The organism is Exilibacterium tricleocarpae, assembly GCF_007004655.1.
GTDB lineage: Bacteria > Pseudomonadota > Gammaproteobacteria > Pseudomonadales > Cellvibrionaceae > Exilibacterium > Exilibacterium tricleocarpae.
The window spans coordinates 371,524-456,258 of record NZ_ML660091.1 but is presented as its reverse complement, the minus strand read 5'-3'; the positions used below and the strand labels follow the sequence as shown (position 1 = coordinate 456,258).

Genomic DNA, 84,735 nt, shown 5'->3' with positions numbered 1-84,735 from the left:
GAGAAAAATCCTCGGGCAGTTGACCCAAGATGAACACCTGGGTTAAAAATCCGGACGGGTGATGCGTTAGGACATTAGGTGTTCACGTTCGCCCGGAATAGGTGTTCATCTTCGCCGGAATACGCACTATTAACCTTTCACACTGGAAAGATACTTTACGGGTGAGCGCTTGTAGCAAGAAAAAGCGGCGGTGCAGTCATAGCCCAAGCCCGGATACATCCGGGCTTGATGTGTTAAATGACGCGTTGGGTGGTGCTATGACTCGCTGCCGGTATCCGATTCGTCACGGTCTTCGTCCGGCTCGCCGCCATCAGGCCGACGGACGATTTCAAAGTGGAGTGCATCGCCGCAGGTCTCGATAACCTGGTAGATACCATTGGTTTCACTCTCACTCAGTTGCAGCTCGTTTTCCCGGCTTCTGGCGATGGCTTGCAGCACAAAGCACAACACGTCATAGACATTGCCCACGGTATGAATCTGGTTGTTGCCGATCAGCGGGTTATGGTTCAGCGGTGTCTGGTAAAACACCGCCGGAAAATACGCCGGCATACTGGCTAACCATTCTTTGGCTTCCATGACTAGCACCCCTCGTCTTGTGTGGTGGGTGTACTGTCCGGCTGTCCGTCAACCATGGCAATAAATGCCTCAATATCGGCACGGCCAATGTTCAGGCAGGACGCCAAAACACTATAGATATGGGATTTATCGCCCCCAGTGGGTTCGCGCAGGGCATTAAAAAAGGCCGATTGCTGCACCGTGGTTGCGGTCTGCTCGGCGTCACGTTCTTGCCATGCCGCTTGCAGGGTGTGGCTGACATAGCGCAGGGTATCTTCGAGCATTCTGGCCAGCCAATAAAATGAGACGGCGGCGTCGCTGGACATGCCGCCCTTGCAACTGGTGTCGTCGAGGTTGAGGTGCTGAAACAAATCCAGCAGATAGGATGCATTGTGCAGAATGTCCAGGCAGCCCAGATAGGAGGGGGAATCGGGGTAGTGGACTAAGGGGTGGCTCAGTAGTTCATAATGGGGAGGCGCTGTTGGCGCTGATTGTGTAGAATCCGGGTCGATCATGACTGACTCCTGTAAGTCGGTGATGGTAAGTCGTTCCCCTGCGGAGTTCGCCCTCCGCGGGGGTGCGCATTGACACAAAAACTAAGATTTCTTTGGGTTTTCAAAGAAATCTTAGTTTATAACAAGATAAATTGCCCTTGCAAGCATTAAGCGAGAGAATATCGCGTTTCCCTGATATTAAAATCCTCTAAGAAGCTGAAATGAATTGGAATGAAGAAGCTGCACGCATAATAAAAGCCGCTAAATCCCGCCATGGAGTCGAATGGAAGGATATTGCAGAGCTTTTAGACAATGAATTAGGCGTGGAGCTATCCGCACAGACGATTGCCAATCGTGTTAACAACGGTGCTTTCAGTTTTGCATTTGCGTTGCAGATTCTCGCCGTTCTCAAGGTAAAACACATTGAGGTGCCGCCCATCAAGTGAGGTTGGGTGCGCTTATTACTTCCAAATGTTAAGACTGTTAAAGCCATCCTCTGTTTTCCGGGCGAGTAAACTCACCCGGAAAACAGAGGACACAGGGAAAGCGGGCTGGGGTGCTCGTTCTAGTGCAGTGCCTTATCGGTCACCGGCGTTAACCAAGGCCCCTTTAGTGCCCCCGTCCAGTCAGACTCTTTATTCAGCGCATACGCACAGTATTTAATCGTTAACCAGTGCCGGTAACGAGTCGCCGGTTTAAGCCGGTGTGTTTGAGTGATCAGATACCAGCGCAGGTGTTTAGCCTGGTATTGATACGGACCGACCTGGAATTGACGGTAGAGGATAACCGCAATGCGTTTGGCGCGATTCACATGTTCCCTGACTTTGCCACTGCGTTTACCGGTTAACGTGTAGGCCAGCAGGTGTTCCATATGCCGTGCGGCTTGTTGGGCGTTAGCCGGCCGCATGTTATTTGGCACTACCGATATACGACGCGACCACATCCAGACGATTGTGTCCCAGCTCTTGGGCAATGATGGCTCTGGCATCGGTATCGGATGCTTTGGGCGCTAAGCGCTCACCGGCAATGACCGGCGCGGGAAAGCCGGTAATCACCTGATAGCGTTCACAGGCATAGGCAGCGCGCATATCGTGAAAGCCCTTGATCGGGACAGCCTTGGGGATGTTGCGCCACTGGCTGTTGGCATGGTCTCGCCATTGTGCATAGGTAAGGTTTGCGGGGACAAGATTACTGGCTTTACCTTGCAGATCAGCAGCGGCTTTCAGGGTATGCAGCGTATCCGCATTGACCGGCACCCAACGATCCACACCCTTGCCGCGCCCGCCCTTGGTGCCCTGCGTGATGTTAATGCGCCCGAGGCGATTTGCCTGCTTAACCGCCTGCTGGCAGTTGAGTAGCGAGGCTTCCCTGAAGCGCAGACCGACATCGCGGGCCAGTGCGGCGATTAACGCGACCCGCTGTTCCCCCTTATTGTCGAGGATTGCAATAGGGGACGCTAATACCGTCCTGTCATAACTGGCGGGGACGGTAGAACGGACATTGCAACGTGCGCCGACGACGGTGGGGGACAGTAAAAGGACGGTATCTTTACGCATAGCCTGCAAGACGACATTGACCGTCGATAGCAAATTCTGCGCATAGGCAACCCGGACCTGACCGCTATTAACCTGTGCTTTGAGCCATAGGTCATATTGTCGTACTGTACTTTGATCGATTTGCCGGGCATCCCTGATATTGAGTCCTTTTAAATAGCGGACAAACTGGCACCACCGTTGCTCATGCGTTGCACGGGTTGCAAAATGCCCGTGGCCATAACGATCCGCCAGGGCGTTTTTCCCGGCCCAGGCCAGTTGTTTGCCGTAGCCATAATTTCGATTGCCGCCAACATTGCCCATAAAAACCCTACGTATTGGTGAGTGTTAAACCGGGTATAGCGCCGGTCGCGCTGTGCTGTTACGCCCAGCAGGCGGCTGTCGATAAGACAGCAGGACAATGACTATCACCGCATGCCTGGCGCGCCTGGACAGGTAAATAAATAAACCTGCGGGTTGCGTGCTGTGCCTATTGATTAGCCCGTTAAAAAGGGGCCGATTAATGGTCGCATAAGTGATTGTGTTGGCTTTGTAGCTGTACTCATGACGTTAATATCTTGATTTTGCTACAGTTTTTACGTCTATTTCCGGCCCGTCTCTGTGTAAAGCAACGGCACAGAGACGGGCCCTACCTCTGATTTTCTATATAGTTTTTCACCTCCAGTTGATAGCGGCTATGGTTTCGCCGCTTCACTTTTCAAGTCCAAAATTACCCCATGTTGGCAACCCTATTGGGTGCCTGTAATGGCTGCTGAAAACTGCCGTTGCATAGGAATGAATCAGAGATACTGTTGTGTGCTCACAACATGATAGATAGCCACTAGGGCCTATCTCCACCTATCAGTACGACTAAGCTGTAGTCGCCACAGTATATTGGGGGTATTGTCTATTAGATAACGCTGACTTACTGTAATTAAGTATTCATATGTCTAAGAAATTTATCGAGGGAGTATCGATATTTACACGAACCACTTTTGTTCAGTATGCTTGTACCGTTCTGTAGGTATTTATGGAATGCGTCAACCTGGGTACATTTAATGAAGTGGCGGACGGTAAGAAAGAAGGCTAGTAAAGACGCAGAGAGCATTATGATTGGCACATTGGCTAATCTATGTTCTAGAAAGTGTGTGATGGTCTGTTTGCATATCAAATCAATGCCTTAGGCTTGGCATATGCTATGGATGCTTGAATAATAATTGAAATTACCTCATAGGTGATATCCGAGATATGTGAACTGGATTTGCAGCGGCATTGAAAAGTAATTTCTCAATAACTCGCTACCAAAATTAACTTCTGATCCAGATCACGAATTTAGTGACATTTCTAATGTTACGGCAAAGAATAAAATCCAAGAAAACATACAGGAACGTAATAAATGGAGCAAGCAACAAATAATAATGAATTAAGACGAACTTTCATCGCAATGTTGTTTGCTTTGGTTGTTGCAACCTTGGCACAACGTTTTGCAGACATCCTCTTTCTGGTCACTAAAGGTTGGTCTATACCAATATTTAGTCCAGATATTTTTTTAAACCTTATCAAAAATGACTGGTTACTGGCTGCTCCATTTACTCATGCATCGCTTGGGTTAATATTAGTGTCGGCTAGCTGGGTAGGGTGGTCTAAGTCAAAGGCAGCGGGTCACCAGAATAGCATTACAAGCCTTTTATCCATACCGTTCTTTTTACTCTTGATTGAAGTAATGCTTGTCACTATATATTTTGGTATAGCTGTCAGTATTGAAGTTAATATAAAAGATTATTCCTCGCAAGGTATAGATAGCGATTTTGTTTTTCAAGCATCAGCTTTACCCGAAGCGATGCAATTAGTGGCTGTTTTCTCAATATTTTTAGTGTGGGATATTCTAGCCGACGTAATATCTAGCCCTTTGGGAGCGAGAGAGCACCCACATCTAATAACAATCACCGCCAAACAAAAATCAATTGGCTTTTTGACTGGCACTCTGACATATGGCTTCTCATCTATATTATGTCTTATTTTATGCTATGTGGTTTTTTGGCTTTATCCAGTTGATGCCACTCCCCGCCATGCTGTATATGGTGACTTATCGCTAATAGCAGTAATAGGAATATTTCATTCAACAAAATGCCTTGAAGCATATATAATTAGGCTTTTTCCATGGGAAGGAACACGTTCTAATAGTCCTAGGGAAATTCCATTAACCAGTGGTCAGATAAGTAAAATCATTACTTCCGTATCACTATACGTGTTTTTTATCACTTTACTATGTATTACAGCGACACCTTGCCCCTGATAATAGGTATTACAGGACCTATACGAGCGGGAAAATCTACAGCGAGCAAATACTTATCAGAGAAATACGGCTATAACTTTGCGCCGAATGCTCGGGTTCTTAAGTCGATCCTAGAGGCACTTGGATTGCCAGCAAGGAGAGACCTACTAGCTGCAACTGGTGATGCTATTTTTGCAGATTTGGGTCGGGATATTATAGCGAGAGCCCGTGTAGCTCAAGTTCAAGCACATGAGCCGTTAGGTGACTTGAGATATGTTATAGATGGAATTAGATATATCGAGGAGATTGAAGTATATAAAACACTCAATAACTTTAAGCTAATCGCTATTTCTGCAAGTGATGACATACGATATATTAGGGCTAAAGAAAATATTGACACTATTAAAGATGGTGAACTTTCAGCGAGTCAATTTCAAAACCTTAATAACCGACAAAGTGAACGTTATGTTGAAATCCTGATGAATTGTGCTGATCATAGATTTGAAAATGTAGGGACAGAAATTGAACTTAAGTATGCAATTGATAGCTTTATGAGTTCTTTTTACTAACAGTGGAGGCCAATATTTTTTGAAAGATAGTATTGTTTAAGTCAAGTGTTTCTTCAGAAAATGAAAATAGCCAGTATTCATTATTTTTACAAGAAGACATAGGGTCGGATATACGAAGTGATATTAAACCTTCATCCCTAAATTTTTTTTCCAAAATAGCCCTCTCATTTGTATCTAGCAAGTAGACATTGGCAATTAAAACACCGTCAGTCTTAAGGCACCTTGAAATTTCCTGGATTTGATCTTGATAAATCGAAAAATGGAATACAAAAACAGCAAATATTAGGTCAAAAAAATTATCGTCAAACAGCAACGGTAAACCCTTGCCAAAATGACTGCACTCTCTTCCCAATTCAGAGTTTTGTTGAACGACAATATCATCTGCATCGGAAATAATATAGATGGAATCATCTGCCTTGTGGGTCAAAGTAGGCTCTATTCCTGCTCCCAACTCTAACAGTGTTGATGGATTTTTAGCTAGGATATAACTCGATATAATACTTTTTACCTGCTCGTTACCTGGTCCATTACTAACTAAATTGGGGTTTTCTGAGCGGGAGCGACAAAGAGCAAAAACCTGCTCAGTAGTGAGTTCTGCAGTGCTCCGATCGATGTAAAAACCATCCATAAAACGATTGTATTGAACGCCATCAACCTCAATTATATCGTTTCCCTCAGCATTATCAGCTAGTAAAACTCCTGGTGCTAAAGTTATAAATCCTTGGTTTTTGATATTCATTCTAATCCTTTTGATTCTGAAATATGAGCACATCCTCACCTTTGACTTTTGCCATCAAGCGTCGCCGAGTAGACTTGATATCCCGCTCTTTGCGAAGAATCAATTCAAAACCCGCAAGTAGTGCAGACTCCACTAACGCTTCGGTCGTAGCTTCTCTAGCTTTGGATTCGCCAACCACGAGGGCTATATGGCCGCCAGGCCTTAACACTCGTGAAGAACTCTTAAGAAAATCTCCAATGAATTCTAGGTAAATACTACGGCTGTTGCTCCTATGTCTATGAGAGCGAGAACCTTTCTCTTGTTTTCTTAGTTTTTCAAAGTCTCTAAAACCGATGTTTTCTGAGGCCAATTCATCTCTATCAAACCAGAGGTAACTCAGTCTTTGAGATTTTATATAATCCGCTACCCCATAGTATGGGGGCGAGGTCATTATTAAATCTACAGAGTTAATAGACAGCTTTTCCATGTGGTTAACACAGTCTCCCTGCTTGAGTGAAAACCTTTTTCTTACTTTCTGTCTCGTATCATTAGGTGATATCTCTTTAAGAATGCGAAATGAAGCCTTCGACGAAGCAATGTATTCATCAACAGCATTCAAAAAACTGACGAATGCATTTTTATATGTTATCTCTCCAGGCTTCGGTTTTACATTGTCACAAACCCAGCCCCAATGCCGCCCTTGAGATGAGAGGCCTTTTAACATGCTAGAAAAAACTGCAAGGGCACATCTGCGACTTCTCTTATCTGAAATAAAGATAATTTGAGATAGTAAGGCATTTAGTTCTGCGACCGTATCAGGGTGATACCAGCACTTAAGCTCATTTTCTTGGGGATGACCTTCAATATCACCTGTTGAAAAATGAAGCTGGGAATCCCGGACTATTTCATGAGCCCTTTTTATAAAAGTAACAGGGTTAGGGTAGTAGAGCTTCGCTTCAGTCATTAATAGCGCAATAGGGTTTGTATCAATGCCAATAAAGTTATTACCTAATCTCAAGGATTCTAAACCGCTAGTGCCCGACCCACAAAATGGATCTAGTATGGTAGACCCATGTGGTGTCAATGATGGGATAAGCGTCCCTGGGATTGCTGAAATATAAGTCGCAGGATACCAGTGTATTGAGTGAATACCTGAATTGCTAAAACTAGAAAATGACCAATCTATCCCTTGTAGTTTTTTATTGTAATTTGAGTTCAAATTCGTTTGTTCCTCTGCTAAAATAACTTCCTGAGTAGTCCTCGGGAAATGCCAGGTCAAAACGCCTTGTTTTTGCTAGGCACTCAAACTCAGCTACCACAGCTTCTCTCCATTTGCTTTTTTGATCATTTGTGGCTTTTCCTCCAGGGGTTTTTTTAACGAGGGCGATCATACAGCTTTTCGAGTTTTCCCCTAATCTATGTTTTTTACCGTTTTCATCCAGCCAGTTGATCTCTCTACTAATCAACCCTTTTTCGCTCCAAATAAAATATCCTGTGTCATTCAATTCAAAGTCTATAGACTCCGACATTTTTCTTTTAACATCTGAATTCTTGAGCTTTTCCTGAGTGTCAATATTTTTTATCCAGACATAATCTATGAATGAATAATTGCAGCCTGAAATCAACTGCTCAGCTAAATCTTTGGTTTTCTCATTCTTTCTCAGATTATCTTCAAACTCGGGTTCGGATAAATACCAATTATCATTAGATATAACACCATTGATTACTGCTGATTCAACTAGATCTGACTGTAATGCATTGTGGGGAATACACTCGGGGTGAGCAATAATAAGGGTATATATCTTTTCGCGGAAATCCAGCCAATTTCTTAGTGGCTCTACCGCTTCTGTAGTAAATCTCATTTGCTTAAGGCTATTCAGCTTTGTAGCATCGAGTAATTTTTTAGTGTTTTCCTTGGCATTTTTCCACCCTAAAAGGACCGCCATCCTATGAACATTATCAATATTGTCCAGGTCTACATCGGCTGCAATCGGACTTTTTTTGTTGCCATGTGGTGCAACTAGCTCAAATACTTTATCTGGATCAACATCATGCCGGTTTAGGACCTTATTTACTTCTAACTGCCTTTTAGGCAGGATTTCTGTAAACGAGTTTCTATCCGGAAAGGTACCAAATATGAATGACTTTAGTATATCTGCGTGATCGAATTTTTTAATCTTATTTTGTTTAAACTCTGTTTCTACCAAATGACCATAAGGTGGTATCGCAGCATCGTGTAGTAAGGCGGCTGCGACTAGCTCTTTAATTTCTTTCACTGTTAGCTGTCCTTGCTGAGCAAGAGTTAAAGCCACGTGTGCAACGCCTATGGAATGAGGGAGCCTTCTCGAGCGTCCTAGCTCCTGTATGAGAGGAACATCAAAGTTCATTTGGCGCATATTTCTTAAGCGTTGCAACTCGGTGCTACTAATAAGGTCGCGCACCATATCTTTGACTTCGGGGTGCTCGATAACTATATGGCCATGTAAAACGTCGTGAAATTCCATAAAATAAACTTAATACTTAAGCCCCACCAAGATAGTAAATACGCCATTGAATGGGCAGGCAGTATTGACTTCTAGCTCCGGAATGATCCCATTTATGCTCCGGTAGCAAATTTACTTTGCTTAAAATTCCATGAATATTAATAAGTTGGAGCATGTTCTACTAGACAGCTTTGATTTGCAAGCCGCCGTAATGTTTAAGCAATGACGCTCTGTGCAATTGGTTATCTAATATCCAGATAGCCTACATACTACCACTCAGAGACTATATCTTTCGATGCCAGGGATAAAAGATGCTCTGTGAATCACCTTCTTAGTGCATCCAAACAACAGGTGCAATCTTTACCTCTTACCCAACCTCAATAAGTAAGTCCACATGGCCTTAGCACTCCAATGAAGGCCACAGCCTAAGCAATCTGCCATTCGTAACGGCCAATATCAGCCTCAAGGCCTCGAATACTCGCTAAATAGCTTGTCCAGTTTTTGCGAACTCTTTACGATCAAGGTAGTTCATCTCCTTGAGCTGGAGCCACACCGCCATCTCGATATAGAATGTTCTTAAATTCATCCATATCGGCTAATTGTCCACGTTCTTTGAAAAACTCCTCCGTTTCCAAAGCAGAAATTTTTTCAGCAACCGCCAATGCAATAAATTGGTTAACGCTAGTTCCGTCACGTTTGGCAACCTTAGTGACTTCATCTTTAAGCGAAGTCGGCAACCTGAGTGGATACGTTGATGTTTCAGCCATTTCTTACTCTCCTTATTGCCTCAGAAGGCAATAGAATATCTACATTAAACCTTTCCGATACACCGCCAAAGTCACGATGGTTAAAGGTAACAATAGCGTCAGCCTGCCCATTCATAGCCACTTCCAGTACCATTTCATCATTGGGATCACGCAACACGGGCCGCCAAAGAAAATGCGTTTTTACAGGCTTTATCATAGTGGCAATACCGTTGACAAAGCTATGGGCTTGCTCACCAGTCAGCTCGGCTTCTGTCCAATGGCGTGGATCTGTACATTTGGCATCATATTCGACAAAAAGTGGCACGCTGGCGAGCATTATCAAATCCTGATTAAGCGCTGCATCCAACAAAGCCGCTGAAGCGCCTTTCGGGCTCCTCATAGCGGCGACAATAACATCGGTATCTAAGACTAGCTTTAACATGATGTGATATCTTATATGATGTTATTTATGGGGGCAATAGAGGGAGTAAAGTTCAATGGGTGAGTAGAGTTCTGCCACACTTTTTGCCGCATTTAGTGTGAATCGCTGTGATGTGTAGTGGATGATAAACAGGAAAAGTCCTTTAAAATCAATGTCATATATACATCACGCTTCACGACAAAACACCCAAAACTGGATTCGAGTCCCGTCCGGTCCGCCATTTATTCCCGGGTCCAACCTGGACACTAGCCTGGAAACCGCAGAAGCGTGCGCGTACTTGCATGATCGTGTTGAGGCTTCCAGGCTTAACACTGATTTCAACTGCGATGCACATAGCGCTTTGCTATCAACGCCGTTGTTACCATAGCTTTCAGTGCGTGGTGCTTTTCTTGCCTGCTGTTCTTATTAGTCGAGATGACTAACTGTGCTATCCCTACAGACCCATTGATCCGACACAGCTCTAAAGCCTTGACCTATGATAAAAATAACACGGGTGAATTATTATATAGATCCATTAATAATACACTGGTATTATTAATGGATTCTCAACAAACTCGTTTATTCACTGTGGCCAGGCAGATAATCGCGCGCTGTATTTGATCGATTAAAGTGCATTAAATACGAGCGTGGCCACCGCAGCACTGCAACAACAGTACTTTGCCCTGTTCCCCCGACGCTAGCCGGAGTCAAACGTGAGCAAACAACCAGCAGGAAGACCCAGAAAGGAATCGGATCGCCAGGTGCGCGATGCACTTCTCACAGCGGCCATTGCACTGTTTTCTGAGCAGGGGTTCGACAAGGTAGGCATCAGGCATATCGCTGCTAAAGCCGGTGTCTCCTTTGGTCTTATCCGCCATTATTTTGGTACAAAAGATGCCCTCATAGCGGCAACCACAGAGCTTGTACTAACAGAGCTTAAAAAAGCCTATACAGAAATACTCGACGATATCGATGTCAGTGATGGACAAGCCTATATTGATCAGCTGTTGGAACGCGCAATAACCCTGTTATCGCCCAACCTCGATCTTCTTTTTTACCTCAGCCGGTTGGCAAGCCTTGATACCGATGATGCACATAACGCTTTCCGTACCTATTTCCAAATAATCAGGCAAGATATAGACCGACTTGAAGCCGCCGGCAAACTGCGCGTCGATGCCAACAAGGTCTGGCTGACATTCCAGATTATTTTTGCACAGCTGGGGCCGGTATTCCTGGCCGGTCCGATCGAGGCGATCATTGGCCGCCCGGCGCATGACCCCGACGTATTAGTCGCAAGGAATAGAGAACTGGCCAGTGTGTTTAAGTTCGGGTTCCTCGCCAAAGAAGGCTAACATCTGTCAAGGGTTATCTTCTTTCAATGACGCGGTCTGCTTATTCCCGCATTTTTAACGGGAAGACGCCGGTGCGTGTATCCAACGCCTGGTATCGGTTGAATCAACCCTCCATTAGCTAAGGAAACCTTGAACATGTCTCATCATAAAGCGTTACCTGTAGTCTTTTTCTTGACGATAGCAGCGTGCTCCGAAAAAACTTCTGTAGACCGCTCCGGCAGCGAATCGAAAGCGGCAAACCCGGTCGAGCCCGCAGTGGCGAAAGTAGAGAAAGTAGGGAAAGTTGCTATCGATATTGCAGCGGTAGAGCATGGGCTTCGTCCGCGATTTGTTGTGAGTGGCGAGGGTGTTGAACCCTGGTCACTTGAGCGGCGCATGGCGCATTACAAAACACCAGGGGTGAGCATCGCTGTCATTGTCGATGGCAAAATAGCATGGGCCAAGGGCTACGGTGTGGTGGATGCTACGGCAACGACGGCTGTTGCCCCCGCAACCGGTGTTGACACAGATACGATGGTTAACACAGATACCATGTTCCAGGCAGCCTCGCTTTCAAAACCGGTCACCGCGATCGCTGCCTTGCGCCTTGTCGATGAGGGAAAGCTCGATCTTGACGCTCCTGTGAACGATAAATTGCTGTCCTGGCAGATTCCGCAGCACGCATTCAGCCTGGAAAGCCCTGTTAAGCTGCGGCAGCTATTGTCCCATAGTGCCGGGCTGACTGTTATCGGTTACCCCGGTTATCCTGCCGGAGCGACTCTTCCGACAACGGTGCAAATACTCCAGGGTGTGCCGCCGGCAAATACAGCGCCGACATTTGTCAATCAGCACCCTGGCAGCGACTGGCGTTATTCGGGCGGGGGTTATACCGCTGTGCAGCAACTAATCGAAGATATAACGGGCGCTGCGTTTAACACCGCCATGAAGGCGCTGGTGCTTGAGCCCGCCGGGATGAGCCGAAGTCAGTTTAAAGCCGTGTTGGCGCCCGAGGAGATGAAGACCGCAGCACGCGCACATGTCGGCGGCACTTCCGCCCCGACATCGGGTTACTATCACCGGCACCCCGAACTCGCCGCTGCCGGATTGTGGACTACGCCAACTGACTTATCCCGCCTTGCGCTGGCTCTCGTTTCGCCAACTACTGTTCCACCCGCGACCGATTCGACAACGCCTTATTCAATAAATAAGCGCAACGATGAAACCCTTCTCAGTGCTGCCGCCACGGCGGATATGTTATCGACACAGGCGGGTTCCTGGGGGCTCGGGTTTAAATTGAATGCAGAGCAAGATGGCATGGTGTTGAGCCATAGCGGCTCCAATCAAGGCTATCGATCGGTCTGGTTTGTTTATCAGGACGGGCGGGGCGGGGCGGCGATCATGGCCAACGCAGACAACGCGAAGCACTTGATTACTGAAATCCTTGGCGCACTCTCACAGCACTACGGATGGCGGTATGGGCAGTCTTTGACTCGCGAGGCCTTAACATTATCTCAAACAGAGCAAGAAGCGATTGCCGGGACATACAGGCTCAGCACGTCGGATTTCGGGTCAATTCCTATCGTTCTCGAATCCGGACCGGACGGCTTGTGGCTTGCGGAATCGCCGGTACTGCAACGCTCAAAGCTATACGCAGCCTCCGAGAACGATTTATTTCTCTCGGGAGGCATTGACATCCAGATTCAAAGAGATAAACAAGGTGCCGTTGTGGCCTTGTTATTCTCAAACGGTTTGGTCGCCGAGCGTTAGCGTCTGAAAGAATAACAGGGATCATAAGGCAACCTTGCCGGTGTCGCTGTGGCAGTGACGGTAAGTCGTCCCCGGGCTGCCTTTTAGATGTGGCCCATTGCATTTATCGGTATTGCCTCAAGCCTGGTCGAATGCACGCCGGCCCGGGGACCAATAGTGGTCTAACAGCCCTGGACTGGCATTGCCCTTGGGGATGGGCTGTGGTAGTGTCGCCGTTTTTACACCCCCTCAGGCCGGACAGGCGTCTTTTCTTTCCCAGGTCGTCCAGCACCCGCACCTGAAACTGGGATTTATCTCAAATACCGGTGCCAAGGTGGCGGGTTAAGAGAAGTTCAGTTATGGTTGGTAAATGACAAAACCTGATCAACGAAAACGTTATTCTCGGGAAGTGCGACGCTCCATGTTTCTCGATGAAGCCGCGAAAATTATTGCTAACAGGGGGGTGGCAGGACTTACCCTTGAACAGGTGGCTGTGGAATCAAGTGTCAGCAAATCACTGATCTACAACTACTTTGACAGCGTTACCGAACTTCTGAAAGAACTACATGTACGAGAGTTGAAAGCACTTCATTCACTGAAGGCCGCTGCTGTGGAAAAAGCTGAAACCTTTGAAGAAATGATTCGGGGTGTCACGCATACCTATCTGAGTTTTATCGAAAAGCGGGGTTTGATTTTTGATCGGTTGCAGTCGGAAGTGGCTGTGTCCGGAGGGAAAGATCCCACATATTTCCAGCGCCGTGAGACAGTGAATTATTTGGCGACTCTCACTGCAGAACACTTTGATATACCGGTCGACCTGGCTAGAAAAGCCATAGAAGTTTCGTACGGTATGCCGGCCGCTGCAGGCGAATATTTGTTACGGGGAGAGGTTGAGCGAGAAGAACTCGAGGATATAACCGTTGCGATGATAATCGGCTCGATCACCTATCTACGAAATGACTACTTGGTTCGACAACGGAAACTACGGAAGCAAAGCACTAAAAGCACCTGAGCAAGACTGGAAAGAAATTATGTCCGCCACAGGTGGCGCTCGGTAAACTCGCAGGTGCGTTTCACGAAATTCAACAGTAGCGCATCAGTAGAAACTTATCAGCCCGTTCTGGTTCAAGTATAAGGGTGAACGCTATCTTGCCAGGTTTCATTGAAACAGAAGTGTCGTTAAATACCAGTCAGGAATTCAGAGATGCGGCGCGACGGCGATCCGCGATCGGTAGAATCGGAGTGCTGGAAGACATGGAAGGTATCGCGGTGTTTCTGGCGTCAAAGCACAGCGACTTTATGACTGGCCAGAGTATTGTACTTGACGGTAGGGCAATTATTCATCCGAGGTAACAAAAGACGAGTGGGCAAAATTGTGCCATTGACCAGGCTGCTTCGCGCGAGAGGAGCCAAGCTTTGAGAGCTGTTACATTCGGTGTGCTTTTCTTGTCCGGGTTGGTTATTGTGATCGCTGTCGCTGCAATGGTATGGAGTGCGTTACCCATATCGGTGGATAGAAAGAGCGCAGATCCCGCCGTTATTTATGCCAATACCTTGGCTGGCGATTTACCCGAATTTCAGGAAGGTTATTTTGAGTTCGAAGGTCGCCAACTGCATTACGTTGAGGCAGGGGAGGGCGACCCCATTGTATTGGTCCATGGGTTTCCGTCATATTGGTATTCCCTAATCAGACAAGCTAACGATCTTCGACGGGATCATCGGGTCATCTTGATTGACGGACTGGGGGCGGGTCGATCAGATGCTCCTAATAACGTCGATGCTTACAAACTCGATAAAATGGTTGCACATTTTCGAGCGCTGCTTGATGAGCTCGGCATCCAGAAGACTCACTTGGTGGGCCATGATTGGGGGGCGGTGTTTGTCTATGGATTTGCACAGCGACATCCGGAAAAAACATCTACCGTCACTGGTATCAGCAGCCCAACGTTAACTGTCTTGCTAAAGCTATTAGAAACGAATGCGCGTCAACAGGCCATCGCTGAATATATCGAACGGTTTAAACAAGCAAACTCACCGCTGCTTCTGGCGCTCGGGGTACCAAAACGTATTTGGGAAAACCCATACAAGCAGCATGTTGACAATGGCTTGCTAACGCCGGAAGAGGGTAAGCTGTTCCGCCGTGCATTCTCTGACGCCAGGCGTATCAACGCGCATATCAACTGGTATCGGGCCAATATTCCAGCCTATACGGATATCACCGAAACCGATTATTGGCCAAGTCAGGGCGCTTCGATTACGGTGCCGGCACTCTATATCTGGGGCAGCAAAGACCACATACTGCTCCCGGAAATCATTCCACTGATGAGGCAAATAGCTCCCAATCTTCACGTGATTAAGTACGAGGGAGTAGGCCATTGGCCTCACCTCCAGCGTAGTGAAGAGGTGACGGCAGCGATCCGTAAACTCGTTACAGCGGAACATTCCAGGGATGAATAATGGTTGCTTGGTTCTAATAACCGACCAAGATCGGCGTTGTGATTACTCCTCAAGCGCATAGGCGATCACATAGCCACCCTTGCCATCTGCGCCTTGTGAGTCTACGTAAGTCCCGCTCACGGGATCCCTCGGGTAGCGCCAACTCGGGTTGGGTACTGTAACGATCAGGTACTGCCGGCCTGTTTTCTTGGATTGATACGTCATGGGTTGGGATTGGCTGTTTCCAGGTAAGTCTGCCGACCACATAACCTCGCCGCTACGAACATTAAAGGCGCGCACGGTGCTGTCCATCGCTGACGCCATAAAGGTGAGGCCGCCTCGAGTGGTCAGAGTGCTACCTTGCACGGCAACGCCGACATCAAACGGAAGCCCAGAGCGTATACCGAAAGGCCCGGCTTCTTTCATACTGCCTAAAGGGCGGCTCCAAAGTAACTCTCGAGTATTCAAGTCGATCACCGCGATCCTAGACCAGGGGGGCTCAAAACACGGAACGCCGGTACCCAAACGCGACATGAAGGGTTGTGGCATACCGTAATAGCCGATGCGGACATGGTCGTAAGGGTCATTTGGGTCCGGATCACGAGGCTCTGGTATGGGGGCATCAGGGTCCATTCTTATGGCCGGGTGCCTCGGCCCCAATAAGAACCTTGCAACAGGACCCGCTTTAGCGACTTGCTCAGGTGTGAATAATACAAGCCGGTGGGCCAACAGCATGGGAGTTGCTATTAATAAACCGTTGTCTGCGTCTACCGAGACACTGCCCCAATTAAAACCGCCAAAATTACCCGGGGCGATCAAGGTTCCGCCGGTTAGCAAGGGCCCGGCGATAGTGGGCGGCGTATACATTCCGTCGTAACGCATCATCTTATATTCAATTCGACAAACCAATTGATCGATTGGAGTCAGCCCCCACATATCTTTCTCATGTCTATAGGGATGGAAGTCGGGCAGAGCTGATACGGGCTGAGTCGGGGACAGGTATTCACCTAACTCCGGGGCTTGCGGGGCGGGGCGTTCGTCCATCGGAAAAACTTGCGTACCGTCACGTCGATCTAACAGGAAAATATCCCCCATCTTAGTGGGCACCGCCACTGCAGGTACGCGTTCTCCCGCTCGATCAACATCCACCAGCACGGGCTGCGATGGCAGATCATAGTCCCAGATATCATGGTGCACAGTCTGGTACTTCCAGCGCTCGGCCCCGGTTGCAGCGTCAATAGCGACAATGGTGGACGAATACGCATCATCGAAAGGTCTTCTTGCGCCACCAAAATAATCGGGTGGAGAGTTACCGGTGGGGGCGAACACCAAGTCAAGCTCCGAATCGTAACTCATTACTGTCCAAACATTGGGTGTGCCGAGTGTGTAGGTTTCGCCCTCAGCAGGTTCACCATGTTCTCCGGGGTTACCAAGATCCCATGCCCAGGCGAATTCACCGGTCAAAACATCGTAAGCACGAACCACCCCTGAGGGCATACCGAGTTCTTGCGTGTCAGCCACCATGCCGCCAACCACCAGTACGTCATCCGCAACCAAGGGGGGCGCTGTCACCGAATACTGGCTGTCGTGGGTAATGCCCATGCCTTTCGTTAAGTCGACCTCGCCATTTATCCCGAAGTCACCGCAGCGCTCACCCGTTATGGCGTTGACTGCAACCAAGCGGGCATCCAGTGCGCCTATCACAATACGCTTTGGGCAGGCGCCGGCGTACTCTTCCGGTGCCTCATGGTACCCCACCCCGCGACAGGTTTTGGTGTACTGATTCTGTATAGACAGTCGTATTTTTGGGTCAAAGCGCCAGATTTCTTCACCACTATCACTGTCCAGTGCGATTACAATATTATTCGCGGCGCATACATACAAATGGTTATCCACTTGCAGCGGTGTTGATTTAAAAACTTCACTGACACCTGTACGGAAGCGCCAAACTTCTTTTAGTCTGCCAACGGTCTCTGTATTGATTTGATCGACTTCGGAAAATCGCGAGCCTCCAGCGTCATTGCCCCAGTGCCGCCAATCGGTTACGGGCTCGGACGGTAAAATCTCGCGCACTGTACCGCTACCACTGTACTCATAGTCCTGTACCGCAGCGATCGACAGCACCACCACCGTGGCGGCACAGGGAACAGCTAACCAGTATCTGGTGCCGGCGTCTAACTTGACTGCCACTTTGCTTTCGCTCAATGACTTGCTATACCAGGGCAAGAAGAAAAACCCCGCCAAAACAAACCAAAAAGCAAGGCGTGGCAACAGCGCTAAAAAGTAGCCGTCAGCTTCGTACACTGACCACACCAAGGTGATGCTCAACAGGGCGCCGTAGAGCTTGGCCGCGACGGGTTTACGCCGCACGATTAACACGGCAATGGTGATAACTGCAATACCGGTGAAAACGTAATACAAACTTCCGCCTAAATAGGCGAGATAACTGCCCAGGGAAAAGAGAAGCAAACCCGTTAGTGATAACACGAAAACAAAAAACCAAAGCATAATTTTGGATGGCATGAAACTAAATAACCCCACTCATTAATCTCTCCTAGCTGGATGGCATCGAGCCTTATGCATTTGTAATTATTTTTTGTTGTAGTTAAGTGCAATATAATATCCAAAATGGCCCATTTTGCAACCTAAAAAGCCTTTTAAGTTGATTTTATTGTAATTGAGGTGATAGATTGGGTTCGAGTGGCCATCTGCTCGACAGGCCAAAAGTGTAGTTGGACTGATTTTGAGCGATAAAACTTAACGGGTAGACGAAAATGCACCGCAGACAGTTTTTAAAACTCTCAACCGCAGCGGTGGCAACATCCACCTTGCCTGGTTGTGATACGGGACCAGAAAAGTTTCCTGTAATGCTGGCCCCCGGTTTTACCGACAGCGGCTTCGGCCCGGAATCGACCGCCGAAGAGGTCACACAAGAGTTGGACTTGACGGGAAAAAACGTGCTCGTGACAGGGTGTAATTCCGGGCTTGGTTATGAAACCATGCGCGTATTGGCACTACGTGGTGCCCATGTGATAGGTACTGGCCGTACTGTTGAGAAAGCAACCAATGCGTGTGCAAGCGTAACAGGTAATACTACACCGGTTGTTTTAGAACTTACGGATTTTGAGTCTATCCTTAATTGCGCGAACGACGTGCTTAAGCTCGGTATACCGCTAGATGCACTCATTTGCAATGCGGGAATCGCCGGCCAACAAGAAAAGCAGATTGTTCACGGCATCGAAAAAGCCTTTCTGGTGAACTACCTGGGGCACTTTTTACTCGTGAATAAAATCATTTCGGCTGTAGAGGCATCAAAGCAAGGTCGCATCGTACACGTTAGCAGCACCGCAGCTTACACACGCCCATCGGCGGCTGGGATCCGGTTTGATTCGCTGGGCGAAAGTAATGGCGGCGTTGAGTACGATCCCTGGGAGTATTATGGTCAATCGAAACTCGCAAATGCACTATTTTCGCTGAAGTTGGCCAATAAATATCAAGGTACGAGCGTCACGTCCAACGCACTCCACCCAGGCTTCGTCAGAACTAACATTGCCCGCGATGCGGATTGGTCAACCAAGGCAATGTTTAACGTTCTTGGGCTGTTTATAGCCAAAAACGTAGGGGAGGGCGCCGCCACCACGTGTTATGCAGCCAGTCACCCAAACATGGCTAATGTCACCGGGCAGTTTTTATACGATTCTAATGTGGTCACTATAGGTGGCACCCATCATCTTGAAAATAATGCCTTGGCCGATCGCCTGTGGGAATATTCTGAGAACCTCCTGGGTGAATACCTCGGTTAACCACACCATCGTATCTTGTTGTCCAAAGTGCGTCGAGTACAGCTCAGGCACAGGGAGAGTTATGATCCACATAAACCTTTCGGTCAACAGCACGATAAATGATGCGATAAGGTTTAAAGCAGACTTCCCGGTGCTATTTAATCCCCTGCGAGAAAGCTCCGCCGGGTAACGCCTCAACCTGGCGATTACCCAGCGTCAAAATTTTGAGCGATGCCATGATTTCTGGCATTTACTCGTAGCTTTTGACATCTTGTATAACTGTTTTGGCCCCACCGTTTTGAGTAATGATCATGGGCTCTTGTTGGCTGGCGAGCTGGCGGACGACCTCTGCTGCATGAGACTTCAAGTAGCATATCACTACACCTGATTACCCTTCCTACAATCCATTGACTCAGGCACCCGGGGCGGGACCTGTCTAGCCCGAGAGTTTTCCGCCTATTGTTCGACTGCTACCTTTATATACGTCACTGATAGGCTGCAGCTTGGTCTGGTTATAGCGCAGTTCAGATGTCCGGGATCGGCTCGCCCATAAGTTTTTTTAGATTTCAATGCCTTATCAGTTACCTTCCTAAATGCGACAAGTATTTGACACATTCCACTTGTGCGGCTGGTCTTCTGCTACCTGTGTCATTTCTTGTCGAATCCCGGACTTCTTTCCAGAATTTTTCCTCCCAGTGCTTATCCACAAAAAAATCAGTGGCAAGTAATTCATTGAACTACACTCTAAGCATATCTAGCAGTATTGATAGAGTGATGGCCGGTCATGTTAAAGCTTGTAAGATTCTCAGTAGTTCTTTCGTCAATGACATTCTCAATTTTGGTTGATGCCAGTGATGTGGCCATTGGGGTGGGAATAGATTCTCGATACATTAGCGAGGGACGCGATAATACAGATAAAACGGCACTGAAATACATGGAGGTGACGACCGATGATGTCGCCGGTTTCTCGTTGGGCTTGTGGCACGGCCGGTCTAACTTCGAGGACTATCATGAGACCAATCTGAGCGTGTCGAGAGAGTGGGGCCTGACAAAATGGGCTTCAGTGGGCTTGGACTATACTTACCTCGATTTTTCTGGTGATGAACCAAGCGATCACGAGGTATCTTTGTCTTGGGTAGTGGAAATTACCACCAGTCTGGCGCTAGACGTAACCTCAACGTACAGTGAGGAAAGTGAAGGCGTCTATAGCACGGTTGGTATAGCTTATATAACCGGGATAAAGAATTTTGAGTTCTCGCCTTACGCCTCTATTGGTATAAACAACGACTATGTCGCTGATGAACACAATGGTGCGGACCACTATGCCGTTGGGGTTGAATTAAGCTATTCCCTGGAAGAATTTTCTGTGGGCGGCCATATATCGGCTGTCGCCCCAATCGACGAGGAGCCTGGGGATACACTGGTTGAATCAACTTGGCTGGGGCTTAACGTCAGCTATAATTTTTGAATACTGTGCCGTGCATTGACTGCACTTTTATGGGGAGGTGGCCTACGGCAAGGAACGGTTATCTACAGTGCCTTCTGGAATTCATCCAGGGCAAGCTCACTGGGAAGTAGGGCGAGCTATTGTGCTTTCTGGAACAATTGCGAAAGCTTTGCAAGCGCTGGATACATTAAAAAATACACATTTTTTAGTATAAGTTTTGCTCAAAACTAGCTTAAATGTGATTTTTTTCGAAAATTCTATATTGAGAAAAACTATTCCTATTTATTTGTGTAAATAGACACCTGTTACTATGCTCAGGTAAACGTTCAAAGAACGGGTTAGATATGGGTCTTGCTCTCCGGGATGAGCAGGCGGTGTCTTCGCGTGCATTGAGTCCACTTACGGGTTGGGGACGCTAACACGATTTTGAAAGCAGTGGTATGGCTGGATCAGTTTTTACTTAAAAGTCATACACCTAAATATTCGGTATGGTAACCACGTGTTAAGGTTTGGTATATATGTTACGTACACTTCAGTCAAAATTAATCGCCGGCTTGGCTCTTATGGCAGTGTTGGTGCTTATATCTTCCGTTGGTGGGTTATGGTCCGTATTTTTGCTGGAAGAGCAGATCAATACCATAACCGATGAGGCCGGCCCCACTATTGAAGAAACTGATGACCTTATCGCGGCGCTGTGGGAGTCTGCAAAGGTAGCGAATGAAATACTTGCCAGTGAAGATATTGAAGAAGTGAAGGTTTTGGCTGAGGAGCTTGAACAATTATCCGCTTCATTTGTGATTACATCCGATACTTTAAAAGATATTGTTGATGAACCGAGATATATTGCTCTTATTGACCAGGCAATAACCGAACATACTGAGTTTAATGATCACTCCAAGAAAATGATTGAATCGCATATCAGTGAGCTTGAGGAAGAGTTGAAAGCTAAATCTTTACTTGAGGAATTTGATTCTCAAGGTGCCAAGCTGATTATCATGCTGGATGAGTTTGCTACGGAAAATGAACAGGAAATGCAAAAGGCAGAGAACGAAGGTGATGCCATTGTAGCGCGTAATGGCTCGGCAAAATCTGTGAACAAGGTTCTTGGTGAGCTTTTTGAAAAAGACTATCCCGTTGTTGAATCCTCTCTCAAACTTCAACGCTTGGTTGTTGAACTGCAAGACACTTCCGGGGAGTATTTGGCAGAGGAAAATCCTGATAAATTGCCGCAAATTAAAGAAAATTTTGACGAGCTAGTGGAGTCGACGAAGCCGTTTTTTGAGGTGTTGAAGTCATTGGCTGAAACCAGCGAGGATAGGCAGGATGCCAAAGACTTGGTCGCAGCTTTTGACGATTGGATCAATTTAGCAAACTCAGATGAAAGACTGTTTGATTCATACCGCGATCAGCTCGACATGGAATACAAAGCCGATTTCTACACGGAAGAGCTGGAAAAGGATGTCGACAATGCAGACGCCGTGTTGGAGGAGGTCGCTGAGACTTCAGATAAATTTATGGACAGCGCTGATGAGACCGCTGCCGGTGTAGTAGCTGCTGCAGTTACTGAACAGGTGATTGTAGCGGTTATTTCGTTGACTGTCAGCGTGGCGATGGTGGTTATATTTATCAAGCTGCTGGTCAACCCATTGAAGGAGCTTGCAGCGCGTCTACGCGATATTGCGCAGGGTGAAGGTGACTTAACGCAAGTAATCAATGATACTTCAAATGACGAAGTCGGTGATTTGGCGAAAGCTTTTAATCTGTTTGTCGATAAAATACGGCAGCTGATCAAGGAAATATCCGTTGCCAGTGAAAAGATGAGCAGTTCTGTTAGCAGTATGGATACCTTGATCGAATCAGTGTCTCAAAATGTCAGCTCACAGAGCATAGAGACTGATTCGACGGCTACAGCCATTAATGAGTTGTCTGCCAATGCGCGGGAGATTAACAACAATATTCAAAACGTATTTAACTCTACATCAAGTGCAAATAAAGAAGCCCAGCAGGCGAAGTATGTGGTGGAAGAGTCTGTAAACGCCATTCGCACCCTCGCCGGGGATATTGAAAACAGTGCGGAGGTGATTGAAAAACTCAGTAACGATGCAAACAGTATCGGTTCTGTGCTCACTGTCATTCAAGGGATAGCCGAACAAACCAATCTGCTTGCACTAAATGCCGCGATTGAAGCCGCCCGCGCAGGCGAGCAGGGACGAGGGTTTGCTGTTGTGGCTGATGAGGTCAGAACCTTGGCCGCACGCACGCAAAACAGCACCGAAGAAATACAAGTGATGATCGAAAGCCTGCAGTCGGGTGTCTCGAGTGCCGTGAAAAGTATGGAGCGTAGTCAGGCCAACAGTAATACCAGCGTCGCCAAATCAGTGGAGACAGGCGGCTTGCTTGACAACATCAGCGCTTCCGTTACCGAGGTAGACACTATGATTGCGCAGATAACCACCGCTGTAGAGCAACAATCTGAGGTTACAAACGACATTAACCACAGTATCAATACCATCGTAGGCACGGCTCAAGAGACATCCTCGGCGGCCGAGAAAACGACTGAACACTCCAGCGGGCTGAAGGCTCTCGGCCACGAGTTATCCGGCCTGGTGCAACAATTCAAAGTTTAAAAGACAGTCGCCTGGGGTGTCTCTGGTTAACGCACAAGGCCCCTTGGTCCCCACAAAAACACACCCTGGAGCCAAGCCGTATCGGCGGCTGGCCAGGGTTACCCGCCGCCACCGGAGTCTGGCAGACAACGCTAACGGAAAGCGGCCAGCTCGGGCTGCCGGTACGTTCCAGTACCCCCAATCCTGGCAGGACGTCCTGATTGGCACAAAATTCGGGATGTCTTTGCTCCTACAAGGTCCCGCCACCGTCTTTTCTGGATAAAGTAAAAAGCTAGTTATATCAAAGTGTTACTGTTATTTTGTTGAGTCCATAAAGGGCTTGTCGACATGTTTCAAAAAACACTTGAAAGACTTTTATTCTATTATTACCATGGCAAAAATATTTTTACCTTGGCAATAATGGCTGTAATCACTTATGGAAACATTTATGAATCCAAGCCACCTTCTTTTCGAAGGTGCGGAGTTGCTGGCTGCCGGAGAGCTGCTCGTGGTCGCTCTGGCTTTTAAGCGCCAGTTGATGAGGCGTCAGCGGGAGGACCTGCGGGCGGAAAACAACCCGGGCACGCTGCTCGTATTTGAAACAAGATCAGGACGACAAATGGATATCGATATACGAGGCGATGAGGCGGCGTTGATTGAGCGTTACGGTGCCGGCGAGGCCGCCGCTGATGCCTCCACCATGGAAGTTGTCTGCGAATCGCCCCCCAAGAGGCAGCGGGGCCGTCCGAAGCTTGGTGTGGTTGGGCGCGAAGTGACCCTGTTGCCGCGACATTGGGCATGGCTGGATGAGCAGCCGGGGGGCGCCTCAAATACACTCAGGCGCCTGATAGAGCGGGAGCGGACGTCGAATCAACATCAGGACCTTGTACGTCGATCCCAAAATCGAACTCACGGGTTTTTATCGGCTATTGCCGGCGACCTGCCCGGTTTCGAAGAGGCAATCCGTGCGCTCTATGCCGGGGATCGCCAGCGCTTTACGGCGGCCGGCCAAGCGTGGCCAAGCGACATCGGATACTATGCTTGCCGGTTTGCAGAGCAGGCCTTTTTGCGTGAGGCGGACACCGGTGATGCGGTCTTGTGAGCCTACGCGTTGTGGTCTCCCGTCGGGCAAGTGGCGGGCAAGACTCCTGATAAAGCGCCCATCCCTGGGAACCATAAGGGGTGGCAGTACAAGTGTACCGACTACCCCGTTCCGTGTTCTTATTGCAGACCAGGACTAACTGGAGGCTACTCTGCCATGGGAGGTGAGGGCGTTGGCGCCGGCGGCACCTACCACGGCACCTGCAAAGATCTTGGCAATGTCGATAAAGGCCGCCCTTTGTTGCTCAACTAACTCCACGAGTTCGGGGTGTCCCTGTTCTACGCCACCGAAGCCAACCAGGCCAAATATCCCGAAAACGACGGCCAGTATCGCGGAAACCCCAAGCGTCGAAGTAAAAAGCATACGAAAAAAGGCGGTAACCTTCGATTCGGGGTCTTCTTCCGTAATAGGTCTTCCGGGGGCATACTCATTAATTGATTGAAACGCGTGCCGGGGCATCACCGCGCTTTTCTCCGTTTCTTCCGTTTCTTTCGTTTCTTTCGAGGCCAACTCCAACGACCGATTTTCGATCTGGGTTTTTATCAATGACAAATGATGCGAAATCATATTTTGAATATTTTCATCGATAGTGACTGGCATTGTCGATTCTCCCTATATTTGCGTCTTCGCAATAACGTTATTAAAAAGTTCTCCCTGTATGATGCGCCCCGCAGTTATCTATCGGCGGCTTTTTGATCGCTCCGCAAGCGGCGATCGGCTAAGCGCGATCCTGTTGGTAAACGTTGATTCGCTTTCGGAGCAGGTCAGGCGAAAGTCTGTGTATCCACCCATTCCTGGCTGAAAATGGTCCAGAAATCGAAAGCCATACCTTCCAACACGTAGTCGTACGAGAGCCATCCATAGCCGTTGTCGCCCCAACTGGTGCCCCAGGAGTTGCGGATTTTTATCGCCTTTTTTGCATCGTCGTAGCCAACGGCCAACACGGCGTGTCCGCCGCTGATCGCTGTGGAATCGTCCGGTAGGTGTATGACGCCAGTCCCCACGCCAGCTTCGAAAACAGCCTCTGTTACCCAAAAACCAAACGCAGCCGGAAAACCGTCTGCGATACAACACTTAACGTTTTTAAGCGTTTCTTCGCCGCCGTTGACGCCTGGGGCGTCAAGGCGCAGGTAGTCTATAGACTGGAAGTTTTGGGCCATGGTATAAATGAACGCATCCGGTTCATCGTCAAAATTCTCGGTATCGTAAGGCCACCACCTCTCCGGCGGAGCGCCAAAAATTTTCATCGCCTTAATCGTATCGCGAATAAAAGCACCGCTGTCCCCGAGGCCTCTCTCACCCATCAGGTTTCTTGTGACTTTATACAGAAAAATGCGGGAAAGATCCGTATTCCTGCTACTAGCTGATTTGATCAGGTACTCGATCAGGCTGATAACGGCATTGGCTGTACAGCTTCCCAGCGTTCGTTGGTCTTCTATTTCTGTAAACAGGACGTGGGCTAACTCACAGCTAGCGGGTAGCGATGCTTCTTCCGGCGAAAGTAAAAAGGATTCTTTGGCGGATGTTATTTTTTCCGAAAGAGCCTGGATAGTGTGGGTCAGATTATTATCCTTGTTGACTCGTGCCACTGAAATATCGCGTCTATCCGGTAGATCTTTTAAACAGCCCAACCGGAAAGTCCCGCCGCCTGTTCGACGACCATAAGGGTTGGAATGTCGTCTCCGCCGTTGCGATGGAGTGGGTGGCTTTTGATCGCAGGTAGTGTTTTTCATGGTTGTTACTCCTGAGTAACGAGATCAGTCTTGGCTGACTCTGAATGGATTGGCGACAGGTACTCCGGGGCTCTCTCATCTGTGCCGGCCGTACAGTCGCCGAGCTGAGTCACCAGGTTTGGTTTTTGGGTAACGAGGTAGGCGCAGGTACCGGGCAAAGCGACTACCCCGGTAGCGGGATTTGGCGGCGTGTGGATCGTTTGCAGCAGTTTGCCAACCTGCTCAGGCAAATCCCGTTGGCCGGGCGGTAACGTGAGTTCGGCACCTATGGCGTCGGACTTGATCACATACTGCACTTCATTCGGTCCCTGGCTTGATACTTTCGTCAGTACCTGAGCCAGGGTTGCGGGTGATGTGCCGGAATTTATGGAGCCGCCTTCGTAGCCTATCTTGAACATAACCGGCCCTTTATTGTCGGTAATCCGCATATCTATTACGATACTGTCGCCGACCAGGGCTGCCGCCTCGACAGCCTGGCCGTCGAAGTAGGGGGCTATCTGGCCGGTGATATCCGTATTGTCACCAGCGGCTAAAGTTCTCAGGTCGCTTCCGGATACAATAAAGCGGACTTGCTTCGGCTTTACTTTTCCGTCTGCAACCGCAAGGGTGACTTTGTCGGGATAAATGTGTTGAATAGCGGGCTTGGGTTTCGCTTGAGCCAAAATTGGCAGGCTGGAATAGTTGTAGTGGCCAAGCAGTTTGGCCCGTAGCTCATTGCATCTGGCCTGTAAAAATTGATTGTTTTGCCGGCCTGTGTCTTTCGGTTCTTCTCCGCAAGCATTACGTAGCGTTTTTTGTACGTCGGTTAGCTGCTTTGTTGACAGCAGTTTTCGTTCCGGCAGAAACGGTATATTGAAACGGTTCTTATCTATTGGCAACCACCTGTGGGTATTGACGAACTGCAATTTCGGCTCCAAGAGACAATAGTGCTCTAGATCATCGTGCGGCTTGCAGGACTTTACAAAAATAGGTCGATAATGGTCATCCTTCTCGTCGACTATATCTATAGCCAATAAAACCGGTATTGTCTGGCGTTGCAGGCGCCAGGCGGAGCCTTCTCGCCCCGCGGCGGCGGCGAGGAATTCAGGCCCTACTTCGATGCCAATCACTGAATTACCATGGGAAAAAACGTTGACGTTGTTGCGTTTATTGCGGGAAGCAAAGTCCAGGCGTTGTTGTTTGGAGAAATCCACATAGAACTCAGCGGCTTTTTCCAGACCGGCGTTCTGCAACGCCGCCGCCAACATTGTCGTTAGATGCAGTTGCGTCAACTGCCGATTTTTCAGATCCAGTGTCTGCCCGTAAGAAACCGGTGATATAGCCGTCACCGTTACTGCCGATGGGTTGCTGACTACATCAGCATGGCTGTCATGTTGCCAGTTGGTTTTTAGGCTGTGGAGCAATGCCTCGTGATTTTTACAAAGTGGTGCTAGATTTTTTTCCTCACAACCTTCACCGACCTGATAGGCAATGGCTGCTCGCAGTTCTGCCGGAACCGTTGAGTCTTTCAGGTAGTTTAGTGTTGTTTTCCGGGTTGCCCTTTTGTATATCAATTGGGGTTGAATATTGACAACGGCTTTATAGTTTTGCCGGGTACGCCACCCCGGATTGACAGAGACCATTGCCACCCCAAAAAGCGCATTCCCCACATTCTCACCACCCAGGGTGGTAAACATGGCTTTGTGAAAGTTATTGGTTGCTGCCTGTGCAATCGCCTCGTGGTCGGGGAGGGCCGGGGAGCCGCTCAAGCCGCTTATGTCATTGGTGGAGTAGGGGGTAAGTAAGGCCTCTTTTGCTTGAAACGGCAGTGATTGGATACGGCTCAACGCCGGTACGTTATCCTCGGGCAGACCGGGGTGGAGGGTATCGGCAGCCGGGCTTTGCGGGGCGATCCGGTTCAAATACTCGCTGAAACATCCATTGCGCCGGGCCAGCGCTTGCGAGTTTAAGGCACTTATCTTATCGGTGTCTTGCAGGGTGGCGGCAATCGCCAGTTCACTGTCGGCTGCGTTCAGGCAGATTCCATAATTTAGCCTGGCCTGCTCCATAAGAAATTTCTGTTCATTGTCTATACGACTTTTCTCGTTGTCGCTCAGTGCCGCGGTCTGGACTGCAGAGAACTTTTGTTTTTGCGCATCGAACAGACCCTTGCTTACCGAGTTGGCCTGGGTTGACCCGGCCAGCAGTACCGAGGTTACCCGTTGGGTGTGCCGCGCAATACCGGCGTTGATTTCAGATTTTGCGGTGGCATAAAAGCTGTCGGCATCTTTCTTCAGATTAAATTTATAGTGATCCTTTTTCCTGCTCAATATCGGTGAGGAAGCGGTGGCAGTTCCCCACTCCGCCAGCAGCGCTTCGGCGTAACTGATATCGGTCTGCGACACCGTGGTGCAGGCTGTCAGCGTCAAACCGGCCAGTAGGCCGACCCATCTCGAGGCACTATCGCAATGCTTAATCATCGGCATTCCCCTTGGTATCGTTGTTTTCGGCGGGTGTGAGGTCAGTATCCGATCGCCCGAGGCACTGGACAAGGCCGTCGTAGTTAAACGTAGTTAGGGGCGTCCGTGGGTGGGCGGGCCGTAGTTAAACGTAGTTATGGAGCGGATGCTTTTCCCTGCACAGTGGTTATGATCGGATATCGAGCTGAAAACAAACGGACAGGCTTCGAGGGGCTGGGAATGGAAAATCGCTATGTTACACCCACCGGGCATCTGTTAAACGCGGTGGCCGATACCTATGATATTCGTGATCTTGTTTACCAGCCCGCGCTTATCGCAGTCAGGGACGCCTGGCCGGCACCGACGGGTATTCAAATACTGGATCAGGGCGGTGAAGGTGCCTGCACCGGTTTTGCCCTGGCGGCCGTGCTCAATCTGCTGGATGTGCGGCGCCGGCGCGATATTGGCGCCGCCCCCAGGGGTCCGGTAAGTGCGCGTATGCTCTACGAAATGGCCCGTAAATTTGATGAATGGCCCGGTGATGAATACGCCGGCTCCAGCTGTCGCGGCGCTATTCGCGGCTGGCAGAATATGGGGGTCTGTACCGATCGGGAGTGGCCCTATGAGGAGAATCGCCCCGGCGACCTGACCCGCAGCCGCGCCGTTTCGGCGCGGTTCAACAAACCCGGGGCCTACTATCGCCTGCGACCGCGGTTGGCCGATTATCACGCCGCCATCAACGAGGCGGGAGCCATCTATGTGTCGGCGCGAGTCCATGCCGGTTGGTATGAGCCGGACGCAGAAACAGGTGCGATTCCATACGCCGTCACCGCTGCGGGAGGCCACGCTTTCGCCATTGTGGGTTACAACCAGGAAGGCTTCTGGGTCCAGAACTCATGGGGTAAACGCTGGGCTAAAGCCGGGCTGGCCCTGTGGCGCTATGACGACTGGCAGACCCATGTGATCGATGCCTGGGTGGTGCGGTTTACGGTGCCGACACCGCGTTTTCATGCCGATGCTCACTCTGCGGTTGATGACGGCCGCCCGGTGCAGTTTGGTCGCCGCAAAGTCCGCCGCAGCGATATCGCCGGGCACTTTGTTCACCTTGATGATGGCGAATTTCACCCGACCGGGCCTTACTTCAGCGAGCTCACCGATGTGCAGGAAACGGCGCAGTACTTGAGGGGGCAGGACCGCTACCGACACCTGCTGCTCTATGCGCACGGCGGACTCAACAGCACCAAGGCATCCGCCCGACGTATCGTGGCGATGAAGGATATCTACAAGAAAAACGGTATCTATCCGTTCCATTTTATGTACGACACCGGGTTGCTGGAAGAGATAAAGGACCTGGTGCTGCGCAGAAGCGCCGACCCAAACCGGGTAACCGGGTTTGACGACATCTGGGACGGTGTTGTGGCGCGGTCGGTCCGGGTACCGGGCCGGGCGATATGGCGGGAGATAAAGCGGGGGGCCGCCAAAGGCTTTACGGCTGGCGGCGCCGGCACTCAGGTCCTGCAAGCCATCGTGGATTTGCTCCAGGGCGACTGGAAGATACACCTGGTCGGGCACAGCGCCGGCGCGCTGTTGCTGGCCTATCTCCTCGAGCGGCTGGGCGCGGGGCCGGCGTCGCGACGCATCGCCACTTGTTCGCTAATGGCCCCCGCCTGTACGGTGGCGGATTTTCATCAGTACTACAGGCCATTGCTCGGGACTGGCCGCGCAACCTTCGGTATCGATGATATGACGGTCTATAACCTCAGCGACAGACTGGAGCGAGATGACAGCGTCGCCGGCGTCTATCGGAAATCACTGCTTTATCTGGTCTCCACCGCTTTTGAGGCAAGCGGAAACACGGCGCTTTTGGGTATGGAAAAATACAGCACCGCCTTACACGGTTCCGAATTGGAGTTTATCTACAGTGAAGGTTCAGGCGGGGCTGAGCCCCTGACGCACAGTGAAACCCACAGCGGTTTTGATAATGATCCCGCCACCATGAACAACATACTGATGCGCATGTTGGGTTGCTGTCATCTCCCGGCGGTGCATTTTACTCGAGAAATATTGGACTATTAAATAATGTCGACCCAAGATACCAATACCAATGTACCGGCCGTCACCGTTGTTGGCGGCGGCCTGGCAGGTCTGACAGCTGCGCTGGAGTTAATCGAATGCGGCTTTTCTGTGACGCTCTACGAGGCGAGTGATCATCTCGGCGGCAAGGCGGGCAGCATCCGCGACGGGCGCGTTTACGACGGCGCAATGCAACCGGTCTATGATCAGATAGCAAACAGCATACCCTCGGATCACGGTTACCACGTTTTCCCGCGTTGGTATGTCAATATGCGCCGATTGTGGACGCGGGTGGGGATCACGCCGCAACAGGTGTTTGAGGGTGGGGATTACTACCAGTTGTCGCGAGGGACCGGTTACGATTTTAAGCCACCGCGCCCGAGACAAGAACGCGAAGCGTTCAGTGTGATGGACCTGGTTACCCGTACAGATGCAGAGGTCAACGATCTCAGTTTCCGCGGCTTTCTGTATTCGCGCTGTTACAACGGCCTGGAGTCGGTCAGTCTCAGGGCACTGTTTCTCAACGCACTGTCCATCGAGGAGTACGATATCAGCTCCAGGGTAGTGCGCAATCTCTTTTGCCAGTGGTACCCCGTACTTAAGGAAAAAAACTGGGCGGCGCTCAAGGGTAGTCTGGATGAGATACTGATTGCTCCGATGGAGAGCACTATCCGCCGCCGGGCTGAAGAAAAGGGGCTGCAGTTTCAATTGCATTATCACCATCGGCTGACGAAAATCACTGCCGAAGATGCACCGATGGCGATCGAGATTACCGATAACAAAGGCAGCACACGGATTATTGATCGCGGCCCGGTGGTGCTTGCCGTGCCGCTGGAGGTACTGCGCAGCCTGCAAAGTGACACCTTGTTTGCAGCCGAACCGGCGCTTGCCAATCTCAGTTATCTGCGCGCCCATCAATTTGGCGCTATCGATATCTATTTCAAGCATAAACTGCCGAAAGTGCCGCAGGATCACTTTGATCTGCTGGGCTCCACCTACAGTCTCTCCGCTTTTGATATCTCCCAGCACTGGGACAGCCTGAGCGGATATCCCGGCACGGTCTTACAGTTTGTGGCGGGAAACTGCAGGCGCCTGCAGGGCCTGTCGGAGGTTGGTTTTATGCATGCGCTGGTGCGTGAAATTCGGGAGTACCTGCCCGCCGCCAGGGCGTCGGAGATGGCGTTTCTGGTGCCGCACCCGAATGCCGATCAGCCGTTGTTCGTCAATGATGTAGGCACTTGGGAGCTGCGGCCGCAGACCCAGGGCGAGCAGTTTTACTTCGCCGGGGATTTTGTCCAAAACGATACGGACATCACGTCTATGGAAGGTGCGGTGCGTTCAGGGATGAACGCCGCCGAGGCGATTCGCCAACGCTATGCGCCTCACGTAAAACCGGTGGTTATTCTGCCGCCGGTGGCAATACCGGAAGAGCAGTTGATGAGGTTACGCTCCGAGCAGGTGGGGCCGGGCAGAATAATGACCTTTATGAAGTATCGCCTGCCCGAACTGCTCGATGGTATGTGAGTTTATCGAATACCCATTTGCGCACAGATTTTTAGATACGCTTCCTTTTCCTCAATGCCGTACTGTGGCCAGAGCCGCGAGGTAACAGAATAGTGATAGAGCGATAGCGGTCGGGCACCGAGGGCAATGCATTTTGCAATAGCCTCCTCGACCTTATCGATTCGATGCAGTTTGAACCAGGCAAAGCCTATTATGATCCAGACGAAATCCACGCTGGTCAGGCGGTCGCTCAGCAGCATGGTTTGCACGGCGGCTTCAAAACGGCCTGCCGCCACCTGGGTGGCGCTGAGCATATAGTTAATAAAGGGCTGACGCCTGTCGCCCGGCGCGAGGCGCGCTGCATACTCGCAGATTTCAAGCCCTTTGTCTGCCTCGCCAACCTGGGCCGTAAGGTAACCCAATGCCGCCACATAGGCGGCATTACTCGGTTCCAAATCCACCGCCTGCCGGACCCAGTCGCGAGCTACCGTCAGCGGTTTGGGCGCAATAAAAGCGACCATACCCATGGAGTACAATACCGCCGGGTTGTCGGGCAGAAGACGGTAAGCGGTTTCGGCATGGGCTTTTGCAGTGGGGTAGTCCTCGGGGCCGATGCCGCCCCACAACATACCCGTGCCCATGGCGTTGGCAATACCGGCATGGGCGAGGGCGTAATCCGGCTCGTGTTCCAATGCTTTGTGGAAGCAATCCAGCGCCTCTCTCAGCGCCGGTATCGGCGGGTCTACGAACAACTTGTACCACCCCAGCTGCCAGTATCGCCAAGTGGCGTAATTATCCGTTCGCGAGCCATAGTCGAGGGATGTCATGACGATTCTGGGCTGCAGCCGGGCGCAGATACAGGTGGTGATCTCGTCCTGTACATCCCAGATTTTGTCAAACTCGCCCTCGAACTTGTCTGCCCAGAGCTGTTGCTCATTGACCAGGTCTGTGAGCATGGCCGTCACCCGCAACTTTGCGCCGCAGCGGCGGACACTGCCTTCCAGCGCAAAGCGCACTCCCAGTCGTTCACGAATCGTGCGGTGATCGGTCAGTGTACCGGCGTAGGCATTGCTTGCCGTGCGCGAGATAACAAAAAGCTCCGGCACACGCGACAGTAAAGTGATGATGTCTTCGGTGATACCCTGGGCCACGTAATTCACTTCCCGATGTCCTGTCAGGTTGGTTAGCGGCAACACCACAATCGAAGGTTGGTCGGGCATTGGCGCGGCCAGGGGGGGAGGACCGGCGGAGGCCCTATCGCCCGCTGCCAGGTGAGCACGAATGTTTGTCTCCAGTTCGTCCAAGTAGTGGCTGTTGTGTTCCCGCCGTACCAGTGACGGCTGCTGCTCCAGTAACTGGGCCAGCGCCGGTGTCGCGGTGGTGTCGGGGTTGCGTGATACGACAATGGTTTTGCCGAGGTGACAGGCCAGTTCCAGTTCCCGCTGGCAACGGGTGGAGCTGATCAATGCCGCCGACTGGTACAACAAACACACGCAGGCCCGTTCGATGACCGTGGCTACGGTATTTGACCATAGCGGGTCTTCCGCGAGGCTGGTGTCCCACCAGAGATTCAGGCCTCTGCCCCGCAGCCAGAGCAGCTCCTCATAGAGGTTTTCTCCATCGCGCATAGCGTAGATGACGAATACCAGTGGCGGGTAGTCGCTGTCCGGATCGGGTGTGTCCGTGGTCGCGGCGGGAACGGATGTTTTCAGGCGCTCGAAGCACATGTCTTTGAAGGCTTGGTCCGATAGTCTCAAATCGTCGGCATCGACGGGAAACAAATTCAGGATGGCGCTCCAGCGCCGTCTCGGCACAGGATAGGACTTTAGCTCCGGATGGAGCGACTCGCGTGCCAGTGCATAGTTGGAGTCTACGTGCTTAAACCAACCTTCCACGCCGTGCACACTGATCTTATCGCCACCGGCAGTCATGGAGTCGGCCAGCGCCCGTCGATTGCGAAGGGTGGGGTTTAGCCCGGAATCCAACAGGGCTTGCAGTTTGACAGTCGTTAAAACAGAAACTGTTCTGTCACGCTGACCTCGGGTCATGGTGGCTCCTTGAACGTATAAAATTAGACGAATCTCGCCCACAGTCACCGTGAAAGCGGAGAGAACTGCCGGTATTGGTGAGTACTTGTCGGACTAACCGGGATGCTTATTTCGTCTTTTAATTTATATGCATATTATTTGTGCTATAAGCCTGTCATCCTGACAGAGATAAGTAATACTATTCCATGTGAGTTATCGTTTTTATGGATTTTAAATAATATATAAAAAGGTTAGTTATAGTTAAACTGATATTTAAAAAATGATACTTATAGTCGTCATGTGATGACTGTCGCAACCCCGCCAAAGCCCGCTTGCTCCCGATTAGACGGTGACTTCGCCAGGCTTCAGCAGCCACTGTATTTTAGCAGCCACTATAAGGTCGATTTAGAATAATACGCAGGCCTCTTTTTTTCCCTCAGTACTAAAAACGGCATTTTTCATTGTTGGCCGGTTTTGCATTGTTTTTTTGCGAAACCGGCACTTGCCTATACCGTATCTATCGGCCTATCGTGGCAATCGGTTAACGGATATGTGGTGTTTTCCACCACTTTGACGACAGGGGAAAATCAATGGGAATCGTCAATAGGATCTTTAATATTGTCAGTAAAATCCCTTACACCAACACGTTCTTAAACCGGTACGCTACCAACCGCATATGCACTATCATCAAACCCCGCCCCAGGGCATTTAGTCTGTGGTCGCACCAGCCCATGCCGCGCGGCAGCACCCCGACCCCGACCGGTTACGAAGAACAGGGGGCTGTCGGCGACTACACCACCTGGCCGATGTTGACCAATCGCCTTTATTTTGCCAGACATTTGCCTCCGGCTGATCCGGGTTATACCACCCAATTGCCCGAGGACCGGCCATACAATCCCGACACGGGAGCAACCGGTGCCGTTACCGCCTTGTTCCGCAGAGAGGGCTCGATGAAGCCCAGTCGTTCCTCGTTGTTGTTTATGTTTTTCGCCCAATGGTTTACCGACAGCGTGCTTAGAGTCGACCCCGGTGACCGCCGCAAAAATACCTCTAACCACAATATCGATCTCTGTCAAATTTATGGGCTGACAGAGACCGCCGCAAATGCCCTGCGCTCAAAACGCGGCGGCAAGCTGCGCAGTCAACACATCGATGGCGCGGAATACCCGGACTATCTGGGCACCGTCGACGCCGGTGGCCACTGGCAGGTCAAGGAACACTACCGGGTGCTTCCTTACACGAGCGATGAGAGACTGGCGCAAATTTTTGGCGCCTGGCCGCAGGACCGCAAGCACAAGCTCTATGCCACCGGGCTCGACCGGGGCAATTCCTCGATTGGTTATGTGGCTATCAGCACGTTGTTTTTGCGCGAACATAACAGAATATGCGACGAGTTGCATAACAGATATCCTGCCTGGGACGATGAACGACTTTTTCAGACCGCGCGAATGATCAATACCGTTATTCTGATGAAACTGGTCATCGAAGAGTATATAAACCATATTGCCGGGCTCAGGCTGTTCAAACTGGACCACACTTTTGCCGAACGACAGGCGTGGTACCGAACGCCCTGGATCGCCCTGGAGTTTGATCTGCTGTATCGCTGGCACGGTTTGATTCCCGACCAGATAGTAATAGGCGGGCGAAACTACGATCATCTGCAGTACCGGGTAAACAACGCGCTGTTTGAAGCCGCCGGGCTCGGCAGTGTTATTCAGGCGGCTTCCGTCCAGGCCGCCGGTGCCATCTCGCTGCAGAACGTTCCCGAGTTTATGTTGGGGGCCGAGTATGCGACGGTAAGGATGGGGCGGGACTTCAGGCTGCGTCCCTATAACGACTACCGGCGGCAGTTTGGTTTCAAACCCCTGTCCCGGTTTGATGAGTTGACCGATGACGCGCAATTAATCGACGCGTTAAAGGGCCTTTATAACGATGTTAACCAAGTGGAGTTTATCGTCGGAATGTTCGCGCAGGGGAGTGTGGGGGAGGGGTTGTTCGGTGATCTGCTCAACGCCATGGTCGCCTATGATGCGTTTACGCAAATCTATACCAACCCCTTACTGTCACAGAATGTTTACAACGCCCACACCTTTTCAGATTATGGCCTGCAGTTGATTGAAAAGACCACATCCCTGGCCGATCTCGTCCATCGCAATCTCGCGGATAGCGATGAGGTTGCGGTGCGGTTTGCGGTGTAACGGGTTGCATGCCATGTCCTGCACGGCTGCGCTGGCGCACCTCGGACTGCAGTAGTCTTCGATGCCAAAAGCCTGACACTTTGATGTTGCGCACACGCTTGTCAGCGTAATCCCAATACAGACTGTGATCGGCCTCACGCACTTTTCTGAATGCGGGTGATACGCTTCACGCCGGTTAGACAACGTTGTCTATTTTTGGTTTGTCTAACCTAAAAATCTAGAAGAAATTTTATAAATTACCCTAGATGGCGTGTCTATTGCTCAACCTTGCCAGCGACAACGTTGTCAAAAAGGGGTCCAAAATCAATCCCGCCATGGGAGGATACTTCATGCGCCAACCATTTTTTTCACCCGTCGCTACAGCCATTGTTTTCTGCGGGCTCCTGGTGTCGGGCAGTGCCGCGGCTGCGGACGTTGATCAACCGCTGTTTTCCCCGTTGCCCGATAAACTGCAGTCAACTGCTGCGGTGGCCCTGAGTAGAACAGTTGAGGATCGGGAAGTTGATCATCAGGTTTTAAGAACCGTGAACGCTGCTTTAGTGAGTGAGGAGCAGGGCAGTATCCTGTTGAACCTCGACGGGGGTATAGACCTGCGGGCTGTGCGTCGAAACGCTTATGCCAGCGGTACCGGGGCAGTGGTGTGGCGCGGCAGTATAGCCGCCGGCCAGGGCAAAATGACCGCTGCCGGTGGTGGAGAGTCCTCGGCAAGTAATGTGAGAAAGCCTTCAGTAAGCAATGTGGGGAAACCTTCAGCGGGTAGTCTGAAAAAGCCCTCGGCATCCAACACAGAATCCGTTGCGGACTCAGTTATCATCGTTCGCCGCGGCAATGAAATCACCGCGACCATTCACTATGCCGACAGGTTGTTTAAGGTCGAACCGCTGGCCGATGGCGCGCACGTTATCAAGGAAATTAATCCTGATGCCTTACCCGAAGATCACCCGCCCGCCGTTGACGGCGATACCTCTCTGGTCGACGAACAGATGCTCGAGCAACTGGCCGTTACCGCCGCGGCCGATCCCCGGGCCGACACCGCGGTAATCGATTTGCTGGTGGTCTATACGCCGGCGGTCCGCAACAATATCGCCGGTACTATCGATCTGGCCATCGCCGAAACCAATGCCGGTTACGCCGACAGTGATATCAACGCCCGTGTACGACTGGCCCATATGGCGCAGGTCAACTACCGGGAGTCCGGCGATATGCGCACCGATTTAAGTCGATTTGCGGGTCGCCGCGACGGTTATATGGACGAGGTGCACAGCCTGCTCGAACAGCGCAGCGCCGATGTGGCGATACTGATTACCAATGGCGGCGGCTACTGCGGCATCGCCCGGGGGATCGGCTCCAATGTCAACTCCGCCTATGCCATAGTGGCGAAAAACTGCGCGACAGGTAACTACACTTTTGCCCATGAAATCGGTCACTTGCAGGGGGCACGCCACAATCCGGAACAGGACTCGAGCCGCTCTCCCTATCCCTTCGGTCACGGCTATGCCAATCGCAGTGGCGGCTGGCGCACGGTGATGTCTTACAATATCCAGGGTTGCTGCCGGCGCCGCAACTTCTGGTCGCACCCGGGCAAAACGTTTCGCGGCGCGCCCCGCGGCACCGCGGCCTGGCACGATAACCATCGCGTGTTAAACATTACGGCACCGATAATGGCGGGCTTTCGCAATGGCGTCGGTCCGGTGGTCACCGGCACCTTCGCACTGCAGGCGTTGCATTCCGGGAAATGTCTCGATGTTGCCGACAGAAGCCCCAGCCGTGGTGGCAATATTGTGCAATGGGACTGCAATCAAGGCGAAAACCAACAGTGGGAGCTGCGCGACCGCGGCAACAACCAGATTGACCTGCAGGCGCGACACAGTAGTCAATGCCTGGCGGTCAGGCCCGGCAGTGGCGATCGCAGTGACGGACAAAATATCGAACAGCAATCCTGTGACGGTTCCACCGGCAGACGCTTCGGTATTATCGACTACGGCAACAATATTGTTGCGCTGCAAAATGTGGGCAGCGGCAAGTGTGTCGATGTGGAGGGAGCCAGAACGGGCGATGGAGCCAACATCCTGCAGTGGGGCTGCCACGGGAACAGTAACCAGAAATTTCGCCTGCTGCCGGTTACCGAAGGTCAAAACCAGGCACCGGTGGCACGGGTCAACGGTCCTTACTCCGGTACGGTCGACAGTGTCGTGCGCTTTCGCAGTACCGGCACTTCAGACCCTGACGGCAGCATTATCAGTTACCAGTGGGATTTCGGTGACGGTAACACCAGCGACGACGCCAACCCTGAACATACCTATACGACGAAAGGCACCTACACGGTGGCCCTGACTGTGCTGGATGACAGTGGTGCCTCCAAGCGCGCCACTACAGAAGTGACCATAACCGATGGTGTTGTCTGTTTCTATCAACATTCCCAGTACCGCGGCGCCAGCTTTTGTCGCGGCGCGGGGGACTACACCAGCATGCCGAGCGGATGGAATGATGTGGTCTCTTCCGTGCGCGTGCAAAGCGGTTATCGGGTCGAGCTGTTTCGCCATATCAATTTCGGCGGCACTGTTCACGGTCTCAACCGCGATATAACCAACCTGACCACTCTCGGTTTCAATGATACCTTGTCGTCTTTCCGTATCAGCACGGCGGCGACCGGTTGGGAAGCCGTGTTGAAGCCGTCGATTGATTATCGCCCCGACAATTCGTCCGGTGCCCGGTTGTTCAGGGAACTGGTGCCCGATGTGGACGGCTATATTCATCGGATTGCCGCTGAGGTAGGCCCGCTTTTATACGAAACGCCGGCTGCGGTGCCGAACTTTTCCGAACTGGAGCTGCGGATCGAGAACTGGGATAACAACCGCGACGGGATCGCGTGGAAAGCGGGGCGGCCGCCGCGGATCACTGTCAATATCAACGCCTACTATCTCGATCGCCTGCGCAGCGCCAATCGCGATGTGTTGGACGAAGTGACGGGGATTCTCTATCACGAAATGACCCACGCCTACCAGCACGCCAGCGGTGCGGCGTCTTCGGCCGTCGAGGGCCTGGCCGATACGGTGCGGCATTTAGCCGGCTACGCGCCGCTGTCGCAACGGCGCAGTGGCGGCCACTGGACCAGCGGTTACAAAACCACCGGTTTCTTTTTGGCGTGGTTGCAAGAGGAGGCGGGTTTCAGTAATTTTGTCCGTGACTTCAACCAACAGGCCAATCCCGACAATCCCAATAACTGGACCTGGGAAAGCGCCATTCGCAATACCACCGGGCAGGATATCAATACCTTGTGGAACGAATATCAAGTCTGGATTAGATGAACGTCCGGTGCTTGGAAAAACCCGGCGAGTAGGCTGAGAAATCCCAGTGGTTCGCCCGGAAATCGGGGCCGCACAAGTAAACCAAAGCGATAGTTGCGGTGAAGCCGGTTGGCTTTACCGCTTTTTTTGGGCTGATCGCCAATTACTTCGCCATTTTTATCTGGTGCAGAATTTCCGGCAGCAGCCGCTCCACGCTGGCATAACCGATATCGATCGCTTCGGCTGCCCGGGTAAAGTCCATCATCCAGATGCCGGCCATATGGGGGGCGATCAAGACATCGGGCGGGTCGCCCACCATGCGGCTGCGAGTAATCCGGTCCTGCATAATATTGATGGCATCGGCAAAGGCCTCGAACATACCCGGCGGTTTGACACCGGCCTTGATGTCTTCAGGTTCTTCGAGCGGAAAGGGATAGAGCGGGTGGCGGATAATGGACTCTTTGAATTTCGAGAAGGAGTCTTCCCTCCCGTCCTTGCCGCCGCTGTGTTTCCTGGCGGGTCTGGCACTGCGTTTTTTGGCATCGCCACCGCGGGCGCCGATGATATTGCCATTGAGATTGACGGCGATAACCAGGTCGGCATCCAGGGTGCGGCACAGACTCACCGGCACCGGGTTGACCACGCCGCCGTCCACCAGCCACTCATCGTCGAGCCGCACCGGCGGCAGGATACCGGGAATGGCGGCGGAACTCCAGATGGCTTCCTGCAGCGAGCCCTGGGTAAACTGAATTTCCCGGCCGGACAACAGTTTTGTCGCCACCGCCCCAAAGCGGATCGGCAGGTCTTCTATCAGTGTATCCTGATCGGCGATGACCTCACTTAATTCCATGCGCAGGCGGCCGCCGTCGATCATGGCGGCGGTGGTAATGCGAACGTCGACGAAACGCACCATCTTCCAGGTGGTCAGGCTTCTCGCCCAGGTTTCCAGGTCGGCGAGCCGGCCGTTGGCATAACTGGCACCGACCAGCGCGCCGATGGACGATCCGCAGACGATATCGGGGGCGATACCGGCATCGTGCAACGCCCGTATCACCCCGATATGTCCCCAGCCTCTGGCGGAGCCGCTGCCGAGGGCCAGCGCTATTTTTTTGTCCCGGGTAGTCTGGCGGGGGAGGATCGGTGGCGCCGACTCCGTCGTGTCTGTCTCTTTATCGCCGTCTTGGTCGCGATCTGACATGGCAGGCAATTGACCTTTGCGTTTATCCCTGTGGCTATCACTGTTTCTGGTTGCCGATATGCGCACAAGCATATCGATTACCTGTCCGGGTAACAACTGAGTCACTGGTCGCCGGGAAAATTGATAAGATCGATACCGGGAGAAATAGACTGACAGTGTGATACGGGCGCCGTGTTTTTACGGTATCCCCAATTGATCCATAAACCTGAGTAATACCCCATTGGTCCAGCCGAAGCCGTCCTGCACGGCGTACTCGCCACCGCCGGCGATCCGCCCGACTTGCTCGACGTTGTATTTCTCCAGCAGTTTGCCGGTGCTGCCGTAAACCGCGAGATTGTTGTCCACCCACCGGCGTGCGCCGGCGCGGGCTTCGGCGGTGAAACCATAGTTGCATAAGCCGGTGTAGGTGACCCATTGCAGAGGTGCCCAGCCGTTGGGAGAATCCCACTGTTGGCCGCTGTCGATCAAAGTCGTTACCCAGCCGCCGGGTTTTAAAAACGCCGACTGCATTTTTTGTGCAAACTGCTGCGCTTGCCGCCGGGTGGCCAGCTCGAAGAAAAACGGATACGCCATGGCCAGCGACAAGGTGGTAGAGGGCCGCAAATCCGGCAGCAGCAAGTCGGTAAAGCAGCCGGTTTGGGCGTCGAAAAAACGGGTTTGCAGCAGGTGCCGGCGCTGGGCGGCGCGCTCGGTGAACCGGGCCGCCCGTTGTTTATCTCCCTGCAGGCGATGGCTGTGGGCCAGTACCGATTCGAGTTTGTACATCACGGCATTGAGATCGACCGGGATCACTTCAGTGGTGCGAATCGAACCCAGGTCCTGCGGGTCGGCGAGCCAGCGGGCGCTGAAATCCCAGCCCGATTCACAGGCGGCGCGCAGGTCGCGGTAAAGTTCCGCCGCCGGGCGGGCGCTGCGGGCCGCCAGTGCCAGGTCCTCGCTGTGGCTCTCCTGGCGCGGCAGGTCGCTGTCGTCCCAGAAGCGATTGAGGTGGCCGCCGTCCACTGCCACGACGCGCCGGGCAGTGCTCAGGTTGTCGGTCAGTTGCGCTGACCCGTCCATCCAAAAGCGATACTCTTGTTCCAGTTGCGGGAGAAAACGCCGGTAAACGTTTTCATCGCCCGTTGTCTCGGCCAGCAGTTCGACCATCAACGCAAACAACGGCAACTGGGAGCGGGTGCAGAAGTAACTGCGGTTGCCGTTTGGGATAAAGCCGATAGTGTCGATCAGGTAGGCGAAGTTGGCGACCATATGCGCGACCAGGTCGGTGCGACCTGAGGCTGCCAGCCCCAGCAGGGTGAAGTAGCTGTCCCAATAATAAATTTCCCGGAACCGTCCGCCGGGCACGATAAACGGGTGGGGCAGTGCGATCAGTGAAGCGTTGGGGTTGTCGTTTTCGGCCACCCGTGTCAGCAGTCCCCAGAGCTGTTCGATATGGTCGCGCACCGGACGCCCGCTATCCGGTGCCAGCCCGCTGGCTGTGGTTGCCGGTAAATCGAAGTTGGCCTCGACAAACGCCGGCAGCGCAAAGCCCGGTTGGCCGACCTGCTCGCGAAAGGCGCGATTGATCGTGGCGGCGTCGGTTTTCGGCACCGCATCGACAAAGGTTTTGGAATCGGCAAAGAGATGTCCGGACTGTACCGCTTCAAACAACTCTGCATACAACTGATCGGGGGTTGGGTATTCAGCCATTGGGTACATCATCGGTTTGGCGTTTGAACAAATAGAGCGCGAATAATAACAGCGCTATGGGCAGCAGCGAGAAATAAAACGCGGTTTTACCGCCAAAGGCCTCGAACAGGTGGCCGGTCACCAGAGAGCCGGTAGTACCACCCAGCGCGGAGAACACCACAATCAGGCCGGACATGGGTGCGTGTTTATGTACCGGCAGCGCCGAGAGAATCACCGAGTTGATTGCCGGGTACACCGGCGCAATACACAACCCGATCAGCGGGAACACAAACGATGCCAGGGGCGCATCGAACCAACTGGTGACCGGCGCACCGCCGCTGTTGCCGGCCAGGGGCAGACTGACCAGCACCAGCGCCGCCGCCAGCGCCAGCCCGACTGCCAGCACCCCGAACCAGTGATAGCGCCGCAGCACCACACCGGCGGCAAAGCGCCCGCAGGCCGTGGCGGCCGCCAGGATGCTGGCCATCTGAATACTGAGCGACGTGGACAGATTGAGAATGCTGCTGTTGAAGGTGGGCAGCCAGGACATAATGCTCTGCTCGATCAACACGTAGAGAAAAGCGCTGATCACGAAAACCAACACCAGCGGTTTGATCGCCAGTGCCATCATATCCGTAAACTCCCGCCGCAGGGGGCGGCCGGCCTCGGGCGTGACGCCGGCTTCGTCCAGCGGGGCAAACAGAAGCAGCGCCAGGGCGGCAAACGCCAGCACGGCGAGCAGGTAATAGACCTGCAACCAGCGCTCGGCGCCGGGGTCGGCATCGTCGATAAACGCACTGAAGATAAAATACCCCGACATCACCCCCACCATAAAAAACGACTCCAGGAAATTCATGGTGCTGACGTGTTCCCTGCGGCTGCCGGTCACCAGGCCCAGGGTGGCAAACACCGATACCTTGACCAGCGCAAAGCTGACGCCGATGGCGGCGAACAGCAGTTTGGTCATCCAGAACGCCGGCACCTGGGGCATCAGCAGGCACACCAGGCCGATGAAGCCCAGGGCAAACAGCATACTGCGCTTGTAGCCGATACGGGCGATAAAGGAGGCCACCAGGAACGACGTCAGGGCAATGCTCAAGTCTTTGAAGCCCTCCAGGACGCTGGCAGCCGACTCGGTGACGCCGTAGCTGTTCTGCACCTGCAGGATGACCGTGCCGACGCTGTTGAGGAGGATGGCGAACAGGAAATAGTTGATAAACAGCGACAGTTTGATGGGAAGGTTGCTCATGTCAGGGTTCCGGCTGCTTTCCGATACCGCCGCTGGCGGGGTGTTCGATTATTTACATTACGATGATATGAAATGCATTTCAATCCTTTTTTGAAATGCATTTCAGTTGTGCCCGGACAGGGTGATAGTGAGCGCAGAGCGCGGCCTGTTGCTCGTCATATCACTGTCATCTGCTTGTTGTAACTTTTCCGTGCCAACTGTAACAGCGCGCCGGAGGGCGTAACTATGGAAGACTATCTGGAAGAACTGCTGCAAGGGGACTTGGTGGACCTGCCGGACGATGAAGCGGACGAGACCTGGCTGGATGACTGTGTAGACCTCTGACCCGGCGCCGGTCACGGGTCCCTGTTGCTGTTTGTTACTTATGCTCAAAACCCCCACGTTTGTATCAAATGCTTAAGTTTTAATCTATAAAGTGATGATCCTGTCACAGCGCCTGCGGTAATTGTGGTCAATAATAAGTCGGTATAGTCTCGAGAACCCGATGGTTAGCAGGTCACGCCAGGGACTGATTGGCGCTTAAACCACTCCGTTTACTCTGAGATCCCAGTAGCTAGTGCGGACCGCCGCGACGGACCTCGATTTATGGCAGCAAAACCAGGCGCGCAGACGCAAGCTGTATTGTTTTTCGAACACAATGCCATTGTGCGGGAAATGCTGCATGCCGAGTTCGAAGCCATATTGGACGGCTTTGTACCGGTAACGGAGAAGGCGGGCGATACGGTTAAAGCGGTTTTTTTGCGGGTTAATCCGCAGTTGAAAATCACCGCTGCGGTATTCTTCCTGATCGATTTCGATCCCCGCGGCTTTGCCGACAAGCGCTGGAATATCCCACTGGAACAATTCGCCGACACCGCCGGCAGAGGCCCCGATCTGGGTGCCGGTCCGATTCGCCTGGCCTGTCGCAGCCAGTGTCCGGTGGCCTGGCATCAACAACAGTTGTGGGACCCGGAGATGCAACCGGGCGCCAACAATTTCGTGATTTTGCGCAAGGGCGTACAGCGCAACCGGCTGGGTTTGCAGGTCGTCGAAGAGGCGCCGCCCGAGCCGCCCCCGGCCGCCGCTGCACCCCCGACTCAGATTATCGAACCGGCCGCGCTGGAGCGCCATATCAGTCAGAAACTGCAACGCCAGCTCGAGCAGGAGTTTCGCGACCGCATGGCGCAAACACTGAAAGAGCAGCGCCTGCGCATTCTGACACTGGATTCCAAGCGCAAGCAGGAATTGCAGGAATTGCAGCTCGAGCACCAGCGCCGCATTCAGGAGCACCAGGAAAAAATCGAGCAAATACGCCAGCTCCACAGCGACGAGCAGCAGCGCAACCAGCAGTTGAAGCAAACCATCGATGGGCAGGCGGCAAAAATAGAGGGCGTGCGCGAGTACTTCGAGCACAAGCTGAAAACCGCCAAGTCTATCGAGATCGCCCAGTTACAGACGCTGAAAACCAATTTCGAAATGGAACTGGACGCCAAGATCGAGGCGGCTACCACCGAGCTGAAAGAAATGCTGCAGATGCGCGAGGTCGAGTTGACCTATCGCAATGAACTGGTGGGCAATCTCAACGAAGAGATCTCCCGCCTGCGCCAGGAAAATCAGCAATTGCTGTCGGACAGCGCCGACCAGTTGCTTGACAAAATGAACCGCAGCGGCATCAGTTTTGTGGCCTTTCACCCCGGCGCCGGCCATATGACCATCCCACTCAGTGATATGTCCACCTACCTCGAGAACCCCACCGCCTATGCCGCGCAGCGCTGCGGTGTCGGTGAAAAACAATACGAAGGTTGGCTGGCCCACTACACCGCGCCCACTTGCCAGGCGCTCAACGAGCAGGGCGAATTGTGCGGGACGCTGGTGACGCGGGTCGAATCCCCCGCCGACTTTCACAGTGGCGAGAGTGATCGCTGCTACGAACACCAGTCCAATGTGACTACCCTGGCCGTGGTTTAGGGCCACCCCCGCCTGTGTTGACGGCCAACACCGACCTGCTATCACCACAACAAGCCGCGGCCCAGACACCCCTGCAACCGATCGACTGGCCGGACTTCACGGCGGCTGGCCTGCAGGTATTTATCAAGCGCGAAGACCTGGTGGATGCCGCCTGCTCCGGCAACAAATACTACAAACTGTACGAGCATCTGCGCCTGGCCCGCGGGCAGGGCGCGCGGCAGATCCTGAGTTTCGGCGGCGCCTATTCCAATCACATTCATGCACTTGCCGCCATGGGCCAGCGCCTGGGACTCGCCACCATCGGTGTGATTCGCGGCGAGCGGCCGCGGCAACTGAGTCCCACGCTGCGCGACGCCGAGGCCTGGGGCATGCGCCTGGATTTTCTCTCCCGCGCCGATTACCGTGAAAAACACACCGCAGCGCTGCAGGCGCGCCTGGCGCAACGCTGGGGAGAGTTTTATTGCGTGCCGGAGGGGGGCGGTGATCGCCTGGGCGCACTCGGCTGCCGGGCCCTGGCGGTGGGTATTCTGACCCAGGTGCCGGGCGGCGTCGACCACGTGTGTGTGCCCTGCGGCACCGGCGCGACCCTGGCCGGGATTGCCTCGGCGCTGCCCGCCCAGGTGTTGGCCCACGGCTTTGCCGTGCTCAAGGAAAACCCCGGCGGCGAGGATAGCCTCGAGGCGCGAATAACTGCTATATTGAAAGAGTTGGGCGCCACTGCCGCGCGATGGGTCCTGCACCGGGATTTTCACGGCGGCGGCTACGCCAAGTTCCCGCCCGACCTGCGTGCCTTTATGGCGGCGTTTGAAACCCACACGGGTATATTTTTGGACCCGGTTTACACGGCGAAAATGCTTTGGGGACTGTCGCGTTTAGCCAGTCTCGGCAAGTTTGAGAAGAGGGCGCGTATCGTTGTCATTCATACGGGAGGGTTACAGGGACGCCGGGGCTTTGACCTCGATTGAATCTGTGAATTATCAGTCATGTTAAACGCACCGCAATCCGGCCCTGTGCCCAGCCGGCCCGAACTGGCGCTGACCCGGTCGCTGGTTCCTCTCAAGAGCATGAGCGAAAACCATTTAGCGGCGCTGCTGGATACGGGTGCCGTGCTTACTGTATGTGCCGGGCAGGTGCTGTTCGAGCGGGACAGTCGCGATGCCACTCACGTTTATCTGCTGCACGGCGATGTGGCGCTGGCGGACGGGGCTGGCCGCTCGACGATTGCCTCGGCCCGCACCCAGCTCTACCCGCTGGCCCACCGGCGCCGCCGCGCGGCCACGGCGGTGGCAAAAACCGATTGCAGTATCCTGCGCCTCGACAGCGAGGCGCTCGACAAATTATTGGCCTGGAGCCAGATCAGCGAATACCTGCTGGTCGACATAGCCTACCAGCGCGACCTGGACGAAGATGTCGACTGGATGATGACAGTGTTAAAGTCGAACCTGTTTTTCAAAGTGCCGCCGATCAATGTGCAACAAATTTTCTCACGGCTCTCGCCGATGGTGGTGGATGCCGGTGAGGTGATACTGCGCCAGGGCGAGATCGGCGACGGTTGTTACTTTATTAAGGAAGGCAGCGCCAGCGTTACCCGTTCCCCGGACGGCGTCAGCAAGCCGCTGCCGCTGGCCGATATCGGTCCCGGTCGCTGTTTCGGCGAGGACGCGCTGGTGAACGCGGCAGTGCGCAACGCCACAGTGACTATGCAGACCGGCGGTGTGGTGATGCGGCTGGAGAAAAAAGATTTTATTCTGTTGCTGCGCGAGCCGGAGGTCGATACGCTCGAGGGCTCGCAACTGGCCGGCGAAGTGGCGGCGGGTACCGTGATGATCGATGTGCGCACCGAAGAGGAGTACGCGCGCAGTCATGTACACAGGGCGGTCAATATTCCTCTCAACCTGCTGCGGATCAAATCGCGGCTGTTAAATCAGGCGACCCGCTATGTTATCTATTGCAATACCGGGCGCCGCGGCCGCGCCGCGGCCTATCTGCTGAACCAGCAGGGCTTTCAGACGCTGGCACTGGCTGAAGGTATCCATGCACTCGATGCGGAGTCCTGGGCACGCCTGCGCGAGACCGAACACAGTTATGTGCTGCGCAATGGTCAGGTGGTCCAGGGCCAGTAGTCGGGGACGATCATATGCAACTGCGGGTCCGGCGCCGCCGCAGTCCGGTTGCGCAACATCACCGGTTGGCGCTGTTTGGTGAAGTGTTCGAGCAGGTGTTGGCGCACCTCGGCAGCGCTGTAAAGAACGGCCTGCCCCGGGTGGGTCGGTGCCAGCCAGCGCAAGCGCGGCAACCACTCCCAGCCGTGCGGACGTTGCCGGGCCAAAAAATCTTCCAGGTAGTGCCAGGTGCCGCGCAGGTGTCCGGGGTGCGCGCCGGTCGGGGCCGGCACGCTGGTGTGTGCGGGGTAGAGCAACACGCCCCGCAGCAATGCCAGCGGCGTAACCTGCTGCGGGTCTATATCCCGCGCGCGCAGTATCGCCTGCGCCGCCGGTTGCCGCGACAGTTGCAATTGGCGGTCGATCAGGTGCGTCAGTTTGATATCCAGGCGGTCGCGACAGCCCGGCCCGAGCCACTGTCGCCAGTCGCTTGCCGCCGCGCCGGCAGCCGGTGTCCCGAGATAAAATTTAACCGCGGCTTCGGTATGTAAGACCTGTGCGGATGCGTGGCTTTGCAGCAGGAAGTCGAATTCGCCGAGCGTTTTACCGCCTTCGGCAATCTGTAAATTCTGCGCCCGCAGGCTCAGTTGGTCGCACTGCCGGCACAGCGATGACCGGTAAAAAAAAGACAGGAGGTTCTCGAAGTAGATACCGAGCCGGCGGGTCGGGCGATCCGCCAGGTGTTGCAGCAGCGGGGCGGGTGCCTTGTCGAGCTGACTCAGCCACCGCCGCTGCGCGGTATCCGCTGTGCGTGCGTCGATGTCGATGGCGTGCCGGGCGGGCAGTTGCGCCATCAGCGGGGGGCTGAACAGACACCAGGCGAGGTCCCTCACCTGCGGCTGGTGATACACATTCCAAATCAAGGCCGGGTTGCTCCTGGTCTGGTGCCGCGCCGGCGTTGCAGGTCGGTACCACCGGCGTTGGGGTTATGTCGAGACGGTCTGCAGGTGTGCCGATTCTAACATTTCCCGCTATAATGCGGGGCCGACTTGCAGAGACAGATTATTATGGCGGAATTCACCCGGATCGGACTGATCGGCCGGTTGGGCAGCGAGACGGCAGTCTACTCCCTTAAGCGCCTGATTCATTTTCTGCAGACCCAGGGCAGCGAGGTGATCCTGGATGAGGAGACCGCCTCGGTATTGCCGGATCAAACCATGGAAACTGTCACCCGCGACGATCTCGGCAAATCCTGCGACCTGGTGATTGTCGTCGGCGGCGACGGCAGCCTGTTGGGGGCGGCGCGGCTGCTGGCCAAGTTCAATGTGCCGCTGCTCGGCGTCAACCGCGGCCGGCTCGGTTTTCTCACCGATATCACCCCCGAGGAAATCGAGGTCAAGGTCGGTGAAGTGCTGGCCGGCAAGTACATGATGGAAAGCCGGTTTCTACTGGATATGTCGGTGTTGCGCAACGGACAGTTGATCGGCGGTGGTGAAGCGCTGAACGATGTGGTGGTTCACCCCGGCAAATTTATCCGCATGATCGAGTTTGAACTGTATATCGATGGTCAGTTTGTCTACAGCCAGCGCTCCGACGGCATGATCGTGTCGACCCCCACCGGCTCGACCGCCTATGCGCTGAGCGGCGGCGGGCCGATCATGCACCCCAAACTGGATGCCATCGTTATGGTGCCGATGTACCCCCACACACTCAGCAGCCGGCCCATCGTCGTCGACGGCAACGCCGAAATTCGCCTGTTGATCGGAGAGCAGAACACCGCTTATCCCCATGTCACCTGCGATGGGCAAACCCATGTGGTCACCGAACCCGGCGATGAAATTCACGTGCACAAAAAGCCCCATAAGCTACATTTGATTCATCCACTCAACCATAATTTCTACGAAATATGCCGCAACAAACTCGGGTGGGGCAGTCACCTGGTGAACTGACATTATCGTTGCATTACATACAGGAGCCGGGTGTACGGTTTGAGGTATGGCGTGATAGCCAAAGCGTTTCAGGGTTACGACATTATCGGCGACGTCCACGGTTGCAGTAATACGCTGGAGCTTCTGCTGCAACGTCTGGGTTACAGCCGGCGCGACGGCGTCTACCGGCATCGCCGGCGCCAGGCCATTTTTGTCGGCGATGTGGTGGACCGCGGACCGCGTATTCGCGAAGCCCTGCACCTTGTTTACGATATGGTCGAGGGCGGTGCCGCGCAGATGGTGATGGGCAATCATGAGTACAACGCCCTGGGCTATACGACGCCGGGTCCCCCCGGCAGCGGTCACGCCTACCTGCGCGAGCACAATGAGCGGCACAACCGGCTGATTGCCGAGACGCTGGAACAGTTCGCCAACTACCCGGAGGATTGGCGCGGGTTTCTCGACTGGTTTCTCACCTTGCCGCTGTTTCTGGAGGAGCAGGTCGAGCGGCAGAGTTTCCGCGTCGTACACGCCTGCTGGGATGCGACCCTGATCGAGACCTACCGCGAGCGCTTTGCCGACAACCGCGTCGATCGCGACTTTGTCATTGCATCCATGGAGAAAGATTCCTTTGCCGGTCAGGTCATGGACCGACTTACCCGCGGCACGGATATGCGAATACCGGGCGGCGGTGTCATGCACAGTCGCGACGGTTATCAGCGGCACTTTTTCCGCACCAAATTCTGGGCGCAGGACCCGCAGACATACCGCGATGTCGCCTTCCAGCCCGATCCGCTGCCGGACGATATCGCCGATCGGCCCATCAGTCGCGCCGACCGCGCCAAGCTGCTGACTTACGGGGCCACCGAGCCGCCGCTGTTTGTCGGACACTACTGGTTGCAGGGTCGCCCCCGACCGATTCGGCCCAATATCGCCTGTTTGGACTACAGTGCTGTCAAGTACGGACGCCTGGTGGCCTATCGCTATGACGGTGAGTCGCAGTTGCGCACCGACAAGTTCGTCTGGGTCTATGTCGATCCGCCGCAGTGGTCGCAGGAGGTCTAACGCTTGGGAGATTGGGTAAAAGTCACTGCCGTACCGGCCGACGTCGATCTCGGTGATCTGAGCCGCTATCTGTACCAGCAGCGGATCGCCCACCGGGTGACCGAGGAGGTGGGGCGGCAGGTGATCTGGGTCGAGCGGCGCGAAGATGCGGAGCCGCTGCAGCAGTTACTGCGGCGTTTTATCGCCGGCGATATCGTCATCGAGGTGAACCCGAGCGCCGCGCCCGCGCTGCCGGCGGCGCCACCCTGGGCGCGACTGGCCCGGTCCTGGCAGCAGTTGCCCCTGACCCTGAGCCTGATGGTGTTGAGTATTTGCGGTGCCCTGCTCGTGGAGTTGGACGGTACCCTGGGCTGGCTTTACTTCCTCACCTACGAGGCTCCCCGGGTCGTTCAGCAAGGCGAGCTATGGCGGCTGGTGACGCCAATTTTTTTGCACTTCGGCATTTTCCATATTGTCTTCAACAGCCTGTGGTTGTGGGTGCTGGGTCAAAAGCTGGAGAGCTTTATGGGCCCCTGGCGGTTGTTGGGCTTCATCATCCTCACCGCGGTGGTGTCCAACACCTGCCAGTATCTTTGGAGTCGCCCGGTGACGTTCGGCGGCATGTCCGGCGTGATTTATGGGTTTATCGGCTATATCTGGTTGCGCCAGCGCCTGGCGCCGGTGTCACAGTTGGCGCTGCCGTCCGGTTACATCGGTTTTATGTTGTTTTGGCTGGTGCTGTGTATGTCCGGGGTGGTGACTTGGGTGGCGCAGGTGGGCATCGCCAACGCGGCGCATTTTTCCGGTTTACTGGTGGGGGTTATCGCCGGGACCTGGTCGGCGCGGCGGCAGGCGTCACAGTCGTAGTCGGCGCGCAGGGCGATTGCTATACTTAGCGCGCTGGCGACCAGGTGTTGCCGGATGCCGCTGGTGATTAATCGCACGACCGCCGTCGTGCCGGTGGAGGAATTTGGATTTTAGTGATGGATTTCAATGAGTTGCTCGACACACTGACCCCCGAGGTCTACGCCAACCTGAAGCGGGCGGTGGAGCTGGGCAAGTGGCCTGACGGCCGCCCCCTGACCCGCGAGCAGCGCCAGCTCAGCCTGCAGGCGGTGATCGCCTACGAGGTCAAGCACCTGCCGGAGCACGAGCGCAGCGGCTATATTCCCCCGAAGACCCATTCCCACTGTGGCGGCAGCGGCGAGCTGGCCGGGCCCGACGCCGAGCAGCCCCTGAACTGGCACTAGCATGGATGTTATCGCCGCCGGTCACCTGCGCAAAATGCAGGTGGAACTGCAAGAACCTGTCACTTACGCGCTGCCGCTCGACGACACCCTCGTTCCCCTGAACCGCTACCTGGGCGGCTCGCTGGAGTTGCGCTACGGCGGCGCGATCGCTTGTCAGCACTGCGGGCGAGCCACCCGCAAGAGCTTCAACCAGGGGTATTGCTACCTCTGCTTCAAGCGCCTGGCACGCTGTGATCAGTGCATCGTCAGCCCGGAGAAGTGCCACTTCGCGCAGGGCACCTGCCGCGAACCGGACTGGGGCACGCGCTTTTGTATGACCGACCATATCGTTTACCTGGCCAACTCCTCCGGTCCGAAAGTCGGTATTACCCGCGCCTCCCAGGTACCGGTGCGCTGGATCGACCAGGGAGCGGTGCAGGCGCTGCCGTTGTTGCGGGTGCAGACGCGACAGCAGTCGGGACTGGTAGAGGCCTTTCTGCGCCGGTTCGTGGCCGACAGAACCAACTGGCGGGCGATGTTGAAAGGGGAGGCCGGTGCGGTAGACCTGGTCTCACTGGGGCGGCAACTGCTGTGCGAGGCGGCGTCGGTTATCGAGGATTTACAACAGCGCTGGGGTGTGCAGGCGGTGCAGGCGCTGGCGGCGACGGCGGTGGATATCCGTTATCCGGTGCTCGAGTACCCGGCCAAAATCAGCACCCATAACTTTGATAAACAGCCGGTCGCCGGTGGCCGGTTGCTGGGCATCAAGGGCCAGTATCTGTTGCTGGATACCGGCGTTTTGAATATCAGAAAATTTACCTCCTATCATGTCGAACTGGCCGCTGAAACAGCGTAGCGGCCCGTCGCCGCCGGGCGGAGGTTTGAGGATACAGTGATGAAAGACTTCCAACCGCGCGCCATTTTGTTGCGCGATTATCGGGCTCCGGACTACTGGATTGACAAGACCGACCTGCACTTTTCGCTGGCCGAGGAGGCGACGGACGTGACCGCCGAGCTGATGTTGCGACGCAACGCCGAGGCCGCCGCGGGCGCGCCGCTGGTCTTGCACGGCCAGGACATGGAACTGATCGAGGTGGCCGTCGACGGCCGCCCCCTGGCGCCCCGGGAGTATCAACTCACCGACGAACTGTTGACGCTGCCGCAGGTGCCGGCGCAGTTCAAACTCACTTGTAAAACCCGCCTCAAACCGGCGCAAAACACCTCCCTGGAAGGCCTGTATAAATCGCACTCGATGTACTGCACCCAGTGCGAGGCGGAAGGGTTCAGGAAAATCACCTACTACCTGGACCGGCCCGATGTGATGAGTGAATTTACCACCACCATCGACGCCGATCGCAGCCGCTACCCGGTGCTGCTTTCCAACGGCAATCTGGTCGATCGCGGTGAGGGTGATGGCGGCCGCCACTGGGTCCGGTGGCACGACCCGTTTAAAAAACCCGCTTACCTGTTCGCCCTGGTGGCCGGCGATCTCTGCGCGCTTGACGATACCTTCACCACCCGCAGCGGCCGGGAGGTAACGCTGCGCATCTTTGTCGAGGCCAAAGACCTGGATAAATGCGATCACGCCATGGCGTCGCTGAAAAATGCCATGGCCTGGGATGAAAAAGTCTACGGGCGCGAATACGATCTCGACATTTTTATGATCGTGGCGGTGGACGATTTCAATATGGGCGCGATGGAGAACAAGGGCCTCAACATTTTTAACACCTCCTGCGTACTGGCCAAACCGGAGACGACCACCGATGCCGGTTTCCAGCGCGTTGAAGCCGTGGTGGCCCACGAGTACTTTCACAACTGGTCCGGCAATCGCGTCACCTGCCGCGACTGGTTTCAGTTGAGTCTGAAAGAGGGGTTCACCGTCTTTCGCGATGCCGAGTTTTCCGCCGACATGGGCTCGCCTACGGTGAAGCGGGTGGAAGATGTGTCGCTGTTGCGCACCCTGCAGTTTGCCGAGGATGCCGGGCCCATGTCGCACCCGGTGCAACCGGCGTCGTTTATCGAGATATCCAACTTCTACACACTGACGATCTATGAAAAGGGCGCCGAGGTGGTGCGCATGCTTCGCAACCTGTTGGGAGCGGCGCAGTTTCGCCGCGGTTCGGACCTGTATTTCGAGCGCCACGACGGCCAGGCGGTGACTATCGACGATTTTGTCAAGGCGATGGAGGATGCCTCGGGTCGCGACCTGGGTCAGTTTAAACGCTGGTATTCCCAGGCCGGCACGCCGGTGCTTGAGGTCGACGGTGTTTACGACGCCGGGCGGGAAGAGTTTACCCTGACCGTCAGTCAATCCTGTCCGCCGACGCCGGACAGCGAAACCAAGCTGGCCTTTCACATCCCGCTGGCCGTGGGACTGGTGGGCGAGGCCGGTCCCCTGGCGCTGCGGTTGCGCGGCTCCGACTCAGGCACTGGCGAGGCGGATCAGGGCAGTTGTGTGCTGGAACTCACCAAACCGCAACAGACGTTCGTATTCGAAGGCGTGGCGGAAAAACCGGTGCCCTCGTTGTTGCGCGGTTTTTCCGCCCCGGTAAAACTGCATTACGATTACAGCCGCGACGATCTGATGCGCCTGATGAGCCGCGACAGCGACGGCTTCTGTCGCTGGGACGCCAGCCAGCAGTTGGGGGTGGCGGTGATCGGCGACCTGATCGACCGCTATGGTAAAACCGGTGAATTGCACCGCGAGCCGGCCGACCCGCGACTGCTCAGCGCCCACCGCGAGCTACTCGACGATGACAGTCTCGATCGGGCCATGGTGGCGCTGATGTTGCGGTTGCCCACCGAGGCTTATCTGAGCGAACTGGCCGACACCGTTGACGTGGAGGCCATACACGCGGCGCGCCAACACCTGCGCAAAGCGCTGGCACTGGCATTGGCCGAACAGTGGGAACGGGTCTACCACGGCAATTGCAGCGACGAGGCCTACCGCGCGGACGCCGGCGCTATTGCCCGGCGCAGTTTGAAAAACACCGCTTTGGGTTACCTGGCGTTGCGGGAAGACGACAACAGTCTGGAGCTGTGCCGCACGCAGTTTGAACAGGCCGACAATATGACCGACGTCCTGGCGGCCCTGGCCTGCCTGGTGAACGGCACATCCGCCGCCGCCACTGCCGCCAGTACGGCGGCGCTGGCGGCGTTTTACCAGCGCTGGCAACACGAGCCGCTGGTGGTCAATCAGTGGTTATCGGTACAGGCCGGCTGTGTGGCACCGGGGGGGCTGGCGCGGGTCAAAGCGCTGTTGCAACACCCGGGATTCGACATCAAGAACCCCAACAAGGTGCGCGCGCTGATCGGTACCTTCTGCAATCAAAACGCGATCAACTTTCACCTGAAATCCGGCGCCGGCTATCGTTTTCTGGCCGACCAGATCATTGTCCTGAACCGCCTCAATCCGCAAATCGCCGCGCGTATGACCACGCCGCTGACGAAGTGGCAGAAGTACGACCCGCAGCGACAGATCCTGATGAAGTCGGAACTGGAGCGGATTTTGATCGAACCGGATCTGTCGAAAGATGTTTACGAAGTGGTCAGCAAAAGTCTCCGCTGAGCGGCGCCACCGGCACGGTGGCCGCAGCCGGCAGTGCGGATGATGACAGCGGTGGGACAGCGCCGGTGACGGCACTGCTGGATGGCGGCAGTGACATCACCTCCGGGAGCACCGGCATGCCCTGTGTACAGCACCCGGGTCAGGCGCAGGCCAGGTATTTGTGCATCTTCTCCTCGATGGTGCCGCAGATGGTGCGCACGTCGAACTGCGAGTGGCTCTCGAGTCGCTCGGGGAGCAGGCGATGCAGATGCAGGATCGGGCTCTTGCGGTTGAGCTCTTTCAAATCCTTGTTGGTGATAACCGGTAAAAACGGAGTGTCCGTCTTGGCCGCTACTTTTTCCAGCCCCTGGGCCAGCGGTGTGACTTTCAGTTTACCGTTGAGGCGGCTTTTGTGGGAGAGAAACAACCCTTTCTTACCCACCACTTCACCGGGCAGGATATACAGCCCGGTGCTGACAACGGCATCGCTGTCAATCGACTGGAAGATATCGTGATGGGCGTTGGGGTTGGGCAGCACCAGCAGTTTGCTGTTGTCGGCGGTGATCGGCCAGATATTGTAGTTGGCGTAGACCTGGCTCACCGCGCCGGAGAATACACACAGCGAATCTTCGAAGCGCTGTAAAAAATTAACGGCCTTGTCTTTGTAATGTATACCATGAAGATTCCAGATTAACTGGTAGTTTGCCATAGTGTCTCGCTTGTCTCTGACCCGTTACAGGCGCCGGCCGGCGGCACCTGCTTCTTTGTTGCGGTTGTTTGTGCCGTTTTCCCGTTCCAACTCGCACTCCGGTGTGGCGACAGTCGACCCGGCGGTGGCGCAGGGAAGCTACCGCCCGGATACCGCGTTAGTTTGCTTCACATCGTTAAAATACTATAGCCGACCCTGGCGCCGGCTTGATGTCACTCAATAAATGGCCGCTTTATCGTATTGCCCTCAGCACAGGCGATTGTCGCGGTGCACCGGGGATGGGCGGATTTCCAAAATCGCGACCGCTTTTTCTCGCTGAAAAGCCTTCATATCAGATCGGGACTGCCGGTATCAGAATGGTCTGCGGATGCCGTGAGTACGAAAGTTGTTGTTTTGGTCGACTGGCAGTATACAAACTGCTGGATGTCAATTTCTTGACACAGTTCACATTTTGGTTCGGCGTGGGTTCGTTTGGATACCGGTAACAGTAAAAATCGCCCGGGGGGCGGTCATGGTTGCAAAACCGCTGTGACCGCTTATCATCTGTCGCCCACTTCCTGACCTGACAAACTCATGGCGCTCGCTGTTACCGATATTGTGTTGTTGCTCGGGACCGGCCTGTTGGCCGGTGTCATCAATGTACTGGCCGGAGGCGGTTCGAATCTGACGCTGCCGGCGCTGATGGTATTGGGTATGCCGGCCGACGTCGCCAATGCCACCAATCGGGTCGGAGTGTTCCTGCAGTCGCTGGTGGCGGTCCGGGGCTTCAGGCAGTACGGCAAACTTGCCAGCGGCGATCTGGTGGCGATCCTGGCACCGATGCTGATCGGCGGGGCGGTCGGCGCCGCCAGTGCCTCGGTGTTGCCCAACTGGCTGCTCAAGCCCCTGTTGCTGGGCGCTATGATCGCCATGGCGCTGGTGATCCTGATCCGTCCGGCGGTGATAGCGCCACCTCCCGGCACCGCGGCGCTGCCGGTAGGTGGCCGGCCGGGGGCGGTGGCGGCATTGTTCGCGGCCGGTTTTTACGGCGGCTTCGTGCAGGCGGGGGTCGGCTTTATCCTGCTGGCGGCGCTGGCCGGCAGCCTGCGCTACGACCTGGTGCGCGCCAATGCCCTGAAGATGCTCTGCACGGCGGTATTCACGGCGGTGGCACTGGTGGTGTTTATCGCCCGCGATCAAATCGCCTGGGTGCCGGGCCTGGTGCTGGCGGCGGGTAACATGGTGGGCGCCTACGTGGCTGTGAAGGTGGCCATTGGCATCAGCCAGCAGACGTTGAAATGGTTCCTGTTGGTGATGACTGTGGCGGTCAGTCTGGCGGCGCTGTTCACCGGTCACTGACTGCCGCGGGCGCTGCGCCGGTCAGCTATCGGTCTCGTCATCCCCGCCCAACAGCGCATCGCGTTCTGCCTGGCTGATACTGGTGCCGGTGTTGAGGCGCGCGTCTATGGCGTGGCACACCCGGTTGCGCCCGTTCTGCTTGGCCTGGTAGAGGTATTGATCGGTGCGCTTGAGGAACGCCTCGGGGGTTTCCGTATCGCCGGGGGCAAATACATCGACGCCAAAACTGGCGGTTAATCGGATCACCTGGTCGTCGATGCGCAACGGACTGTTGACGATGGTATTGCGCAGCCGCTCCGCCACCTGAATGCCCATCAGCAGGCTGGTGGACGGCAGGACCACGGCGAACTCCTCGCCGCCGTAGCGGCAGGGCACATCCAGTTTGCGCACCGCGCCCCGAATCGCCGCGGTGGCGTTGACCAGTGCGGCATTGCCGGTATCGTGCCCCCAGGTGTCGTTGACCAGCTTGAAGTGATCGAGGTCCAACATAATCAGAGTGGTGGGCTGGGCAGAGCGCCGGGTGCGTTCGATTTCCTGTTCCAGCGACTGGATCAAGTGGCGGTAATTGAATACGCCGGTCAGGGTGTCAGTGCGCACCTGTTCGGCCAGTTCGCGGTTTTGCTGCCGTAGCCGGGCCAACTCGTCCAGGAAGGCGCAATGGCTCTCGCCGACCGGACAAACCAGGGGTATTGTTTCCCGATCCTTCATAAGATTGGTGTCAATCGTCCCGCTGTTGTGCGTCATAATTATAATTATTCTAGTGTAGTTCTGTTAAAAACGGACTGACAAGTGGTCGTTTGGCTCAGCCCGCGGCGTACAGCTCCGGCAGCGCCGGGTCGGCGCCGCGGCGGCTCGCTTTCGCGGCGGCGGGCCGCTGTGCCCGCAGTCGCGCAAGGCACGCCAGCAAGGTGTTGCACAGTTGCCGCACATTGCCGCTGCCGGAGTTTTCAGCATAGAGCAGAGCCTCCAACTCGGCACAGCAGGCGCTGGCTTCGTCATCCGCCAGTCGCGCCGCCAGATCGGCGATGCGGGTCAGGTGCGGTTCCTGCCAATACAGTTGCGCCCATTGCAGCAGCGCCCGGCGGATGGCCCGTGGTTCGCCGTTACTGCAAGTCGCGCGCAGTTGCTGGAACGCCTTGGCTTCGGTGTCGACGGCGTTGCCGCGCGGGGTGTCTGCAGGCGCCGCCGACTGTGGGCCGGCGGCGCGGCGCCAGAGCCAGGCAAACAGCAATGCCAACAAGGCTGACAGCGCCGTGGCCACTTGCCAGGCCCACAAGCTTCCCGCGGTAGTGATCGGTGCTGCAACCGTGGAGCCGGGCGCCGGCGCAGTGGCGGCGGGGGTCATGGCGGCGACGGTGCCGGTGGCCGCCGCCGGTGCCACGTCGATAACCTGGGGCGGCAGTGTGATTTCGCGCTGGCGGTCGTTGGCGGTATCCCACCAGGTCACCACCACCGCCGGCAGGGTGACCTGGCCCGGTTGAGTGGGTACCAGCGCCTGGCTTTCCACCCGCACCCCGCGGATGCCGTCAGCGGACTTGAAGTCTTCACTCTGTGGTTGCTCGGGATACACCTTGATGCTGTCGATATTACCCGCTGGCAGCGGCGGCAACTGGGCGGCGGTCAAGCCGCGGGCGCTGAGTTCCAGGGTGCGTGTGATAGGTTCTCCCACCGTGAAGGCATCGGGGTTGCGGTTCCAACTCTGCACCAGGGCCACATCTTCGGCCGGCAGCCACGGCTGGTCCGCCGGGTAGGTCGCGGGCCGGGGGCGTACTTCGACGTTCAGCGGCTGGCTGCGCAGGCGTTTGATGCTGCCGCCGCTGGGGCCGAAGAAACTGCTGCGGTTGCCGGCCGTGGTCACCGACCAGGTCAGGGCGGGAATGGTCAACTCGCCACTCGACTGCGGGAATACCGCGTAGACGGATTCCACCACCGCATAGGTTTTGCCGGCCATATTGCGCTGGTAGCGGTGGTCGGCGATCTCCTCGACCCGTGCGCCCGGCAGGCGGATGTCCTGGCTCTTGACGCTTTGCAGGGTGACCGAGGTGAACAGCCGCACGTTCAGGATAAGCTGCTCCTGTACATAGACGGCGGACTTGCCGATTTCCGCTTCCAGGAAAATATCCGCCTGGTTGCCGCGGCGCCCGGCGACCGGGTCGAGCACGGTGATTTCGATGGCATCACTGAACGCGCCGCGATACTCGAACGACGGAATCAACAGCTTGCCGACGCGTTTCGGCGCCAGTTGAATCTGCCATTGGGTGAACGAACTCACGCGCCCGTTGATGACCTGGTACTGACTGCGCTCGCTGGGTGCGGAGAGCAGCTCGAAATCGGCGCCGAGTTCGGAAAAATCCGGCCGGCCCGAGCTGCTCTGCTCGTTGATGCGAATCGTCAGTGTCACCGAGTCTTCCAAGGTGATTTTCTTGCGATCCACACTGGCACTGAGTTCTACGGCCCCGGCCAGCGCCGCCTGCGCCAGCAACAGCAGGGCAACGGCGGCGCTGCGCAGGCGGCCCGCGCGTGCCGGTGAAGATGTCCGCGGGATTGCCGCTGGTGATACCTGGATGAGTGAGGCCACTGTTGTCAAAGGTCCTGTCTTAATCAAAGGTGTTGTTTAAACGTCTTGCGCAAAGGTCCGACTGTAAAGGTCCGACTGTAAAGGTCCGACTGCAAAGGTCCGACTGCAAAGGTACGATTCGGTCGGGATTCGATGTCGCCGGCGTTCCATGCGCCGAAAACTCGATGCCGTCGAGGTCTGATAGCGTCGGGGCCGGATTTCCGGACGGATCGGCTGTTGCGAGGCTGATGTCCACTTTAACGGTCCTGTTACCTGTTGTGAGTCGGGCCAAAGGCTGCGCAATTACCAGCGTTTATTGGCCTTGTTTTCAGGCGGTTGCCAGATGCCGGCCCGGTATTCTTTGCGGCGCTGGCGGTATTGGTGCTGAAACTTCTGCCGCAACAGTCCGCTCGGGTCGTCGGGTATTTGTCGCAACCACTGCTCCAGTGCCTGTTCCCGCTCGCTGTCACCGGTGCCGGAGGCTGTCGATACGGTGCCGGCCTGGTCTTCCCCGTCCTCTGGCTGCAATTCGCCGGCCGCTTGCTGTGCCTGTGAGTCTGCCTTCGACTCAGCGCCGGACGCCGGGGGCGGCTGCTCGCCTGCCGGTGTCTGCTCCTGGCGCTGTCGGCCCGCTTCATCGGGGGCTGGGTTTTGCGGCTGGCTGCCGCCCTGGGGTGGCTGGCCGTCCTGTGACGGCTGTCCCTGAGACTGCTGTTGAGACTGCTGTTGTCCCGCCTGGCCGCCGTCGGACTGCTGTTGCTCGCCGTCGGTCTGGTCCTGGCCGCCTTGCTGATTTTGGTTCTGCTGTTGTTCCTGCTGTTTTTTCAGTGCCTCCACGATCTCGGCGTTGTGCCTGGCAGCCTCCAATTGCGGGTCTTTCTCCAGTGCCTCCCGGTAGGCTTCCAGGGCGGCGTCCAGTTGCCCCGCCTGCGCCAGGGCATTACCGCGGTTGTAGGCATCGCCGGCCCGATCGCCGTTGGCGAAGGCCTCGGCCGCGGCTTCATAGTTGCCGCTGCGGTAATGGGCGCTGCCGCGCCAGCGATGATCGCGAAACTGTTGCGCGGCGGCCTCTGCATCGCCGCGCTGGAGACTCTCCTGGCCCTGCTGGTCCGGGCGCTGCCAGAGATCGTCCCAGAGATCGGCGCGGGCGGGCGCCGGCTGCAGCAGCGGCACGGTCACCAGCGTGACAGCCAGCAGCCAGCCGCGGCGAAACGAGAGTGCCGCCAGTGGCAACAGTAACAACGCCAGGTAGGCGCCCAGGTCATTCCAGGTATCGAATTCCCGCTGCAACTCGCGGGTGTCGTCAGCGAACGGCAGCGGCGGCTCGGACAGGCGTTTGATATCCGCATCGGTGGGCAACAGCGGGGTGTAGACACCGCCCAGCGCCTGGGCCATATCGCGCAGTTGCCCGCTGCCGACCCGCGCCACCACTATGCCGCCCTGGCGATCCTTGGCAAAGCCGCCGTTGCCGAGTGGAATCGGCGCGCCTTCATCGGTGCCGACCGACATGACCGACAGGGTGAAACGCCCGTCCCGCAGGCGTTCCTTCACGGTGGCCCGCGCCTCGGGCTCCACGCCGTCGGTGACCAGCAGCAGGCGGCCGCGGCGGATACCGGCATCGTCGAAAAGCTGCAGCGCCAGCTCCACCGCCATCTCGGTATTACTGCCGCTGAGCGGCATCACACTCGGGTGCAGGGCCGGCAACAGACTGTCAATGGTGCGGGTATCATCGGTCAGGGGTGTCACCACATGCGCTTCACCGGCATAGGCGACCAGCGCGGTGACACCCTCTACCCGTTTGTTGAGCAGGTCGGTCAATTTGTGTTTGGCCCTGACCAGGCGCGAGGGTTTTAAATCCTGGGCCAGCATCGACGGCGACAGGTCCAGCAAAATGACCAGTGCCGATTCGGTTTTGTGCACCGGTTGCGGTAGCTTCTCCCAGGTGGGGCCGGCCAGGGCGACGGCGGTGATCAGCCACGCCAGCCCCAGCGCCCAGAAGGGCAGTTGCTGGCGCTTCGACAGGGTGCCGGCCAGCAGGTGTTGCAGCAATTCCGGGGCAATCAGGTCGGCCCAGGACGTGGCGGTGCGCGACTGGCGCTGCAACAGCCAGATCAGCGCGCAGGCGGGCACCAGCGCCGCCAGCCACCAGGGGCGTAAAAAGTGAAAATCGCTCATTGTGTCAAACATTGGCTGCTACACCGCTATCTGTCAGTCGACATGTAATCTAGCACTTGTCAGTGACCACCATTTTTCCGTTACTACTGTTGCACCACTCTTTTTTTCAACACGAGTCTTATTTTTCCAACACGAGTTTTCCACCACTTTGCCGAGCCGGGCGCCGCCGGTACAGCTGCCGCCCGGCAAGCCCGAAACTGAGCAGGAGCGCCAGACCCAGCGGCCAGTGGAACAGTGCACGGGTCGGGCGAAAGACCTCGTTGTCCTGCTCGATCGGTTCGAGTTGGTCAAGGGCGAGGTAAATGTCCCGCAGCTGCGCCGGGTCCCGCGCCCGGAAGTATTGCCCGCCGGTCTGCTCGGCGATGCGTTTCAGGCTCTCCTCGTCAAGGTCGATGGAGGGGTTGATACGCCGGGCGCCAAAGGTACCGCCGAAGATACCCGGTGTCACCATCTCGTCGGCCCCAATGCCGATGGTGTATATTTTGACCTTCGCCTGCTGCGCCAGTTCTGCCGCCCGCAGCGGTGTCACCTCGCCGGCGGTATTGGCGCCGTCGGTCAACACGATCAATACCCGGCTCGATTCCGGGCGCTCGCGCAGGCGTTTGATGGACAGGCCGATAGCGTCGCCGATGGCGGTTTTTTCACCGGCAAAGCCCAACTGCGCCTCTTGCAACAGGCGGTTGACCGTGACCCGGTCGAAGGTGAGCGGCGCCTGCAGATAGGCCCGGGTGCCGAACAGCACCAGGCCCAGTCGATCGCTTTTGCGGCGTTCGACAAATTCGCCCACCACCCGTTTTACCACCGACAGGCGATCCACTTGTTGGTTGGCCACCTGCATATCCCGGGTTTCCATACTGCCGGAAATATCCACCGCCAGCAGCAGGTCGCGGCCGCTGGCGGGCAGCGCGATGGGGGCGCCGATCCACTGCGGTCGCGCCGCCGCCAGCACACAGGCGAGCCAGATGCCCAGCAGCAGCCCCAGCGACCAGCGACCGGCGCCGCTGCGGGTCTGGCCACCGCGTTCGAGGCCCGCCAGGGTGTCATAGAAGGGCACCAGTAACGCGGCCTCCTCCCGTTTGTTGGCCGGCATCAGGAAATAGACCAGCGCCGGCAGCGGCAACAGTAACAGCACCCAGGGCCATTGCAACTCAAGCATAGGGAAACTCCGCGGTGGGGCGGTGGTGCTTGATCCAACCCAGCGCGAGGCGGTGAATCTCGTTCAATTCGGCGGTATTGGCCGGGTCTGTTGCCGTGCGGTAGGGGGCGGAGCGTAAGAACGCCAGCATGGCGGCCGACGGGGTCTGGGAGCCGGCGGTACTGGCCAGGAAGTTCGCCCAGGCTTCGCCGCTCAACTTCGCTACCAGCGGGCGGCGGTAGGCGGCCAGTGCCGTGCGTTTGAGCAGGCGGTTCAGGGCCCGCGCGTAGCGGGCGCCGTCGCGATCGGATTCGTAATCCCGCCAGGCTGCCAGCGCCGCTGCCTTGGCAGCCCGGCGGTAAGCATTGTGACGCCAATAGGCGCGCAGTTTGAGCGCCGCCCACAGCAACAGGGTGCAGCCGGCGGCGGCTACCAGCCACCAGCCCGGTGCCGGCGGCCAGAGGGTAACCGGGTCGGGCAATTCGATATCCAGCAGGTTGGGGATCGGCGGCTGGGTGGGGTTGGCGGGCACGGTTTGGGTCACCGGCGTTTTCTCCCGTACAGACCGCGCAACAGGGCTACCGGGTCATCGCCGGTAGCGACACTCACCAGCGGCACCGCCAGTGCGGCGCAGGTTTTTTGCAGCGCCCGGCGGCGCTGTTGGTAGCGCTGGGAAAAGGCTTGCGCAAGCTGCGGGTCGGCGGTGTCGACGGGCAGGCGGCGCTGCCCGTCACTGACCGTGAGTCGGGTGGTGTCGGGCAGCCTGCTCTCCAGCGGATCGGCAAGGGCAAACAGGGTAATGTCGGTGTGCCGGGCGAGCTGAAACAACTGCTCTTCGCAGGCGCGGGTAAAATCGTGGAAGTCACTGATCAGAAATACCGCACTGCCGGGCTTGGATACCCGGCGCGCATCGGCCAGCATATCCTCCAGTCGCTTGCCGCCGGCGGGGGCGACCGGTGTGTGCAGGCGATGGTTGCTCTCGTGCAATTGATGAATCAGTTCCAGCAGTGCGTGTTTGCTGCGGCGCGGGCGGATATCGTGGTGATCCCGATCGCCGAACACCTGGGCGCCGATGCGGTCGCTGTTGTTCAACGCAGCCCAGCCCAGCAGACTGGCCAGGTGGGCGGCCAGCACCGATTTAAAACAGCCGCGGCTGCCGAAAAACATCGGCGCGCGCTGGTCGACCCAGACGAACACCGGGCGCTCGCGCTCCTCCCGGTAGAGCTTGGTGTAGGCCGCCTGGGTGCGGGCGGTTACGCGCCAGTCGATACTGCGAATGTCATCGCCGGGCTGATAGGGCCGCACCTCCTCGAACTCCATGCCGCGGCCGCGAAAACGGGTGCGCACCTGGCCGCTGATCACGGCGGCGCTGGGGCGGCGGGCGAACAGTGCCAGTTCACCGGCGGCAAATCGCAGTCGCAGCAGGGTGTCGATGTCGGTATAGGCACCCGAGGGGCTTAAGGTGTCGAGGGGGTCCATGGCCGGTCTAACCCACCGCCACCTGGCTGACCAGTGTATCGATAACCTGGTTGGCCTGAACACCGTTGGCCTCGGCCTCGAATGTGAGCAGCAGGCGGTGGCGAAACACGTCGTGAATAACGGCCTGTACATTGTCCGGGCTGACGAAGTCGTTGCCCTGCAGCCAGGCGTGAGCGCGGGCGCAGCGGTCGAGCGCGATAGTGCCGCGGGGGCTGACGCCGAACTCGATCCAGTTGGCAAGCTCCGCATGCACGCCGGCCGGTTCCCGGGTGGCCATGGTCAACTGTACGATATAGTCCTCAACGGTGTCGGCCATATGCAGGTCCAGCACCGCCTGGCGCATCTGCGCCAGGGCCGTCTGACTAAGGCGGGTCGGCGCTGCCGGCACAGGGCTGTCACCGGCCTCTAGACGCACCTGTTGCAAAATGCGTTTTTCGGCCTCTACGTTTGGGTACTTGACTTCCACATGCATCAGGAAGCGGTCCAACTGGGCCTCGGGCAGCGGATAGGTGCCCTCCTGCTCAATCGGGTTTTGGGTCGCCATCACCAGAAACAGATCGGGCAGGGGATAGGTCTGGCGCCCGACGCTGATCTGGCGCTCGGCCATGGCTTCGAGCAGGGCCGATTGCACCTTGGCCGGCGCCCGGTTAATTTCATCGGCCAGCACCAGGTTGTGAAAGACGGGACCGGGCTGGAATTCAAAGGTGTGGGTTTCCTGCCGATAGACATCGGTACCGGTCACGTCCGAAGGCAGCAGGTCGGGCGTAAACTGAATGCGGTGAAAGTTGCCTTCAATACCGTCGGAGAGAGTTTTGATGGCCTTGGTCTTGGCCAGTCCCGGAGCCCCTTCCACCAACAGGTGGCCGTCGGCCAGCAACGCCATCAACAACCGTTCCACGAGGTGGTTTTGGCCGATAATATGGCCACTTAGCCACTCCCGAAGCTGCTGCATAGTGTTAATATCGCTCATAGTTTTCCGGTTCAAGTGATTTGGATGAAAATTGTTCAAGCTGTTGATTAGGAACGTAATTTTAATGGCAAAACAGCAGTGTTCAAGTACCTTCAACTAGACTCTGTGATGAGATTTAGGTTCCAGACAGAACCCCCGGCATAGACTATGCTTGGTAAAGACTTGTTATAGCCGGAGCAAATGGTAACCCAATAAGGGGATAAATTGTGGATATAAGCGTGGTGGTAACCGACTCGAAGGAAATATTTTTCGAGCAATTGCGCGGTTACATCGATGAAAAGTTGCACGGCGCCGAGAGAGACAGTGTCGTCGACTTTGCCGACCAGTACTTCGAGCAGTACCCGCTGGAGGAGTTGGAAGGGCTCCAGGTCAGCGATGTCTACGGCAGTATCTACAGTTGGTGGAATTATCTGCAGGAGCACAACCTGGGTTCTCCAAAAGTCCGGGTGTTCAACCCGAGCCTGGAAGAGGACGGCTGGCTCTGCCCGCATACCGTAGTGGTGGTATTGCAACGGGACATGCCGTTTTTGGTGGACTCCATCCGCATGGAAATCAACCGCCGCAACATCGCCATTCACGCGGTCAAGAGCACCATTGTGAACCTCGCGCGCAATGCCCAGCACCGCCTGGTGGAGCTGGCGGGCAGGGACGGCAGTGACAAACAGCCCCGCAGCAGTAAGAACAAGACGTTTCAGAAAGAGGCGCTCGTCTGCCTGGAAATCAACCTGCACACCTCGGAATCGGATATGCAGGAGCTGGCCCGCTCCATCGACTCGGTGCTGACCGATGTGACCGCGGTGGTGGACGACTACCAGCCGCTGCTGGACCGGGCGGAGACAGTGGAGAAAAATCTCGGCCTGGCGCCGAAAAAAGTGCTGCCCGAGCAGATCCAAGAGAGCCAGGAGTTTATTCGCTGGCTGATGAGCCACTTCACGTTCATGGGCTATTCGGAGTACGAGTTTGAGGGCGCAGGCGAGGACAAACACCTGCGGGAACTGCCGGATAAACGCCTGGGTCTGTTCAAGCTGTACGGCCGCGCCGCCGCCAGTGTGCAGATCGATAATTTCAACCCCGGCATGGCGCGCTTTCACCTGACGCCGAAACTGCTCACCTTTTCGAAGTCCTCGATGCGCTCACGGGTGCACCGGCGCGCCTACTCCGATTATGTCGTGATCAAACGCTACAGCGAGACCGGCGAAGTGATCGGCGAGAGCCGCTTTCTGGGTCTGTACACCTCGCCGGTCTATACCCTGTCGCCGACGAAAATTCCGGTGATCCGCCAGAAGATCGCCCAGGTTATCGACGCTTCCGGGATCGACCCCTCGAGTCACGACGGCAAGGTGTTGAAGCAGGTGTTGGAGACCTTCCCCCGCGACGAACTGTTTCAGAGCAGCACCGGCGAACTGTTTGAAACCGCCATCGGCGTGGCGCGCATCAACGAGCGGCATATGGTGCGGCTGTTTATGCGCAAGGACCTGTACGGCAAGTTTGTCAATTGCATCATCTATATTCCGCGCGAGGAGTTCAACACGCAGATTCGCCTGAAAATCCAGCAGCTGATCGGCGAAGCGCTGCAGACCGACGAACATGAGTTTACCACCTATTTCTCCGAATCAAGCCTGGCGCGCACCCATATTGTCTTCCGCATCGATCCGGATAAAAAAATCGATTACGACATCCGTCGACTCGAGCAAAAGATTGTCGACATCACCCGCAGTTGGGCCGACCACCTGCGCGCTTCACTGGTCGAATCCTACGGCGAGGAGCGCGGCACGCGGTTGTTCTACGAGTACCGGGACGCCTTTCCGACGGCCTATCGCGAGACCTATGAAGCCCGCGCCGGTGTGCACGACATTGAGAGTTTTGCGCCGCTGCGCACGGAAGACGAAGTGGCGATGAGTTTTTATCAACCGGTGGGGGTCGATAAAAACGCCATGCGCTTCAAAGTGTTTCGTCTCAACCGCGGTCTGGAACTGTCCGATGTGATTCCGGTGCTCGAACACCTGGGTCTGCGCGTGATCGGCGAACATCCTTTCAAGATTCAAAAAAGCGATGGCGGCTCCGTGTGGCTGCACGACTTCGACCTGGTGTTTGGCCTGCCCATTACCATCGACGTACACGCCGCGCGCAACCATTTCCAGGAGGCCTTCGCCGCCATCTGGCGCGGCCAGACCGAGAGCGACGCGTTTAACCGGCTGGTGCTCGGTGCGCGCCTGAGCTGGCGCGAAGTCGGCCTGTTGCGCGCCTACGCCGCCTACATGAAACAGACAGCGTTTAACTTCAGCCAGGGCTATATCGCCAATACCCTGGCCAATCACCTGGAAATCACCCGCAACCTGGTGGCGTTGTTCAAGGCCAGTTTCGAGCCGCGGGTCAACCAGGGCAAAGAAAAGGATTTGCAGCGTATTGAGCGCTTGAAGAACAAGATTATCGACAGTTTGGAAAAAGTCGATAATCTCAACGAGGATCGCATCATCCGCCGCTACCTGGATATTATCAGCGGCACCCTGCGCACCAATTTTTTCCAGCCCGGCGCCGACGGCGAGCCGAAGCGGTATATTTCTTTCAAATTCAGCCCGCGCAATATTCCGGATATTCCCGAGCCGCGGCCGATGTTTGAGATCTTTGTCTACTCGCCGCGAGTCGAGGGTGTGCACCTGCGCGGCGGCAAGGTGGCCCGCGGCGGCCTGCGCTGGTCTGACCGCCTGGAGGACTACCGCACCGAAGTACTGGGACTGGTAAAAGCGCAGCAGGTTAAAAACGCGGTGATCGTGCCGAACGGCGCCAAGGGTGGCTTTGTCTGCAAACGGCCGCCGCAGGCCGGCGGGCGCGAGGCGCTGCTGGCGGAGGGTATTGCCTGTTACAAGATTTTTATTCAGGGCTTGCTCGATATCACCGATAATTTTATCGACGGTGAGGTGGTACCGCCCAAACAGGTGATCAGGCGGGACGAGGACGATCCCTACCTGGTGGTGGCCGCCGACAAGGGCACGGCGACTTTCTCCGATATCGCCAATGAAATATCGGCGCAGTACAACCACTGGCTTGGCGATGCCTTCGCCTCCGGTGGCAGCCAGGGGTACGACCACAAAGGCATGGGTATCACGGCCAAAGGTGCCTGGGTGTCGGTGCAGCGGCATTTCAAGGAAAAGGGCGTCGATATTCAAACGGAGGATTTTACCGTTATCGGCGTTGGCGATATGGGCGGTGATGTGTTTGGCAACGGCATGCTGCTGTCGGAGCATATCTGTTTGGTGGCGGCGTTCAATCACCTGCATATTTTTGTCGATCCGAGCCCGGATTCCGCCGCCAGTTTTCGCGAGCGCAAGCGTCTGTTCGAGACGCCCGGCAGCAGTTGGGAGGACTACGACAAGGCGTTGATTGCCAAAGGCGGCGGTGTCTTTTCCCGGGCCGCCAAGGCGATTATCATCACCGAGGAAATGCAGGCGCGCTTTGATATCGCAGAGGCCAGTCTGACCCCGAACGAGTTATTGCACCGCCTGTTAAAGGCGCCGGTGGACCTGATCTGGAACGGCGGTATCGGCACCTATGTAAAAGCGTCCTTTGAAACCGACGCCGATGTGGGCGACAAGGCCAACGATGCCCTGCGGGTCGATGGTCGCGACCTGCGCTGCCGGGTGTTTGGCGAGGGCGGCAACCTCGGTATGTCACAGCTCGGGCGTATCGAATACGCCCTTAACGGCGGTGCCTGTAACACCGACTTTATCGATAATGCCGCCGGCGTCGACTGTTCCGATCACGAAGTCAATATCAAAATTCTGCTCAACGACATTGTCACCGCCGGTGACATGACGCAAAAACAGCGCAACAAACTACTGGCCGATATGACCGATACGGTGTCGGAGCTGGTGCTGACCAACAACTACCGGCAGACCCAGGCTATCAGTCTGGCACAGTACCAGGCGCCGGCGCGGATCGGCGAGTACCGCCGCCTGATCAATGCGCTGGAAGCGGAGGGGCGCCTCAATCGGGTACTGGAGTTTATTCCCGACGACGATACGTTACTCGAGCGCCAAACCCAGGGCAACTACCTGACCCGGCCCGAATTATCGGTGCTGATTTCCTATGCCAAGGTCGCGCTGAAGGAGGAACTGACCGGTTCCGATGTGCCGGAGGACCCGTATATGGCGAAGGCGGTGGAGCATCCGTTCCCGCCGGTGTTGCGGAAAAAGTACCGCAAGCAGATCTACGGCCACCACCTGCGCCGTGAGATTGTGGCCACCCAGGTGGCCAACGACATGGTCAACAATATGGGTATCACATTCTGTCACCGGCTGATGGAATCCACCGGCGCCAGCGTCGGCCAGGTCGCCAAAGCCTATGTCACCGCCCGGGACATCTACAAGCTGGATGCCTACTGGCGCCAGGTGGAGGCGCTCGATTACAAGGTGCCGGCCCAGTTACAACTGCAGCTGATCGGCAATATCATGCGCCGGGTGCGGCGCGGGACCCGCTGGTTTTTGCGCAACCGCCGCAGTCACCTGGCGCCGGTCGATGAGGTGGAAGCGTTTGCCGGCGCCATTCAGCAGGTGATCGATGCGCTGCCGGATATCCTTCGCGGCGCCCCCCGTGAAGAGTGGCAAAAGGAGTGCGATCGCCTGATCGAGTCGGGGGTGCCGGAGGCGCTGGTGACTAATATCGCCATTCCCCCGAATTTGCACTCCGGTCTCGGCATGGTGGAGGCGGCCAGGGTCAGCGGCGCCGACCCGGTGCGGGTGGCGGAAATTTATTTTGTGCTCGGCGATCGCCTCGGGCTCTACTGGTTCGCCAACCAGATTTCTGAAGTCAAGGTGGGCAGCTATTGGCAGGCGATGGCGCGGGAAGCCTATATGGACGATCTGGAGTCCCAGATGCGCACTTTGGCGATCTCCCTGATTCGCCTGGCCGGTGAGGATCGTTCGATTGACGAGTCGGTAGACCGCTGGTTGATCCGGCACCATGTATTGGCCGACCGCTGGAAGGCGATGATCAACGAGTTACAGGGTGCATCGGGCAGCGACTTCGCCATGTTTTCCGTGGCGTTGCGGGAGTTGTTGGACCTGGCGCAGGCGAGTCAGCACTGTGAGTCGCTGGAGGACGACGGCCCGTTGTGCATTCTCGGCAGCGAGCAGCAGGGCTAGCGCCCGCCGCGGGGCTTAGCATTTATCGGTCATGGCGTCCTTGATTGTCGATCTGGCGATCTCCGCCGAGGAGTACCAGCGCCTGTACCGGGGGGCGGCCAATGCGGTGGTGGCGCGCGCCCGGGACGGTCGCCGGGTGCGGTTTCCCGCTCATATCCTGCGCCCCTTTGTCACCCACACCGGCATTCAGGGCAGCTTTGCGATTACGTTTGATGCCGACAACCGTTATCAGGCAGTGGAAAGAATCGACTAGTCCGGCGGCTTGCTATATGCTTGCCGCCGATTTACCCGAGTAGCCGAAGAATTCCGCTCCCATGTATGACTTAGTTCGCAAGGCATTATTTCACCTCGATGGCGAAACCTCCCACGACTTGACCCTGGATCTGCTCGGCGCCGGCGAGCGCCTGGGTTTGGTGCGCCCTTTCGCGCGACCGGTGCCCGCCAACCCGGTAACGGTGATGGGGCTGCGTTTTCCCAATCCGGTAGGGCTGGCTGCCGGCCTGGATAAAAACGGCGACTATATCAACGCCTTCGGGCGCCTGGGGTTCGGTTTTATCGAGGTGGGTACGGTGACACCGCGCCCGCAATCGGGCAATCCCCGCCCGCGCCTGTTTCGCCTGCCCGAGCACGGTGCCCTGATCAACCGCATGGGGTTTAACAACAAGGGCGTCGACCACCTGGTCGCCCAGGTGCGCCGGCGCCGCTTCGACGGCGTGCTCGGCATCAATATCGGCAAGAACAAGGACACGCCGGAGGACCGGGCATTGGAGGATTACCGCCTCTGCCTCGAGCGGGTCTACCCCTGGGCCGACTACGTTGCCGTCAATATCTCTTCACCCAATACGCCCGGGTTGCGCGACCTGCAATTTGGGGATGCATTGAAGTCCCTGCTGGCCGGTATCAAGGCCGAGCAGGGACGGCTGCATCGCGACAGTGGCCGCTACGTGCCGGTGGCCGTCAAGATCGCCCCGGATATGGACGAGACCGCCGTCGCCGCGGTTGCCGGCGTATTGGTGGAGGAGGGCATAGATGGCGTTATCGCCACCAACACTACAGTCGATCGCAGTGCCGTGGAAGCCCACCCGCTGGCTGTCGAGACGGGTGGGCTGAGCGGCGAGCCACTGACTGCGCGGGCTACCGAAGTGGTCGCGATGCTGCGGGACGCTGTCGGCGCCAAGCTGCCGATTATCGGTGTCGGCGGCATTCACGATGGCGCTTCGGCGGCGGCCAAGGTGGCGGCCGGTGCCAGCCTGGTGCAGATATACACCGGGTTTATTTATCGGGGACCGGAATTGATAGCCGAAGTGGCGGACGCCGTAGCGTCCATAAGCCACTCGGCGGGCAGTGAGCAGCGCAGTAACCCTGAGGGTCAGCCGGTTGATACCCCGGCTCATCATTAGCGCCGGCTCTGCCCTGGCCTGCGGATGGCAGGCGTTTTGGTTGTAGATTTTCGGTTTCGCCGTCAACGACGGCGCTGGTTATCAGTGTTAAATGTTATAAGTTAGTGATCTTTTGTACTTGAGCGAAGCGGTTGTAACCATTCCAATGATCTTCGCGGCCTTCGCGCCAACCGTTTAACCAGTTCTGTCGGGTTTCGCCCGTGTCGTGTGGACACAAATTGCGGGAGCGTCCGTCGACGCCGGCCTGATAGCCCCGGTTGAATGCACGTTCAGGTTGGTTGCGTTTTTGCCGTTTCATTGTATGGAGCACCTCTTTTAATGATCTACTTTTGATGATCTATGCGGTATTGGTATCGGTGATTGTCTGACGCTTGTGCTTACCTCTCGTTTACCTTTGTGGTTACGTTTCCGGCGCTAAAGCCGCCCAAAGCGGAAAGGGTTAATCGGGCGAAATTCAGCGACTGGTCACGGTCATCCGGTTACAGCGCGCTGAATATCGCGGTTAGGTCCAGTAGAGCAAAATTAGCCGCGGGTTGTGAATGATTTTATTTTTATATGCTTAGAGCGGGTTATCGCGCGACGATATATTCCGAGTCTCGCTAAGTCGATTCCCGCTAAGTACTGATGTGTATTAAGGCTTACAATGTCCTGGAAAACTGCGTTATTTGCCACCTGTCCCAAGGGCCTCGAAGGTCTGCTGCTGGCCGAGCTGAAGGCGTTGGGCGTGGACGCTGCGCGGGAGACAGTGGCAGGGGTTCACTTTGAAGCGGACCTCGGCACGGCTTACCGCTGCTGCCTGTGGTCGCGCCTGGCCAACAAAGTGCTGTTGCCGCTGGGACGCGTCGGTGCGGCAGATGCGGATGCCCTTTACGCCGGCGTGGCGAGTCTGCCCTGGGAAGAGCATCTCAACCCCCACGGCAGCCTGCTGGTGGACTTTATCGGCACCGACAGCGTGATTCGCAACAGCCAGTTCGGCGCTGTCAAGATCAAGGACGCCATTGTCGACCGGCTGCGGGAGCGCTGCGGGCAGCGACCTTCAGTGGCCCGGCACGATCCGGACCTGCGCATCAACGCGCGCCTGAGCCGGGGGCGGGTGGCCATTGCCATCGATCTGTCCGGCGACAGCCTGCATCGGCGCGGCTACCGGATCAAGCAGGGCGCGGCGCCGTTGAAGGAAAACCTGGCCGCGGCGCTGTTACTGCGTGCCGGTTGGCCGGCGCTGGCGGCTGAAGGCGGGGCTCTGTTGGACCCCATGTGCGGTTCCGGCACATTGTTGACTGAAGCTGTGCTGATGGCTGCCGATATCGCACCGGGCCTGCAACGGCCCGGCTTCGGTTTCGAGCGCTGGCTCAATCATCGCAACGATACCTGGCTGGCGTTGCGGGAAGAGGCGATAGAGCGTCGTGGGGCCGGGTTGTCCGACTTTGATCTCGAGGTCCGTGGTTACGACGACGATGTGCGGGTGATACGGGCCGCCGAGGCCAATATTGCCCAGGCGGGGCTGGACCAGTGGATTCGCATCATTCACAAGCCGGTGGCGCAGTTCAAACGGCCGACCCACCGCACCCTGGCGCGGGGCCTGGTGATCTGCAACCCGCCCTACGGCGAGCGGCTGGGTGACCTTGAGTCGGTGGCGCCCCTCTACCGGACCCTTGGCGAACGGCTGGCAGTGGAGTTCGAGGGTTGGCGCGCGGCAATTTTCACCGGCAATCCGGAGCTGGCCAAGCAAACCGGCCTGCGGGCGCAGAAAAAGTACAAACTGTTTAACGGTACCATCGCCAGTGAACTGCTGCTGTTCGATATCACCGCGGAGGCGGCGGCACGCCACCGGCCGCCGGCCGGGGCCTGGGAGGAGCGCCAGCCCCAGGCGGTGGAGGCAGAGGCAGCCCCGCTGGGCGAAGGCGCGCAGATGGTGGCCAACCGCCTGCGTAAAAACCGCAAGAGCCTGGCTAAATGGCTGCAGCGCGAGGGTATCTCCTGTTACCGGCTGTACGATGCCGACCTGCCGGAATACGCCGCGGCGGTGGATATCTATACGGATATTGAGGGCCTGGAATACGCCTATGTACAGGAGTATGCAGCGCCCAAGTCCATCGATCCGGATAAAGCGGCCGAGCGTTTCGAGGCGTTGCTGGCGGCCGTGGCGGCGGTTCTTGAGCTGCCCGACAAGCGCATCAGCAGGCGCCAGCGGCGCCGTACCCGCGGGCGCGAGCAATACGAGAAACAGGTGGTGGAGGCGGCGGGCGAGCCGATTGTGGTGGCTGAGGGAGCTGGCCGGTTTAGTGTCGACTTGTGGCACTATCTCGACACGGGGCTGTTCCTGGATCACCGCCCGATGCGCCGTCTGGTGGCGCAATTGGCACCTGGCGCGCGCCTGCTGAACCTGTTTTGCTACACCGGCTCGGTGACGGTGCGGGCCGCGCTGGCGGGGGCGGCCGCCAGTGTCAGTGTCGATCTGTCCAACACTTACCTGAATTGGGCGCGGCGCAATTTCGCCCTCAACCATATCGGCGAGCAGCGCCACCAATTGTTGCAGGCGGACTGTCTCGAATGGCTGCGACAATGTCGCGAGGCGTTCGATCTTATTGTGCTCGACCCGCCGAGCTTCTCCAACTCCAAGCGTATGGAAGGCGTGTTGGATATCCAGCGCGACCATGTGCGCCTGATCCGTCGCTGTATGGACCTGCTCAATGTCGGAGGCACTCTGTTGTTCTCCACCAACCTGCGCAGCTTCAAACTGGAGCGGGCGGCGCTGGAGAAGTACGCGTTGAAAGATATCAGCGAGAAAACGCTTGACAAGGACTTTCAGCGTAATCGTAGAATTCACCAGTGCTGGGTGATTCGGCATGTAACGAATTGATTTCCGGGGTCGGTGCAGTGGTTGTGGTCGGGTCTGCGCATGCAACTGCTGCAATTGACCCTAAGGAAGGCAGTGCCAACTGACCCGGCCCCGCTACCTGTCAAGGACCCGATCGGTTGGCACTGCAACATCAAGCCGTTTTTTTTTCAGCAGCGAGTATAAAACTGAATAACCATGTCAAAACCCTTCAAAGTAAAAAGCCAGTTTAAACCCGCCGGTGATCAACCCAATGCCATCGCCGGACTGATAAAAGGCATCGAAGCCGGCCTGGCACACCAGACCCTGCTGGGTGTTACCGGCTCCGGCAAGACCTTCTCCATCGCCAAAGTTGTTGAAAAGTTACAGCGCCCGACCATGGTGATGGCACACAACAAGACCCTGGCCGCACAACTGTACGGAGAATTCAAGGAATTCTTTCCGGACAACGCGGTGGAGTACTTTGTCTCTTATTACGATTACTACCAGCCCGAGGCCTACGTCCCGTCGTCCGATACTTTTATCGACAAAGACGCCTCGGTGAACGAACATATCGAGCAGATGCGCCTGTCGGCCACCAAGGCGCTGATGGAGCGCAAGGACGCACTGATCGTCGCCACCGTATCGGCCATCTACGGTCTCGGCGATCCCGACTCCTACCTGAAAATGGTGTTGCACCTGACCCGCGGCGACCAGATCGACCAGCGCCAGATGCTGCGGCGCCTGGCGGAGTTGCAGTATGTGCGCAACGATATGGACTTTCACCGCGCCACCTACCGGGTGCGCGGCGATGTGATCGATATCTATCCGGCCGACTCCGATCGCGAGGCACTGCGGGTGGAGTTGTTCGACGAGGAAATCGAGGAGCTGTCGCTGTTCGATCCCCTGACCGGCGAGGTGTTGCAGAAGGTTCCGCGCTATACCGTCTACCCCAAGTCCCACTATGTGACGCCGCGCCAGCGGGTGCTGGATTCCATCAGCGAGATCGAGGAGGAATTGGCGCTGCGGTTGGAGTATCTGCGCGGTAACGACAAGCTGGTGGAGGCCCAGCGCCTCGAGCAGCGCACCCGCTATGATGTGGAGATGATGCGGGAACTGGGCTATTGCACCGGTATCGAAAACTACTCCCGCTTTCTGTCCGGCCGCAGCACCGGCGAGCCGCCGCCGACGTTGTTTGACTACCTGCCCGACGATGCGTTGTTGGTACTCGACGAGTCCCATGTCACCGTGCCGCAGATCGGCGGTATGTACCGCGGCGATCGCTCGCGCAAGGAGACGCTGGTGGAATACGGTTTTCGCCTGCCGTCGGCGCTCGACAACCGACCGCTAAGGTTTGACGAGTGGGAAAAACTGGCGCCGCAGATGATCTTCGTCTCCGCCACACCCGGCCCCTACGAGGCGGAGCACGCCGGCCAGGTGGTCGAGCAGGTGGTGCGGCCCACCGGTCTGGTAGACCCGGAACTCGAAGTGCGCCCGGCCGGCACCCAGGTGGACGATGTCTTGTCGGAAATTCGCAAGTGCGCCGCCGCCGATGAACGGGTGTTGATCACGACCCTGACCAAGCGCATGGCGGAGGACCTGACCGAGTACCTGAGCGATCACGGTGTCCGCGTGCGCTACCTGCACTCGGATATCGATACGGTGGAGCGGGTGGAGATTATCCGCGATCTGCGCCTCGGTGAATTCGATGTGCTGGTAGGCATCAACCTGCTGCGCGAAGGTTTGGATATGCCCGAAGTCTCCCTGGTGGCGATTCTCGATGCCGACAAAGAGGGCTTTTTGCGCTCGGATCGCTCCTTGATCCAGACGGTCGGCCGCGCCGCCCGCAATGTCAACGGCAGGGCGATCCTCTATGCCGACAAGATCACCGGTTCCATGCAGCGGGCCATGGACGAAACCGAACGCCGGCGGCGCAAGCAGCAGGAATACAACAAAACCCACAATATTACGCCCATCGGTATCAAGAAACGGGTTGCCGATATCCTCGAGGGTGCTCATGTCCCGGCCGGCCGCCCGGGACAGAAGCGCCGGGCCCTGGCGGAGCCGCGCGGGCGCTACGACGTGGAGAAACTCAAGGCCAGCGGCGATCTTTGGCAGACGATCGCCCAACTCGAACAGAAAATGTTCCAGTGCGCCAAGGATTTGAATTTCGAGGAGGCGGCGCGCCTGCGCGATGAGATTGCGCAGTTGAAGCTCGAAGCGTGATGACACCACGTCCGGAAAAAATCATTGGCACAGTTACTAACGGCACTTACTTAAGCAAAACTGTGCCAGTTGATCGGTCTGCCGCTGGGTGGGGCTTTCAGAAACACGTCGTAAACCCCTCCTTGGGGACTTCCCGACAGCATCCCTGCTGTCGAGAGTTTCTGAAAGCCCCACCCAGCGGCAGACCTACCCGCGATATTCTTAAACTAGTTCGATATGGCTTTAAGGCAATTCCACCACTACCCTGAAGCCGATATCCTCGGTAGCGGTGTGGCCGGTGCTCGGCCGGCGCAGATAGGCGTAAAGCTGCTTGCTGTTATCACTGATCGAGCCGCCGCGCACCACCCGAAATTGACACTGCCGCAGCTCGACGGCGGTGCCGTCCTGGGGCGCGTTCAGGTAGTGGTCCTGGTAGCAGTCAGCTACCCACTCGGCGACATTACCGGCGGTATCGTAGACGCCGAACTGGTTCGGTTCGAAGCTGCCCACCGGCGAGGTCTTGACGCCGAACAGGCCGGCAAACTTGCTGCGGCAGCCGCGCCGGCAGTTGGCTCTGCCCTTGGCGCTGTCGCTGCCCCACCAGTAGCGCGTGCTGGTACCCGCACGCGCCACATACTCCCACTCGGCCTCGGTGGGGAGGCGGTAGGGCCTGCCCGTTTTATCCCGCAACCAGTTGGCGTAGGCGCGGGCATCATCCCAGCTTACATTGATGACCGGGCGGCTGCCGTAACCCCATTTTTTATCGCTGGGCATAAGTGCGCCGGTGTCTACTGAGAATTTGTCGTAGTCGGCAAAGGTCACCTCGAACTTGCTGATGGCGAAAGGTGCGCTGAAGGTGACTTTGCGCGGCGGCGCGGCAGTGGCGTCGCGGGCATCGCCCATGGTAAAGGAGCCGGCGGGAATGACCAGCATTTCCGGGCCCTTGTCGCCGGTGCCCCACTCGCTGAAGAAGGTCGTTCCGGGCTGGTGTGCCTTGCGTAATGTCATGGCCAGAGCGACGGGTTTCTCCCGCATGCGAATCCACTTTTTCGCCGGCTGGTAGCCGGCATGAGTCACCTCGATGTGATAGCTGCCGGGTGACAGTGGAATGCCGGGCCGGTACTTCTCGCGAATATTTAAAATACGGATGCGCGCCCCGGCCGGCACGGCCCGCACGGTGAGTGGGGAAAGCACTTCCTCCTTGACGGCCACCGGCGGCGACTGCGGCTCAGCCGGCGCGGTGTCTTCCACCGGCGGCGCGCTCGCAGTTTGGACTGCCGGCTCGAGTGCCGGCGGTTTTTCGATTGTCGCCGGTGCGACTGGCTCCGGCGGTGCTGTGGTCTCAGGGGGGGCCGTGTCCGCTGCGGGCAGGGACGCGGTTGCGGATACCTCGCCGCCGTCGGCGGCGGGCGGGGGCTGCTGTTTCACAAACGCCGCGGTGCTGAGCGCGGCGGCGTGCAGGGCAGCCGGCAATTGCTTTTCACCGGGGAGGTCGAAGCGATTGACGGCGAGACTGAAGGTTCCCCACAGGATCGACACCACGCCGGTCAGCGCCAGGGCCTTGGTGAGCAGACGGGTTTTTCGAAACCCCGCGCCCTGGTAATAGGCGGCCTGCTGTATGCGGGTTGAAATGACCGTCGACTTTTGATCTTCCTGGGTGTCGGATTCGGTGCGTATCTCGGTGACGGCAACCCGCGGGCGCCGGTAAAAACCGTTACCGGGGGTCCAGCGCCAACTGCGCATATGTTCAAAGCCCTGGCGCAGCTTGATTTGCAGCGCCGCATAGGTGGTGACCAGCAATGCCTTGAACAGCGAATTGATCTGCACCCCGGTGGGGTCGGTACTGGTGAGGTACTGCGGCGAGCCGCCCAGCAGGTTTCTCTCTATTTCCTCTATCGCCTGCACCAGTTCATTGCCGCGTTGAAACCGGTCGTCCTCGTTTTTCGCCAGCAGCCGGTTCAGTAGTTTTTGGAACACGGCGTGCTGCGGCGGTAATTTGGGAATCGGGGCGGTCAGATGTTTGATGGCGATGGCCACCGCTTCTTCGGCTTTGAACGGCACCGTGCCGGTGAGCATTTCGTAAAAAACCACCCCGAGGCTGTAGATATCGGAGCGCCCGTCAATGGGCTGGCCGCGGGCCTGTTCCGGGCTCATATAATGAGGCGTACCTACCACCGTGCCGGCATTGGTGACCTGCGCGGCTTTACTCACGGTTTTAGCGACACCGAAGTCCGACAGCACGGCGGCGTCATCCTCGCGGAACAGAATATTTTCCGGTTTGATATCGCGGTGGATGTACCCCTTGCCGTGGGCGTGGTCCAGCGCCCGGGCCACTTCCTTGATAACCCGCAAGACCTCCTGGGTACTCTGGCCGGCGGCCATTTTGTCGTGTACCGAGCCGCCCGAGAGATAATCCATGGCGATGTAGTTCAGCGATTTATGGCAGCCGATATCGTAGATGGAGATAATGTTCGGATGGGAGAGTTGGCCGACGATATTTGCTTCCCGTTGAAAGCGTTCGCTAAACACCGGATCGGCATTCAGCGCCGGTGACATCACTTTCAGCGCGACTTCCCGGCCGACGCTCAACTGGATCGCAAGGTAGACCGTGGACATACCGCCCTGGTTGATCTTGCGAATGATCTGATACCCCGGAACCTGCATGGGCGAACCGCTTTATGCCACCAGCCAATACAACATGAGGAGCAGGCTGAGACAGGCGGCACCGTAGAGCGCGCCGTCCCACAGGCGTTTGCCGGTAATGGCCGGCAACCAGTCCCACAGTGCAGCCAGCGGCAGCGGCTTGGAAAACGGCGATTCGACGATCTGCACCGTGACATTGTCGCGACCGCCCCGGCTCAACGCCACCTGTACCAGCCGTTGCACGGCGTCCCTGGAGGATTTGGCATCGCACAGGGTGCGCGCGATGGTTTGGTCGTCCACCTCGTCGGTGAGCCCGTCGCTGCACAACAGCAACCACTGGCGCTCCTCCCATTTGCCGAACACGCTGTCGACGTTGACCTGCGGCAGGTCGATGGAGCCGATACACTGGGTGATGACATTTTTGTCCGGATGATTGTCCACCTCGTCTTCGGCGATAGCACCGGTGGCAAGCAGCATCTGGACGTAGGAGTGGTCGGTGGTTAGTTGTTCCAGCCTGCCGCCGTCTGCTTCCAGTGTCCACAGGTAGGCGCGACTGTCTCCCACCCAGGCCACCTCGTAGTTGAGGGCATCGGAATGCAGCGCCACCACGGTGGAACCCATGCCGGCCGCGCCGCGGCCGTTGTTGGCGGCCTCCAGGACTTCGTGGTGAGATTGTTGAATGGCCTCGCCGAGGGCCTGGCCGCTGCCGACGCTGCGCGCTACGGTGTCCTTGACAATGGCGCTGGCGACCTCGCCGGCCTCGTGGCCGCCCATACCGTCGGCCACCAGCCACAACCCGTGCTCCGGGCTGCTCAGAAAGCTGTCTTCGTTGTTCCCCCGGCACAGCCCCTTGTCGGTGGCAGAGCTGTGCTTAAGAGGGGCGCCGGTCCCGGCTGAGAACGCCATAGTACTTCCGTCCACTGTCAATGCCGCAACCTTGAAGGTTGCATATAGTTGTTAATTATAGGCCCGCCTGCCAGGTCTGAAGTTTCGCTTCGATAGCCTTGGGTAATAGGCGCCATATGAACGAACACTACTCTATGCGGACTTATATTACTGAGATACAGTTCAGGGTAAAAGTATTTTTTGTCGCTAAGCTATTGAAAAATCGGCTGCTTTTGTAGCATCATCGGCCCGAATCGCGCCGGGGCCGGCGCCGGTAAAACGCTTACAAGGGTCTGATAACTATGCTCAAGCTCCGTTTCAAGAATAATAAACACAACGCAGTTTGGTTGGTTGAACCCAAGGTTACTGTGGGCCGCGAGACTGCCAACGACCTGGTTGTGGACGATGCCAGCGTCGCCGCCACCCACGCCGAAATCCTGGTTGATCACGAACAACTCACCCTGGTCAACCTGTCGGGCGGCCAGGCGCTGTTTGTCAACAATACGGCGGTGCCGGATCGCACGGCACTGCAAAAGGACGATGTGGTTACCCTCGGTAAGGTGGAGCTGGAGGTGGTGGACCCGAAGAGCGAGCCCAAGGCCACAGCCACGGTGATGCGCGAAGACAAGGCTACCGGCTGGTCGCTGAAGGCCAATCACACGGCCTTGTCCAATCGCGTGTTCAGTCTTAAGAAAGAAACCGTCGTGGGGCGCTCCAACGAGTGTGATATTACCCTGGCAGCGGCGCACTTATCGCGCCGCCATGCTACCTTGACGATCCGCTCGGGCCAGTTGTTTGTTACCGATCTGGGTTCTTCGAACGGCACCTTTTTGAACGGCAAACGAATTACCGAGGCGCGGGTCAAACGCGGCGACGAACTGCGTTTCGACACCCTCAGCTTTGGGGTGATGGGTCCCGCCGAGGACATGGATAAAACCTCCGTGCGCAGCGCCGGCGCCGTGCCGGCCCCCAAACCCAAGGCCGCTGTCAGTGCCAAATCCACATCCACATCCCGCAAGCCCAGTACCGGGCCCCAGGCGGGTGCCAGCGGTTCCGAGGTTGGCGGTTCGGTCGCCGGCGACGGCGATACGGCCGGCCGCGGCGGCATGGGATGGCTGGCATGGTTGCTGGTGGCCGGTGCTGCCGTGGCCGCCGGCGCCTGGTATCTGCTGCAGCAGGGGGGCGCATAGCGCCGCAAGGTTCGACAGGCGGTGACGCGGCGTGCCGTTGATCGCCAAGCGGCGTGCATGTCCACATAACCGCAGGCGACAGTCGGCGTTTGCTCTTCATAATAAAATAGTGCTTAAGTCGTCGTGGTTGGCGCCGATAGCCAGATAGTTGCCTTTTGCGGGAAATCCGGAGGACTATCATGTTGGCGCCGGCACTCAGTTCAACGTTTTCGCGGCCCATTGGCCAATTCAGCAGTTTCTACCAGCAAACACAAAGTGTTCAGTACGGTGCTCGATTAGCCTCCTCGGAAACACCGCGCCAGGGTGGTTACGACGGCTTTAAAGTGTTCGATCAATTGCTCCAGCGCGGTTCGGAAGCGTTGCAGACATCCAGCCGCTATGTTCGCGCGGCGCCGGAGGCGGGCCCGAGCCCGAACCAGGTTGCCGAGCGGATTCTGGGCTTTATCGAGCGCCGCTTACAGCGGGACCTGGCCGAAGGCGCCGGAACCGAGGCGCTGGCTGGCCGACTCGAAGCGGGCCTGGAGGGCTTTGTAAAAGGTTTTGAAGACGCACGAGAGCAACTCGAGGGGCTGGGCCTGTTGAATAAGGCAGTGGTGGCCCAAACAGACGCCACCTACGAGCGGGTAGTGTCGGGTGTGGATGCATTGCGTGAGCGCTTCCTGGAGACCGGTGCGACGCCGGCGCCGGTTGTCGACGAGGCGGCTGCCCCCGCTGCCCCGCTGGGTGCCTTGAACGGTTTCAGTCAGTACGGTTATGCCCAGCGCAACAGTCTCAGTTTTGAATTGCAAACCGCCGACGGCGACACCGTGCGTATCCAGGCGGGTGCCGAGGAGCTGCTGGCGGCACGGGCCCAGGCTGCCGGTTTTCTCGACGCTGGCCGGGCGCTGGTGGGACAGTCGGGCAGTGCCGGCTACAGCTACTCGCAGCAATTCAATCTGCGGGTCGACGGTGACCTGGATGCCGGTGAGTTGGCGGCCATCAATGATTTGCTCGCGAAAGTCAACGATCTGTCGGGACAGTTTTTCCAGGGCGATCTCGAAGGGGCGTTCAACAGTGCTTTGTCGATCGGGTACGACAGCCGGGAGATTACCGGTTTTGCTCTCAACCTGACTCGTGTGGAAGTGGTGCGGGCAACCGCCGCTTACCAGCAGTTTGAAGGCCCCGGCGTTTACGCCGGTCCGGCACCGCTCAACGATCTGGCGCCGCTGGGCGACTTTGCCCGGGACCTGATCGGCGCTTTGGAGCTGGCCTCGCCGTTTGCCCAGCCAAACCAGTTGCTGCGCGACCTGGCCGATCGGGTGGGGTCGCTGGATGACGGGCGTGCGGCAGCTGACGGGAAAGCGTTTGGCGCCTTCGTTGAACGGCTATTGGAGTCGCTGTAGCGCCGGGCGGACTCCGATACAATGGTCGCTGATTTAACTGCGGTGATCCCTACCCATGCCAACCCTGTTGTTATACACCACACTCGGCTGCCATCTGTGTGAGGAGGCCAAAGCGCTTATCGAACCTCTGCTGCCGGCCAGCGGGCTGTGTCTTGAGGAAATCGATATCGCGACCGACGAGACACTGATGCAGCGTTACGGGGTCAGGATACCCGTCCTGGCCGTGGCCGATACGCCGGCCGAACTCGGTTGGCCTTTCGACACCGGCCAATTGCGGGCTTTTCTCGCCGGCCTGCCGCTCAGAGCCTGAAAAAGCGCCGCGCCGTGGCGCTGGTGGCGCGGGCGACCAGCGCCGGCTCCTCATCGCGATGTTGTGCCACGGCGGCGAGGACGTGCGGTAAAAACGCCGGTTCGTTGCGCCCGGATTTGGGCTTTGGCGACAGGCTGCGGGGCAGCAGGTAGGGGGCATCAGTCTCCAGCATCAGTCGTGTAAGAGGGATATGGCGCACCAGTTGCTGCAGCTCCCGACCCCGGCGCTCGTCGCAAATCCAACCCGTTACGCCGATATGTAAATCCAAGTCCAGGTAAGCCGACAGGGCCGCTTTGTCGCCGGTGAAGCAGTGCACCACGGCGTCTGTCAGGTGATCGCGATAGTTTTTGAGGATGCTTTCGAACTCGGGATGGCTGTCGCGCTCGTGCAGAAAAACCGGCAATTGCAGGTCCGCCGCCAGGGCGAGCTGTGCTTCAAAGGCCGCGATCTGTTGCTCGCGAGGGGAAAAGTTGCGGTTAAAATCCAGTCCCGTTTCGCCGATGGCGACCACTGCCGGCTGTTCGGCCAGTTGTTGCAAGTGTGTCGCGGTGTCGGGGGTGAACGTCTTGGCGTCGTGGGGGTGGACGCCCGCGGTGCAGTAGCACGGCAGCGCCGGTGCCTGCGTACACAGCTCCGCGGCGGCCCGGGAGGCGGCCAGGCTGGTGCCGGTGATCACGACTGCCTCGAGTCCGGCGCCGGCGGCGCGGTTCAGCACGGCGTCGAGATCGCCGGCGAAGCGGTTGTTGGTCAGGTTGACGCCGATATCGATAAGCGGTAGCACGATCAGTCTTATATTTCTCTCAGTAACAGTCTATGTCTGACCGGACATGTTAGCTGAAGTTTCGATGGGTTCCCGCAGTCAGCCTTGTGCCGCGGGAGGGGGTGCCGGTTGATGTTGGTGTGGTTCTCCTCGAAGGGGTCGGGGGGGGTTGAATTTAAACAAAAAAACACAGGGGCAAAATAAAAAAACCCCCCCCCCCCCAACCC

65 protein-coding genes are annotated in these 84,735 nt (G+C 56.3%); 34 read left to right on the top strand and 31 right to left on the bottom strand.

What is annotated here, in order from left to right; genetic code table 11:
* Window positions 1-255: 255 nt before the first annotated feature.
* Together FKG94_RS10130 and FKG94_RS10125 are read right to left on the bottom strand one after the other, a co-directional pair.
* Window positions 256-576, bottom strand: coding sequence for a hypothetical protein (locus FKG94_RS10130; protein ID WP_142904095.1), 321 nt, complete (start codon window positions 574-576; stop codon window positions 256-258).
* A gap of 2 nt (window positions 577-578) precedes the next feature.
* A complete protein-coding gene (locus FKG94_RS10125) occupies window positions 579-1,070 on the bottom strand; it encodes a hypothetical protein (protein WP_142904094.1) in 492 nt (163 codons plus the stop codon).
* 200 nt (window positions 1,071-1,270) lie between these two features.
* Here FKG94_RS10125 and FKG94_RS10120 point away from each other — a divergent pair, with 200 nt between their 5' ends.
* Window positions 1,271-1,495, top strand: coding sequence for a DUF6471 domain-containing protein (locus FKG94_RS10120; RefSeq protein ID WP_142904093.1), 225 nt, complete (start codon window positions 1,271-1,273; stop codon window positions 1,493-1,495).
* 119 nt (window positions 1,496-1,614) lie between these two features.
* Here FKG94_RS10120 and FKG94_RS10115 read toward each other — a convergent pair whose 3' ends face one another.
* Together FKG94_RS10115 and FKG94_RS10110 are read right to left on the bottom strand one after the other, a co-directional pair.
* Entirely contained in the window at window positions 1,615-1,956 is a 342-nt protein-coding gene (locus FKG94_RS10115; RefSeq protein WP_142904092.1) for a hypothetical protein, read from the bottom strand.
* A gap of 1 nt (window position 1,957) precedes the next feature.
* Window positions 1,958-2,905: an integrase domain-containing protein gene (locus FKG94_RS10110; protein ID WP_142904091.1), complete on the bottom strand. Its 948-nt coding sequence runs from the start codon at window positions 2,903-2,905 to the stop codon at window positions 1,958-1,960.
* A gap of 1,072 nt (window positions 2,906-3,977) precedes the next feature.
* Between FKG94_RS10110 and FKG94_RS10105 the strand changes: the two genes are divergently transcribed.
* Both FKG94_RS10105 and FKG94_RS10100 read left to right on the top strand, forming a co-directional pair.
* On the top strand, window positions 3,978-4,877 hold the full coding sequence (locus FKG94_RS10105; RefSeq protein ID WP_142904090.1) for a hypothetical protein: 900 nt from the start codon (window positions 3,978-3,980) through the stop codon (window positions 4,875-4,877).
* Window positions 4,850-5,425: an AAA family ATPase gene (locus FKG94_RS10100; protein WP_142904089.1), complete on the top strand. Its 576-nt coding sequence runs from the start codon at window positions 4,850-4,852 to the stop codon at window positions 5,423-5,425. Before FKG94_RS10105 ends, FKG94_RS10100 begins: the two co-directional genes overlap by 28 nt.
* Here FKG94_RS10100 and FKG94_RS10095 read toward each other — a convergent pair.
* From FKG94_RS10095 to FKG94_RS10075, 5 genes are all read right to left on the bottom strand, one after another.
* A complete protein-coding gene (locus FKG94_RS10095) occupies window positions 5,406-6,164 on the bottom strand; it encodes a methyltransferase domain-containing protein (protein ID WP_179957579.1) in 759 nt (252 codons plus the stop codon). The genes FKG94_RS10100 and FKG94_RS10095 overlap by 20 nt on opposite strands.
* A gap of 1 nt (window position 6,165) precedes the next feature.
* Window positions 6,166-7,362, bottom strand: a complete 1,197-nt coding sequence (locus FKG94_RS10090; RefSeq protein ID WP_179957578.1) for a DNA methyltransferase — start codon at window positions 7,360-7,362, stop codon at window positions 6,166-6,168.
* Window positions 7,343-8,647, bottom strand: a complete 1,305-nt coding sequence (locus FKG94_RS10085) for an HD domain-containing protein (RefSeq protein WP_142904086.1) — start codon at window positions 8,645-8,647, stop codon at window positions 7,343-7,345. The genes FKG94_RS10090 and FKG94_RS10085 overlap by 20 nt, the downstream gene beginning before the upstream one ends.
* Before the next feature lie 497 nt (window positions 8,648-9,144).
* A complete protein-coding gene (locus FKG94_RS10080) occupies window positions 9,145-9,393 on the bottom strand; it encodes a toxin-antitoxin system HicB family antitoxin (protein ID WP_142904085.1) in 249 nt (82 codons plus the stop codon).
* On the bottom strand, window positions 9,386-9,814 hold the full coding sequence (locus FKG94_RS10075) for a putative toxin-antitoxin system toxin component, PIN family (RefSeq protein ID WP_142904084.1): 429 nt from the start codon (window positions 9,812-9,814) through the stop codon (window positions 9,386-9,388). The genes FKG94_RS10080 and FKG94_RS10075 overlap by 8 nt, the downstream gene beginning before the upstream one ends.
* 692 nt (window positions 9,815-10,506) lie before the next feature.
* Between FKG94_RS10075 and FKG94_RS10070 the strand changes: the two genes are divergently transcribed.
* The 5 genes from FKG94_RS10070 (at window position 10,507) to FKG94_RS10050 (ending at window position 15,327) form a co-directional block, all read left to right on the top strand.
* A complete protein-coding gene (locus FKG94_RS10070) occupies window positions 10,507-11,145 on the top strand; it encodes a TetR/AcrR family transcriptional regulator (RefSeq protein WP_142904083.1) in 639 nt (212 codons plus the stop codon).
* A gap of 135 nt (window positions 11,146-11,280) precedes the next feature.
* Window positions 11,281-12,891 (top strand): serine hydrolase domain-containing protein, encoded by a 1,611-nt coding sequence (locus FKG94_RS10065; RefSeq protein WP_142904082.1) that lies wholly within the window; start codon window positions 11,281-11,283, stop codon window positions 12,889-12,891.
* A gap of 349 nt (window positions 12,892-13,240) precedes the next feature.
* Window positions 13,241-13,882, top strand: coding sequence for a TetR/AcrR family transcriptional regulator (locus tag FKG94_RS10060; RefSeq protein ID WP_142904081.1), 642 nt, complete (start codon window positions 13,241-13,243; stop codon window positions 13,880-13,882).
* A gap of 83 nt (window positions 13,883-13,965) precedes the next feature.
* A complete protein-coding gene (locus tag FKG94_RS29510; protein WP_142904124.1) occupies window positions 13,966-14,223 on the top strand; it encodes an SDR family oxidoreductase in 258 nt (85 codons plus the stop codon).
* A 63-nt stretch (window positions 14,224-14,286) separates the two neighbouring features.
* The gene (locus tag FKG94_RS10050; protein ID WP_142904080.1) at window positions 14,287-15,327 is read left to right on the top strand and encodes an alpha/beta fold hydrolase; all 1,041 of its coding nucleotides are present in this window, start codon (window positions 14,287-14,289) and stop codon (window positions 15,325-15,327) included.
* A 42-nt stretch (window positions 15,328-15,369) separates the two neighbouring features.
* Here FKG94_RS10050 and FKG94_RS10045 read toward each other — a convergent pair whose 3' ends face one another.
* On the bottom strand, window positions 15,370-17,847 hold the full coding sequence (locus FKG94_RS10045; protein WP_218943492.1) for an outer membrane protein assembly factor BamB family protein: 2,478 nt from the start codon (window positions 17,845-17,847) through the stop codon (window positions 15,370-15,372).
* A 233-nt stretch (window positions 17,848-18,080) separates the two neighbouring features.
* Here FKG94_RS10045 and FKG94_RS10040 point away from each other — a divergent pair, with 233 nt between their 5' ends.
* Window positions 18,081-19,109, top strand: a complete 1,029-nt coding sequence (locus tag FKG94_RS10040; protein WP_142904079.1) for an SDR family NAD(P)-dependent oxidoreductase — start codon at window positions 18,081-18,083, stop codon at window positions 19,107-19,109.
* Between the two features lie 229 nt (window positions 19,110-19,338).
* Here the strand turns inward: FKG94_RS10040 and FKG94_RS10035 are convergent, their stop codons facing one another.
* Window positions 19,339-19,467: a type II toxin-antitoxin system Phd/YefM family antitoxin gene (locus FKG94_RS10035; RefSeq protein ID WP_142904078.1), complete on the bottom strand. Its 129-nt coding sequence runs from the start codon at window positions 19,465-19,467 to the stop codon at window positions 19,339-19,341.
* Window positions 19,468-19,872: 405 nt separating this feature from the next.
* Here FKG94_RS10035 and FKG94_RS10030 point away from each other — a divergent pair, with 405 nt between their 5' ends.
* The 3 genes from FKG94_RS10030 (at window position 19,873) to FKG94_RS10020 (ending at window position 24,243) form a co-directional block, all read left to right on the top strand.
* Complete coding sequence (locus tag FKG94_RS10030; RefSeq protein WP_179957576.1) at window positions 19,873-20,556, top strand: hypothetical protein; 684 nt, start codon at window positions 19,873-19,875, stop codon at window positions 20,554-20,556.
* Between the two features lie 497 nt (window positions 20,557-21,053).
* Window positions 21,054-23,162, top strand: coding sequence for a methyl-accepting chemotaxis protein (locus FKG94_RS10025; protein WP_142904076.1), 2,109 nt, complete (start codon window positions 21,054-21,056; stop codon window positions 23,160-23,162).
* 427 nt (window positions 23,163-23,589) lie between these two features.
* The gene (locus FKG94_RS10020; RefSeq protein WP_218943491.1) at window positions 23,590-24,243 is read left to right on the top strand and encodes a DUF2239 family protein; all 654 of its coding nucleotides are present in this window, start codon (window positions 23,590-23,592) and stop codon (window positions 24,241-24,243) included.
* A 135-nt stretch (window positions 24,244-24,378) separates the two neighbouring features.
* Here FKG94_RS10020 and FKG94_RS10015 read toward each other — a convergent pair whose 3' ends face one another.
* The 3 genes from FKG94_RS10015 to FKG94_RS10005 all read right to left on the bottom strand — a co-directional run bounded on the left by FKG94_RS10015 (window position 24,379) and on the right by FKG94_RS10005 (window position 28,435).
* Window positions 24,379-24,843: a hypothetical protein gene (locus tag FKG94_RS10015; RefSeq protein WP_142904074.1), complete on the bottom strand. Its 465-nt coding sequence runs from the start codon at window positions 24,841-24,843 to the stop codon at window positions 24,379-24,381.
* Window positions 24,844-25,007: 164 nt separating this feature from the next.
* Window positions 25,008-25,976, bottom strand: coding sequence for a C1 family peptidase (locus tag FKG94_RS10010; protein ID WP_142904073.1), 969 nt, complete (start codon window positions 25,974-25,976; stop codon window positions 25,008-25,010).
* Between the two features lie 5 nt (window positions 25,977-25,981).
* Window positions 25,982-28,435, bottom strand: coding sequence for a hypothetical protein (locus tag FKG94_RS10005; RefSeq protein WP_142904072.1), 2,454 nt, complete (start codon window positions 28,433-28,435; stop codon window positions 25,982-25,984).
* Window positions 28,436-28,654: 219 nt separating this feature from the next.
* Between FKG94_RS10005 and FKG94_RS10000 the strand changes: the two genes are divergently transcribed.
* Both FKG94_RS10000 and FKG94_RS09995 read left to right on the top strand, forming a co-directional pair.
* A complete protein-coding gene (locus FKG94_RS10000; protein WP_179957575.1) occupies window positions 28,655-30,490 on the top strand; it encodes a C1 family peptidase in 1,836 nt (611 codons plus the stop codon).
* A 3-nt stretch (window positions 30,491-30,493) separates the two neighbouring features.
* The gene (locus FKG94_RS09995; protein ID WP_142904070.1) at window positions 30,494-32,011 is read left to right on the top strand and encodes an FAD-dependent oxidoreductase; all 1,518 of its coding nucleotides are present in this window, start codon (window positions 30,494-30,496) and stop codon (window positions 32,009-32,011) included.
* A gap of 2 nt (window positions 32,012-32,013) precedes the next feature.
* Here FKG94_RS09995 and FKG94_RS09990 read toward each other — a convergent pair whose 3' ends face one another.
* Entirely contained in the window at window positions 32,014-34,038 is a 2,025-nt protein-coding gene (locus FKG94_RS09990) for a tetratricopeptide repeat protein (protein WP_142904069.1), read from the bottom strand.
* 569 nt (window positions 34,039-34,607) lie between these two features.
* Between FKG94_RS09990 and FKG94_RS09985 the strand changes: the two genes are divergently transcribed.
* Window positions 34,608-36,215 (top strand): peroxidase family protein, encoded by a 1,608-nt coding sequence (locus FKG94_RS09985; protein WP_142904068.1) that lies wholly within the window; start codon window positions 34,608-34,610, stop codon window positions 36,213-36,215.
* Between the two features lie 329 nt (window positions 36,216-36,544).
* Complete coding sequence (locus tag FKG94_RS09980; RefSeq protein WP_179957574.1) at window positions 36,545-39,523, top strand: RICIN domain-containing protein; 2,979 nt, start codon at window positions 36,545-36,547, stop codon at window positions 39,521-39,523.
* A 142-nt stretch (window positions 39,524-39,665) separates the two neighbouring features.
* Here the strand turns inward: FKG94_RS09980 and FKG94_RS09975 are convergent, their stop codons facing one another.
* The 3 genes from FKG94_RS09975 to FKG94_RS09965 all read right to left on the bottom strand — a co-directional run bounded on the left by FKG94_RS09975 (window position 39,666) and on the right by FKG94_RS09965 (window position 43,617).
* Window positions 39,666-40,700, bottom strand: a complete 1,035-nt coding sequence (locus FKG94_RS09975) for a patatin-like phospholipase family protein (protein ID WP_142904066.1) — start codon at window positions 40,698-40,700, stop codon at window positions 39,666-39,668.
* A gap of 177 nt (window positions 40,701-40,877) precedes the next feature.
* A complete protein-coding gene (gene treA, locus FKG94_RS09970) occupies window positions 40,878-42,389 on the bottom strand; it encodes an alpha,alpha-trehalase TreA (protein WP_218943490.1) in 1,512 nt (503 codons plus the stop codon).
* A complete protein-coding gene (locus tag FKG94_RS09965) occupies window positions 42,382-43,617 on the bottom strand; it encodes an MFS transporter (protein WP_142904064.1) in 1,236 nt (411 codons plus the stop codon). Before FKG94_RS09965 ends, treA begins: the two co-directional genes overlap by 8 nt.
* 585 nt (window positions 43,618-44,202) lie before the next feature.
* On the opposite strand from FKG94_RS09965, the gene FKG94_RS09960 reads away from it, so the two are divergent.
* The 3 genes from FKG94_RS09960 to FKG94_RS09950 are packed head-to-tail and all read left to right on the top strand — an operon-like array spanning window position 44,203 to window position 47,687.
* Window positions 44,203-45,564, top strand: coding sequence for a hypothetical protein (locus FKG94_RS09960; RefSeq protein ID WP_142904063.1), 1,362 nt, complete (start codon window positions 44,203-44,205; stop codon window positions 45,562-45,564).
* A gap of 14 nt (window positions 45,565-45,578) precedes the next feature.
* Window positions 45,579-46,529 carry a 1-aminocyclopropane-1-carboxylate deaminase/D-cysteine desulfhydrase gene (locus FKG94_RS09955; RefSeq protein ID WP_179957573.1) on the top strand — a complete coding sequence of 317 codons (951 nt, stop codon included), beginning with the start codon at window positions 45,579-45,581 and terminating at the stop codon, window positions 46,527-46,529.
* A gap of 18 nt (window positions 46,530-46,547) precedes the next feature.
* Complete coding sequence (locus tag FKG94_RS09950; RefSeq protein WP_142904061.1) at window positions 46,548-47,687, top strand: cyclic nucleotide-binding domain-containing protein; 1,140 nt, start codon at window positions 46,548-46,550, stop codon at window positions 47,685-47,687.
* On the opposite strand, the gene FKG94_RS09945 is transcribed toward FKG94_RS09950, so the two are convergent.
* On the bottom strand, window positions 47,666-48,589 hold the full coding sequence (locus tag FKG94_RS09945; RefSeq protein ID WP_142904060.1) for a DUF1853 family protein: 924 nt from the start codon (window positions 48,587-48,589) through the stop codon (window positions 47,666-47,668). The genes FKG94_RS09950 and FKG94_RS09945 overlap by 22 nt on opposite strands.
* A 144-nt stretch (window positions 48,590-48,733) precedes the next feature.
* Here FKG94_RS09945 and FKG94_RS09940 point away from each other — a divergent pair, with 144 nt between their 5' ends.
* From FKG94_RS09940 to pepN, 6 genes are all read left to right on the top strand, one after another.
* Complete coding sequence (locus FKG94_RS09940; RefSeq protein WP_142904059.1) at window positions 48,734-49,615, top strand: NAD(+) kinase; 882 nt, start codon at window positions 48,734-48,736, stop codon at window positions 49,613-49,615.
* A gap of 39 nt (window positions 49,616-49,654) precedes the next feature.
* Entirely contained in the window at window positions 49,655-50,659 is a 1,005-nt protein-coding gene (locus FKG94_RS09935; RefSeq protein WP_246125066.1) for a metallophosphoesterase, read from the top strand.
* 3 nt (window positions 50,660-50,662) lie between these two features.
* A complete protein-coding gene (locus FKG94_RS09930) occupies window positions 50,663-51,505 on the top strand; it encodes a rhomboid family intramembrane serine protease (RefSeq protein ID WP_142904058.1) in 843 nt (280 codons plus the stop codon).
* Window positions 51,506-51,621: 116 nt separating this feature from the next.
* Window positions 51,622-51,888, top strand: a complete 267-nt coding sequence (locus FKG94_RS09925; protein ID WP_179957581.1) for a YeaC family protein — start codon at window positions 51,622-51,624, stop codon at window positions 51,886-51,888.
* A gap of 1 nt (window position 51,889) precedes the next feature.
* Complete coding sequence (locus tag FKG94_RS09920; RefSeq protein WP_142904056.1) at window positions 51,890-52,723, top strand: DUF2797 domain-containing protein; 834 nt, start codon at window positions 51,890-51,892, stop codon at window positions 52,721-52,723.
* Window positions 52,724-52,762: 39 nt separating this feature from the next.
* Window positions 52,763-55,435 carry an aminopeptidase N gene (pepN, locus tag FKG94_RS09915; protein WP_142904055.1) on the top strand — a complete coding sequence of 891 codons (2,673 nt, stop codon included), beginning with the start codon at window positions 52,763-52,765 and terminating at the stop codon, window positions 55,433-55,435.
* A 139-nt stretch (window positions 55,436-55,574) separates the two neighbouring features.
* Here pepN and FKG94_RS09910 read toward each other — a convergent pair whose 3' ends face one another.
* The gene (locus FKG94_RS09910; RefSeq protein WP_142904054.1) at window positions 55,575-56,123 is read right to left on the bottom strand and encodes a hypothetical protein; all 549 of its coding nucleotides are present in this window, start codon (window positions 56,121-56,123) and stop codon (window positions 55,575-55,577) included.
* Window positions 56,124-56,696: 573 nt separating this feature from the next.
* Here FKG94_RS09910 and FKG94_RS09905 point away from each other — a divergent pair.
* On the top strand, window positions 56,697-57,461 hold the full coding sequence (locus FKG94_RS09905; protein WP_142904053.1) for a sulfite exporter TauE/SafE family protein: 765 nt from the start codon (window positions 56,697-56,699) through the stop codon (window positions 57,459-57,461).
* Window positions 57,462-57,482: 21 nt separating this feature from the next.
* Here the strand turns inward: FKG94_RS09905 and FKG94_RS09900 are convergent, their stop codons facing one another.
* The 7 genes from FKG94_RS09900 to FKG94_RS09870 form a co-directional block, all read right to left on the bottom strand.
* A complete protein-coding gene (locus FKG94_RS09900) occupies window positions 57,483-58,205 on the bottom strand; it encodes a GGDEF domain-containing protein (protein ID WP_246125065.1) in 723 nt (240 codons plus the stop codon).
* Window positions 58,206-58,263: 58 nt separating this feature from the next.
* Window positions 58,264-60,039: a BatD family protein gene (locus tag FKG94_RS09895; RefSeq protein WP_246125069.1), complete on the bottom strand. Its 1,776-nt coding sequence runs from the start codon at window positions 60,037-60,039 to the stop codon at window positions 58,264-58,266.
* Window positions 60,040-60,321: 282 nt separating this feature from the next.
* Window positions 60,322-62,205, bottom strand: coding sequence for a VWA domain-containing protein (locus FKG94_RS09890; RefSeq protein ID WP_142904051.1), 1,884 nt, complete (start codon window positions 62,203-62,205; stop codon window positions 60,322-60,324).
* Between the two features lie 106 nt (window positions 62,206-62,311).
* Window positions 62,312-63,349 carry a vWA domain-containing protein gene (locus FKG94_RS09885; protein ID WP_142904050.1) on the bottom strand — a complete coding sequence of 346 codons (1,038 nt, stop codon included), beginning with the start codon at window positions 63,347-63,349 and terminating at the stop codon, window positions 62,312-62,314.
* A complete protein-coding gene (locus FKG94_RS09880; RefSeq protein WP_142904049.1) occupies window positions 63,342-63,872 on the bottom strand; it encodes a DUF4381 domain-containing protein in 531 nt (176 codons plus the stop codon). Before FKG94_RS09880 ends, FKG94_RS09885 begins: the two co-directional genes overlap by 8 nt.
* A complete protein-coding gene (locus tag FKG94_RS09875) occupies window positions 63,869-64,807 on the bottom strand; it encodes a DUF58 domain-containing protein (RefSeq protein WP_142904048.1) in 939 nt (312 codons plus the stop codon). The genes FKG94_RS09880 and FKG94_RS09875 overlap by 4 nt, the downstream gene beginning before the upstream one ends.
* Before the next feature lie 7 nt (window positions 64,808-64,814).
* Window positions 64,815-65,777 (bottom strand): AAA family ATPase, encoded by a 963-nt coding sequence (locus FKG94_RS09870; RefSeq protein ID WP_142904047.1) that lies wholly within the window; start codon window positions 65,775-65,777, stop codon window positions 64,815-64,817.
* 206 nt (window positions 65,778-65,983) lie between these two features.
* Here FKG94_RS09870 and FKG94_RS09865 point away from each other — a divergent pair, with 206 nt between their 5' ends.
* The 3 genes from FKG94_RS09865 to FKG94_RS09855 all read left to right on the top strand — a co-directional run bounded on the left by FKG94_RS09865 (window position 65,984) and on the right by FKG94_RS09855 (window position 72,318).
* A complete protein-coding gene (locus tag FKG94_RS09865; protein ID WP_142904046.1) occupies window positions 65,984-70,918 on the top strand; it encodes an NAD-glutamate dehydrogenase in 4,935 nt (1,644 codons plus the stop codon).
* A 31-nt stretch (window positions 70,919-70,949) separates the two neighbouring features.
* The gene (locus tag FKG94_RS09860; protein ID WP_142904045.1) at window positions 70,950-71,171 is read left to right on the top strand and encodes a DUF2835 domain-containing protein; all 222 of its coding nucleotides are present in this window, start codon (window positions 70,950-70,952) and stop codon (window positions 71,169-71,171) included.
* A 61-nt stretch (window positions 71,172-71,232) separates the two neighbouring features.
* The gene (locus FKG94_RS09855; RefSeq protein WP_142904044.1) at window positions 71,233-72,318 is read left to right on the top strand and encodes a quinone-dependent dihydroorotate dehydrogenase; all 1,086 of its coding nucleotides are present in this window, start codon (window positions 71,233-71,235) and stop codon (window positions 72,316-72,318) included.
* Window positions 72,319-72,412: 94 nt separating this feature from the next.
* On the opposite strand, the gene rmf is transcribed toward FKG94_RS09855, so the two are convergent.
* Window positions 72,413-72,616 (bottom strand): ribosome modulation factor, encoded by a 204-nt coding sequence (gene rmf, locus FKG94_RS09850; protein WP_142904043.1) that lies wholly within the window; start codon window positions 72,614-72,616, stop codon window positions 72,413-72,415.
* Between the two features lie 345 nt (window positions 72,617-72,961).
* Between rmf and rlmKL the strand changes: the two genes are divergently transcribed.
* Together rlmKL and uvrB are read left to right on the top strand one after the other, a co-directional pair.
* On the top strand, window positions 72,962-75,178 hold the full coding sequence (gene rlmKL / locus FKG94_RS09845; protein ID WP_142904042.1) for a bifunctional 23S rRNA (guanine(2069)-N(7))-methyltransferase RlmK/23S rRNA (guanine(2445)-N(2))-methyltransferase RlmL: 2,217 nt from the start codon (window positions 72,962-72,964) through the stop codon (window positions 75,176-75,178).
* 174 nt (window positions 75,179-75,352) lie between these two features.
* Window positions 75,353-77,359, top strand: coding sequence for an excinuclease ABC subunit UvrB (gene uvrB / locus FKG94_RS09840; RefSeq protein WP_142904041.1), 2,007 nt, complete (start codon window positions 75,353-75,355; stop codon window positions 77,357-77,359).
* A 222-nt stretch (window positions 77,360-77,581) separates the two neighbouring features.
* Here the strand turns inward: uvrB and FKG94_RS09835 are convergent, their stop codons facing one another.
* Together FKG94_RS09835 and FKG94_RS09830 are read right to left on the bottom strand one after the other, a co-directional pair.
* Complete coding sequence (locus tag FKG94_RS09835) at window positions 77,582-80,002, bottom strand: bifunctional serine/threonine-protein kinase/formylglycine-generating enzyme family protein (protein WP_142904040.1); 2,421 nt, start codon at window positions 80,000-80,002, stop codon at window positions 77,582-77,584.
* Window positions 80,003-80,014: 12 nt separating this feature from the next.
* Window positions 80,015-80,887 carry a PP2C family protein-serine/threonine phosphatase gene (locus tag FKG94_RS09830; protein WP_142904039.1) on the bottom strand — a complete coding sequence of 291 codons (873 nt, stop codon included), beginning with the start codon at window positions 80,885-80,887 and terminating at the stop codon, window positions 80,015-80,017.
* A 281-nt stretch (window positions 80,888-81,168) separates the two neighbouring features.
* Between FKG94_RS09830 and FKG94_RS09825 the strand changes: the two genes are divergently transcribed.
* The 3 genes from FKG94_RS09825 to FKG94_RS09815 all read left to right on the top strand — a co-directional run bounded on the left by FKG94_RS09825 (window position 81,169) and on the right by FKG94_RS09815 (window position 83,748).
* Window positions 81,169-82,056 carry an FHA domain-containing protein gene (locus FKG94_RS09825; RefSeq protein ID WP_142904038.1) on the top strand — a complete coding sequence of 296 codons (888 nt, stop codon included), beginning with the start codon at window positions 81,169-81,171 and terminating at the stop codon, window positions 82,054-82,056.
* Between the two features lie 179 nt (window positions 82,057-82,235).
* Window positions 82,236-83,438, top strand: coding sequence for a DUF5610 domain-containing protein (locus FKG94_RS09820; protein ID WP_142904037.1), 1,203 nt, complete (start codon window positions 82,236-82,238; stop codon window positions 83,436-83,438).
* A 55-nt stretch (window positions 83,439-83,493) separates the two neighbouring features.
* On the top strand, window positions 83,494-83,748 hold the full coding sequence (locus FKG94_RS09815) for a glutaredoxin family protein (RefSeq protein WP_142904036.1): 255 nt from the start codon (window positions 83,494-83,496) through the stop codon (window positions 83,746-83,748).
* Here the strand turns inward: FKG94_RS09815 and FKG94_RS09810 are convergent.
* Complete coding sequence (locus tag FKG94_RS09810; protein ID WP_142904035.1) at window positions 83,738-84,529, bottom strand: TatD family hydrolase; 792 nt, start codon at window positions 84,527-84,529, stop codon at window positions 83,738-83,740. The genes FKG94_RS09815 and FKG94_RS09810 overlap by 11 nt on opposite strands.
* Window positions 84,530-84,735: the final 206 nt, after the last annotated feature.

Bases quoted from the DNA above. Each gene is read 5' to 3' on its own strand.
- FKG94_RS10130 (WP_142904095.1), bottom strand. From the start codon at position 576: ATGGAAGCCAAAGAATGGTTAGCCAGTATGCCGGCGTATTTTCCGGCG.
- FKG94_RS10125 (WP_142904094.1), bottom strand. From the start codon at position 1,070: ATGATCGACCCGGATTCTACACAATCAGCGCCAACAGCGCCTCCCCAT.
- FKG94_RS10120 (WP_142904093.1), top strand. From the start codon at position 1,271: ATGAATTGGAATGAAGAAGCTGCACGCATAATAAAAGCCGCTAAATCC.
- FKG94_RS10115 (WP_142904092.1), bottom strand. From the start codon at position 1,956: ATGCGGCCGGCTAACGCCCAACAAGCCGCACGGCATATGGAACACCTG.
- FKG94_RS10110 (WP_142904091.1), bottom strand. From the start codon at position 2,905: ATGGGCAATGTTGGCGGCAATCGAAATTATGGCTACGGCAAACAACTG.
- FKG94_RS10105 (WP_142904090.1), top strand. From the start codon at position 3,978: ATGGAGCAAGCAACAAATAATAATGAATTAAGACGAACTTTCATCGCA.
- FKG94_RS10100 (WP_142904089.1), top strand. From the start codon at position 4,850: ATGTATTACAGCGACACCTTGCCCCTGATAATAGGTATTACAGGACCT.
- FKG94_RS10095 (WP_179957579.1), bottom strand. From the start codon at position 6,164: ATGAATATCAAAAACCAAGGATTTATAACTTTAGCACCAGGAGTTTTA.
- FKG94_RS10085 (WP_142904086.1), bottom strand. From the start codon at position 8,647: ATGGAATTTCACGACGTTTTACATGGCCATATAGTTATCGAGCACCCC.
- FKG94_RS10080 (WP_142904085.1), bottom strand. From the start codon at position 9,393: ATGGCTGAAACATCAACGTATCCACTCAGGTTGCCGACTTCGCTTAAA.
- FKG94_RS10075 (WP_142904084.1), bottom strand. From the start codon at position 9,814: ATGTTAAAGCTAGTCTTAGATACCGATGTTATTGTCGCCGCTATGAGG.
- FKG94_RS10065 (WP_142904082.1), top strand. From the start codon at position 11,281: ATGTCTCATCATAAAGCGTTACCTGTAGTCTTTTTCTTGACGATAGCA.
- FKG94_RS10060 (WP_142904081.1), top strand. From the start codon at position 13,241: ATGACAAAACCTGATCAACGAAAACGTTATTCTCGGGAAGTGCGACGC.
- FKG94_RS10040 (WP_142904079.1), top strand. From the start codon at position 18,081: ATGCACCGCAGACAGTTTTTAAAACTCTCAACCGCAGCGGTGGCAACA.
- FKG94_RS10030 (WP_179957576.1), top strand. From the start codon at position 19,873: ATGTTAAAGCTTGTAAGATTCTCAGTAGTTCTTTCGTCAATGACATTC.
- FKG94_RS10025 (WP_142904076.1), top strand. From the start codon at position 21,054: ATGTTACGTACACTTCAGTCAAAATTAATCGCCGGCTTGGCTCTTATG.
- FKG94_RS10020 (WP_218943491.1), top strand. From the start codon at position 23,590: ATGAATCCAAGCCACCTTCTTTTCGAAGGTGCGGAGTTGCTGGCTGCC.
- FKG94_RS10015 (WP_142904074.1), bottom strand. From the start codon at position 24,843: ATGCCAGTCACTATCGATGAAAATATTCAAAATATGATTTCGCATCAT.
- FKG94_RS10010 (WP_142904073.1), bottom strand. From the start codon at position 25,976: ATGAAAAACACTACCTGCGATCAAAAGCCACCCACTCCATCGCAACGG.
- FKG94_RS10005 (WP_142904072.1), bottom strand. From the start codon at position 28,435: ATGATTAAGCATTGCGATAGTGCCTCGAGATGGGTCGGCCTACTGGCC.
- FKG94_RS10000 (WP_179957575.1), top strand. From the start codon at position 28,655: ATGGAAAATCGCTATGTTACACCCACCGGGCATCTGTTAAACGCGGTG.
- FKG94_RS09995 (WP_142904070.1), top strand. From the start codon at position 30,494: ATGTCGACCCAAGATACCAATACCAATGTACCGGCCGTCACCGTTGTT.
- FKG94_RS09990 (WP_142904069.1), bottom strand. From the start codon at position 34,038: ATGACCCGAGGTCAGCGTGACAGAACAGTTTCTGTTTTAACGACTGTC.
- FKG94_RS09985 (WP_142904068.1), top strand. From the start codon at position 34,608: ATGGGAATCGTCAATAGGATCTTTAATATTGTCAGTAAAATCCCTTAC.
- FKG94_RS09980 (WP_179957574.1), top strand. From the start codon at position 36,545: ATGCGCCAACCATTTTTTTCACCCGTCGCTACAGCCATTGTTTTCTGC.
- FKG94_RS09975 (WP_142904066.1), bottom strand. From the start codon at position 40,700: ATGTCAGATCGCGACCAAGACGGCGATAAAGAGACAGACACGACGGAG.
- treA (WP_218943490.1), bottom strand. From the start codon at position 42,389: ATGGCTGAATACCCAACCCCCGATCAGTTGTATGCAGAGTTGTTTGAA.
- FKG94_RS09965 (WP_142904064.1), bottom strand. From the start codon at position 43,617: ATGAGCAACCTTCCCATCAAACTGTCGCTGTTTATCAACTATTTCCTG.
- FKG94_RS09960 (WP_142904063.1), top strand. From the start codon at position 44,203: ATGGCAGCAAAACCAGGCGCGCAGACGCAAGCTGTATTGTTTTTCGAA.
- FKG94_RS09950 (WP_142904061.1), top strand. From the start codon at position 46,548: ATGTTAAACGCACCGCAATCCGGCCCTGTGCCCAGCCGGCCCGAACTG.
- FKG94_RS09940 (WP_142904059.1), top strand. From the start codon at position 48,734: ATGGCGGAATTCACCCGGATCGGACTGATCGGCCGGTTGGGCAGCGAG.
- FKG94_RS09925 (WP_179957581.1), top strand. From the start codon at position 51,622: ATGGATTTCAATGAGTTGCTCGACACACTGACCCCCGAGGTCTACGCC.
- FKG94_RS09920 (WP_142904056.1), top strand. From the start codon at position 51,890: ATGGATGTTATCGCCGCCGGTCACCTGCGCAAAATGCAGGTGGAACTG.
- pepN (WP_142904055.1), top strand. From the start codon at position 52,763: ATGAAAGACTTCCAACCGCGCGCCATTTTGTTGCGCGATTATCGGGCT.
- FKG94_RS09910 (WP_142904054.1), bottom strand. From the start codon at position 56,123: ATGGCAAACTACCAGTTAATCTGGAATCTTCATGGTATACATTACAAA.
- FKG94_RS09905 (WP_142904053.1), top strand. From the start codon at position 56,697: ATGGCGCTCGCTGTTACCGATATTGTGTTGTTGCTCGGGACCGGCCTG.
- FKG94_RS09900 (WP_246125065.1), bottom strand. From the start codon at position 58,205: ATGACGCACAACAGCGGGACGATTGACACCAATCTTATGAAGGATCGG.
- FKG94_RS09890 (WP_142904051.1), bottom strand. From the start codon at position 62,205: ATGTTTGACACAATGAGCGATTTTCACTTTTTACGCCCCTGGTGGCTG.
- FKG94_RS09885 (WP_142904050.1), bottom strand. From the start codon at position 63,349: ATGCTTGAGTTGCAATGGCCCTGGGTGCTGTTACTGTTGCCGCTGCCG.
- FKG94_RS09875 (WP_142904048.1), bottom strand. From the start codon at position 64,807: ATGGACCCCCTCGACACCTTAAGCCCCTCGGGTGCCTATACCGACATC.
- FKG94_RS09870 (WP_142904047.1), bottom strand. From the start codon at position 65,777: ATGAGCGATATTAACACTATGCAGCAGCTTCGGGAGTGGCTAAGTGGC.
- FKG94_RS09860 (WP_142904045.1), top strand. From the start codon at position 70,950: ATGGCGTCCTTGATTGTCGATCTGGCGATCTCCGCCGAGGAGTACCAG.
- FKG94_RS09855 (WP_142904044.1), top strand. From the start codon at position 71,233: ATGTATGACTTAGTTCGCAAGGCATTATTTCACCTCGATGGCGAAACC.
- rmf (WP_142904043.1), bottom strand. From the start codon at position 72,616: ATGAAACGGCAAAAACGCAACCAACCTGAACGTGCATTCAACCGGGGC.
- rlmKL (WP_142904042.1), top strand. From the start codon at position 72,962: ATGTCCTGGAAAACTGCGTTATTTGCCACCTGTCCCAAGGGCCTCGAA.
- uvrB (WP_142904041.1), top strand. From the start codon at position 75,353: ATGTCAAAACCCTTCAAAGTAAAAAGCCAGTTTAAACCCGCCGGTGAT.
- FKG94_RS09835 (WP_142904040.1), bottom strand. From the start codon at position 80,002: ATGCAGGTTCCGGGGTATCAGATCATTCGCAAGATCAACCAGGGCGGT.
- FKG94_RS09830 (WP_142904039.1), bottom strand. From the start codon at position 80,887: ATGGCGTTCTCAGCCGGGACCGGCGCCCCTCTTAAGCACAGCTCTGCC.
- FKG94_RS09825 (WP_142904038.1), top strand. From the start codon at position 81,169: ATGCTCAAGCTCCGTTTCAAGAATAATAAACACAACGCAGTTTGGTTG.
- FKG94_RS09820 (WP_142904037.1), top strand. From the start codon at position 82,236: ATGTTGGCGCCGGCACTCAGTTCAACGTTTTCGCGGCCCATTGGCCAA.
- FKG94_RS09815 (WP_142904036.1), top strand. From the start codon at position 83,494: ATGCCAACCCTGTTGTTATACACCACACTCGGCTGCCATCTGTGTGAG.